Genomic DNA, 113,163 nt, shown 5'->3' on the forward strand with positions numbered 1-113,163 from the left:
ATGACGCGGTCGGCCTTGAAGACGCCCTCGTCGATGAGCTTGGCCAGCTCGGAGGCGTCGGCGACGGAGTGGATCGGGACCTTGCGGACCTCGATGGCAGAAGGCATGGTCAAGCTTCCCTTTCGGTTGGGGAGACGTCGCGGCGCGGGGTGCGCCGCGTCAGACATGGGGAGCGCCGCCGTGGATACGGCGACCCTCGAGCTGCTCGACGTACCGGACGAACCGGTACTTGTCCTCGATGCCGTCGGTGTGGCGACGCTTCTCCTCCGGCCAGGACTCCATGCCGGGTTCGATGCGCGCCACCAGGTAGCCGAGGTCGTCACCGGCGAGCGACGCAGCGAGCTCCTTCGCCAGCGACAGTTCATCGTGGACGGCGACCGCGTGGGCGCACCCGGCACCGGCAGCAATGGCGGCGAGGTCGACGCCCGCGCTGGTCAACGTCGGTGCGGAGCCGATGCACTCATACAGGCCGTTGTCCATCACGACGACGGTGAGGTTGCGTGGCCGCTGGACGGCGAGAGTCGTGACGGCGCCGAGGTTCATCAGCACCGAGCCGTCGGTCTCCAACGCGACGACGCGACGGTGGGGCAGCGCGAGCGCGAGGCCCAGCGCCGTCGAGCTGATCGAGCCGAGGATGCTCAGGGACATCGTGTTGTCGACCGGTCCCGGTCGCAGGTTCCACCAGTCGTCGATGAGCCCGCCGACCGACGACACGAACAGATCCTCGGTCGTGGTCGCCTCCGCGATCACGGTGACCGCGTCGATCCGCTTCATGCCGCGCCCCCTTCCGTGCACTCGCCGGTCATGACCAGGCAGACCGGCCACTGACTCGCCCCGGCGTGGTCGAAGGCCTTGCGCAGCATCGGCTTGATGTCGTCCACGCGGTCCACGATCTTCATCGGGATCCGCAGCGCCTCGAGCAGCGGGCCCATGACCTGCGCGTGGTTGTGACCCCACCAGTTGGCCTCTCCGAAATCGCCGCGGTAGCTGACCACCATCACGAGCGGCACCTGGTGGGCGAAGGAGAAGCGAGCGATGGGCTCGCACGCCTGACGGAGCCCGGAGTTCTCCATGATCATCAGAGCCCGGCGACCGCCGAGGTAGGACCCGGCGACGATGCCGGGCAGTTCGGCTTCGTTGCTGACGCGGACGAGGTCGATCGCGGGGTCGCGGTCGATGGCGACGTAGACCGACTTCAGATGAGACTCCGGCAGCGTGCCGACGAGGGTGACTGCCGCCTCGTGCAGCCCGTTGACGAACTCCTGGGCGTAGCGAGGGACCCGGTCGGTCCCTACAGACTGCTCATGCACCGTCGTCATGCTCCTTCGTGAAGGTTGTCGTGGCTGCCGGCCCCCGGTGGGGAGGCGAGCTCGGAGAGGTCGGGGATGAGGTCCCACGGCCGCACGGGAACGCGGGCGAGGTCGCGCCCCGACGCCTCGCGGAGCGCGGCCACGACCGCGGGCGTCGAGGAGATCGTCGCGGGCTCGCCTGCGCCCTTGATCCCGTACGGCGCCGCCTCGTCGGGGATCTCGAGGATCTTCAGCCGCATAGGCGGGACGTCCAGCGTCGTCGGGATCAGGTAGTCGGTGAACGACGGATTCAGCACCCGCCCCTCTCGCACCTGGATCTCCTCCATCAGCGCCAGCCCGATCCCCTGGGCCGTGCCGCCTTCCATCTGGCCCTCGACGGCCAGCGGGTTGATCGCCCGGCCGACATCCTGAACGACGGCCAGCTCGACCAGGCGGCTCAGCCCGGTCTCGACGTCGACGTCCGCGACGGCGCGGTGCGCGGCAAAGATGAACTGGATGTGGGGGCTGCCTTGCCCGTCCTCATCGAGCGAGGTGGTCGGGTGGTGGTCGAACCGGCGCTCCTCCTCGATCGCGCCACCGTCCAGCAGGTCCGCGATCGTGCACACCGCTCGGCCCTCGGCCCCGAGGAGCGCGCCGGCCGCCAAGGTCACCTCGTGACCGAACTCCAACAGCTCTGGGAACAGGTGGCCGAACCGGTCGTGAGCGCGCGTCAGCAGCTCGAGCCGTACGGCGTCGCACGCGACCTTGACCGCCCCTCCGGTCATGTAGGTCTGACGGGACGCCGACGACGACCCGGCCGAGCCGACGCCGGTGTCGGCGGGAAGTACGACGACATCGTCGACGCCGAGCTCGGTGCGCACGATCTGGGCGACCACGCTCACCAATCCCTGTCCGACCTCGGCTGCGGCGGTGGCCACCTCGGCGACGACGCCGTCAGCGTGCCGACGCACCCGAACCCGGGCGGTCGAGAAGTCACGCACGCCCTCGGGCATCCCGCCCGCCTTGAAGCCGATCCCGTAGCCCACGCCCCGGACGACCCCCTCACCCCGGGTCACGTAGCCTGCGCCACCGGGCAGGGTCAGCGGGTCCCGGTCGTCGACGCGCTCCGGCGGCAGCGGCATCGACCGGAGCTCCTCGAGCAGAGCCCGTGCCGGAACCACGCCCGGCACAGGCTGCCCGGTCGGCATCAGGTCGCCGTCCCCGAGCACGTTCAGGAGTCGCAGCTCCAGCGGATCCATGCCCAGCTCGCGGGCGAGGCGGTCCATCTGGGCCTCGTGGCCCACCGCCGCCTGCACTGCCCCGAAGCCTCGCATCGCACCGCAGGGCGGGTTGTTCGTGTAGGCGACCACCGCACGGATGTCGACGGCGGGGCAGGCGTAGGGCCCGACGGCGAATGCCGCGGTGTTGGACACCACCGGCGACGAGGTCGACGCATAGGCGCCACCGTCCAGCTCGATCTCGCAGCGCACGTAGCGCAGGCGGCCGTCGCGGTCGGCGCCGTGCTCGTACCTCAGCACCCCCGAGTGCCGGTGGACGTGGCCGTAGAACGACTCCTCCCGGGAGTAGACCATCTTCACCGGGCGCCCGGTGCGCAACGCGAGCAGGCACAGGTGGGCCTGCAACGAGATGTCCTCGCGGGCGCCGAAGGCCCCGCCCACACCTGCCAATTGCACGTGGATCGACGAGGGCGGAAGAGCGAGGACGGACGCGAGCTGGTTGCGGTCCGCGTGGATCCACTGGGTGTTCGCATACAGGTCGACGCCGCCGTCGGGCCGCGGGACCGCGAGCCCCGACTCTGTACCGAGAGGTGCCTGGTCCTGCATCCCGACGCGGTACTCCCCGCGCACCACCACGGGTGCCGTCAGGCCGTCCTCGGTGCCCCTGCGGATTCGGATGTCGCGCACCACGTTGCCCGCGGGATGCACAGTCACCTCGCCGGCCAGCGCATCGACGACGCGGTGCACCACGGACAGCGGCTCGTAGGCGACCACGACCGCCTCCGCGGCCCGCCGGGCGGCCTCGAGGGACTCCGCCGCCACGATCGCCACGGCCTCGCCCTCGAAGCGGACCACCTCGGCGGCGAGCACCGGCTGGTCGGCCACGATGAGCCCGAAGCTGTTGGCCCCGGGGACGTCGGCGGCGGTGAGCACGGCATGGACGCCCGGCATCGCCGCGGCAGTCGCGGCGTCGATACCCAGGACGCGCGCATGCGGGTGCGGGCTGCGGACCGTCGCCCCCCACAGCATCCCGTCGACGTGGAGATCGCTGGAGAAGGCGAAGCGTCCGCGGACCTTCAGGTCACCGTCGGGACGCGCCGGGGAGTCGCCGATCGCGCCGCCGCCCCAGGGGCGGCCCGTCGCGGGCGCCTCGCGCGCGATCGGGTCAGCGCTCATCGGAGCCTCCGACGCCTTCGCCGGGCCGAGCGACGTCCTCGACGGCCTGGAGGATCTTCCGGTAGCCGGTGCAGCGGCACAGGTTCCCGGAGAGCGCCTCCGGCAGGTCGGTCTTCGCCAGGCAGGGATCACGGCGCAGCGTCGCGGTCGCGGACACGACGAAGCCCGGCGTGCAGAACCCGCACTGCACACCTCCGCAGCGACGAATCGCCTCCCGCACCGAGGTGGCCAGTACGTCGTCGTCGAGCCCCTCGATCGTCACGACCTCACGCTCCGCGGCACGCGCGGCCGGCACCAGGCACGCACACACCGGGGCGCCCTCCAGGAGCACCGTGCACGACCCGCACTCCCCCTGCTCGCATGCGTTCTTGGCGCCGTAGAGGCCCAGCCTGTCCCGCAGGACGCTCAGCAGGCTCTCCCACGGCGGGACGTCCGGGAGATCCCGGACCTGGGCATTGACGTCGAACCTCACGCTGTCTCCTGCTTCCGTCGTCCCTGGAGCGCCCACGTGAGGGTGCGCTGCGCCATGACCCGCACGGTGTGACGTCGATAGTCCGCCGTCCCTCGCACGTCGTCGATCGGGGTCGCGGCGGACGCGACCAGTCGGCCGAACTCGGCGACGGCCCACGGTTCCGGCACGACGTCGTCGCCGGACGGTGGCCACAACGACGTCGCCAGGAACTCCTCTGCGGCCGGCGCACGCAACGGGCGAGGTCCGACCGAGCCGAGTCCCACGCCCACCGTGCGTTGCCGCCAGTCGACGACGAGCCCGAGGGAGGCCACCGAGATCACCATCGCGTTGCGGGTGCCGATCTTGCTGAAATGCTGACTCGTGTCGGTCGAGACCGGCATGCGCACCCGCCAGACGACCTCGTCCGGTGCCAGCACGCTGTGACCGGGACCGAGGAAGAACTCGCCGTACGGCACCTCGCGGACCCCGTCGACGGACCTCAGGTCCACCACGGCGCCGGCGGCCGCCAGCACGGGGTGGGTGTCCCCCGCCGGTGACGCTGTCGCGATGTTGCCACCGACCGTCGCGACGGAGCGGATCTGCGGCGAGGCCACCGCCCGGGCAGCCACGGCCAGGCCCGCGAGCGAGCTGCGCGGGTCGTCGGCGAGCCGGGCGAAGGTCACCCCCGCGCCGATGCTCACCCCGTCCGCACCGCACGTGAGAGCGTCGATGCCCGCGACGTCGGACAGGTCGATGACCCCGTCCGGCCGGAGCCCGCCGTAGTTGACCTGGACCATCAAGTCGGTGCCGCCTGCGACGAGAGCCCACCGGGGCTGCCGGGACCGGAGCTCGAGGAGCTCGTCGAGCGTCCGAGGTCGCGCGCGGTTCACGAGAGCCGCGCCCCCGCGTCCTCGTCAGCGCCGTCGGGTACGGCGTCCCCGGCGTGCCCCGTCTCGCTGAATGCCTCGACGAGCCGTCCCAAGGCGCGCGCGTCTAGCGAGGCGAGAGCCTCGAGCATCACAGGGTCCAACGCCACCTGGTCGCCCGTCCGCTCCGCCCGCAGGAGCAGGCGGGCGCCGGCAGGCGCGCGGTCGAGGAGGACCGTCACCGCGGCGTACTCGTTGACGAGCTGCGCGACGATCTGCTTCTGGTCGTCCATGGGAGATCCTTCCGGCTAGAACAGCAGCGCGATCTGGGCGAGGTCGGGCCGATCGACGTCGAGGAAGACCGTGCGGCGGGCCAGGCGCAGTTCGCCGTCGACGAGGCGGACGAGGTCCTCGCGCAGTGCCGATACCAGCTGCGGTGGCTCCGGCGTCCGCGACCGCGCGACGAGCTCGTCGCAGGCGACGCTCCACGAGGCGTCGTCACGGCGCTCGACCCGGACCGCCGTGAGGTGGCGGCGGTGGAACGCCGGTGGCCGGTCCGCCCACGCGAACTCGCTCGCGAGGCGGTCGAACCGGACCCGGAGGGAGTGCACCGACTCCCAGGACAGCAGCGATGTCGCGCTGTACGGCGACGAACGAGGATCGTCGCGCAGCTCGGGATGGGGCACGCGGTACTCGAAGTCGTCCGTGAGCAGGGTGATCCACTCCGCGAAGCGGTCGGCGTTGAGGAGATGGGTCTCGCGGTAGGCGAAGTCGACGACGGCGCGGTCCTCAGGCGAGAGGTCGGGCATCCCGAACACGGATCAGTCCTCCATCAGGTCGAGGTAGCGGGCGTAGAACCACCGCTGGTTCACCTCGGAGATGTCAGTGCCCACCACGTTCCCCGGCCCGTCGAACCACGGCTCGTACGGCGCATGGTCGTGCGCGAGGTCGAAGTTCGCGGGGATCCGGTCGCGCGTCTCGGCACCGGTGTTGACCTGCAGCATCCGGCGGAAGTTCTCCATGTCGTCGCTCTCGAAGAACGCGGTCGCGCCGTGCTGACGCTGCATCGTCTTGAAGGCCGACTCCTTCCACTCGGGCGCGTAGTCGGCGGGGGTCACGAGCCAGCAGAGCTCGTCGGTGTGGTCAGGACCGACGGGGTTGAAGAGACGGAACTGCACCATCGCGGCGTCGGGGTCACCGGGGTCGAAGCCGCCCGCACGCGGAGTGTGGATGAACGCGAGATTCGGGAACACGATGCCGTGGACCACGGTCGAGCCGGAGAACATGTCGACCTGGTCCGGCGACAACCGTGCCTGGATCTCCGGCCAGCGGTCCTCCGGGTAGCCCGGGAAGACCGCCTCGCTCGTGCCTGCGGTGCGCTGCGCTCGCAGGGTGTGCCCGTGCTCGAACTGGATGCAGACTCCCTCGGTGGTCCCGGCCTGGGTGCCCATCAACCCCAAGTCGAAGCCGGCCCGGTGCGCGTGACGGAGGTGGTAGCCGTCGCCGGAGAAGTTGTCGGCCTCGAGCTTCCAATTGCCCTGGTGGTTGAACCGGAACGCACCGTAAGGTGCGTCGGTGCCCGCCGCGGAGACGCCGAGGAAGCACTCCAGGTAGAAGGCAAGATCGCCGAGATACTCGCGGAGCTCCACCTGATCGGCGTCGAAGGTGGCGAAGATCAGGCCGTGGAAGATGTCACTGCGCGCGGTCCGCAGCCCGAAGGCTGCCTTGTCGAAGTCGCGGCCGTAGAGCTCGCGGTGGCGCGGCACCCCTGTCAGCTTGCCGTCGTTGGCGAAGGTCCAGCCGTGGTAGCCGCACCGGAAGTGAGACGCGTTGCCCACGTCGGCCTTGCAGAGCAAGGTCCCGCGGTGCGTGCAGGAGTTCAGCATGACCTGCACCTGTCCCGACTCGCTGCGGGAGACGATGACCTGGTCGGTGCCCATCAGCCGCGTCACGTAGTCGCCGGGCTCGGGGATCTCGCTCTCGTGGGCGAGGAAGAGCCAGCTGTGCCGGAAGATGCTCTCGATCTCCCGCTCCCACTCGGCCTTTCCGGCGAAGTAGCGGCGCGGTACGGCGAACGATCCGGGCACGGCGCCCGGAGTGGGGGCATCGGACATGGGGCGGTCTCTCTCTCCGGTGCGGGCGCGCGGGCGGTCGGGGTCGCTCTCGGCGGCGGTCATGCGATCTCCCCGGCAGCGGTGCTGGCGACCAGCGAGCCGTGCGCACCCTCGGCGTCCGCGTCGGGGCGGCGCAGCAGCGAGGTGACGTGCCCGCGGATCCGCACGAACTCCGGCTCGGTCTTGGTCGACACGTGGTCGCGCGGCCTCGGCAGGTCGACGTCGATCACCTCGGCCACCACGCTCGGCGGCGTGGAGAGCACGAAGATCCGGTCGGCCAGGTAGACCGACTCGTCGATGTCGTGGGTGACCACGAGCACGGTGATCCCGAGCTCCGCCTGGATCCGCATGACCAGGTCCTCGAGGTCCGCGCGGGTCTGGGCGTCCACCGAGGCGAACGGCTCATCCATCAGCAGCAGGCGCGGATGGGAGGCCAGAGCACGGGCGATCGCGACGCGCTGCTGCATCCCGCCCGACATCTGCCAGGGGTAGAGGCTCTCCTTGCCCTTGAGCCCAACCTCCTCGATCGCGAAGCGCACCCGCTCGGCGCGCTCCGCGGCCGGAAGCCGGCGGATCGGGAAGGCGACGTTCTTGTCGACCCGCATCCACGGGTAGAGCGAGCGCGAGTAGTCCTGGAAGACCATCGCCAACCCCTCCGGGACCCCCCGGACGGGAGCGCCCTCGAAGCGGACCTCACCGTCGGTGGGGGTGTCGAGACCGGAGATCATCCGCAACAGGGTGGACTTGCCGCACCCCGACGGTCCGACGATCACGCTGATCTTGTGAGCCGGGATGGCGGCGTCGATGCTGCGCACCGCCAGGTTGTCGCCGTAGCGCCGGGAGACGCCGGTGAGCTGGAGCTCCGGAACCTCGGAGCCGAGGACGTGTTCAGTCATTCTGCTGGGTAGCCCCTCTGTGCCAGGCGAGCAGGCGGCGCTCGACGATCGTGAAAGCGATGTTGAAGACGAGTCCGAGGACGACGAGCATCACGAGGACCGCCCAGAACCCGCCATAGTCGAAGATCCGCTGGGACTGCACGAGCCGGTAGCCGAGGCCGTTCTCGGACTTCTGCAGCTCGGAGATGATCATCAGGATCAGGGAGAGCGACAGCGAGGTGCGGATGCCGGCGAGGATCTTCGGCGACGCTCCCGGCAGGATGATCCGGAAGAGTACGTCGCGGTCGGGGATCCGGAAGACCTGCGCCGCCTGCGATCGGACCTCGCCGATCGAACGGACTCCGTCGACGGTGTTGAAGAGGATCGGCCACACGATGCTGAAGGCGATCAGTAGCACCTTCGGCTCGTCGCCGGTGCCGAAGACGAAGAAGAAGACGCCCAGCAGGGCCGGCGACGGCAGCGACCGGCCGAGGTGGATCAGCGGCTGCGCCATCGCCGACAGCAGCCGGGAGATGCCGAGCGCCGTACCGACCACGACACCGACCACGACCGCCACCGCCAACCCGGCCAGGGCGCGCCGGACACTGGGCAGCATGTCCTCGTGCGCGGCGTCCCCGAGGAAGAGACGCGACGGGTCGCTGGAGAGGAAGTCGTTGATGAAGCGGTCGATCGCGGTCGGCGGGCTGACGACGTACAGCTGCAGGTCGGGCAGCGTCGACGCCCACCACCACAGCGCGACCAACGCACCCGGCACGACGAGGCGCACCGCGAGCCGGGCGAGCAGCTCCGCCCCGGTACGCCGCGACGGCGTACCTGGGCGGGCGCGCGTGGCCCGACGTGCGTCCGCCACGGCGGCCACCTCGGTCACAGAGCCCTGGTTCACTGGGCCAGTCCCTTCTTCCAGGCGAGCGCCGTGGCATCCACCTTGGCCAACGCGATGTTGACCAGGACCCCGAGCAGGCCCGCCACGATCGTGGCGGCGTAGACGAGGTCGAGACTGGTTGCGTTCGCGGTGTTCTGGAGGATGTAGCCGCCGATGCCGGAGCCGTTGCCCATGAGGAGCTCTGCACTGACGGCGACGAGGAGCCCGATCGACGCCGAGACCCGGACGCCGGTAAAGGCGAACGGCAGTGCGCTGGGGAGCTTCACCCGCAGGAGCAGGCCGACCTCGCCGACGCCCATGGACCGGGCCGTCATGACCGCGGTGGTGTCGACACCGCGCACGCCGTACATCGTGTTGAGCAGGATCGGCCACAGGCACGACAGGGCGACGGTGAGCGAGAGCGGCAGCATCCCCTGCCCCACCACGACGACGACGATCGGCCCCACGGCGACGGAGGGGAGCACCCGGAACGCCTCGACCGGCCACTCGAACGCCCGGAAGACGACGCCGAAGGCACCCATCAGCCCGCCGAGGGCCAGGCCGACCACGGTCGCGATCGCCAAGCCGAGCATCCACTCGAGCGCGGTGAACCTGATCGCCTCCCAGAACACCGAGTCCTGCAGGAGATCGCCGACGCTGCGTGCGACCTCGCTCGGGATCGGAAGGCCCGGGACGTCGAGCAGACCGGAGCGCAGGACGACCTCGGCCACGACAGCGCTCCCGACGACGCCGACGACCCCGAGGGCCACCTCGGTGCTGCCCCGGTAGGGCTCGTGGAGCAGTCTCACGTCGTTCACCTTCCTGTTCGTCGGGTTCCGCTCTGCCCTACGGCTGGTAGAAGTGCTCGTCGACGGCGTAGTCGTCGCCGATGAGGCCCTGGCCGGCAAGCAGGTCGGCGAGGCGCTGGACCTCGTCCGGTGCGGGGGCGGAGAAGTACGTCGGGAGCTTCATGCTCTGGGCGGTCTCCTCCGGGACGCCGGCGATGTCGGGGAGCCAGGCGCGCATGCCGTCCTCGTCTGCGGCCAGGTCCTCTCCGGCGGCGTAGATCGCCTCGGCGAAGGCCTTGGCGGTGCGTGGGTTCTCCTCCACGAAGCGGGTGCCGCACACGAAGGCGGCCGCCGGGAGGTCGGCGTTCGGGCCGCTCGTGAGGTCGACGACCTCGCGCAAGCCGGCGGCGAGGGCGGCGGATCGGAACGGCTCCGGGGTGTGCGTGGCGTCGATGGAGCCGGCCTTGATGCCGTCGATCATCTCGCCGAAGGGGACTTCGACGAAGCTGACGTCGATGTCGATGCCGGCGTCGTCGAGCAGGTTGTAGAAGGCGACGTCCCCGACGTTGTTGGTCGTGTTGACGCCGATGGTCGCGCCATCGAGGTCCTCCATGGTGCGGATCGGCGAGTCGTCGTCGACGACGATCACGTTGCTCTCGTCGCCGAGAGCCGAGGACAGGGCCACCATCTCGACCGGCACGCCGCTGTCCTGGGCGACGAGGGTGGCGATGGTGTTGGCGAAGCTGCAGTCGATGTCGCCCGACACGGAGCTCTGGATCCCGGCGGGTCCGCCGGCGATCGGCTCGAGGGTCACGTCCAGCCCGGCGTCCTCGAAGAATCCCTTGTCCTTCGCCCAGTAGACCGCCGCGTAGTCGGCGAGCGGGAGAACGCCGACGGTCAGCTCGGGCTTCTCGGGCCCCGAACCGGCCTGGTCGTCCTGAGCGCCCTCGTCGGATCCCGAGCATCCGGCGAGGAGGAGGACCAGACCGGCGGCGAGGGCCGCTCGGAGGGGAGTGCGCATGTGCGTGCCTTTCGGTGGTGGCCGTGCTCTCCGGGCCCCGGGTCGTCGGTGCCGACGGCCGCGGAGGGACTCGATCCGGATGCCCTGATCGCATTGTGGATGCGATGTTCACAACCTCATGACCTCGCTGTCAAGGCTTTCGCGTGTTACTTCGGCGTGACGGGACACTGGCAGCCGCCGGCGAGCACGGCGTCGACGTGCCCGCGGCGCGCCTCGCCGATCTCGCTTCGCACCGCGTCATGCGCGGCGACAGGGCGCTCGGTCACGATCTACTCCTGGAAACCCTTGCGAACATCATGTCCACTATGCGAACTTTATGCTCGCAGTGGATGCGCAGGGGTGTCAATCAAGCCCCCAGCGCCGGGCACGATGCCGGTGGACGCGTCCGGCGGCCGGCTGAGGTCGCCGTCGACAACCAAGGAGGAGACCGATGACCTCGACGCGAGGCCTGATCACGCACCTGCGCCACGTCGGCATCGCCGCACCCGACTTCGGGCGGGCGGCGGAGTTCTACCGCACGACCTGGGGACTCACCCAGGTCGCCGAAGACAGCGGGATCGCATTCTTCGGCTCCCCCGCCTCCCCCGAGAACTACCTGCTGCGGGTCCGCAAGGACGACGCGAAGCGGCTCGACGTGGTCTCCTTCGGCGCGGTCGACCCTGCCGCCGTCGACACTCTCGCCGAGCACGTCAGCCGCGCGGGGATCCGGACCGACCGCGAGCCCGGCACCCTCGACACCCCCGGCGGCGGCTACGGCTTCCGGTTCTTCGACCCCGACGGCCGCCTGATCGAGATCTCCAGCGATGTGGAGGAGCGCGACGCCCGTCCGCTCGAGCGGGGCGAGTCGATCCCGCGCAAGCTGAGCCACGTCGTCTTCAACAGCACCGACGTCCTCGCGACCAAGGCCTTCTACGAGCAGCTGATGGGGCTGCGTCTCTCCGACTGGCTCGCCGACCAGATGTGCTTCCTGCGCAGCGGGACGGACCACCACATCCTCGCGATCGCCCAGGGCCCCCACGTCTCCCTCAATCACATCTCCTACGAGATGCGGGGCATCGACGAGTACATGCGCGGCACCGGTCGCCTCCTCCGTGGCGGCCACGACATCGTCTGGGGCCCCGGCCGGCACGGCCCGGGAGACAACACCTTCTCGTACTTCTTCGACCCCTTCGGGAACGTCATGGAGTACACCACCGAGCTCGAGACCATCCCCGACGAGGAGACCTGGGAGCCCCGGGTCTTCGAGATCAATGCCGAGAACTCCGACCAGTGGGGCACGGCGAACCCGATCACCGAGGTGATGATCCCCGCGCAGTTCAACGACCCCGACCAGGGCCTGTGGACGCCGTCGCCCGTGTGAGCGCGGCGTCCGAGCCGCCGGAGCCGGACGCCGCGGCGCGCGCCGCCCCCCTGGTCAAGTCGCTCTCGCGCAGCACCCTGATCATGCGGGTTCTCGCCGACCGGCCACGCCGTCCCACTGACCTCACCCGCGAGCTGGACAAGCCGTGGGCGACGATCTACCGGGCGGTGCGCGTCCTCACCGACGAGGAGATGCTCCAGCGCGACCCCGACTCGGGCGAGTACTCGATCGGACCCCTGATGTGGAGCCTCGCGTCGACCTACCTGCGCGACCACCCCGTCCTCGGCGTCGGTCTCGGTCATCTCGAGCAGGCCCTGCCGCGGGTGCCGGGTCTGCTGAAGGTGACCGAGCGAAGCGGACCGCTCTCCGTCACCCTCTTCGCCGAGCAGAACCCGCAGGCGGAGACGGTGACCAGGATCCGCGAGCAGTACCGGCTGCCGCTGCACGGCGCGTCGTTCGGCATCGTCCTGCTGGCCCACGCGCCCACGGCGTTCGTCGACGAGTACGTCGACACCTACGTCGACGCCGGCCCGGAGCTCCTTCGCGAGCGGCTCGCGCAGGTGCGGCGCGACGGCTTCGCCGCGTCACGCGCGGGGCTGCAGGACGACAACGGAACCCTGTCGGTTCCGCTGCGCCGCAGGGACGGTGAGGTCGTCGCCGCGCTCACCAGCGTGCTGCCCCTCGCCGTCTTCGACGACGAGACGGCGTACGCCGACCAGCTGGCCCTCCTGCGCACCACCGCCCTGCACATCTCCGAGGCGCTCGGGTGGCGGGCGGCGTACGGCTCCTGATCCGTCCCGAACACCCGTACGGGCCGGCCGTCCCGACAAGAGGAGGCACTATGACCACCCACCACGAGCTCCGGGCGTCGGAGGCGACCGTACGCCGCGGCGTCGTCGACCGGACCGACGAGCCGGTCCTGACGATCGAGTCGGGAGACGTCGTCAGCCTCGACACCTGGAACGCCTGGGGCAACCAGGTGACGCCGCAGACCACGATCGCCGACGTCGCCCGGATGGTGCACGACGCCGGCGACGCCGGTCCGCACGACCTCACCGGTCCCATCGCGATGCGAGGGGCACGTCCCGGCGACGTGCTCGCGGTGGAGGTGCTCGACCTGGTCCTGCGGCCGCACGCCTTCAATCTCAGCCTGCCCGGCCACCTCGGCATCGGCCTGCTCGCCGAGGACTTCGCCGACGGGCAGATCCGCCACGTGGAGCTCACCGGTCGCAGCGCCGGCACCCGGACCACGGTGCTCCCCGGCATCGAGATCCCCGTTCGACCCTTCCTCGGCTACATGGGGGTCGCCCCGGCCGCCGACGGGCCGCACAGCTCGATCCCTCCGGGCTCGCACGGCGGCAACATCGACGTGCCCGACCTGGTGGTCGGCACCACCCTCTACCTGCCGGTGTGGACCGACGGTGCGCTCTTCTGCGCCGGTGACGCGCATGCTGCCCAGGGCTACGGCGAGGTCAACCTCACCGCCCTGGAGGCGTCGGTGGAGGAGGCGACGCTGCGCTTCACGCTGCTGCGCGGCGGCCCGGCTCTGACCGCGCCGCGTGCGGAGACGCCCACCGAGTTCCTGACCACCGCCTTCGCCGGCTCGCTGGAGGAGGCGTGCCGCGAGGCGACCCGGGCGATGGTCGACGTCGTCAGCACGCAGCACGGGCTGAGCCGGATCGATGCCTACGCTCTGTGTTCCATGGCCCTCGACCTCAAGATCAGCCAGGTCGTCAACGCCGAGCTCGGCGTGCAGGCCGGTCTGGCGCGCGAGCTGTTCACGGACGCACTGCCGTGGTTCGGACCCGGGTCAGGATGGGAGCCCGTGCCGGACACCGCACCCTGATCCCGTCCCCTCAGTGGAAGGGGATCGCCGTGTACTTGAGCTCGGTGAACTCGCGCATGCCCTCGGCAGCACCCTCCCGGCCGATGCCCGACTGCTTGACGCCGCCGAACGGAGCGGCCGGGTCCGACACCACACCGCGGTTGAGTCCGACCATGCCGGAGCGGAGGCGGCGCGAGACGGCGAGACCGCGGTCGAGGTCGCGCGTGTAGAGGTAGGAGATCAGCCCGAACTCGCTGTCGTTCGCGAGGGCGACCGCCTGCGCGTCGCTCTCGAAACGGACGATCGGGGCGACCGGGCCGAAGATCTCGTGCCGCAGGATCTCAGCGTCGGGCTTGACGTCGGCGAGAACCGTCGCCCGGTACGAGTAGCCCGGGAGACCGTCGTGCCCACCGCCGGCGGCGATGCTCGCGCCCGCACGAACGGCGCCGTCGACCAGCTCGGCGACCTTGCGCTGAGTGCTCTCGTTGACCAGGGGGCCGAGCTCGACGCCGTCGTCGAGGCCGTTGCCGTGACGCACCGAGGCGATCCGCGCCGCGAACCGCTCGGTGAACTCGTCGGCCACGCCGTCGGCGACGTAGATCCGGTTTGCCGCCGTGCAGGCAGAGCCGCCGTTGCGCAGCTTGGCCACCATCAGACCGTCGACGGCCTCCTCGAGATCGGCGTCGTCGAGGACCACGAAGGGAGCGTTGCCGCCCAGCTCCATCGAGGCGCGCACGACGTTCTGGGCGGCGAGAGTGAGCAGCGTGCGACCGACCTCGGTGGAGCCGGTGAAAGACAGGGCACGAACACGGGTGTCCCCCAGCGCGTGCCCGACCAGCTCGCCGGACCGCTTCGTGCACACCACGTTCAGCACGCCGGCCGGGAGACCCGCCTCGGCCAGCAGCTCGGCGATCGCGAGGGCCGTCAGGGGGGTCTCCGCGGCCGGCTTCAGAACCGCCGTCGACCCCGCCGCCAGCGCGGGCGCGATCTTGCGCGTGGCCATCGCCGCCGGGTAGTTCCAGGGCGTGATCAGGAGTGCCACGCCGATGGGCTCCTCGGTCACCATGATCCAGTTCTGTCCCGTCGGGGAGCGGCGCATGTCTCCGTGGGCCCGCACCGCCTCCTCGGAGAACCACCGGAAGAACTCGGCCGCATACGCGACCTCGCTGCGCGCGTCCGGCAGCGCCTTGCCGTTCTCGCGCACGATCAGCCGCGCGAGCTCCTCGGACCTCTCGGTCATCAGCTCCCACGCCCGACGCAGGATCGTCGAGCGCTCGCGCGCGGGCGTCTCCGCCCACGTCTCGTACGCACGCGACGCCGCGTCGAGTGCGTCGGCCATGTCCTCGACGCCGCCGTCGACGACGTGCGCGAGGACCTTCGTCGTTGCCGGGTCGACGACGGCGAAGTCGTCACGACCGGCGCGCGACTCGCGCCAGCCGCCGTCGATCCACAGACCGGTGCTCATGACTGCTCCTTAGAGACGGGGCACGTGCGTGCCCGGGGGGAGGGAAAGGGACTACAGGTTGCGCTTCACGTCAGTCAGGCTGTCGACGAACCTGCCGTCGAGCCCGGCCATGTCGTCGACGATCGCCGCGGCGAGCACCAGGTCCTGCTCGGGTGAGCCGATGGACTTGTAGAGCGTCGTGCCGGCCGACGGAGAGCCCGGAGCCTCGATGAAGTCACCGAGGAGGCGCACCCGCGAGCGGTCGAGACCGACGCCGGCAGCCGCGATCGCGTCCCCGGACTCCTTCAGGACGTCCCAGGTGTCGACGACGACCACGGCGGCACCGGCGAGCACCTCGCCCGGGAGCTCGCGCTGGTCGGGCATGGTGGAGCCGATGGACAGCACCAGCGGGACCCCGGCGAGGTCCTCGGGCGCCACGACCACCGACGACGAGCCGGTGCCGAGGTAGACGACGTCCGCGCCGCTGGCCGCCGAGGCGGCGTCCGGGGCGGGCAGCACCGGGATGCCGAGCTCAGCGCTCATCTGCTCGGCGAAGTCCGTGCGGTTCACCTCGCGCCGACTCGTCACGTGGGCCGCCTTGACCGGCAGGGCTGCCACCAGCGCACGCAGTCCGGCCCGGGCCTCGGCGCCCGACCCGATCACGCCCACCGTCAGCGGGTGTACGGCGTCCCCGAAGTACGCCGTCGCGGCGGCGGTGGCGCTGGCGGAGGTTCGCAGCGTGGTGATCATCGAGGCGTCGAGGATGCCGATCGGCCTGCCGTCGTCGGTCGAGAAGAGGTGGAGGACGTAGCGCAGCATCCCGCCCGGGGAGTAGTGGAACTCCTTGTAGCCGAAGATCCCGAGGGGCGGCAGCGAGGCTCCGAGGACCCGCATCCAACCGCCCGGCAGGGCGAGGTTGAGCCGCTTCGTCTTCGACGCCGGGTGACGCCGTACGTCGGCCGCCTGCCGCGCCGCGGTCAGCGCCAGCGCGGGCGTGCCGTGACGCAGCACCTCCTCCGCGCTGACGACCCGGATCCGGGTGATGTCCTGCTCGATCATGCGCCGCACCGGCCACGGAAGAACTCGGTGTCGGGCTCGTCGGTGACGTCGAGGCCGCTGGCGACCGCGGCGGCCCGCAGCGTGCGCATCTGTCGGTCGAGGAGCCGGGTGTGCGGCGGGCGCACCGGACCGCCGTTGAAGCCCTGCAGCCAGCCCTGGTACTTCCACAGCATCCGGTGCACGAACACCGTTCCGCTGTTGGCCTCCTTCATCAGCCCGCCGCTCGCCTGCCGCGCCGGGTGGATGCGCCAGTAGATCTCCATCGCCTCGTCGTAGCGCTCCGGGTCCTGGAGCATCTCGAAGTAGCGCGGCACCTCGGCGCCGAAGTACTCGTAGTTGGAGGTGCCCATCCACGGCATCCCGTACGACGTGGTCCACGCCGGGGAGTTCATCTCCAGTGGGTCCGCCACGACGACGTCGTCGGCGAACTTGCGGAAGACCTCGGAGATCCCGGCGACACCGGGCTCGGCGACCTCGTTCTTGATGGCGACGATATTCGGCACTCCGTCGACCAGCCGACGCAGCCAGTCCACCGCGAAGCCCGAGGGGTGCAGCCGCTCGAAGTTCCACAGGTTCATCGCGAAGACGATGAGGCCGAGGTGGCTGGCGTCGGCGAGCGCCTTCGTGTAGGCCACGACCTCGTCGCCGCTCTGCGGGTAGAAGCCGAGCGGGTAGGAGGGCATGACCAGGTCGACGCCGGCATCGGCGGAGCGCTTGATCAGCTCGATGTTGGCATCGACGGTCGGCTCGGCGGCCTGGAGGATGGTGAGGGCGTCACCGCTCTCCGCCACACAGATCTCGACGAAGCGGTCGAACTCTGCCGCGGTCGTCCCGCACTCCGCCACGATCAGGAAGCCGCTGAAGCCGAGCTCGAGCTCGCGGTGGATGTCGTGGACGATCGCCGCCTCGTTGAGGCCGGACATGTCGGCGGTGAACGAGGGCATCACGCACCCGGTCACGCCCCGCAGGTTCTGGCGGGCCCATGCGCGCGCCTCTGCGGCGTTGTCGTAGCTGGCCACGAGGGCCTCCGTTCTCTGGGGGTTCTGATGCGGGCGCCCCGCGAGGCGCCGGTCGATGGTCGGTGGTCGGGCGGTGTCGGCCACGGATCAAGCGATCGACAGGCCGCCGTCGGGGCGGACGACGTGACCGGTCAGGCCGACGCTCTGACGGGTGAGGAGGTACAGGTAGTGCGGGACGAGGTCCTCGGGTGCGAGGGAGGTGCCGAGCGGGTTCAACGCGCGGATCTCGACGAGCGCCTTGTCGACGTCGTCGTACACGGGCGCGAGCCCGGCCTCCCCCTGCGGGTCGCCGTCGGCACGTACACGGCTCAGGGGCGTGACGACGCCGCCGGGAGCGACCGCGTTGACCCGCACCTCCGGAGCGAGCTGCGCAGCCAGGGAACGCACGACGCCGAGCCCCGCGTGCTTGGACGCGGCGTACGCGATGCCGGCGCCGTTGCCGGAGACGACGTAGGTCGCGTCGGAGAGCGTGAACACCATGACCCCGCCGGACGCGGTGACCGCGGGCGCCGCGGCGCAGGCGCCGACGATGTAGCCGACGACGTTGACGTCCAGAACGCGGCGGGCGAGGTCGCGCAGCGTGGCCGGGTCGGCGTCCTGGACGCGCACCCCGCCGTCGTGCACGCCGGCGTTGCCGACGAAGCCATGGAGGGCGCCGAACTCGCTCAGCGCGAGGTCGACCGCCGCGGTGTTCGCCTCGGGGTCGGTCACATCGCCCACCACCCGTAGTCGCCGGCCCGGCAGATCTGCTTGGTCCGCCTCGTCCTCGGTGGACAGCGGCACCCGGTCCAGCTCGACCACGTGGCATCCGCGGGCGCGCAGGTCCTTCGACAGGGCTGCGCCGATGCCGGTTGCCGCTCCGGTCAGGAGCACGGCACGGCCGGTGAGCTCGGACAGATCGGCCTCAAACACGCGCGCTCCTCACAAGATGGGATACATTATCCGTTATGCGAACATCATGTTCACGTAGGGACCGATCGACTGTCAAGCGGCCCGCCGCGTTCACTGTCGCCGAGCGTCCAGCCAGCTGAGATGCGCGCAGCAGCCCACGGCGACGCGGTGACGTCGGGCCGGCTGAGGCAGCGAGAAGCCGGAGCGGGACCACGGGTGTTCGACCAGCTGCTCTCGACGCGACTACCCTGTCCGAAAAGCGGGCAGCCCGGGCCCGCGAACGCGGAACAGGACGCCAACGATGAGTGAGAGTAACTCCACGCCGCGCGGCCAGGCGGTGAAGTCGCTGTCGCGCAGCACACTGGTGATGCGCGTGCTGGCCGACCGCCCCATGCGTCCGGCCGAGCTCTCCCGCGAGCTCGACAAGCCCTGGGCCACGATCTACCGGACCATCCGTGTCCTCACCGAGGAAGGGATGTTGCAGCGCGATCCCGACACCGGGGAGTACTCGATCGGCCCGATGATGTGGGCGATGGCGACGTCCTACCTGCGCGACCACCCCGTGCTCGGCGTGGGCCTCGGGCACCTCGAGCAGGCGCTGCCGCACGTCCCCGGTCTCCTGAAGGTCACCGAGCGCAGCGGGCACAACGCCGTCACCTTGTTCGCCGAGCAGAACCCGCAGGCGGGGGCCGTCACCCGGATCCGCGAGCAGTACCGCCTGCCCCTGCACTGCGCGTCGTTCGGCATCGTGCTGCTCGCCCACTCCCCCGACGAGTTCGTCGAGGAGTACCTCGCCGGTCCGCTCCCTGCCGTCAGCCCGCGGACCATCACCGACCCGAAGGTGCTGCGCACGCGCATCTCCGAGGTGCGCGACCAGGGCCACGCCGCCTCGCGCGCGGAGCTCCAGGACGACAACGGCTCCCTCTCGGTGCCGATCCGCCGCAAGGACGGCGCGGTGGTCGCCGCCCTGACGAGCGTCCTCCCCCTGCCGGTGTTCGACGACGCCGCCGACCAGTCCCTCCACCTCACGAGGCTGAGCGACACCGCCACCCGCATCTCCGAGGCTCTGGGCTGGCGGGGCACCTACGCCTGAGACGGAGGTGACCCGGGCGTCGGGGCTCACGTGCGCGCAGGCTGGGTCGCTCCGAGGTCCGCTATCAGGGCGCGCACGTCGGCGGCTCTCGCACCGTCCTCCCACGCTCGACGCAGACGCACGCTGATCTTCGGCGCCCCGAACGTGACCCCGCCGGTGAAGCGCTCGCCGGCGGCGTACAGGGCCACCGGCCGCTGCCCGTCCGGGCCGTCGCACCACACGATCTCGGTGGAGTCACCGGGCCCACGCCGGCCGACCATCTGGATCTTGATGCCGTGCTGGTCCGACCAGAAGTACGGCGCCCGCTCGTGGGCCTGGAGGTCGTCGGGATGCACGATGTTGTGCGCCACCAACTGGGCCTGCTGGAACGCGTGCGTCCAGTGCTCCACCCGGCGCGACGTCCCCGTGCGGACGTCGTACCAGCGCGCGACGTCGCCGATGGCATAGACGTCCGGCACGCCGCTCACGCGGGAGAACTCGTCGGTCACGACGCCGTCGTCGACTGGGATCCCGGAGCCGGCCAGCCACTCGGTGTTGGGCACGCACCCGATCCCCACCGTCACCGCGGCGACCGACAGGACGCGGCCGTCGCCCAGCTCGACCTCCGAGAGCCCACTCGGCCCCCGCCGCAGCGCGACCACCCCGGTGCCGGAGATCACCTCGACGCCGTGCTCGGCGTGGATCCCGGCCAAGTGGGCGCCGACCTCGTCGCCGAGCACGCGGGAGAAGGGAGTCGGCAGGGCCTCGACGATAGAGGTCGGCACGCCGAGGCCGGCTGCCGTGGAGGCCACCTCCGCGCCGATGAAGCCGCCGCCGACCACGACCAGACCGCCCCCGGAGTCCAGCGCCCGGCGCAGGGATCCGACGTCGGCCAGGTCGCGCACCGTGTGCAACGGGACCGACCGCGGCGCCGCGAGCGTTCGGGGCCGCACCCCGGTCGCCACCACCAGGGCGTCGTAGTCGAGCGTCGTGCCGTCCACGAGCGACAGCTGCCGGTCGCGTACGTCGACGCCGCCTGCCGCCACACCGAGCCGAAGCTCGATGTCCGCGTCCGCGAGCTCGCCGGGTGGCGCCAGGGAGATGTCCGCGACCGACCACTCCCCCGACAGCAGCTGCTTGGACAGCGGTGGCTTGTCGTAAGGCTGCTCGCTCTCGGCGCCGACCACCACGACGCTCCCCCCGAAGCCCGCGGCGCGCAGGCCCTGGGCCGTGCGGACACCACCCACCGAGGAGCCGACCACGACGACGCGGTCGGGGACGGTGCTCATAGCGCGTCCCCCTCGCCCTCGGTCCGGCTCGGCTCGCGGTGCAGGACGTTCCCGGGGTCCGTCGCGAAAGCCACGATCTGCGCCAGCTCCGACTCCGAGAGCATCGTGAGCGCCTCGAGCACGGTCGCGTCGATCAGGCCCATCGACTCGACGCGGCCCGCGCTGATCCGCAGGCGCGTGCCGCGCCCGTGCGGGACGAGTGCCAAGGTGACCGCGGCGAACTCGTTGTGGACCCGCCACTTCTCCGCCTCTGCCGGCGCCGCGTCGTGGGCCGTCATCAGAAGATCGAGCTCAGCTGGGAGTCATTCGGGTGCTCGGTGTCGATGTGCACGACGCGCTCGCACAGGAGCAGCCGGCCGTCGTGACGCTCGATCCGGTCGACCCTTCCGGCAGTGGCGATGACCGGGGCCTCGGGCAGGCGGGAGCGCAGCACCATCACGTTGGTCCGCGCCCGCCAGGCCCGTCCGGGATCGAGCTCGTCGACCCGCAGGTTCGACACGAAGTGACGGACGAACGCCGCCGGACGCTCCGCCCAGGCGAAGTCGGAGTCGAGACGCTGGAACCGCATCGAGAGGAAGCTCTTCGACTCGTTGGCGAACTCCAGCACCGCGTCGTACTGCCCCTGGGCGGGCTCGTCGCGCGCAACCGGCACTGGCATCCGGTAGCTGAAGTCGTCGTACAGCAGGTCCAGCCACTCGGCCTGGCGGTGGGTGTCGAGGAGGTCCGCTTCGGTGAAGAGGAACTGCTCGATCTCGTGGTGCAGCTCCACGCTGACGCCGCTCATCCCTCGACTCCCATCTGCTCGAGGTAGCGCCGGACGAGGTTGCGCTGGTTGGCCTCCGTCAGGTCCTGGCGCACGATCCGCCCGGGGCCCGTCCACGGCGGTGTCGCCCGCTCGGCGACGTCGATGCCCAGCTCGTAGTTGAACGGCTCGACGCCGGCGACCGCGTCACCCAGGCCCGCGTCGATCCTCCGGAAGTTCTCGAGGTCGTCGGCCTCGAAGAACGACGCCGCACCGTGCTGCCGCGTCGAGTAGAGATAGGACCTGCTCTTCCACTCCGGGCTGGCGTCGCGAGGCACCAGCGTCCAGTACGTCACGCGGTGGTGGTGCGGGTCGATCGGCGTGATCTGGCGCAGCTGCGTGAAGGCCACCGCGCCATCGGCGTCCGCGCCGAAGTACAACGGCGCCGTCGTGATGAACAGGAGGTTCGGGTAGACCATCCCGTGGATCACCGTGCTCCGTTCGCGGAACCTGCGGTGCTGCTCGTCGGCGTCGATCGACTCCAGCAGCGCGTCCTCGTAGCCGAGGACGGCCTCCGGAACGCCCTCGTCGGCCAGGTATTGCGCCCGCAGCGAGTGGCCGTTCGGGACGTTGACCACGAACCCGTCGACGGCACCCGCCTGGGTGCCCATCACCCCCAGGTCGAACATCGTCTTGTGCGCGTTCTTCAGGTGATAGCCGTCGCCCGCGAAGTTCTCGACGTGGATCTTCCAGTTGCCCCGGACGTCGACGGTGTGCGCGCCGCCGTGCACCTCGAGCCCACCGGAGAACAGCTCGAACAAGCCGCGCAGATACCAGGCCATGTCGCCGAGGCTCTCGACCAGGTCGGGCGCGTCCTGCGCCCAGGTCGCGAAGACCAGGCCGCAGAAGGTCCCCACCCGTGCCTTGCGCAGGCCCAGCCGCCCCGGGTCGAAGGAGGGCCCGTAGAGCGAGCGGCGCCCCGGAACGCCCTTGAGATCGCCGTCCGCGCCGAAGACCCAGCCGTGGTAGCCGCACCGGAAGGTCGTGGTGTTGCCGTAGGAGAGCTTGCATACCTCCGTGCCTCGGTGGGTGCAGGAGTTCAACATCACGTGGATCGCGCCGTCCTCCGTGCGGGACATGATCACCGGGTTCGCTCCCATGGAGCGGGTGACGTAGTCCCCGGCCGCCGGAACCTCGGACTCGTGGCCGATGAAGACCCAACTCTCGCCGTACACGGTGGCGAACTCGCGCTCGAGGGCCTCGCCGTCGCGGTAGTGGGACCGCGGGATGCTGGCCGATGGATCGGTGGTCATGTGAGGGATCCTCTCCACAGAAGTCAGGGGTACGACGCCGGGTGGGCGGTGCGGGTCCGCAGATCAGTCGACGGTGCCGAGGGCACGCGCCGGACAGCTCAGGACGGCGGCACGGGCCTCCTGCTCGAGACCGGTGGGGACCTCCTCGTCGCCGGCGAGCCGGACGTAGCCGAGGTCGTCCAGGTCGAAGACGCCGGGGGCCTCGTCGGCGCAGTTGCCGTAGGCCTGGCACGTGGGGCGATCGATGGTGACCTTCACTGCTGCTTCGCTCCTCAGACATGGGTGAACCGATGGGCTCGGACTCTAAGCATGACCCTCGGCAACGCGGAAGGTCGAGACAGAAAGATTCCTTTGTAAGGAATTTGAGCGAGTGCGCCCTACTATTCGGCCATGCCGAAGGATCACGAGTCAGCCGTTCCGCCCGTCAGCTCCACCAAGAACACGCTGCGTGTGCTCATGCTCTTGGAGGACCACCCCTCGCTGCGCGTGGTGGACGTCTCGAAGGAGCTCGGCGTGGCCGGCTCGACCGCCCATCGGCTGCTGACCTCGCTCAAGGACGAGGGGTTCCTGCGGCAGCCGCCGGGCTCCCGTCTCTACGTGGCAGGCCCCCAGATCCTCCGCCTCGCCCGACACTTCAGCGACCAGAACTCGCTGGAGCGCGTGGCGCACGTGCACCTGGAGCGTCTGTGCAAGCAGGTCAACGAGGCCGTCAACCTTCAGGTCCTCGTCGGCCACGAGGTGCTGTGCCTCGACTCGGTGGTCGAGGACCGCCACGGCCTGCAGGTGCGCAGCATCCGTGGCCAACGGGTGTCGGCATCGGTCTCCGCGGCGGGCAAGGTGCTGCTGGCCGCCCTCAAGCCCTCCGACCTCGAGGAGTCGCTGGCCCAGGACCCGCGGCACCCGGATCCCGATTGGGCGGCGACGGTACACGCCGAGCTCGCCACGATCCGCGAGTTCGGCTACGCGACCAACATGGGCGAGCGCGAGCCGGGGGTCCACGCCGTCGCCGTCCCTGTCAACGACACGAGCGGGAGGCCGATCGCCGCGCTCGCCGTCGCCGCACCCTCCGTCCGTCTCCCGCACATCCGCGTCAACGGTCTGATCAACCACCTGCGCACCGCTAGCGCGGCGATCGCCCTGGACTATTACGGCTCTGCCTGATTGATTCGGCTAGAAGGAATGTTTGAGCAGATCGTTCCTCCTCAGCCGACGGTCTGATTACTGTGCCCGGCACATCGAGAGTTGGGCAGGCCGTCCCGTCGGGACGTCGGAGGCCGCCCCTCAGCAGCCGGAGGCGAGCCGCGCGTGACCACATCGTCGAACACCCGCACCACCGATCTGCCCGTGGACACGGCGGAGTTGCGGACGGAGCGGGACGCAGGGCGGGCGGCTGCCGGGATCACCGCCCGGCTGCAGCGCTACGCCCTCCTGATCGCACTGATCGCCCTGATCGCCCTGTTCTCCGCCCTGCGGCCGGACACCTTCTTCACCGGCGACAATCTCACGACCATCCTGAGCATCCAGGCCACCGCCGCACTGCTCGCCCTCGGGGTCACCCTCGTGCTGATCATCGGAGAGTTCGACCTCTCCGTCGCCGCCGTCATGGGGATGTCGGCGAGCGTCATCGCCTACCTGACCGCCGAACAGTCGATCTCGCCCCTCGTGGCCTGCTTGATCGCGGTGGCCCTGGCCGCCGTGGTCGGCCTGGTCAACGCGGCGCTCGTCGTCGGCGCCGGCCTCAACTCGTTCATCGTCACCCTCGCCGTCGGGACGCTCGTCCAGGGCCTGGCCATCGGGATCGCCGGCTCCGTCACGATCGGCGGTCTGCCCACCTCGCTGACCTACCCCTTCCAGAGCCGCTTCCTCGGCGTCCAGGCCGCCTTCTTCTTCATGCTGCTCATCGCCGTCGCGCTCTACCTCGTCGTCGGCCGGATGCCCGTCGGGCGCAGCATGTTCTTCACCGGGAACGCGCGCGCGGCCGCCGAGCTCGCCGGCGTCCGCACCGCCCGCGTCCGGATCGCCGTGATGACGACCACCGGCGTCCTCGCCGGCCTCGCCGGTGTCATGTTCGTCGGCCAGACCGGCGCCGCCAGCCCGTCGATCGCCGATCCTTACCTGCTGCCGGCGTACGCCGCGGGCTTCCTCGGCGCAACCGCGTTCACCCCCGGCCGGTTCAACGTATGGGGGTCGGTCTGGGCCGTCTACCTCCTCGCCGTCGGCACCACTGGCTTCCAGTTCCTCGGTCTCGACAACTGGGTCATCAACGTCTTCAACGGCGGCGTGCTCGTCCTCGCCGTCGGTCTCAGCCGCTTCTTCGCCCGCAAGTCCCGAGGCTGAGCGCGCCGCGCCCCACGACCCGTCTCGGAAACCGCGCCCCACCGAAGGAAAGAGAACCATGTCCCACCGCCACCTCCGCGCGCTCGCCGCGCTCACCAGCGCCGCACTCCTCGCGCTCACCGCGTGCTCGGCCCCCGAGAGCGCGGAGTCCTCGGCCAGCCGGGACGATGCGAAGTCCGACATCGCGCTCGAGATGAACGAGCTCATCGAGCAGCATTCCGCGACGCCCGCCTTCGAGGCACCCGGGCCAGCCGTCGACGCCGCCTCCCTCGCCGGCAAGACCATTGCGATCGTCGCGATCGACCTCCGGGTGCCGACGATCGCCGACGTGGCCGCCAACGCCCAGGAGGCGGCGAAGATGCTCGGAATCAAGACCACCGTCTTCGACGCCAAGAGCCAGGCGACCCTGATGCAGCAGGGAATGCAGCAGGCCATCGACAACCGGGCAGACGCGATCATCAGTGACGGCCTGGTGATGCAGGTCGTCGCGGGACAGATCAAGAACGCCAAGAACAAGGGCATTCCCACGATCGACGTGGTCAACAGCCCGCCCGTCGCCGACGTTCCCGGCCAGGGCTCCGACCCGAACATCTTCGGCAACGTGTCCCCCGACGCCGACCTCGGCGGACGCCTCATGGCCGCCGCAGCCATCGCCACGACCGACGGGGACGCCCACGTCCAGGTGATGAACACCTCCGAGCTGACCGCGGCCGCTGCGATCGTCGGCTCGATCGAGAGCGCCGTCGAGGAGTGCGACACCTGCGAGCTCGCCGAGACGACCGACACCGCCCTCAACGACTGGTCCACCCAGATTCCTGGACTCGTCGCGACGCAGATCCGCAGCAACCCCGGCGTCAACTTCATCTTGCCGATCTACGACGCGATGGGCATCTTCGCCACCACCGGCGTGCAGCAGGCCGCCGCCACTGGCAAGGTGCGCATCGTCTCGCAGGATGGCAGCCCCGCTGCGCTCGCCCTCGTCAAGCAGGGCGACGTGTTCGTCGCCGACGTCGCCAAGAGCTCCGCGTGGGCCGCATGGGCGGCCGTCGACCAGGCCATGCGCGGGATGCTCGACATGGAGCCCGCCAACCCCGTCCTGCCCATCCGGTACGTCGACGCAGCCGCCCTGAAGGACGTCGACACGTCGACCTCCGCGTCGGTGGACGCCGCGCTCTTCGGCCCGGGCTACCGGGACGGCTACAAGGAGCTGTGGGGGCTGTCCTGACATGGGATCGACGATCACGCCCGCCGCGTCGGCCCTCCGGATCACCGGCCTGAGCAAGGCATTCGGCTCCACCCGCGCCGTCCAGGACGTCACCTTCACGGTCGCCACGGGCGAGGTGCACGCACTGCTCGGCCACAACGGCTCGGGCAAGTCCACCCTGGTGAAGATGATCAGCGGACTGGTCCGGCCCGATGCTGGCCATGTCGAGGTCGGAGCAGGCGACGCCCCGTCGGCCGGACCGCCCAGGATCGGCGTCGTCCACCAGGACCTCGCCCTGTGCGGCGACGCCACCGTGCTCGAGAACTGTTGCATGGGTGAGATCGCCGCCCGGCGCGGACCGTTCATCGACTGGGAGCGGGAGCGACGCACGCTGCGGCCGATCCTCGACTCGCTCGCCGCCGACTTCCGGCCCGACACGATGGTTCGCGACCTCTCCCCCGCCAACCAGGCGGTGGTTGCGATCGCCCGCGCGCTCAAGCGGGGGGCCTCGGGCGCGCCGCTCGACCTCCTGGTGCTCGACGAGGCGACCGCCCGCCTGCGCGGCGCGGACGCCGAGAAGGTGCTCGCGACCGCGCGCCGGGTCGCGGCCCAGGGCGGCGGCGTGCTGCTCGTCACCCATCACATGTCCGAGGTCCTCGGGGCCGCGGACCGTGCGACCGTGCTGGCCGGCGGGGCAGTCGTCGCGACGGTGGATGTCGCCGACACCACCGAGGAGGACCTGCTGCGCATGGTCAGCGGGCGTGAGGTGAGCGCGATGCGTCGTACCGCCGCCGGGGCGCGGATGACGGGCGAGGAGCCGCGCCTCGTGCTCGAGAGGGTCTCGGGGGAGCACATCCACGACCTGTCGCTGGAGGTCCGGCCGGGGGAGGTCCTCGGGATCACCGGCGCCACCGGCGCCGGGTTCGAGGAGATCCCCTACCTGGTCAGCCGGCCCGACCGGTGCCGCACCGGGTCCGTGCTCGTCGACGGCGTCCGTCTGCGAGGACGCACCTACGCCGACGGACGACGCAACGGGGTCGGCGTCGTCCCCGCCGACCGGCTTCTCAACGGCGTGTACGTCGCGGCGTCGGTGCGGGAGAACCTGTCACCCGTCGTCCGGCGGACCAGTCGCGTCCTCGGCCTGGTCGGCAACGCCAAGGAGCGCGCATGGGCGAGCCGGACCGCGGAGGCCTTCCAGATTCGCATGGCCGGACCGGAGATCCCCGTCGGCGCGCTCAGCGGTGGCAACCAGCAGAAGGTGCTGCTGGCGCGGGTGCTGGAGGACCGGCCGAAGGTGCTGATCCTCCACGAGCCCACGCAGGGAGTGGACGAGCCCACCCGCCGGTCGCTGATCGAGATCGTCCGTGAGGCCGCCACGGCGGGAACCGCCGTCCTGTACGTGTCCTGCGACGTCGACGAGGTCGCCGGTGCCGCCGACCGGGTGCTCGTCGTACGGGAGGGCCGAGGGGTGCACGAGACGCCCGGCGGCCTCGACCACGCCGACGAGATCTACGCGGCGAGCTACCTCACCGGGACCCCGGCGCCGTGAGCGTGCTGGTCAGTGGAGCCGAGGCCGTGCTGTGGGACGGTCCTTCGGCCGACAGCCTGCTGGTCGAGGACGGGGTCGTAACGGCGGTCGGCACCGGCCTCACCGCGGGTCCAGGAACGACGGTCGTCGACGCGCGCGGCGCGGTCGTCGTCCCGGGACTGGTCAACGCCCACCACCACATGTTCCAGTCACTGACGCGGGTCCGCGGCCAGGACCGGCCGCTGTTCGGCTGGCTCGCCGAGTTGTGGCCGCTCTTCAGCAAGCACGACGGTGCCTGGCAGGAGGCGGCGACCGCGGTCGCCGTCGCCGAGCTCCTGCTCTCCGGGTGCACCACCAGCGTCGACCACCACTACCTCGCGCCCACCCCCGGCGCCCCCGACCCCGTCGACGCCCAGGTCGCCGCCGCCCGCCGGCTCGGCATCCGCCTGGTCAGCGCTGTCGGCAGCATGGACGTCGACGACGCACACGGCGGACTCGCCCCCGCTGCCCTCTGCGAGAACTCCGAGCAGTACCTCGCCCGGTTGAGCGAGCTCGCCGACCGGCACCACGACCCCGATCCGTCGAGCCTGACCCGCGTCGCCGCCGCTCCGTGCCATCCGCTCGCCGTCACCGCCGACCTGGTCCGCGGAGCCCACGAGATCGCGCGGACGCGGGGTCTCGGGTTCCACACGCACCTGGCGGAGGCACGTGACGAGGAGGCCGCGACCGTCCGGGCCACCGGCCTGCGCCCCCTCGACCTCCTCGCCGAGCTCGGTGTCCTCGGCCCCGGCACCTGGCTGGCGCACTGCGTCCACCTCTCCGACGACGACATCGCGACTCTTGCCGCCACCGGCACCGCCGTCGCGCTGTGCCCCAGCTCGAACCTGCGGCTCGGCTCCGGCATCGCCCGGGTGCGTGACCTGGTCGACGCCGGGGTCACCGTCGGCCTCGGCGTCGACGGCGCCGCGTCCAACGACGGCGGCAGCGCCCTCGCCGAGGCCCGTCAGCTGCTCCTGGTGTCGCGGGCCGGTGGCGTCGAGCAGGGCCTCACCGCCCGCGAGGCGCTGCAGGTGGCCACCGCCGGCGGCGCCCGTGCCCTCGGCCGAACCGACCTCGGCACGATCGCTCTCGGCGCCCGCGCCGACCTCGCCGTCTTCGACGTCACAGGCCTCCACGCCGTCGGGACCGAGGCCGACCCCCTCGCCGGCCTGCTCCTCTCCCCGCCCGCGACCGCTCGTCACGTCCTGGTCGAGGGACAGGCCGTCGTTCGCGACCACGCTCTCGTGCACGCCGACCCCATGGAGCTGGCCGCACAGGCTAGAACCGCCATCGCCCGATCGCGGATCACCACGCACACGCCGGGTTAGCTGCGATGCCCAGCCAGGTTGTCCAACCTGGCACTAGGGCCCCCGGCGCTCGCTGACGAGGTCGGCTCGGCTCTGCCGGTCCGCGCCCCGACCGGCGCATCGAGATCAGGGCAGGGCGATGAGCACCTTGGTCGACTCGCTGATCGCTCCGCTGGCCCGCTGCGAAGAGCCCACCGGCCGCAACCTGTCGTAGCTGGAAGACAGGGTCGACTAGGAAGGAGTGCCCACGATGTCCTTCGCACGAGCCGTCAGAGACGCCCGGTCCACCTTCCCGCTGCCGGATCGCGGGAAGGTGTCGATCACCACGGCGTACTTCGGGATCTTGAAGCCGGCCAGCGTGCCGCGGATCCAGGCGAGGACCTCGTCGGGATCGAGCGTCGCACCCGCGGCCGGCTGCAGGAACGCGAGGCCCACCTCGGCGAACCGCTCATGCGGAACAGGCGCCACGATCACATCGGCAACGGCCGCGTGGGCACGGAGCGCGCTCTCGACCTCCTCGATCGAGATGTTCTCCCCACCGGACTTGATCATCAGCTTCGCACGGCCGCAGTAGTCGAGCCTGCCGTCCGGACACAGGCGTCCGAGATCCCCGGTGCGGAGGAAGCCGTCGGCGGTGAAGGCCCGCGCCGTCGCATCGGGGTTCTGGTAGTAGCCCAGCATCACCGAGTGCTCCCCCTGGACCACGATCTCCCCGATGTCCCCGAGACTCACGGGGCGCCCGGAATCAGGATCGCGGATGTCGACCGTGAGCCCCTCCTGAGGACGACCGATGTGATCGATCCGCTCCTGGATCGGATCGGCGAGATCGCCGACGCAGACATTGGGCGAGCACTCGGTCAACCCGAAGACGTTCGATACCTCGCAACCGAGCGACCGCGCGACGCGCGTGAACAGATCCGCGTCGGCCGCCGTCGACAGCAGACGCAGTGACGACACGGTCTCGCCGGTGGACTCCGCGTGCAGGACCAGGTCCCGGGCTGCCGCGTCGATCACCGGGGCGACCGTGACGGCGTGCGCCCGCATCGTCTCCAGTCCCGCGCCCAGCTGCCAGCCCCGCATCAGGACCGTGGCCGCACCGGAAGTGACCGCCGCCATGAACGAGAAGACCGATCCCCCGCAGTGGAACAGCGGGTTGGCCACCAGTACGACGTCGTGCTCGGTCATCTGCCAGGCCCGACCCAGTCCCCAGCCGTTGCGCACCAGGCCGGCGTTGGTGAGCATCGCGCCCTTCGGGAAGCCCGTCGATCCCGAGGTGTACTGGATCATGCCCAGCGCACGACCGTCCTCCCGCACGGGCACCGTGTCCTCGTCGTAGAGGTCGGTCAGCGCGACGGCGCCCGCGACGGGTGTGCCGTCGAGGACGGCACACCCTCGAAGGTGCACGCCCTCCCCCGCCGTCAGCCGACCGATCGCCTCGGCCCCGAGGCTCCCGGTACCGTCCTCCCAGATCAGGTGGGTCACGTCGCCCTGACGCAGCACGTAGCCGACCTCGGGCTCCGTGAACCGGGTGTTGAGCGGCACCAGGACCGCACCGATCCTGGCCACCGCGAACCACACGTGCAGCCATTCGACACGGTTCGCCATCGAGATCGCGACGTGGTCGCCCTCACCGACACCCCAGCGGGCCAGGCCCGCGGCCAGCCGCTCGGCGTCCGCCGCGATCTCCGCGAACGTGAAGGTCCGCTCGCCGTCGCGGACCTGGATCGGCGACCCGGCCCGCGCCAGGTCGCCGACAAGGGTCGTCAGGGACGTGGGAACCGAGGCCGCGTCAGGAAAGAGCGGCATCGTCCAGCTTCTCCGCCAGCTCCGCGAACCACTCCTCGATCACTGCCAGCTTGGTCGCCACGGGGAAGACGGTCGCGACTCCGGCCTCCTTCAGGTCAGGGATCTCCCGGTGCAGGATGGTGCCGCCCATCACGACCGGCGTGTCCAGGCCGGCCTCCCGCAACGCCGCGACCACCGAACGGGCAACGCTCGCGTGGGTCCCGGAGAGCACCGATACGCCGACGACGTCGGCGTCCTCGTGCGCCGCCGCCCGCGCGATGCCCTCGGGGGTCTGCCGGCGCCCCATGTAGATCACCTCGTGGCCCGCGTCGCGCAGAGTGCGCGCGATGACCTTGATGCCGCGGTCGTGCCCGTCCATGCCGACCTTCGTCAGCAGGATCCTCAGCTTCGGCGTCGTCGCCATGTCAGATCACCATCCCTGGCTCGTCGTACTCGCCGTACCGCGCGACGCAGGCGGTCATGATCTCCCCCATCGTCGCGCCGTTCCGCAGCGCGACGCGGATCGGGTCGATGATGTTGTCCGATGCGGCGAGCGCCGCAGCGAGCTCCTTCAGGGCGGTCTCGAGGTCGCCGGCCGACCGGCGCGCCCGGTGCTGCGCGAGCGCCGTCCGCCTGCGGTCGACCATCGTGTTGTCGTGCTCGTGGAGGTCGAAGTCGGGGTCCTCCAGCGGCGGGCTGCCGGGCGTGTTCACGCCGACGACCATCCGCTCGCCGCTCTCCTCCGCGACCTGGTACTCGTACGCCGCATCGGTGATCGCCCGCTGCATCAGGCCCTCGGCGAGCGCCGCGACCGCACCGCCCGCCTCCTCCACCTTCGCCAGCAGCGCACGCATCTCCGCCAGCAGGCGGTCGGTCAGCGCCTCGACGTACCAGCTGCCCCCGAGCGGGTCGACGACCTCGGTCAGCTTCGACTCGTAGGCGATGACCTGCTGGGTGTAAAGGCCGAGCAACGACGAGTACTCCGACGGGATGGCGAAGGACTCGTCCATGCCCGCGACGAGCATCGCCTGGCAGCCGCCGAGGACCGCGCCCAGGGCCCCCAGGGTGTTCCGGACGAGGTTGAGCTCGGGGTACTGCGCGCGCAGGTTGAAGTTGCCGATCGCGGCGGAGAACCGGAGTCGCTGCCCCGACGGCGACGCGACGCCGTACCTGTCGCGGACCAACTCCGCCCACAGCACCCGGGCGGCGCGGAACGCAGCCGCCTCCTCCAGCAGGTTGGAGTCGGAGAAGAACAGGTAGGAGAACTTGGCCGTGGCCACCTCCATGTCCGCACCACGCTCGCGGACCGCGTCCAGGTAGGCACATGCCGCGGCGAACGCGAAGGCGAACTCGTGGACGACCGATCCGCCGGCCTCGTAGACCAACGTTCCCCTCAGGTTGACGGGGTAGTACGCCGGCGTCCTCTCCAGCGAGTAGGCGAAGGTGTCGGCCATCAGCCGCATCGCCCCGTCCGGAGGAAGGCGGTAGAGACCGCGCGCCACGAACTCCATCAGGGGGTCGTTCGCCAGCGTGCCCGTGAGCTCGTCCAGGGAGACGCCCTGCGCCTCCGCGGTCTCCAGCAGCATCGCGTAGATCACGGCGCTGGAGGAGTTGATGTTGAAGGTCGCCGCCGTGCTGTCGAGCGGGATGCCGTCGAACAGGGCGATGAAGTCGTCGAGGGTGTCCACCGCCACCCCCAGGCGGCCGGCGTCGTCGCCCGCACGCGGGTCGTCGGAGTCGAAGCCCAGCTGCGTCGGCAGGTCGAAGGCCGCGCTGATGCCGTGCTGACCGCGAGCGATCAGCTCCTTCCAGCGCTGGTTGGTCTCCTCCGGTCCTCCGAAGCCGGCGTACTGCCGCATCCGCCACAGGCGCTTGCGATACATGTCCGGGTGGATGCCCCGCCGGAACGGGAACTCCCCGGGGCGGGCCTCGTCGTACGACGTCGTGTCCACGTCGTCGGGGACGTAGTAGCCCCGCTCGTGGCTGTCCGCAGAGATGCTCATCGGAGTTCCTTTCGCTGTGCTGGAACGAGGCGCACGTCAGCCGACCTCGTTGTCGAAGGACTGTGAGTCGAGGACCTCCTTGAGGAAGGCGCCGCGCTCGCTCGCGGCGGAGGAGCTGAACCGGCCCTGCCAGGTGCGACGCGCGGCGCGGGTGACCTGCGGGCGCTCCACTGCCAGTGCGCACCAGTGGTCGACTCGCTCATCGAGGCGACCGCTCTCGACCAGCTCGGTGTAGACGTCGCGCTGGACCGCCTCGGTGGGCGACATCCGCTCGCCGCTCAGCCCGAGGGCCAGCGATCGCCGGCTGCCCCACTGGTCCTCGACGTAGGTCAGCACACCTGCCGGGAAGAGACCTATCTCCCGCTCCGGGAGGGCGAGCCACGCATTCTCGTCGGCGATCACCACCGGCGTGATCGCCGCGACGGTCACACCTGCGCCGAGCAGGGGGCCGGAGGCCGCCATGATCCAGAAGATCGGTCGCTCCAGGAGCAGCTCCACCATCCTGTCGGCGGCCGCGTTCTGGCGGTCGGTGCGCGCCTCGACCAGGTCGTTGCCCGCGCAGAAGATCGGCGGGACGGCCGACAGCACCGCGACCTCGACGTCCGTGGCCTCCCACTTGTCCATCGCCTCGGCCACCTCGTCGACCAGCGCGTGGCTCAGTGAGTTGCGCTTCTCGGGGAAGTTGAGACGCAGCTCCCCCGCGCCGTCAGGCCGGATCCACGATTCCACCAGTGCCATCTCAGTTCGTTTCCTTTCCCTGTCCCCATCGATTGCGTACGGACCGCTTGTCGACCTTCCCGTTCGGGAAGATCGGCAGCGCATCGACGACGAAGACGGCCTTCGGCGTCTTGAAGCTGGCGATGGCGCCCTCGCAGAACCCCTGCACCGCCGCGAGGTCCACTCGGCTGCCCGGCCGGGTCGCGATGACGGCCGCGACGGCCTCGCCGAGCCGGTCGTCCGGGATCCCGATGACCGCCGCCGAGGCGATGTCCGGGTGGGTCACGAGGAACTCCTCGACCTCAGCCGCCGAGACGTTCTCACCGCCGGGTTTGATCATGTCCTTCGCCCGGCCCGCGAACGTCGGACGACCGTCCGCACCGAGCCGGGCCAGGTCGCCGGTGCGCAGCCATCCGTCGGCGGTCAGCGCCAGCCGGGTCGCCTCCGGAGCGCCGTGGTAGCGGCTGAGCATCTGCCGTCCCCGCACCTCGATCTCGCCCATCTCCTCGCCGGGCAGGTAGCGGACCCGGACGTCCGCGCCGGGCGGCGGGGAGCCCATGTCCGCGACCCGCGCCTCCAGCGCCTCGAGCCGGCTGCCTGCGGCGATCAGGCCGAACTCGCTCATGCCGTAGACGGGTACGACGCCGGCGATCCCCATCTCGTGGGCGATCCGGCGCATCACGCTCGGCGGTGCCGCGGCCCAGCCCTTGGTGAGCCGCAGCTCCGCCAACAGGCCCGCGTCGCGGGCCGCGTCGATCTGCATGGTGAACATCGCGGCATGCCCCTGCACCGCCGTGCAGGCGTGGTCGATCATCTGGCGCACCGAGCCCAGCGCCTCGTACCGCTGGGGCACGACCATCCGGCTGCCGACGACGTACGGCGCGACGCCGGTGCAGATGGAGCCGCCCACGTGGTAGAAGGGCAAGGCGCTGTAGACCACGTCGCTGGGACCGAGGCCGGCCGCCCGGCCGACCTGGAAGGCCGTGGTGAGCACCGCGTCGTGGCTCAGCTCGACGCCCTTCGGTGCCGCCGTCGACCCGGACGTGAACTGGATCAGCACCGTGTCCTCGACACCGACCGCGGCCCGCCGGGTCGCCGCCGTCTCGTCGTCGCGCACTGCCAGGAACCGGTCGTCGGTGACACAGCCGTCCGGCACGGCGCCGTCCACGACGACGACCGGGGCCGCCGGGGACCGGGTCTCCCCCGCGACGTCGGCAACGGTGTCGCGCACCAGGGTCGCCAGTGCGAGACGGTCGGTGTCACCGGAGGTGAGCACGAGCGTCGGCTTCGAGGTCGCCAGCACATGACGCAGCTCGTGCGTGCGGTAGCGGATGTTGACGCTGACGATGGCCGCACCGCACTGTCCGATCGCGAGCTGCACGATCGGCCACAGGTGCGTGGCGCCGAGACACACGGCCACCCGGTCACCGGGGCGTACGCCGGCCGCGACCATGGACGACGCCCAGTCACGCGCCCGTTCGCGGGCCGCGCCGAGGGTGAGGTCGACGCCCTCGTCGACGTAGCTCCACGCCACCGTGGCGGGCCCGTGCTCCTCGCAGGCTCGGTCGAGCGCTCCGTGGAGGGTCAGGTGCGGCCAGTCGGCCTCGCTGTAGTCCCACAGCTCGGGGTGTGCCGGGACCTCGACGACGTCGACCTCTGTCGCGTGCATCGGACGGTGCCTCCTTGAGTGGTCGGTCCGGACGGATCGGATGGGGGGGGTGGGGCCCGAGACGGTGCTACCCGAGGTGGGCCGCGAGCTCGTCGCGGAACCGGGGATCGGCGATGGCGACCAACGCCTCCCCACGCTGCCGCACGGTCAGGCCGCGCAAGTCGGCGACGCCGTACTCGGTGACGATCACCTGCACCGCGTGCCGCGGCGTCGTGACCGGCACCCCCGGACCGAGGCGCGGCACGATCGTTGACACGGTCCCGCCACGGGCGGTCGACCTCATCGCGAAGATCGACACGCCGCCGTCGGACAGCGATGCGCCGTCGAGGAAGTCGAAGGAGCCTCCCGGCCCGCTGACCTGCTTGCCTCCCGCCCACTCGGCGTTGACCTGGCCGGAGAGATCGATCTCGATGGCGCTGTTGACGGAGACGAACCGGGGAATCGCCGCGATCGCCGGCACCGAGAGCATCTCCCCCAACGAGACCTGCTGGATCGTCGGCTGCTCGTGGGCGTAGCCGTAGAGAGCGTCGGTGCCGAGCAGCTCGCCGCCGACGAACGCCCCTGGACGGCCGAGCCTCTCCAGCAACGGCACCATGCCGTCCACGCCCATGCCGTAGACCCGCAGCCCCGGCGGCGGGTCGTCGCCCCAGTGCGCCACCAGCGCCTCCGGCACGCCACCGAGGCCGATCTGGACCGTCGCGTCGTCCGGGATCAGGTCACGGATGGTCGTGGCGATACCGGCCTCGAGCTCCGACGGCTCGCCGCCGCGGTGCTGCGGGAGCGGGTCCTCGGCATCGACGAGCGCGGCGAACCGCTCCACCGGGACCAGCGCGTTGCCCCGCGTGCGCGGCATGTCGGGGTTGACCTGCGCGATGAGCGTCGGCACGTGCTCGCAGGCGTGCAGCGCATAACTGACCGAGGCACCGAAGCTGACCTGGCCGTCGACCGGTGGCGAGACCGTGGTCAGGAAGACGTCGGGCGCCAGCCGGCGCAGCAGGCCGGGAACGGCTCCGCCGCGCACCAGGTGGAAGCCGACCTGGCCGGTCGCGACATCGTCCCGCACCGGAGTCGTGACGTGCCAGGTGTCGTAGGTGAACCGCCCCTCACGCACGGCCGGCATGAAGTCGTAGCCGCCCAACTGCATCCCACCCATGAGACGCAGTCCGCTGAGCCGCTCCTGCTGGTCGACGAGCTGCCGTTGCAGCGTCGTGGCGGCGCCCGCCGCCGTACCGAGCAGGACCTTGTGTCCGGGCGCGACATGCCGCTCGAGGGCCTGCGCCGCGCCGATCGTCGTCGCCATCAGAAGTGCTCCCACAGGCCGCGGATGTCCTCGACGTCGGCGGGGCGGCCGTCCCAGACGATGGCACCCTGACGGATCGCGACCAGCCGGTCGGCGCGGGTGAGCAGGACGTCGAGGTTCTGCTCCACGATCAAGACGGTGTAGCCGTGCTGGCGCCGGTGCTCGTCGACGGCCTCCATGATCTGCTTGACCAGCAGCGGCGCGAGTCCCAGGGACGGCTCGTCGAGGAGCAGCAGCTCGGGACCGAGCCGGAGCGCCATCCCGATCGACAGCATCCGCTGCTCGCCGCCGCTCAGGTTGCCGGCCGCCTGCGTCGAGCGGTCCCGGAGAATCGGGAACATGTCGTGGATCTCGTCCACCGGGATCAGCGGCGCCCCGCGCCGGGCGGCCAGCTCGGGGACCTGCAGGTTCTCCGCCACGGTCATCTTGGTGAAGACCGCATGGCCCTGGGGAACAAGGCCGACGCGCAGGCCCCGGCCGTCCGCTCCGGAGACGACCCGCCCCGACCGCGGCGGGAGGAAGCCGGCAATCACCTTGAGCAGCGTCGACTTGCCGGCCCCGTTGTGGCCGATCACGCCGAGCAGCTCGCCGTCGCGGACAGTCAGGTCGACGGCCTGCAGCACGTCGAACGCACCGTACCCGGCGACGATGCCGTCCAGCCGGACCAGCGGCTGCCCGGCGGATCCGGACGGCTGGGTGGCTGGGGTCGAGTCGGCCAACATGTCACACCACCTTCTCTGAGTCGGGGGCGTCGTCGGCAACGCCGAAGTAGATCGAGGCGAGCTCCGGCGCGGTCGTGATCTCCTCCGGCGGACCCACCGCCAGCACCTGGCCGAGGTGGAGGAAGACCATCTCGTCGGAGAGCTCGGCCAGGACCTTGGTGTTGTGCTCGACCATGCAGACGCTCCGGCCCTCGTCGGCCAGTCGGCGGACCAGCGTCGTCATCCGCTGCAGCGTGGCGGGGTCGAGACCGGACGCCGGCTCGTCGAGCATGACCACGCTCGGCCGGGCCGCGATGACGCGGGCCAGGCTGAGCAGCTTCTGCTCGGCGTACGACAGGTCCCGCGCTCGGCGGTCGAGTCCGTCGGTGAGACCGACGTCCTCCAGCACCGCCAGCGCCTCGGCACGAGCGCGACGCTGCGCGGCACGGGTACGACGGCGGAGCAGCAGCGCGGTCAGCATGGTCTCGTCACGACCGAGCGGGACCGCGACCATCACGTTCTCCAGGACGCTCAGCTCGGCGAAGAGCCGCAGTCCCTGGAAGGAGCGAAGCAGTCCGTCCCGTGCGCGACCGCTGATCCCCCGGTCGTCCTTGACGGCGCCGTCGATGCTCACCGACCCGGTCTGGGCAACCTGCGCACCCGTCACCAGGTCGAACAGGGTGGTCTTCCCGGCGCCATTGGGGCCGACGATCCCGGTGACGGATCCCGGACGGAGGGTGAGATCGACGTCGGTGACCGCTTTGATGCCACCGAACGAGACCGACAGCCCCCGCGCCTCGAGGACAGCGCCGGCGGGGACCTCGGGAGCAACCGGCACGGTCGATGCCGCCGTGTCGTGGCTGCGACGGGGCACGAACATGCCGCGCCGCAGGACGACGATGACCAGCAGGAGCACGACGCCGAAGAAGAACTCACGGACGTAGACCACCGTGCTGCTGGTCGCACCGAGGTTGTTGAGCACCTCGGGCAGGGCGATCATCAGCGTCGCACCGGCGATCGGCCCGATCAGGCTGCCCGAGCCACCGATGATGACCATCGAGAGCAGCAGGATCGAGAAGTGGATGTCGAACGTGCTCGGGAGGATGTAGCCGAGATAGCTGGCGTAGACCGCTCCGGCGAGAGCAGCCAGCGCGGCCGACAGGGCGACGACGACGACCTTGGAGGCGGCGGGTCGCTTGCCCAGGGCGCGCGCGGCGCCCTCGTCCTGCCCGGAGGCGCGCAGCACCAGCCCGAACGGTGAGGACGCGATGCGACGGCTGACCTCGAAGCAGATCGCCAGGACCACCGCGGCCGAGGCCACCGACATCCACGGGGTGTCGAAGGCCAGCCCGAAGACCTCGGCGACCGGGACGCCGGGCAGCCCGTACGACCCACCCGTGAGGTCGTGGAAGTTGTCCAGCGACGATGTCACGACGATCTGCAGAGCGAAGGTGGCGATGGCGAGGTAGTCGTCGGACACCCGCATCGAGAGCAGGCCGACGAGCAGGCCGGCCACCGCGGCCAGGCCGATGCCCACCAGACAGGCGAAGGTCCACGACCACTCGTAGCGCAGCACCCCGATGCCGATGGCGTAGGCGCCGAAGCTGACGAACGCGCCCTGCGCGACCGAGAACAGCCGGCTGAAGCCGAGGAGCAGGTTGTACGAGCTGGCGATGGCGGCGAACACCAGGACCTGGGTGATGACACCCAACCAGTAGGGACTCATGTCAACCCACCCTCGTCTGGACTGCGGAGCGCAGGCCGGACGGCCGCGCGATGAGTGCGACCGCCAGCACCGCGAAGGTGACGATCGTCTGCCACTCGGAACTGATCCAGTAGAGGATCAGGTTCTCGAGCATCCCGAGGAACAGCCCGGCCAGCATCGCGCCGGACTGCCGCTCGGTGCCGCCGGCGATGACCGCGATGATCGCGATCAGCACCGGGTTGAACCCCATGTCGGGGTTGACCCCCGAGCGCATCGCCATCACCACGACGGCAGGCACCAGCAGGGCCGAGCCGATCGCGAAGCTCAACTGGTAGACGCGGCCCACCGGGATCCCGAAGTAGCCGGCCAGCTCGGGGTTGCCCTGCACCGCCCGCATCGAGCGGCCCCACCTCGACCGGGTCATCAGCCACCAGACGGCGGCGCCGAGCACGACGACGAGGACGACGATCGCGCCGTCGTACCGGGTGACGGTGAGGTGCGCGTTGCGGAACAGGGGGGCCGGAACCTCGTCCTCCAGCCCACGCGCGTTCTCCTGGAAGATCAAGGCCAACGACGCCTGGGACATGGTCAGCAAGGCCGACGCCGCGACGAACAGGAGCATCCCGTCGCCGCCACTGCGCCGGATCGGCTGGTAGACCAGGGTCTCGATCAGGACGCCGAGCAGCACCGCCATCACCAGCGCCGCCACGATGGCGGGGACGAGGCCGGCGCCCACCTCGACGAACACCCAGTACAGGGTGTACGCCGCGACGTTGAGCACGGCCACGTGCGCGAGATGGAAGGTGCGAGTCACGGCGAAGATCACCCAGAAGCTGAGCGCGAGCAGCGCGTAGAGCGCGCCCTGGGAGACGCCGTTGACCAGGATCTGACCCATGGCTGCCTCAGCACTCCACGGTGTCGATCGGGAGGAACTTGCCGCCCTGGACCTCGAGCACCTGGAACGGCTTGCGGGCGATCGGGTCGCCCTCCTCGTACGTTGCCGTGCCGGTCGCCGCCTCGAACGTCTTGACCTCGTAGAACGCCTTCTCGACGGTCCTCGGGTCGTTCATGTCACCGCCGTGGTCGTCGACGTACTCCATCGCCTTGGCGAGCATCTTGACGCCGTCGTACAGCGTGGCGTTGTAGAACCCGAGCGAGCTGGGGTCGGAGTCGGGGTCGACCTTCTTGTAGGCCTCGAGGAACGCCGCCGTCTGCGGGTCGGTGTTGCTCGGGTCGAAGAGACCGGCGGTGTAGAGCGACTTCTCGGCGGCCGCGCCACCGACCTCGATGGTCTGCGGGACGGCAGCACCGGAGTACATCAACGTCTTGGCGTCGAAGTCGAGCTCCTTCATCTGCTTGAGGATGTTCCCCGGGTCCGAGCCGTAGGTGTAGACGTAGACCGTGTCCGGGTTGGTCCGCTTCAGCCGGGTGAGCACCGAGCGGAAGTCGGAGCTGCCCTGCGGCGCACTCTCGGCCCCGACGACCTCGCCACCCTTCTCCTCGAAGTCCTTGGAGAGCGACTCGACCCCGGCCCGGTTGGCGGCGATGTCGGCGAAGATGGCGCCGAGCTTGCGGGTGCCCATGGTGTCGTAGGCGTAGTCCGCGGCGCACTGCATCTCGTGGTCCTGGCCGTTGAGCGTGTGGATGGTGTGCGACCCCATCGCCTCGGCGTCGAACGGCGGTGCGCCCGAGTTGACGAGCAGCACGTCCTCCCGTGAGGCCAGCGGACCGATCGCGGTGACCACGGCACTGAACCCGACGATGGCGAACTTGCCGCCGTCACTGGTGAACTTCTTGTAGGCGTTGATCCCGTTCTGCGGGTCGCCGACCGTGTCGTAGATCTTGGCGTCGATCTTCTTGCCGTTGATGCCCCCGGCGGCATTGATCTCCTCGACCGCTGCCATCGCGCCGTCGGTCATGAACCTTCCGGTGACCGCCGCGTCCCCGGACTGCGGGATCAGGATCCCGATCTCGACCTCATCCGAGCTCCCCGAATCCGAGCCACATGCAGTCAACCCCGCTGCAAGAACGGTCGACGCGACGATGGCGCTGAAGACCTTGCGCATGGCATCTCTCCTCTCCGCGCCCTGGGCGCAGAACTTTCCGTGATGGTCCGAGTGGACGGGGCGACGAGGGTGCTCGACGTTCGTGATGGCCGTCACCTTGCTTGCCCGCAAGTAAGTTAGGCCCGGTTGTCGACTGTCGTCAAGAGCGTCGGCCAGACTTTCGCCGATTGCCGACGTCTCGGGCCAAGACAACCGGCAGTACGCCTGAAATCGTCTATCCGTGCTCCCCTGAAGCACCAAGCCAGACACTTCTCCGCTGACCGAAAGAGCCCTTCGATCGCCCATGATAATTTGCTCGTGTGCAAACATCTGTGGGCTTCGGGAGCTCCCCATGACCCCCAGTCCTCCCTCGGGTCGGGTTCCCTCCGCCAGATCGCCCTCCTCGACCGCCGCCGGGCGGCATGCCGGGCATGCCGCCGCGCTGGCCACGAGCACGACCGCGCCGCCCCTGCGTGGCGACCTCGACCTGGATCTCGCGCGTCTCAGCGGCCTGCAACGCCTGCAGGCCACCGTCGCGGGGCGGTTGCCGTCCCCGCCGGCGTGGTTCGCCCTCGGCTACCGGCTGCGCTCGGCCGACCAGGGCGAGGTCGTCTTCGAGATGTCCGCCACGGCAGGGCACGCCAACCTGGCCAGCACCGTTCACGGTGGCGTGATCGCAGCCCTCTCCGACGCCGCCATGGCCTCCGCCGTGCTGAGCGTGCTGCCCGCGTCGTACTGGTGCGCCACGGTCGAGCTCAAGGTCAACATGCTGTGCGGCATCCCCGCCCCGGGGCCGCTGGTGCTCGCCCGGGGTACCGTGCGCTGGCGCGGGCGCACGCTCGCGATGGCGGAGGTGCAGGTCACCGCCGACGACGTCGAGGTCGCCGTCGGCACGAGCACCCACGCGATCCGCGGTGGCCGGGTGCTCAGCGGAGGCCCGGCCGCCGACGTGTAGCGTCCGGGCCCGGGGCTACGCGTCCAGGCCGCGCCGGAACAGATCGAGCGCCAGCGCGGCCAGCTCCTCCGGCGTCTGCCGGGCGAACGCCGGGTCGTACCAGCGGAAGGTCCAGTTGGCGGCGCCCAGCATCAGCGAGACCGTGGTGTGGGCCGGCAGCTCGGTGCGGAAGCGTCCCGCCGCCTGCGCCACCTCGAAGTCCGCGACGAACACCTTCTGGTACATCCGGCGTCGCTTGTGGATCGCCGACCTCGCCTCGGGGCTCAGGTTCTTGTAGTCACGGGTGAACACGGCCGACAGCTCCGGCGCGGCCGCCACGGTCACCAGATGGGCGACGAGGATCCGGTCGAACTTCAGGGTCGGATCGCTCTCCGCCTCGCGCGCCGTCGCCACTGCGTCGCTCAGGCGGTCGAAGAAGGACTCGAACATCGCCAGCAGGATGGCGTGCTTGTCACGGTAGTGGTAGTAGATCGCCTGCCGCGTGACACCGAGCTCGCCGGCCACGTCCTGGAGGTTGGTGCCGCGATAGCCGTTGCGTGAGAAGGCCACGATCGCCGCCTGCAGGATGTCCTCCCGCGTCGTACCCGTCACCCGGCCGGGCGGGGCCTCCCGCCCGGGTGACGTGGAGCGTTTGAGCTCAGGCAAGGAGCATCACACCCGTCGATGTCCCGCGCTCATGCCGAGCCGGCGATGCCGTCGAGCAGCATGCCGGCGGCGAAGTCGGCGAGGTCGTCGGCGCTGAGCCCGTCCGCGGGGTCGAACCAGCGATAGACCCAGTTGGCGGCACCGAGGATCAGCGACACCGTGGCCCGGGCCGACACCGTCGTGACGGCGCCGCTGGCGATCGCGTCGTCCATGGCCTCACGGAACACCTCGGTGATCGCCCAGCGCCGTTGCCGCACGTGCCTGCCCTCCGCGGCGGGGAGGAAGGTGAACTCCCGTGTCACGACGGCGGAGTACGTCGGTCGAGTGGCTACGCAGTAGACGTAGGCCCGGATCATGGCCCGCAGGCGCTCGACCGGGTCGGCCGCGCTCAGACTCGCCTCCTCGACCTCCGCGCTGAGGTGGTCGAGGAGGTCGTCACAGATCGCGGCGAGCAGGTCGTGCTTGCGGGAGAAGTAGTAGTAGAGCGCCGGACGGGTGACGCCGAGCTCCTCCGCGACTCCGTCCAGGCTGGTGCCGTGGTAGCCCTTCGCGGCGAAGAACTCGACCGCGGTGTCCTTGATCTGCTGCGCCGTGAGGGGTCGGGGCCCCTCTGCCCTGACCGGCGCGGTCACGGCGACCGGACCGGACCCGTGCCGGTCACCACCTCGAGGGTCCCCACCTCACGCCTCCCCGCGCGACTTCCAGGCCAGGAAGTAGCGCTCGGCCGCGGCGACCAGTCCGTTGACGACAATGGCGAGCGCCATCATCACGGCGATGGCGGCGAAGACGCCGGAGGTGTCGAACTGTCCCGATGCCCGGGTGAGCATGTAGCCGAGGCCCTCGTTGGAGGAGATCATCTCGCTGGTGACCGCGCCGACGAGCGCGTACGGCGCGGACACGCGCAGGCCGGCCAGGATCCAGGTCATCGCGGAGGGGATCGTGACGCGCCGGACGATGGTCCACCGCCCGGCGCCCATCAGGCGCAGCGTGTTGACGAGGTCCTTGTCGACGTCGCGGACACCGGCGTAGGTGTTGTAGAAGACGAGGAAGAAGACGAGCATGCCGACGAAGGCGACCTTCGAGGTCAGCCCCAGGCCGAACCACAGCAGGAACAGCGGCACCAGAGCCAGGCGCGGCACGCTGTAGAGCGCGCTGACATAGGGCATGGCCACGTCGCTGACGAAGCGGTTGCTGCCGACCACGAAGCCGGCGAGGAGGCCGAGCAGCAGACCGACCGCGAAGCCCAGGATCATCTCCTGCACGGTCACCCACACGTTGGGCCAGAGCACACCCGTCTCGACGAAGTTCACCAGCGAGTCCCAGATGTCGGTGGGACGGCTGACGTAGTACTCGTCGATCAGCACCAGGGCCCGCGATCCCGGCTTGCCGGCGAAGACCTGCCAGCTGCCGATGAGGGCGACACCGACCGCCAGCCGGGCGCCGTTGACCATCAGGAAGGAGATCCGTTTCCGGCGCCGCTGCTCGGAAACCGCCTTCGCCGTGTCCAGAGCGGGAGTGGGAGTCAGAACCGCCTGCGCGCTCACTGCTCCTCCTTCGTCTCGTGGGAGCCGATCAGCGACCACAGCCGCGACCAGATCTGGTTGAACTCGGGCAACTGGCGCAGCTCGAGGAGGCTGCGGGGACGCTCGAGGGTGATCTCCTCCACGTGAACGATCCGGCCGGGGTTGGTGCCGAAGACGACGACCCGGTCGGCGAGCAGGATGGCCTCCTCGATGTCGTGGGTGACGAAGAGCATCGTCTTGCGCTCGCGCTCCCACAGTTCGAGCAGCTGCTCCTGGAGCACGAGCCGCAGCTGGGCGTCGAGTGCGCCGAAGGGCTCGTCCATCAGCAGCGTGCGCGGGCTGTAGACCAGGCTGCGCGCCAGCGAGACACGCTTGCGCATGCCCCCGGACAGCTCGGCCGGGTAGCGGTCCGCGAACCTGCCGAGCCCGACGTCGGCCAGGACCGCGTCGACCCGCTCCTTGCGCTGCCGCACGGGCACCGTCTTGCTGATCTCGAGGGCGAGCAGCACGTTCTTGCGCACCGTGCGCCACGGCAGGAGGTTGTCCTTCTGCGTCATGTAGCCGACGTCGGTGTTGGCGCCCTTGATCGGCGCGCCGCGATAGAGGACCTCTCCCGACGACGGCTGCAGCAGGCCGGCGGTCATGTTGAGCAGCGTGCTCTTGCCACAGCCGCTGGGACCGACGATGCAGACGAAGCTCCCCGCTTCGACCTCGAGGTCGATGCCGTGGATCGCGGTGAACTGGTCGGCGTCCGGGGTGACGAACACCTTGGAGATGGCTCGGAACGAGATCGCCGCGGCCTGCGCGCTCGGGCTATCCGTCGTCTCTGTTCGCGCCGCTGTGCCGATGATGGACATGTCAGGACTCCTCTACGGCTGGGTCGACTCGACGATCTCGGTGTCGTAGGCCGTGGCGAAGTCGAGCTCCGTCGGCTTGTCCAAGGTGCCGTTGAACAGGTCGAAGGTCGCCTGGAAGCCGGCCTCCTCGGGAACGAGCCCGTCGGTGAACGCAGCGACGCTGGCGTCGAAGGCCGGGTCGAAGATGGCGTCCTCCATGTCGGGGAAGGACTCCTTCGCGGCCGCCCTGGCCTTGTCCGGGTCGGACTTGATCAGCTCGACGGCCTTCCAGATGGCCCGCATGAAGGCCTCGACGGCCTCCTTGTTCTTCTCGACGTAGGCCTTGGTGGCGACGATGTCGATCAGGTACTGGTCCTTGAGGACCGGGACGTCACCACGGGGGTAGCTGATCCAGGTGACCCCGAAGTCGTCGGCCGCGGCCTGCCGGGTGTTCGGCAGCGTGAACACGAAGGCGTCGGCCTGGCCCTCGCGCACCGACGCGACCAGCGCCGCCGGGTCCTGGATGGGCAGCAGGGTGGCGTCCTTGTCGGGGTCGACACCGTACTCGCGCAGCGCGGCCTCGAACTGGACCCGGGAGATCGAGCCCTCCGGGACGATGGCGATCTTGAGGCCCTTGAGCGCGTCGATCCGGTCTTCGATCGGGGAATCCGGCGTGACTCCGGCCTTGGCCGCCTTGTCGGCGGCCTTCGCGCTGAGCACGACCTCGATCAGGCTCTGCTTGGTCATCGTCGCCAGGCCGACCAGGTCGCGGCCGCTGGACTCGGCCGCGTAGGCACCGGTCGTGCCGATCGAGCCGATGCCGACAGCGCCGGTCGAGACCGCCTGGGCCGCCTCGGCCGACTGACCGACGTTCGGCTGGCGGTCGATCTCGACGTTCTCGCCGTCGAAGTAGCCCTCGTTGAGGGCGACGAAAAACGGCAGGTAGGCGAACGAGTCGGAGGCCTGCATGTACTTGATGACGTAGCTGCCGTCCTCCTTCTTCGCACTGTCGGTGCCACCGGCACATGCCGACGCGAGTACGGCAAGGGCCGCGAGTGCCACGACGATCTTGGTTCTGAGCACGTGCTGTCTCCTTAGGGCGTGGGAATCGCCGTCGAGGGTGAGAGCGAAGCGGGCCGGTGGTCCCGAGCCCGCTGGACGAGGGCGACGTAGTCGACCTTCTGACTGCCGGTGCGGGGCAGGCCGGCCGCGACGACCACCCGCCGGGGCACCTTGTAGTGCGCGATCCGCTCGCGGAGATACGCGATCAGCGCCTCCGCCTCGCTGGGATCGAGCGATCCGGTGACGTAGGCGACCAGCGCCTCGCCGTACCGGTCATGAGGAACGGCGACGACGCCGACGTCCGCGACACCCGGGTAGGTCCGGATCTCCTCCTCCACCTCGAGCAGGGAGATGTTCTCTCCTCCGCTCTTGGCCATGCGCTTGAGCCGGCCCGCGTAGGCCAGCAGTCCGTCCGGGGACCAGACACCGAGATCACCGGTCCGCAGGAATCCGTCGGCGCCGATCGCCTCCGCGGTCGCCTCAGGATCGCCGTAGTAGCCCGGCGTCACCGCCCAGCCACGGACGTGGATCTCACCGATCGATCCGGCCGGCACGACCGTTCCGTCGGTGTCACGCAACTCGACCTCCAGTCCCGGCTGCGGGCGGCCGACCCAGGTGAGGCGGGTCTCGTCGTCGTCGGCGAGGTCGCCCACGCAGACGTTCGGCGAGGTCTCGGTCAGGCCGAAGACGTTGGACGGCCGGCAGTCCCAGGCATCGCGGATGGCCTCGAACAGAGTGCGGGACCCCGCGGTACTGGCGACGCGCAGGGACTGCAGCCGGCTCTGGTCCGGGAGGGCGAGCAGGTCGCGCAGCATGGTGTCGATGGTGGGGAACACCGTGACCTGGTGGCTCTGGATCAGGTCTCCGGCAGCGGCCGGGTCCCAGTGGCGCATGACGACCAGGTCGGCGCCGGCGAGCACGGAGACCAGGTGCGAGAACACCGCTCCCCCATTGTGGAACAGGGGGTTCGCGCACAGGACGGTGTCGCGACCGTCGACCTGCCAGGCACGCGCCAGCCCTGCGGCGTTGCGGATCAGCGCGGACGGCCGCAGCATCACGCCCTTGGGGAAGCCGGTCGAGCCGGAGGTGAACATCACCACGCCGACGGCGTCGGGCTCCTCGACGGAGGAGATCGGCTCCGAGCGGACCAGGTCGGCCCACGGGTCCGCGCCCGGTCCACCCACCAGCGGACGCGAGACACAGCCCGGGGGCACGACGGACTCCAGTGCCGACTGGTCCGCAAGCACGCCGAGCGGCTCCCAGTAGACGCGACGCACGTCCCCGCGAGCCAGGACGTACGCCAACTCCGTGGCAGCGATGCGGTGGTTGAGCGGAACGAGCACCGCGCCCAGCCAGGACGCGGCGAACCAGAGCTCGAGCCAGGCCACACTGTTGCGTGCCCAGATCGCGACGTGGTCGCCGGGGCGCACGCCGTCCGCATGGAGACCGGCCGCGATGCGGGGCACGCGTTCGAGCCAGTCGTCCGCGACCCGGACCCGCCCGTCCTGGTCGATCACCCGAGCCCCCGCGGCGTGGGCCCGACGCCAGTGGAGCAGCTCGCTCAGCGAGCGCGGCAGGGCCTCGTTCCCGTTCACCCCGCACCTCCTGTCAGAACCTCAGCGTTTTGCTGCCGCGCAAGTAGATACCCGAACTGAAGCAGAGACCTGGGTCACAGGTCAAGAGTCTTCGGCCGTCAGATCTCCCGAGGATGCGGCTATATCGCCGATCTCAGACCGAAGGCGTCGATGGACAACGCTTGCGCCGATGCAAACGGTCGAGACAGGCGGGCCACGCAGCGGATCAGCCGCGCGGCTCGTCGCACTCGGCCATGAACGCGGCCGCGACGCGGGCGACCTCTGCCGCGCGGAGGTAGTACATCTCGTGGTTGAAGCCCTCGAAGAGGTGCATCCGGCCGTCGGGCAGGGCTGCCTCGAGGGCGCGCTGCTGGTCGACCGTCGTGCCATGGCTCGACCCCGGGGTCGCCAACAGCACCGGCGGGGTCAGGTCGGTCGCGATCTCCATCAGATCGATGGCGGGGTCGTGGATCCAGTCCCACATCGCCAACGCCGACGAGACCGGCGTACGGGCCGCCTGGTCGGCGTAGTAGCCGTCCCTCGCATCACCGGCGAGCTCACCCCCACGACGCCGGGACTCCAGCCACCACCCGCGCAGGCCCACGGTCCGCAAGGCGTCCTCGGTCGAGTCGAAGCCCGCGGACTTGACCGACGCATCGTGCCCGGCGGGGCGCACGGGCGTGGACACCAGGGTCGCCGAGGCGACACGGTCGGGGTGCCAGGCGGCGGCGTACGCGGCGACGAGGCCACCCGAGGACTCCCCCACCAGGTGAGCACGCTCGATGCCGAGCCTGTCGAGGAGCCCGATCAGGTCACCCACCAGGATCCCGGTCGAGTACGACGACGGCGCCAGCCCGGCCGATCGACCGCACCCGCGGTGGTCGGGCCGCACGACGGCGCGGGCGTCGGACAGCACCGGCACCCAGCCCCGCCAGAACTCCGCACTGCGGGCGAAGCCGTGGAGCAGCACGGCGGGTGACACGGACTCCCACGGCGGGGAGAAGTCGTCGAGCTCGTAGGCGATCGGGGCCGGGGACTCAGCCAACCAGAACACCCTCCAGCAAGATGTCAGCAGCCACCACCGCGAGATCGTCGGCCGACATCGCCACCGACGGCCGGAACCAGCGGTAGACCCAGTTGGCGGCACCGAGCATGAGGGACACCGAGATCTCCGGCGGCACCTTCTTGGCGACGCCCTGGGCGACCGCGTCCTCCATCGCCTCGAGGAACAGGTCGGTCATCGCCCGCCGCTGGTGGCGGATCAGACGCTCCTCCTTGGGCGGCAGGAAGGTGAAGTCGCGGGTGACCACGGCGCTGTAGGTGGGCCGTGCGGCCACCACGCTGGTGTAGGCCTGCAGCATCAGCTTGAGCCGCTCGGCCGGTCCGTCGGCCACGTCGGAGGCGTCCTGGACGGCGGCGTGCAGGCTGGTGAGCAGGTCGTCGCAGATGGCGAAGAGGATGTCGTGCTTGCGCTTGTAGTAGTAGTACAGCGCCTGCCGGGTGACGCCGAGCCGCTCCGCCACGTCGTCGAGCTTGGTCCCCAGGTAGCCGTTCGCGGCGAAGAACTCGACCGTCGTGTCCATGATCTGCTGGGCGGTCAGGTTGCGGGTACCGACCTCTCGGACCTCGCTGCTGCTGGTCATGCGCGTCGCTCCTTGACTGGGGACCTCTCCCGGGCCCGCGCGCGGAGCGCGGGTTTGTCGACCTTACCGGTCGCCATGACGGGGAAGTCGGCGACGAGCTCGACCCACCGAGGAACTTTGAAGCTGGCGATCCCGGCACGACAGGCGTCGATGATCCGGTCCGGGTCCACGGACGCGTCAACCTGGACGAACGCGACCGGCACCTCGCCCAGCACCGGGTCGGGCGCCCCGACCACCGACGCGCCGACCACGTGGGGCAGCGACATCAAGAAGGCCTCGACCTCCGTCGTCGACACATTCTCGCCTCCCGGCTTGATCATGTCCTTGAGCCGGTCGGCGAACACGAGGTAGCCGTCCTCGTCGACGCGCACCAGGTCGCCCGTACGCAGGAAGCCGTCCTCGGTGAAGGAGGCGGCGGTGGCGTCGGGATCGTCGAGGTACTCCGCTATCACCGGCGGTCCTCCGAGCTGGAGCTCGCCGACGCCGTCCAGCCCGACATCGGCGATCCGCACCAGCGCGCCCGGCGTGGGTCGGCCGACGGTGTTGATCCGCTTCTCGAGCGGATCGTCGACGCGCCCGCCGATCGTCATCCCGCACTCGCTCATGCCGTACGCCGGGATGATCGACTCGATGCCGAGGACGTCGTGGATCTGTCGGATCACGGCGGGCGGTGACGCCGTCCAGCCCTTGCGCAGCGCGAGCCGGTCCCGCAGGCCGTCCCGGGCGACGATCTCGATCTGCATCGTGAACATCGCCGCATGGCCCTGGGTCGCCGTGCACTGCCGGTCGATCATGGTCCGCACCGAGCCGGTCGCCGAGAACCGGCGCGGGATGACCACGCGGGCGCCGCTGACGACCGCGATCGGACCGGTGCACATGGAGCCACCGACGTGGTAGAAGGGCAGCGCGCTGAAGACGACGTCGCTCTCGTCGTACCCCGCCATCGCGCTGATGTTGCGCGCCGTCAGCTGCACTTGGGCGTGGGTGTGAGCAACGGCCTTCGGCGCCCCCGTCGAGCCGGAGGTGAACTGGATCAGCGCGACGTCCCCGGCTCGGGCGACAGCCTCAGCACAGGGCACGGGAGCGGCCGCGGACACGAGGCTGTCGGCCGGGGTCGTGCCGTCCGGCGCGCCCGGGCCGACCCAGACGGTCCGGACCGAGGCCTCGCTCGCGAGCTCGACGAGCGTGTCGACACACGTCTCGCTCGTGGCGTCGCGTCCGGCGACGAGCACCGTCGGCCGCACCGCGTCGAGCAGGCGCCGGATCTCCCAACCGCGGTACTTCACGTTGACGCCGACGTACGACGCGCCCACGATCGAGCACGCGTTCTGCAGGACCGGCCACAGCGGATGCCCGGGCAGGCAGATCGCGACCCGGTCGCCCGGGCCGACCCCGAGACCGTGCAGAACCCCGGCCCACGCCTCGGCGGCAGCCCGGAGGCCGGCGAGATCCATCGTCTCGCCGGCCTCGGGGAAGTCGTAGACCACGTGGTCCTCGCCCCACAGCCGACAGGCGCGCTCCAGCGCTTCCCGGGGCGTGGTGGGGAGGTCCGCTGGTAGCGGGTCCGGCGATGTCAGCACCTGGAAGACGGTACTGCTCACGCGGCCCCTCGTCCGTTCAGGTCGAGCACGGCCTCGGAGCAGAGGTGGTCGTCCTCGGCATCGCGGACCTCGAGTCGGATGCCCTGGTCACCGCTGAGCGCGAGCACCCGGTAGTCGCGATCGGTGAAGACGGGCGCCTTGAAGCGCAGCCCGGTGATCGTGGTGCCGGCCAGGGTGCCGTCGTCGGTGAGCCTGCCGGCGAGCGAGGTCAACCAGGTGAGGATCAGGTGGCCGAAGGTGATGGTCTGCCCGAAGTGGGTGCCGGCGGCATAGGCGGCGTCGGTGTGCAGCGGATTCCAGTCGCCGCTCAAGGCGGCCCACCCGTCCAGGTCGGCCTGGGAGAAGCGGCGCTCGGCGGAGGCGAGGACGGTCATGCGGACACCTTTCCGGGCCACCCGGCGTGCGTGGTCATGGCCGCGAGCTCGGCTCCGTCGTGGCGGACCACCGAGCGGATCCGGACATAGGGCCGGCCCTTGCGCTCACCGACCTCCTCGATCTCGGCGACCAGCTCCAGCTCCGCGTCGCGCGGCACGGGGGCGAAGAAGGCGAGGTCCTGACCGAGCATGACCCCGCCTGGCGGCATGTCGTGCTCGGCGAGGTACGCACGGCGAGCCAGCATGCCGAGCAGCCCCTCGGGGACGTCGCCGCTGTGCTCGGTGCCCGCGATCGCGGCGTACGACGACAGCGTCGCCTCGTCGATGGTGAGCAGCTGCGGCCCGATGACACGGCCGGGCCAGAGCTGATCGAGGGTCAGCAGCGGCCGGGACGCGGGGGACGGCACGTCGGCGAAGCTCGCCACGAAGTCGACGATCGCCTGCAGGGGCTCGGACTGGCCGAAAACCCGCGCCACGCCGAGCTCGATCATCGTCTCCTCGTCGCGATCAGGGAGGTTGCCGCCGACGATCACCGAGATACCGCCCAGATCGTCGCGACCCGTCGCGGCGCGGAGGGCGGCGATCACGTCGCGGGTCAGCCCGACGTGTCCCCCTCCGCTCATGCTGAGACCGACGACGTCGACGTCCTCGATCGTCGCCGTTCGGGCGATCGCCTCCGCATCGGCCCGCAGCCCGGTGTAGATGACCTCGGCGCCGGCGTCCCGCAGCGCCCGCGCAACCACGATGATGCCGCGGTCGTGTCCGTCCAGGCCGGGCTTGGCCATCAGGACCCGGGGCACGTGGGCGCTCATGCACGCTCCTCGCGACGCATGGCCTCGCGCAGCTCGCCGATGGTCGCGTAGGCCTCGACGGCCTCCACCAGCACCTCCATCACCGGGTCCTCGCCGAACCGGACCTCGCGCAGCTTCCGCAGGGCAGCGTCGACCGTCGCCTGGTCGCGGGTCGACCGGACCTTCTCGAGGGCGGCGACGCGGCGCGGCAGGACGGTCTCGTCGGAGTGGTGGACGTCGACCTCCTCCGCCTCGACCGGCATGTCGTTGCGCCCCACCACCGTGCGCTCGCCCGACTCGATCTCCTGGTGGATCCGGAACGCGCGCTCGCGCATCGCGTCCTGGACCTGCTGGTCCTCGAGGGCGCGCAGGATGCCGCCCCACTCGTGCACCTCCCGCCCGCAGGCCTTGGCGGCGGCCTCCGTCGCGTCGGTCAGCGACTCGACGAAGTAGGAGCCACCCAGGGGGTCGACGGTGACGCACACGTCGCTCTCCTTGGCCACGATCCGCTGCACGCCCAGGGCCAGGTCCTGGGTGTGCTGCGTGGGGATCTCGAAGGCCTCGTCGATGGCGGTGCCGACCATGGTCTGAGCGCCACCGAGCGCCGCGCCGAGGACACCGAGGGTGCTGCGAGCGAGGTTGAGGGTCGGCTCCTCGCGCGTGAAGTGGCTGCCGGCGCAGGCGACGGCCGTCATCCGGAGCCCCTGGCTGCGCGGGTCGGTGCTGCCGTACTGCTCCACCATCCGCTTGGCCCACATCCGGCGCGCGGCGCGCAGTTTGGCGGCGTCCTCGAAGATCATCTGGCTGGTCGCGAAGAACAGCGACAGGCGTGGGGCGATCTGGTCGATCTCGAGGCCTCGCTTGAGCAGCGCCTCGATGTAGCAGGCCGCGATCTCGAAGGAGTAGCCGATCTCCTGGGCCGGGTTGGCTCCGGTCTCGTGCAGGAGGGCGGCGCGCACGTTGAAGGCGAAGAAGTTGGGCATCTCGCGCAGCACGAAGTCGGCGGTCTCGATGCACCAGTCGAGCGAGGTCTCCACGTCGTAGACGTAGAGACCACGGCTGGCGAACTCGTGCAGGATGTCGTTGGAGACGGTGCCGCGCAGCTTGGCGAAGTCAGCCCCCTGCTTGCGAGCGACCGAGGTGAGCATGGCGGTCATGACCGGCGACATGCCGTTGATGTTCATGGTCACCGGGACCTGCTCCAGCGGGATGCCCTCGAGGAGCTCCTCGAAGTCAGCGAGCGAGTCGATGGCGACCCCGACCCGCCCGACGTCGTGCTGCGCGCGGGGATCGTCGGAGTCCATCCCGAGCTGGGTGGGCAGGTCGAACGCGATGCTGACCCGGCCGTTGCCGTTGGCGAGCAGGTGCTGGAAGCGGGCGTTGGCATCGGAGGGGTCGCCGAATCCGGCGTAGAGGCTCGGGGCCCACGGCCGGTCCGTGTAGCCCGCCCGCCGCACGTGGCGGGTGTAGGGGTAGCCGCCGGGCAAACCGAGCGCCTCGTCCGGGTCCGTGGACCAGTCAGCCGCGGTGTAGGTCTGCTTGATCGGGAAACCCGACTCGGAGTACTTCTCGTAGGTGCTCATCGCTGTCCGTCCCAAGTCGTGCGCGTCACTTGCGGCGACGGTGAGCGCGGTTCTTGCGGCGCCGCAAAATTGGATGCGTTCATTGAAGGAGGCGCGGGCCCCGCTTGTCAATCCTCAGGGTGCCTCATCTGGCCGAGATTCTCGGTCACGAAGCAGGCCTTGCGGTCCTCCTCGACCTGAGATTAACTTGCATATGCGCAAATGCCGAGCGAGAAGGCCCGGCGTGGGAGCGCAGACACGAAGGAGCACGTGCATGAAGGTCGGTGTTTGGATCCCGTGCTACCGGAGGTGGGTCAAGGGACCCCAGGCGAAGGCACTCGCCACCGCGGCCGAGGCCCTCGACTTCGGCTCGCTGTGGGTGCAGGACCACCTGGTCGCGCCGCTCGGCGAGGCCGGCGACGAGGTGGAGCTCCAGGCGTCGTGGCTCTCCCCCGACGACTACGGGAACGAGAGCTTCAGCGCCGTGGAGTACTTCGGCGAGGAGAACTGGTGGCTCGACCCCTACGCTCTCTGGGGCTACCTGGCCGGGTGCACCACCGAGGTCGAGCTCGGCAGCTGCATCATCGTCGGCCCGTACCGCGATCCGATCGTGCAGGCCAAGATGCTCGGTACGCTCGACGTCCTGTCGGGCGGCCGGATGCTGTACGGCGTCGGTGCCGGCCACGTCCCCGGTGAGTTCGAGGCGCTCGGCCGCGACTACAGCGCCCGCGGTCGCCGGCTGGACGAGTACCTCGACGTCATGGACAAGCTGCTGACCAACCCACAGTTCTCCCACCAGGGCGAGTCCGTCCAGCTCGGCGAGGTGCTCAGCCTGATCCAGCCGGTCAGCGACCCCCGCCCACCGTTCCTCATCGGCGGGGGCAGCAAGGCAGCGGTCCGGCGCGCCGTACGCCGCGGCGAGGGCTGGATCCCCGCCCACGTCGCGCCCGGCGAGCTCAAGAAGGGCATCGACTACCTCGAGGAGTTCGCGGCCGCCGAAGGCAAGCCGGTCCCCGAGATCACCGTCACCCTGGTGTGGGGCATCGCGGACCCGCTCAAGGGCGCGCCCAGCTCGTCGCGACGCAGCTTCATGAGCATCGCCGAGGCCACCGACCTGCTCGGTCAGTACGCCGACCTCGGCGTCAAACGGCTGGCCATCGACATGCCCAACCCCAACCAGGACATCCTCGTCCGGCAGTACGAGCTGCTCGCCGAGGCCGCCGGCCAGACCGGCGCCCTGCGCTCCTCGGAGGCATGACATGGCGCTCGAGGACGTCCGGATCAGTGACTGCTGGGCACGCGACGGCATCCAGCCGGAGGGCTTCGTCCCGACCGCCGCCAAACTGGAGATCCTCGAGCTGCTGGCGGCCGCCGGCTACCAGCGCGTGGAGCTGACCTCGTTCACCAGCCCGAGGCACTTCCCCCAGTTCACCGACGCGGCCGAGGTGCTCACGAGCTACCGGCGCCACGAGGGCGTGGAGTACGCGGTACTGATCCCCAATCCGCGCGGCCTCGAACTCATGCAGCGCGCGCAGGGCGAGGAGCAGCGGGTCGACTCCGTCACGCTGATCGTCGCCGCCTCCGAGAGCTACAACCTCAAGAACTCCAACCGGACCCTGGCGGCCTCCCTGGCCGAGATCCGGCAGCTCACCCCGGCCGCGAGGGCGGACGGCCTCATGGTGACGGGCTGCGTCGGCACCGCCTGGGGGTGCCCCATCGAGGGCCCGGTCGACCCGGCGCACTCGCTGCGGGTCGCCACCGAGCTGGCGTCGTACGGCGTGGACCGGATCATGCTCGGCGACACGACCGGCGAGGCGCTGCCGGACACCGCCGGTCCGCTGGTCGCCGACGTGGCCGCCCTGGGGCTGCCCGTCGTCGCGCACTTCCACGACCAACGCGGCGCCGGCGTCGCCAACGCGCTCGCCGCCGGGGCGGCAGGCGCCACCTGGCTGGACGTCTCGCTCGGCGGCACCGGCGGGCACCCGCCCGAGGCCGGCGTGCAGACCGGCGACGCCGGCAACGTGTGCGCCGAGGACCTCGCCACCATCCTCACCGGGATGGGCGTGCCGCTCGGCCTCGACCTCGACCGGCTGATCAGCGCCGGACGCCGCGCCGAAGAGGTGCTGGGTCGCCAGTTGAACAGCATGGTGCAACGGGCCGGTCTCCCGGTGAGGCTGCAGAGGAAGTTCGCGTGAGCCGCGCGCCGAGGAGGCCCCTGCCCGAGCTCGTCCGGGCCGCCGTGTCCGGGCGGGACCCGGTGGCGCTGGGGCGGGTGCTGAGCTACGTCGAGTCCGGCGGCACCGAGCTCGCCACCCTGCTGAACGCGCTCCCACCCGAACGCGGCCGGACCCAGGTCATCGGGGTCACCGGGCCACCGGGAGCCGGGAAGTCGACCCTCACCTCGGCCCTGGTCGCCCGGCTGCGGGCGCGGGGCGATCGCGTCGCCGTCCTCGCGGTGGATCCCTCCTCGGCCCGTTCCGGCGGCGCCCTCCTCGGCGACCGGATCCGGATGCAGCGCCACGACCTCGACCCGGAGGTGGTGATCCGCTCGCTCGGCTCACGCGGGCAGCTCGGCGGGCTCTCCGCCGCCGTACCCCTGGCGGTGCGCGTGCTGGAGGCCTGCGGCTTCGACACCGTCGTCGTGGAGACCGTCGGGGTGGGGCAGAGCGAGATCGGCGTGGTCGCGCTCGCCGACACCGTCCTCGTGGTCCTCGCCCCCGGCATGGGCGACGGCATCCAGGCCGAGAAGGCCGGGCTGCTCGAGGAGGCCGACGTCTTCTGCGTCAACAAGGCCGACCGCGACGACGCCGGCCACCTCGTCCGCGACCTGCGCGCGATGCTGCGCCTCGCGCACTCCTCCCCCGGCACCTGGACGGTCCCGCTGGTGAGGACCATCGCGACCTCCGGTGACGGTGCCGACGAGCTGCTCGCCGCGCTCACCGCGCACTGTGCGTGGTCCCGCGGGTCCGGCGAGCACGACCACCGTCTTCGACGGCGGCTGGCCGGCGAGATCCGAGCAGTTGCCGCGGCTGAGCGGATCCGCACCTGGGCCGAGCGCGACCGCGAGGCCGACCTGCTGGAGACGCTGGTCACCGAGGTGCTCGCCGACCGGCTCGGTGTGGTCGACGCCGCACGGCGGCTGGTCTGACCGTCGCGTGGAGCGCGAGCCGCTCCTCCTCCGCGTCGTCCGGCGAGCCTGCGTCGGTACTTCAGACACGGTGACGTTCCAGACGAGGTCAGGCCCCCGAACCGACGCCACCGAGCAAATTGGCGACGAGTGCGCCGACGAAGGCGTCGGTGACCGGCTCGTCGGGGATGAGCAGGCGGTGGTAGACCGCGCCCCAGAGCTGGTCGACGAGGACCTGGACGTCGACGTCGGACCGGATCTGGCCGATCTCCTGGGCCCGCTGGAGGCGCTCGCCGGCGAGCCGGCGGCGTTCACCGGAGTAGAGGGCCCGGTAGGCGCGGGCCAGCTCGGGGTCGGTCTGGGCGTGGCCGATCAGCTCGGCCAGCACCCGGCCGCCGGGCGTCCCGGTCATCACCGCGACGAAGGCGCGGAGCTGGGCGAGCAGGTCGGCGCGGATGTCGCCGGTGTCGGGGAACTCCAGCTCGTCCTCGACCGCGTGGAAGTAGCCGTCCAGCGCGAGAGCGCCCACCGAGGGCCACCATTTGTAGAGTGTCGTCTTGCTGACGCCCGCGGTCCGGGCGGCCCGTTCGAAGGTCAGGTCCGCCATCCCCTCGGAGAGGAGGAGCTCGCCGACCGCGCGCAGCACGTCGGCGCGGACCTCGTCGGCCGGACGCCGGCCCCGGCCACGCCGGACCGTCGGCTCAGGAGTGCTCACGTGGTCAGTAGATCAGCCAGGCCGACCCGCGCGAGGAAGTCCCCCCGGATCCGGTCAGCGACCTCGGAGACCGCCTCCGAGCCGTCGTCGACGGGGTCGACGTGCACCCGGAACGGCCGCTGCCCCGCGGGAAGCGCGATGATGCGGGCGATCTCGCTCGCCACCATCGACGCGTCTGCGTCGGGCGGCGCGAGCGCCGCGAGCTTCTCGCCCACCTGCTCCATCAGCCCCGCGTAGCGGCTCTCGTAGGCGGCCTCGACCGCCGCGTCCGCGGGCCGGCCGGCGTGGGCGAAGTGGTTCGTGCCCGAGGTGAACGACCCCGGCACCACGATCGAGGTCTCGACGCCCCACCGCGCCAGCTCTCCGGCGTACGACACGGCGAGGGAGTCCATGCCCGCCTTCGCGGCGAAGTACGGCGCGAGGTACGGCGGGGTGCCGCCCTTGACACTCGAGCTGGACACCCACAGCACCAGCCCCGCCCCGCGCTCGCGCATCGACGGGAGCACCGCCCGGTTGACGCGCTGGGTGGACAGCACGTTGATGTCGTAGATCTCGGCGAGCTGCTCGGGGGTGAACGCTTCGGCCGGTCCGACGACCATGTGGCCGGCGTTGTGGACGAGCACGTCGATCCGGCCGTGCTCGGCCAGCACCTCGGCGACGGCCGCGTCGACCGAGGCCTGGTCGTTGACGTCGAGCTCGATCGCGCGCAGGTCTACGGCGTGCTCGACGCGGTAGTCGGCCGCCGCCGCGACGGCGCCCGCGTTGCGGGTGGCCGTCTGCCGCATCCCGGCGTAGACGATGTCGCCGCCGGCGGCCACGGCCCGCGCCGTCAGGGCGCCGAAGCCACTCGAGGCGCCGGTGATCACCACGACCCGCGCACTCATGCCAGACCGCCGTTCACGAAGAGCACCTGGCCGTTGACCCAGCGCGCGGGCCCGGCGAGGAAGGACACGGTCTCGGCTATGTCGGCCGGGGTGCCGAGCCGCTCGAGCGGGGCCGCCTTGGCCAGGTTCTCGATCGTCTGCTGGTCCTTGCCGTCGAGGAACAGCGGCGTGGCCGTCGGGCCGGGTGCGACCGCGTTGACGGTGATGTCCCGGCCGCGCAGCTCGCGGGCCAGCACCGGGGTGATGCTCTCGACCGCTGCCTTCGAGGCGACGTAGGCGCCGTACGTCGGGAAGGCGGTCCGGGTGACCGTCGTGGAGAAGTTCACCAGCGCTCCCCCTGCACGCAGCCGGTTCGCGGCCAGCTGGGAGACCACGAAGGTGCCCCGGATGTTGGTGCGGTGCATCCGGTCGAGGTCCGCGAGGTCGAGCGTCGCGATCGGTCCCAGCAGCATGATCCCGGCAGTGTTGACGACCACGTCGATCCCCCCGAGCTCGGCCTCGACCGCGTCGAAGGCCGCCGCCATCGCGACCTCGTCGGCAACGTCACCGGCAGCGTCGCCGCCGACGACCATCGCCCTGCCGCCGGCCGCGCCAATCCGCGCGGCGAGCTCCTCGGCCGGAGCCGCCTTGCTGGCGTAGTGGATAGCGACGGCCATGCCGTCAGCGGCGAGCCGCTCGGCGACGGCGCTGCCGATGCCGCCCGAACCGCCGGTGACGAGGGCGACGCGGGTGGGGGTGGAGGTGGTGGACATGGGTGGTCCCTTCGGATCCGACGCCGTCCGATCTGAACGGTTCGTTCATATTCAAGCATATGAACGATGCGTTCACAACGTCGCGGAGGCGCTGCCCCATGCCCGCCGGGCGCCGGCTACTTCGAGGCGACGTTCGCCGCGATCACGGCGGACACGAGGTCGTGGCTACCGTCCACGTCGACGACGAGATCGCCGAGGTAGTCCATGTTGATGATGTTGGCCTTGTCGTTGTTGATCCTCCGGAGCTGTAGGTAGTAGACGAGGGCGGGCGTCACTCGCACATGGCCGTCGTAGAGCGACAGCCCGTAGTTGTACAGCTGCCAGGGGACATTGGTCTGCAGGTTCCAGAGCCCACCGGTCCCCTGGTAGTCGAGGTAGCCCTCGTAGATGTCCGCCGCTTGCACGACGTGCACGCTGGGGTCGAGGTATACGCCCTCGAGGTCAGCGACATGTCCCTCAGGCTTCTCCCCTTCAGGCTTGGACTCCCAAGGAGAGACGAAGATCCGGGTCGCTCCGGACGCCAACGGGTCGCTCTTCTCGGCGTCCTGGAGGACCTTCCCCGACCCCGTGTCCACGTCGAGATGCCAGGACGTGGCCTCGCCCCACGAGAAGACCAGGAGGTTCTTGCCGGCCGCCTTCAGCGCGTTGGGCGTGACCGTTGTGATGTCGGTCTTGTTGCCCGCCTCGTCCGCGTAGTTCAGGAGATGCTCGTGAACCCGGGCGAACAGCATGTTCCAGGCGTCTCGGTAGTCGCCGCTCATCCCGGGCACGCCCTTGACATCCGCCACGAGCAGCTCGACCAGCACGAACTCGTCGGGGTGGTCGTCGAGGAAGGTGCCGAGCTGCTCGACCACGTGCTCGAAGCGGACGTCGGTCCAGTCGGTGCCGTGGCGGATGTACCAGACGCCCTGGTACATGTCGGTCCGCAGGTCCAGGAAGCGCGAGCCGGCGAGCAGCTGGTTCATGACGTCGACCTGCTGCGCCCGGCTGGTCATCTCGCCCCCGGGACGTGAGATCTGGTAGGAGCCGGCGTCGTGGCTGCCGGGGATCACGATCTTCGTCAGCGGGCGGTCGCCGATGATGGCGTTGCGGTCCCTGATCCAGTTCTCGTGCTTGGCCGGACGACTGTAGTTCGACGCGGACACGAACTCGAGCAGGACGGTCGCGTTGCCCTCCCCGTAGTAGTACAGATACGAGTCTCCCGCGCTGCAGATCGCGGATCCGGCAGGATCGGTGCTGATCTCTCGGCTGACCGTGACCAGGTCGTCGTCGATGTTCTCGATGGCCATCGCGTAGCCCTTGTCGCCGATGTCGGCCGAATCCCAGTAGAGGTACTTGCCGTGGCGACCGCTGCCGTCGAGGACCCGTCCCTCCGAGGTGAGGTAGCGAGGTCGTCCGGCCAGCTCCTCCTCATAGGTCTTCTCGTCGGTGGCGCCGCCGCGCTGAGCGTCGACCACCCACTGGACCTTGGCGGCACCGGTCGGCGGCACGTCCTCCGGGCCGGCCACGGGCTGGGCATAGTCCGACTCGACGCCGGCGTTGCCCAGCCAGCCCACCCAGGCATGCGGCTCACCTGGCACCACCCAGTAGAGCTTGACGTAGAACGGTTCTCCGTAATGCCACACCGCGGCCATGAGGACTCCTTGTTGGACTTGGGGAAGGGATGGACCCGGCGCTGTCAGGCCTCCGCCGGCCAGTAGCCCTGCAGCGCGATGCAGAAGCTGAGGGTGAGATAGGGCATCTGGTTGTTGTGGGGCTGGCCCATCCCGGCGACCGCGATGGCGAAGCCGAACATGGTGGTCGCCGACTCGAGGGCACCGAACGCCGAGACGCCGTCCCCCTGGGCGAACGCCTGCCCTGACGGCTGACGCTCGTCGGCCAGGTCGGCCGAGGCGTTGAACGAGTGCTCGTGGGACGGCATCTCACTGACCCGCAGGCTCACCCCTGCCTGACCGCCCTTGTCGCCGATCGCACGAGGCGACAGACCCGGGCCGGTGCCCCAGGACATGGGAACGGAGTTGCGGAGGTCCGGCAGCGCGAAGGTCGTGCTGCCGTTGCCGCCGTAGGTCGCCCCGAGCACGGCGAACAAGGTCTTGTGCTCGCTGACGGAAAGCAGCTGCCCGTTGCAGAAGGCCCATCCGGCCGGGGCGAAGGGGAAGCCGAAGGCGCGGATCTCACCGATGAAGGGGTCGGTCACTGGAACGCTCCCTCGCGCTCGTTCCGGCTCGGGAAGATGCCGGACAAGGAGATGATGAAGGAGACGCACAGGTAGGGCTGCATGTTGTCGTGCGGAAGGCCACCCCCCGTGGGGGCCACGGCGCTGGGGGCGAGCGGGACGAACGGTTGCACCGATCCGTAGGCCGAACCGGCACCGGTAGCAGGCATCGACGCCGGGACGCTCGAGTCGACCGTGCTCCTGCTCGCCGGGTCGACGGAGCCCATCATCGAATGGTTGTGGGCGGGCAGTTGCTCGACCGTCAGCTTCACGGTCTCGACACCGCCCCGATCTCCGAGGTCCGCCCCATCTCCCAGGCCGACCGGCACCCGGCCGCGCAGGTCGGGCAGCAGGAAGAACTCACTGCCATCGCCGCCGTACGTGGTCCCGATCAGCTGGAACAGGGCGCCGTTGTCGCTGATCGCAAGCTGGCGGCCGTCGCAGAACGACCAGCCTTCCGGGGCGGACCTGCCGGCCCACATCCTCACCTCGCCGACGAAGGGGACGATCATGACGCCTCCTCCAGGCTCTTCGGGGGGTAGTCGCCCTGGATGCAGATGCAGATGCTGAGGGCCAGAAAGGGCTGACGGTTCTCGTGGGCCGCGGACCCACCCGAGACCCCGACCACCGCCGGGTGCATCGCGGTCAGGTTGCTCCCGGGGCCGTAGAGGCTGCCCGGTTCGCTGTTGCCCAGGCGCTTCGTCGCGCCCGGAACATTGCCCGAGGAGACGTTGCTCCCGAGAAGCTGGTGGTTGTGGGTCGGCATCTCCACAGGCACCAGCTGGTGGCTCGCCTCGCCGCCAGCGCGACCGACGTCGCCGGGTGCCCCGGAGTGTATGGGCACTCGGGCGCCCAGGTCCGGCAGGTTGAACGACGTCTGCCCGTCGCCGCCGAACGTCGTGCCGAGAAGGGAGAAGAGCCCCGGATTGCCCTTGATGTCCATCGCGCGGCCATCGCAGCGGACCCAGCCCTCGGGGGCGAACCCGAAGCTGAACATCCTCACCTCTCCCAGGTACGGCGCTCCCGCGACGTCCGTCTCGGTCTCGGTCTCGGTCTCGGTCATCGTGCTCCTCCTCAGTGGGCTGTTACATCCCTGCCGGCAGCGTGCAGCTGGTGAACTGGTCGCCTGTGCGAACGACGACCTTCTTGCCCGCGAAGAATCCGACGCCGGTCTCGCTGGCAGGATTCTGGCCCGCCAGGAAGGTCTCGGTCTGCGCGGCCGTGGCGGGTGACGGGGTCAGCCCGACGAGGCCGAACTTGTACGTCGCGGCCGCGTCGGACTCCTTGTAGACGTTGATCCCGCCGTTCTTGTCCCCGCCGCTGACCGGCGCGCTGGTGGCGCTGTTGCTCGCGATGCTCGCGCACAGGGTGGGGTTGTACGCGGCGTCGCCCGAGCTGCCGTTCTCCACCCGGATGCCCGAGAGGAGCAGGCCCTGGACGCCGGTGTTCGCATTGTTCTCCAGGCGCAGGTTCAGGGTGCCGTTCGAGTCCCGGTGCAGGATCCGGATGCCCGGGCCGGAGGTGTTCGCGATCGTGTTCCCGGTGATGGTGGCGCGGGCCGTCGGCGTGGCCAGCGTGCTGAGGTCGGCCTGGATGTTCTTGTCCGTGCCCAGGGCGATGGCGGCGGTGCTGAATCCGTTGTTGGCGTTGATCTGGTTTCCGGTCACGGTGAAGTAGGCGGTGGCATCACCGGCCAGGCCGATGGCGATGGCCGAGGACTTCATGTTCCGCAGCGGGCTGCCGACCGTGCCGTTGTCGGTGATGGAGAAGTTGCCCTGCCCCCGACCGGTCACGCTGGCCGAGATGCCGAAGCCGTTGATCTTGTTGGTCGTATCGCCGATGACCTGGTTGCCGGTGATCGACACCACGTCAGTGGCGGAGCCGGGCACCCCGTAGGTGCCGGGCGGCGCCGTGGAGCTGGCGGTGCTGGCGCCCTGGATGCTGATGCCGTCGCCCGACGGGAATCCGGTGACCGTGTTGTTGGCGATCGTGGCCTTGGTCAGACTGGCCACAGTCGTGGACGAGCCGAACAGGTTCAGCGCGATGCCGCTCCGTTTCGAGTCTTCCGGGACGAAGGAGCTGGAGATCGTGTTGCCGGTGATCGTGGCGCTGCTGATCGTGCCGTCGTAGTTGAAGATGTCGACGCCTCCGCCGAACGCGCCCGTCAACGTGCTGCCTGTGATCGTGACCAGGCCGTCGATGTTGTTGTTGTGCCCGCCGGAGGTCGTGTTGAACGCGATCGAGGAGTCGTTGTCGTCGGCTCGCGCGTCGCCGGCGTTGACGATCGCCCCATTGGTGAACGAGAAGTTCGTGACATCGGCGCCTTGCACGCCACTGCGGTTCGCCCCCTGGATCCGCAGATTGTTGAGCGAGACGTGGTCGGTGCCGGTCAGGGCGACGCCGGGTCCGGTGGTGTTGGCGATCGTGCCGCCGCTGTCGGGTGCTCCGGTGCCGGTGACGATGAGACCTCCCGCCGTACCGGTGTTGGTGAGGGCGATGCCGCTCGGTGCGCCATTGGCTGAGATGCTGCGGAAGGTCAGGTCGTCGCCGTGGATGGTGATGCCGTCGATGTCCAGTGCGGTGCCCGTCGACGAGGCGAGTGTGTTGTCGACTCCGACCCCGACTCCGCCCGGATCGGTGATCGCCAGGGTTCCGCCGTTCCTGCCGACGATCGCGCTCGAGGTTCCGGTCGACAGGTTCAGTCCGCCTTCGAACCGGAAGGTGTTCGAGCCCAGGAAGTTGTCCTGCAGCAGGATGCCGCCGCCGTTGCCGGGCGTGGCAGGGAGGTCGGTGATCGGACCGGTGAACCTCTTCACGCCGCCGGTCTGGTCGGAGATCCTGATGAGCGGTCCGCTGTCGTCGCTGATCGCGCCGCCGTAGGTGAAGGCGAGGTCATCGAACGAGCGGTCGCCGGTGATGAGCACGTCGGTGCCCGTCGCGTTGCTCAAGGAGCCGCCGCCGGCGACGAAGCTGCCCTGCGTGTGGTCGAACCGCATCCCGTGCGGTCCCCCTGTCGACGAGACCGACGTGAAGGCCATGCTCAGCGTGCCGAGGGAGATGTCGACCGCCCGCCCCCCGACGGTCGCGTTGTCGATCACACCGGGCGTCACCGTGTTCATCATCGCCGAGCTCACGTCGTTGCCGAACAGTGCCGCACCCGAGGCGTTGCCCAGGTCGATCCCCTGGATCTCGTTGCCCAAGGCGAGGTTCAGTCCGTCCCCCGACGCGTTGACGATCACCGGGTTGCTGCCGCCCGCCGGGACGACGTCGTTGATCAGCCCGATGTCGCCGCTGGGGTCGACGTCGAGGCTGTGCGGCTCGCCGATCAGTCGCTGACCGTCCTCCAGGACGAGACCGCCCGCGTAGGGGGCGGCAGCGCCGTAGACCAAGATGACGTCGAAGGTCTTGTCGAGGGCATCCAGCGAGCCCCCCGTGGACAGCGCCGAGAGCGTCTTCGAGGGCGAGTGCGAGCGCCCGTCGCCCGCCGCGCTCGCGTCGCCGTCGACGTACCAGACCACCGGGCCGACCACCTTGATCGTGACCGTGCCGGTGGCGGTCTGGTTGGCCGGCGCAACCACGCTGTTGTCGCTGAGCGTGTAGGTGAACGTGTCGCTGCCGGTGAAGCCGGGCTTGGGGTCATAGATGAACTGGCCGTCGGGCTGCATGGTGACGTTGCCGGCGCACGTGCTGGCGCATTGGGTGGAGGTGATCGACGCGGGTCCGGCGGTCAGGTTGGCGGCGGGGGTGTCGACGTCGGTGTCGCCGTCGAGCACGCTGCCGGGGATCGGCCCCAGCAGCGGGCCGGTCGAGGTCGTACCGACGACGAACCGGGTGTTGCCCAGCGCGTCCCCGAACGAGTCGTTGTCGGCGACTGGTGCCTCGTTGACGTTGGTGACCGTGACCGTGAACGACTTCTCGAACGTCAGGCCGCCCTGGTCGGTGACCCGCACCCGCACCGCGTAGCTCGCCTTGGCCTCGAAGTCGAACACCGCGCTCGTCCGCAGGCCGGTGCCAGAGATGGTGAACGACGCGTTGTCCGCACTGCCGGTTCCCGCCACCAGCGTGAAGGTATGCGTGTCACCGACGTCCGGATCAGTCGCCGACAAGCTACCCACAGCCGTGTTCACCGGCTCGTTCTCCGCCACACTCAGATCACTCAACGAGAGGTTCGTCGGCGCGGCGTTCTCCGCCGCGTTGGTGACCGTGACCGTGAACTGCTTCTCGAACGTCAGACCGCCCTGGTCGGTCACCCGCACCCGGACCGCGTAGCTCGCCTTGGCCTCGAAGTCGAACACCGCGCTCGTCCGCAGGCCGGCGCCAGCGATGTCGAACGACGCGTTGTCCGCACTGCCCGCCCCGGCGACCAGCGTGAACGTATGCGTGTCACCGACGTCCGGATCGGTCGCCGACAAGCCGCCGACGACCGTGTTCACCGGCCGGTTCTCCGCCACACTCAGATCACTCAACGAGAGGTTCGTCGGCGCGGCGTTCTCCGCCGCGTTGGTGACCGTGACCGTGAACGACTTCTCGAACGTCAGACCGCCCTGGTCGGTCACCCGCACCCGGACCGCATAACTCGCCTTGGCCTCGAAGTCGAACACCGCGCTCGTCCGCAGGCCGGTGCCAGAGATGGTGAACGACGCGTTGTCCGCACTGCCGGTTCCCGCCACCAGCGTGAAGGTATGCGTGTCACCGACGTCCGGATCAGTCGCCGACAAGCTACCCACAGCCGTGTTCACCGGCTCGTTCTCCGCCACACTCAGATCACTCAACGAGAGGTTCGTCGGCGCGGCGTTCTCCGCCGCGTTGGTGACCGTGACCGTGAACTGCTTCTCGAACGTCAGACCGCCCTGGTCGGTCACGCGCACCCGGACCGCGTAGCTCGCCTTGGCCTCGAAGTCGAACACCGCGCTCGTCCGCAGGCCGGCGCCAGCGATGTCGAACGACGCGTTGTCCGCACTGCCCGCCCCGGCGACCAGCATGAAGGTATGCGTGTTCCCGACGTCCGGATCGGTCGCCGACAAGCCGCCGACGACCGTGTTCACCGGCCGGTTCTCCGCCACGCTGTTGTTGCCGAGGGTGATGTCGGTGGGCGGGTCGTTGGTCGGCACCGGTGGGCACGTGACGGTCGCGAAGACGGTCGCGATGCTGCCGCCGTTCAGCGTGTAGGTGAAGGCGTCCGGCCCGCCAACGGAGGTGTTGCAGTAGCCCGTGTCGGGCCGGTAGGTCAGCCCGGCGTGGGCACCGGCCGAGCCGCCGATGAGTGCGACGGTCCCGTGCGTCGGGTCGGACGCGGAGGCGATCGTCCTCGGCCCACCGTCCAGGTCGGTGTCGTTGGTCAGAACCGCGACCGGTACGGCCGCCGCGTCCTGGGCCACGGTCACGCTGTCGTCGAGCGCCAGCGGGGCGTCGTCGACTGCGGCGACGGCGATGCCGCGAGTGGCTGGGTTGCTGGTGCCGCCGTCGCCGTCGGTGAGCACGAACCGCACGGCCCGAGCGGTCGTCGAGGGGGCGTCGGAGGCGTTGCGGTAGGTGATGTTCCGCAGCAGCGTCGCCGTCGCAGTCCGCGTCGCGTCGGCGTTGAGGGTGATGATCAGTGGGACGGCGCCTGTGCCCCCGGTGAAGGTGCCGATGGGGCTGCCGCCGAAGGTGACGCTGACACCGGCGACCCCGATCTGTCCGGCGCCGGTGCCCTGGTTGTTGATGGCGAGGCGGTCCTCGGCCTGGCCTCCGGATGCGTAGTCCACGGTCAGGGTGCCGGTGGCGAAGTTCGCCGAATCCGGGTCGGTGACGGTGCCACTCGCGGTGATCACCGTGGCCGGGTCGTTCTCGACGTATCCCAGCGTCCCGATCTCCAGACCGGCGATTGCCGGTGCGGCGGTCCCCTCGCTGGCGTTGGTGACCGTGACCTTGAGGACGCGCTTGACCGAGGTTCCCGATCGGTCGGTCGCGCGCACCCGGATCGACAGCTCCGGGTCCTCCTCGAAGTCGAGGACAGCCGCCGTTTCCAGGTGATCCCCGGAGATTCGGAAGGCGGCGTTGTCAGCGGCCCCCCTGCCGGGCACGAGCCGGAACACGTGGTCGTCTCGAGGATCCGGGTCGGCCGCCGAGAGTGAGCCCACCTCGGTGCCGACCGGCGCGGTCTCGATGACACTCGACGGACTGAGGGTCACGTCGGTCGGGCGGTGGTTCTGAACGACGATCTCGCAGCTGCTTCGTACGACGTCGCCCGGATCGACGAACGCGCGATCCCTCTTCCCCGGGCCGCAGTTCAGGATGTCGCGGAATCGGCCGCCGTCGCGGCCGTCGAGCCGGTCGTTGCCCCGGCCACCGGACAGTACGTCGTCGCCCTGACCACCGCGCAGGACATCGCGTCCCCTCCGACCGAGAAGCCGATCGTCGCCACCCGCGCCTCGCAGCTCGTCCTTGCCTCGCCGACCGATCAGCCGGTCATCGCCTCCCCGGCCGCAGATGACGTTGCGCTCGGCATTGCCCACCAGCGTGTTGGGACCCGGCGTACCGACGATCGTGCAACCCGGGCCGGCCGCCGACGCGGTGACGCCATGCACGACCTGTAACGCACCCACCACGAGGAGCGCTGCGGCCAGCGCCGCGACCCGTCCGAGGCCTCGTGAACCCCACCAGGAGCTGTTCGTCATGGCTCGCCTACCCCACGTCGCGCTGTCCGCCACATCGCTGGCCGTCGCCGGCCCACCTGCACGCTGACCGCTTGTCCTCGTCGACGCCGAGCTTCCGGTGTCGACTCTGGTCAGACGGTAGGGATTGGGGCACCGAGTGTCGTCCGTGCCAGCACGGACGACGCCCGCTCCGGTGTGCACGGCCCGGTGGATGCCCCGGAGCGCGGACCTCGTTACGCCCACCCGGTGGTTTTCGCTGCGGAACCGACCGATCGCGGGACACAATCGGCTCGTGGTCGCGTACCGGGTGATGCTCGTCGACGACGCCCCACTCATCCGCGAGGGATTCGCCCGTCTGTTGCGCGACGAGGGCATCGCGGTGGTCGCCCAGCATTCCGATGCGCTCGGCATCGTCACTGCGGTCGCGGACCTGCGCCCCGACGTCGTGATCATGGACGTCCGGATGCCGCCGACCCACACCACCGAAGGCCTACAGGCCGCCGTGGAGCTCAAGGAGCGACATCGCGATGTTGGCGTTCTGGTGCTGTCCCAGTATGTCGAGACGCTCCACGCGATGAACCTGCTCAAGGGTGCGCACGGCGGGGTCGGCTATCTGCTCAAGGAGCGCATCACCGCGCACGCCGAGCTGGTCGACGCCATCTCCCGAGTCGCCGACGGCGGCACAGTGATCGACCCCGAGGTGGTCAGGAAGATTCTCGAGTCGCCGCGCCGGACCGACCCGCTGGATCGCCTGACGGCCCGGGAGCACGAGGTTCTCGCGCTGGTGGCCGAGGGCCACTCCAACACGGCCATCGCGACCCTGCTGGCGACCAGCAGCCGGACGATCGAGACCCACACCAGCCGGATCTTCCACAAGCTGGACCTGGAGGCGACGCCCAGCACCCACCGCCGGGTGCTGGCGGTGCTCGCGCACCTGCGGGCGAGCGCCGGTTGACGTCGAGGTGTTTTGGCTCGCCGGCGGAGACCGTCAGGTCGAGGGCGAGAAGCCGCGCGGGAGGACGGGTACGACCACGGCGTTGAAGCGCCGCCGTCTCAGCTGGGCATCGGCGGCGACGATCGCACACAGCTCGTCGAGCTCCTCGCGCGCGATGCCCAGGGTGGCTGCCGAGCGCTCCAGGTGGCTGAGCTCATCGGGGGTGAGCGGCCCGTCACTGGCGCACATCCGGATCCCGTCGTACAGCATTCCCCGCACGGTCTCTGGAATCCCCGGTAGCTGCATCAAGTCCTCGAGGGTGTCGGAGTCGTCATAGGCCGTGACCGCCTCGATCACCCAGTCCGCATCGCGTGCGGCCGTGAGGTAGCCGACCACCCACTCGCGCTCACGTTCGGTGATCCGGGCGTTCCCGCCGGCCGCCAGCAGCATGACCTTGCCCGCGATGAGGTTGTCCTCGTCGGTGATCTGGTCCACGACCTCGCCGGGCATCTCCCAGTTCTCATGCACGAACCACCGCAGGGCCGTCATCCGCTGCTGCTCGCTATCGGTGAGGACGCTCGGAGCGAGCGGGATGCCGGCGGTCACAGTGGTGCCGGAGCCGGGTGGGCTGTCGATCGTGAACGTCCCTCCGAGCGCGCCGATCCGATCGGCCAGTCCCTGCAGACCCGACCTGGGCGAGGCCACGGCTCCGCCGACGCCGTCGTCCCTCACCGTCAGGCGGAGGACCCCGTCCCGTGTCAGGGCGTGCACGGCCACGTGTGCGGCGTTCGCGTGCTTGTTGGCGTTGGTGAGAGCTTCCGCCACCAGGTAGTAGGCAGCGACCTCGACGACCTCGGGGACGGTGACGGGGAGATCGACCTCGAGTTCGACGGGCAGGCCGGGGCGCTCGGCCAATGACTCGAGCGCGCCGCTGAGGCCGGCGTCGTCGACGATGGCCGGGTGGATGCCGCGGGTCAGCTCACGCAGCTCGGCTATCGCGTCGCTGAGCTCGCGGGCGCCGTCGTCGAGCAGGGCAGTCAGCTCCTGGTCGCCCGCGGCCCGTCGGCTCGCCAGCCGGAACATGAGGGCGAGTCCGACGAGCCGTTGCTGCGCGCCGTCGTGCAGGTTGCGCTCGACGCGCTGGAGCTCGCGATCGCTGGCGTCGATGATGCGCGACCGCGAGGCACGCACCTCGAGCAGCTCGGCTCGAAGCTGCGCCTTGAGGCGTTCGTTGTCGAGGGCCAGGGACGCTGCGTCCAGGGCGGCCTGCAGTCGCCGAGGGTGACGCAGCAGGCGGCGGTCGTGGACGAGACCGGCGACCGGCTTCCCGTCGCGGTCGATGGGCGTGAACGCTCTGCCTTCCGCAGGAACCGGTCTGGCCGCCTGCTCGCCGAGGCCGGTGATCCAGCCACCACCGCTCCCGACCTGCGTGTAGACGATCTCGAGGTCCGGGTCGGCGAGCACCCGGCGGAGGACGCCGCGGACCGTGGTATCCGGCCCGCCGGTGCCCAGGCCCGCCAGCGCCAGCGCCAGCCGCTCGTCGGCTGCCCGGGCGAGGAAGAACCAGGCGAGCAGGACGAGCGGTGCGGCACCGGCCACCAGCGCCAACCACAGGTCGTACGGACTGTCGAGATCGAGCCAGACGAGGCCGGCGACCGCGAGCAGCGCGACGACCACCAAGCCGATTCGCGGCGCTCGGCTCATCGCCCCAACAGCTCGGTGATGGCCGCCAGCGAGAGCTCGTCCTTGGGGATATAGCCCGCGGCGAGGCCCTCGGCCAGTAGTCGGCCGTGATCGGGGTCGAGCGTCGAGATCAAGATCGCGGTCGCACCGACCTTCCCTTGGAGCCGCCGAGCGACCTCCATGCCGTCGACGCCGGGCATCCGGACGTCGATGAGGACGACATCAGGGTAGCAATCCTGAACCGCCGCGAGGGCGTCCTTGCCGGACGCGACCTCGGCCACCACCTCGACACCTTCGGCCTCCAGCGCCCGTCGAGCCGTCGTGCGGAACCGTCGATCGTCATCGACCAGCACGACCCGCAGTGACATTGGCCCACTCTCCCACCAGCCGGCTCGTGGGTGATCCGTGCTGGCACGGACGACTCGTCATGCTCTCGAGCGTGGCGTCGGCGGTGGTGCTCGCCACCGGCTCTTGCGCGGGTCGGCATGGTCAATCAGTCAGTCAGTACGACGAGAGATCGCCCACGGGGAAGCCCAGGCGGCGTCCGCTGACACACGGCGTGTGTCCGGGCTGCCTCATGGACGGACGCGGATGATCGTCTTCCCCTTCGGTCGCTCGGTCCCGTTGAAGGTTGCGACGGCGTCCTCGAGGTCGACCACATTTCCTACGTTCGTTCGCAGCCGCCCGTCCCGCACGCGCTGCACGATCTCCGCCAACTGGACGCGATCGGCCTCGACCACGAAGTCGACCGCCAGGCCCTCGGCAGGCTGAGTCTCCGGTGGACCGGCGATGGTCACCAGCGTGCCCCCGGCACGAATCAAGCCGGCGGACCGATTCTGGATGTCCCCGCCGATCACATCGAAGACCAGGTCGACTCCGCCGACGTCCTCCAACGTGTCGTTGTCGAGGTCGACGAACTCGTTCGCGCCGAAGTCGAGCGCCGCCTGCCGGTCCCCCGCACGTCCGGTACCGATCACGTAGGCGCCGGCGTCGCGTGCGAGCTGGGTCACCATCGAGCCCACTCCCCCGGCAGCGCCGTGCACCAGAACGCCCTGACCGGCCTCGAAGCGGCCGTGCACGAACAGTCCCTGCCAGGCGGTCAGACCCGAGATCGGGATGCTCGCACCGACCGTGAAGTCGACGTCACCAGGCAGCGGCGCGAGGTTGCGGGCCTCAACGGCCGTGTACTCCGCCAGGGTGCCGTCGCGGGTCCAGTCCGCGAGCCCGAACACCCGCTGTCCCACCGACAGCCCCCTGGTGCCGTACCCGAGGGCAGTGACCACGCCGGAGAGCTCGTGGCCCGGGATCGACGGCGTGCGGTCGCGGCCCAGGCGGTCGGTGAAGTTCGAGGGCCACGTCAACTCGCCCGGCGTGAACCCTGAGGCATGCACCTCGACGAGGACGTCGTTGCCCGCCGCTACCGGTACGGGTCGCTCATCCAGCGTCATCCCGGCCGTTCCTGCGGCCTCATCGGTCACCACGATCGCCTTCACACGGCACCTCCTTGCCTTTCGTTCTTCGCGCGTTGGCAGCCTCGGAGCTGCGGAGACTGCGTTGTCGATGCTCGGTCGGTCGTCTCCTGCGTCAGTCGGCCGGGCGAGACCACCACGACTCGCTGATGGTCATGTGCGGCGAGTCGGTCAGGTGCAGGAGCCCGCCGGTGCAGGTCGCGCCCGCGCGGTAGAAGGGGCGAAGTTGCCCCACGATGCATGGTAGGCGATGTCGCCGACCCCGACGTCGTCGCCGAGCGGTACGCCCCCTGTCCGGGAGTCCACCACGGGGCGGAGGATGAACCAGAAGGGCCCGTCATCCTGGCCGAGGCTATCGCCTGGATCGACGGACTCTTCGCGGCGATGAGAAATGACGCCGGTGGAAGTCTGAATACGCTCGGGCGAAACCGCTCCGCGCGCTTCAAGGGAGTCAGCGAGATGAGACCACTTCGGTACGCGATCAACGTGACCCTCGACGGCTGCTGCCACCACGAGGCCGGGATCCCGCCGGACGAGGAGTCGATGCGCTATTGGACCGCCGAGATGGAGCGAGCCGATGCGCTCCTGTTCGGCCGCGTGACCTACGAGATGATGGAGTCGGCCTGGCGACGCCCGGACACCGGCACCTGGCCCGACTGGATGGGCGCGTGGGAGACCCCGTTCGCCGAGGCCATCGACCGGGCGCCCAAGCACGTCGTGTCGAGCACGTTGAGCAGCGTCGACTGGAATGCCGACCTGGTCCAGGGCGACCTGGGGCAGGCGGTTCAGCAACTCAAGGAGGAGCCGGGCGAAGGCGTCTTCGTGGGTGGCGTGACGCTCCCCCTGGCGTTGGCGGACCTGGGGCTGATCGACGAGTACGTCTTCGTCGTACAGCCGGTCCTCGCGGGGCATGGGCCGACGCTGCTCGCCGGTCTGCGCGAGCGCGTCGAGCTCGAGCTCGTGGATCGCCACGGGTTCCGATCCGGGGCGGTCGCTCTGCGCTACCAGCCGGCCGGTCGGGGTGCGGGCGGTGGAGACGATGGCAGCTTCGCGGGTGGTGACTCCTGAGCGGCCGAAGAGGGCCGGGTCGAGGTCGTCGGGCGTGCCGAGGGCGAGCTGGTCGGCCTTGGCCCGCTTGAGCCGGGTGTGCACCGACCGCGTCACCACCCATCACGTACGATCGAGTTGTCCTTTCATGGGGGACGATCCTTCCTTTCTGGGGGAAGCCGGCCCGCCCGCCTCTTCGGAGACGGGCGGGCTTCGGCGTCCTTCGGAACATGCCGGACCGGCACGTGCCGCGCAGCCCGATCGGGAAGGCAGCTCGCCTACGAGCGGTCACTCCGGGCGAAACCTGTCCGTCGACCGTGCCGGCATCAGCTCGGCGTCGCGTACGCCGCCACGCCGGTGTCGAGCAGGACGCAGGCCTCGTCGCCGACCGTCCACGCGTCGTGGCCGGGGTCGAGGTCGAAGACGTCGCCGGGACCGATCTCGAGCTCGTCGCCGGCGTCCGGCTTGACGGTCATCCGGCCGGACAGGCAGATGCCGGTGTGGTGGACCTGGCAGGAGTCGGTGCCGGCGATGGGCTTGACGTCGTTCGACCAGCGCCAGCCGGGCTCGAAGGTGCCGCGGCCGACGGTGAAGGCACCGAGGGTGACGACGTCCATGTGTCCGTGGTCCTGGAACGGTCGGCGCTCGTGGGGTGTGTCGATGCTGTGCGTGTCGGACATGAGCCTCTCCTCTGCTCAGACGGTGGTTCGGGGACGGATGTTCTGGTTGCCGGAGAAGACGTTGCCGGGGTCGTACTCCGACTTGATGGCGACGAGACGCTCGTACTTGTCGGCGCCGAAGGCGGCCTTGATGCGCTCGTCGCCCTCGTCGCCGATGAAGTTGAGGTAGACGCCGCCGGTCGTGAAGGGGGCGTTGGCCCGGCGGTAGTCACGGACCCAGGCGATGTTGGCGTCGTCGTCGGCGGCGTCCTCCCAGGTCGCGAAGGGGTGGCTGACCCAGCGGGCGCCGCGCTGGGTCAATGGGGTGGAGTCGGGCTCGACGCGGGCGACGGCGCCGCCCCACGGGAGGAGGAGGTGCTGGGTCAGTGGTGAGGGCCGCCCGGCACCGGCATCGAGGAAGACGCCGACGGCGGCGTCGGGGAAGGTGTCGTGGTAGTCGGCGCTCCAGTACTGCCGGAGGCCGGGCGGGTCGTCGATCATCGACTGCAACTGGGCGTACGGCATCGGGCCGACCAGGTCGACCGCCGGCGACAGGTCGCGCATCACCTGCACCAGGTCCTCCCCCGCCACCCGGTCCCCCGTCCAGCACACCGCGATCGCGATCAGCGGCTCGCCCTGCAGGTACGGCGGGATGAACTCCTCCGGCGGGCCGCTGATGACCACCAGCCCACTGCCGAGCTCGTCGGGGGCGTCGTCGGCCCAGTCCCGATAGGCCCGGGCCACCTCGACACCCTGCGCGAGGGGCCAGGCCATGAGACCGCCGAGGATGGCGGGCCCGACCGGGTGCAGCCGGAACTCCAGCGCGGTCACGACGCCGAAGTTGCCGCCGCCGCCCTTGCTCGCCCAGAGCAGGTCCTGGTGCTGGGTCTCGTCGGCGCGGATCTCGCGACCGTCGGCGGTGACCATCTCGACCGCCAGCAGGTTGTCGCAGCTGAGGCCGTACTTGCGCTCCAGCCAGCCCGAGCCGCCGCCGAGCGTCAGCCCCGCGACCCCGGTGGTGGACACCCTGCCACCGGTCGTGGCCAGACCGTGCTCCTGGGCGACGGCGTCGAACTCGCCCCAGGTGCAGCCGCTGCCGACCCGCGCCCGGCGGGCGACCACGTCGATCTCGACGCCCTTGATCGGACGTACGTCGACCACCAGCCCGTCGTCGTTGGTGGACTGCCCCGCCACCGAGTGCCCGCCGGAGCGGACGGCGACGGCGAGCCCCTCGCGGATCGCGTGCTCGAGCGCCTCCCGGACGTCGGCTGGACCGGCGCAGGCCGCGATGACCCGCGGCCGCCTGTCGATCATCGCGTTGAACAGCGCGCGCTGCTCGTCGTACCCGGCCGCACCGGGCTCGTACCACTTCGTCATGCCGACCTCCAGACGCCTCCCTGGTCGCCCACGATCCTCGGCGAGGTGCCGGTGGGCATCCCACGGACTGGGGAAAGACCGAGACCGGCGAGGGCGGGCTGGGCCATGGGCCACGGCACGCGGCACTAGGCTGACCCCGTGCTCTACGAGGTCCTCCACACGACGGTTCCTCCGTTGGCGCGCGCCCTGTGGCGACCGACCATCGAGGGCGTCGAGAACGTGCCGGCGTCCGGGCCGGTGCTGCTCGCGAGCAACCACCTCAGCTTCGCCGACAGTGTGGTGATCCCGATCGTCGCCCCACGCAAGGTCGTGTTCCTCGCGAAGGCGGAGTACTTCACCGGCTCCGGCCTCCGCGGGCGGCTGAGTAGGGCCTGGTTCGAGGGCCTGGGCATGGTGCCGGTGGACCGCACCGACACCCGCGCCGCGCTCAACTCGCTCGACGTGGCGCTGGACGTCCTCGGCCGGGGTGAGGCGTTCGGTATCTATCCCGAGGGCACCCGCTCGCGCGACGGACGGCTCTACCGCGGCCGCACCGGGGTCGCCCAGCTGGCCCTGACGGCCGGCGTACCGGTGGTGCCGGTCGGCCTCCTCGGCACCGCGGATCTCCAGCCACCCGACGCGACCTGGCCCCGGCGGGCCAAGGTGACCGTGCGGTTCGGCGCGCCGATCGACTTCACCGGGCGCTTCGAGGGCCTGGCTCCCGGCCGCGCCCGGCGCGAGGCGACCGACGAGATCATGACGGCGATCCACGCGCTCACCGGGCAGGAGCTCGCCGGCGTCTACAACGAGCTCCCCGCCGAGGTGTGAACCGGGCCATGAGCGCCGAGCGCCCCACGCGGCACCCCGCGGTCAGGGTGGCGCACGTGCGCGACGGCCGCCCCGCGACCGGCACCGCGGTCCTGGTCGACCGCCTGTGGCCACGGGGGCAGAGCAAGGCCGAGGCGCCCTGGGAGGAGTGGTTGCGCGACGTCGCCCCGTCGACGGCGCTGCGCCGGTGGTACGGCCACGACCCCGCCCGCCACGCCGAGTTCGTACGCCGCTACCGCGCCGAGCTGAGCGAGGGCGAGCAGGCGGCGGCCGTCGCCCACCTGCGCAGGCTGCTGTCCGCCGGGCCCCTCACCCTCATGACCGCGTCGCGCGATCTCGACCTGAGCCAGGCCGCCGTCCTCGCCGATCTGCTCCGAGCGGTGGAGTAGCCGACGAGTCGAGGGACCGGGGAGCCCGGGTCAGTCCTCGACGCGCATCCGCGCCAGCCGCGCCCGCAGGGCCGGCACCCGGTGGGCGTTGCCGTGCAGCTCGACGTAGCGCTCGCCGTAGACCCATAGCAGGGCGTCGTCGAGGCGGCGGACCGCGCCGGGCGGGTAGCGGTAGCCCATCCGCTCACGCAGGGCCTCGTCGTCGACGGAGCGCAGCGACTCACCGAGCGCGGCCAGGGAGGTGATCCCGAGCTCGAGGACCAGCGCGGAGATCCAGGTGTAGTGGTCGGTGCGGGACCAGCCGGCATCGGAGTACTGGCCGGCGAGGAAGGCCGCCAGCTCACGCGGACTCATCCGCGGGTCGCCGTCCTCCTCGTCGTGGTCGTCGTCCTCGGCCTCCGTCGGCCCGTCCCGGAGCAGGTCGCGGATCGTGGAGAACTCGCGGTCGGCCAGCTCGAGGAGGCCTGCGGCGAGGGTGAACCGGCGGTCGAGCTCGAGGACGTGCTCGGCCGGGACGGCGCCCTTGTAGCGGGTGTCGTGCTCGAACTCCGCCCAGGCGTGCTGCAGGACCGTCCGGATCTGGATCGCCGCCTGCTGGCCCTGGAGCGGGTCGGTGTCCTCGTCACCGGCGCGGGCGGGGTCGAGGCCGACGATGAGGTGACGGCTGGAGTACCCGAAGCGTCCCTCGCTGGCCGTCTCCTGACCCATGTCGCGGTCGTCGTGGACGACGACCTGGTCGCCGAGGAGGTCGACGACGGCCTGGACGTCGCTCTGGACATAGGTGATCACGCGGACGCCGACCTGGTCGGTGATCTCGCGCAGCGGGTCCGTGTAGAGCGGGCGGCCGCCGAGCGCGCGGGCGGCCTTGGCCGCGAAGGACGACACGCTCTTCGCCCGGCCGGTCACGGTCAGGTAGTTGATGCCGGCCTCGTCGAGGATCGAGGTCACCAGGCGCACGAAGCCGTCGGTCACGTCCCGCAACTGCGGCTGCAGCTCGGCGTACCGGCGGACCGCGGCGCCGATGTCGGGAGCCGCGGCCGGGTCCCGCGCGGGTCGCGGGGCGGGCAGCAGGCCCTCCGGCAGGGTGGGGGTGACGATATAGCCGGTCTCGAGGTCGCCGTACGTCGTGGTGTCGGCGGGACGGCGCTCCGCGAACAGCGCGACATAGGCGCACACCACCGCGTCGACCTGGTCCTCGACGACCCTCAGCTCGCTCTTGCGGGTCGCCGTCTCCGTCGCCGAGCGCAGCGCCGTCCAGACCGGCAGACCGTCCACGTGCAGCGGCGGCTCGGCGGCGCCGAGTCCCTCGACCAGACCGAGCAGCACGAGCAGCTCGGCCCGTAGCTGCTCCAGGTCGCGGCCGGGCTTGTTCTTGTACTTCAGGGTGCGGCCGAGCCGGAACAGCGCGACGGTCGCCGGGTGGGGGTAGACCTCGATCGCGCGCCGGGGCCGGCGCGAGCGGGGGTTGATGTCGAGCCCGAGCCGGGCCGCCACCCGCGCGGCACGGGGCTGCTCGCGGAACTCCGGCTTGCCGGTGTTGGCCGGGTGGGCTCCCGCGTCGAAGCGCGCGAAGTCCTTGTTGAGAGCAGCCTCGGCCGGCCGGTTGCCGGTGGCGTTGGCGACCACGATGGGCGCGTCGATCGCGACGACGCAGGCCCCCTCGACGTACGGCGCCAGGGCCGTGACGATGTCGTCGTCGGTCTGCGCCGCCGAGACGGCCAGCAGCATGCCGTCACCGTCGACGACGGCGAGGCCGGTCGGCCGGCGCTCCCCCCAGGCGAGGTCCATCCCGACGAAGTGCTCGACGACGTCGTCCGGTCCGTCAGCACTCATGGTGCGACCCTACCGAGGCAACCGCTTCGGCCTGCCCCGGCCGGAGACCGGTCGGCGCTCAGCGCACTCCCCAGGAGTACGTCTGCTTGCGGAGCTTGAGGTAGACGAGCGTCTCGGTGGACAGCACCCCCGGAATGGTGCGGACCCGGCCGGAGAGGATCTCGAGCAGGTGCGCGTCGCTCTCGCAGACCACCTCGGCGAGCAGGTCGAAGGAGCCGGCGGTGATGACGACGTAGTCGACCTCCTTCACCTCGGCGAGGGCGTCGGCGATCGGCTCGAGCTCCCCGGAGGCGCGGATGCCGATCATGGCTTGGCGTGCGAACCCGATCTCGGTGGGATCGGTGACGGCGACGATCTGCATGACTCCGCTGTCGACGAGGCGCTGCACCCGCTGCCGCACCGCGGCCTCGGAGAGACCCACCGCCTTGCCGATGGCGGCGTACGACCGTCGGCCGTCGTCCTGGAGCTCGGCGATGATCGCCTTCGAGACGTCGTCGAGCGGCGTCGGCTTCGGCTTGGGCACGACTCGATCCTAGGCAGGTACGGATTTCGTTGCAATCACCTAACTTCCCTTCGGAATCGCTTGTCATGTGACCTGGGTCATGTCACGATCGCGTGGTTCCATTCCAGGGAGGTGGCAATCGGTGGTCTCTGCCCGTCTGAGTCGCAGAGCGGCACTCCGCGGGGGTGCCGGGCTCCTGGTCGGTGGCGCCAGTCTCGGCGTCCTCCCGCTGTTCGGTACGCCGGACCGCAAGCAGGATCCGGCCTCCTGCCGCACCCGGGACCTGTCCGCGTCCGACCGGCGGCTCGTCGTCTCGAACTGGCCCGGCTACATCGACGAGGACGACGGCGACTACGTCGCGACGCTCACCGAGTTCCAGGAGCGCACCGGCATCCAGGTGAGCTACACCGCCGACGTCAACGACAACCTGGAGTTCTTCGCCAAGGTGGTCAACCAGCTCGGCTCCTGCCAGTCCTCGAAGCGTGACCTGTTCATGCTCACCGACTGGATGGCGGCACGGATGATCCAGGTCGGCTGGATCCAACCGCTGGACACCGCGAAGGTCCCCAACCTGCACGCCAACCTGATCGACTCGCTCCAGGGCGTGGGCTGGGACCCCGAACGCACCTACTCCGCCCCCTGGCAGAGCGGTCTGACCGGGATCGCCTACAACAGGTCGAAGGTCGGTGAGGTGCGCTCGTTCGAGGAGCTGCTCTCCCGCGACGACCTGCGCGGGCGGATCTCGCTGCTCACCGAGATGCGCGACACGATGGGCCTGATCATGCTGGCGCAGGGCGCCGACCCGGCCGACTTCGACCAGGACGACTGGGACAACGCGATCGACCGGCTGCGCAAGGCCCGCAACGACGGCCAGATCCGCGCGTTCACCGGCAACGACTACATCCAGGACCTCTCGGCCGGCAACATCCTGGCCTGCGAGGCGTGGTCCGGCGACGTCGCGGCGGCCGAGAACGAGGATCTGGTGTTCGTCTCGCCGGAGGAGGGCCAGATGATCTGGTCCGACAACATGCTCATCCCCAACCTCGCCAGCCACCAGGGCAACGCCGAGGAGTGGATCAACTACTACTACGAGCCCGAGGTGGCCGCGAAGCTCGCGGCGTACGTCTGGTACATCTGCCCGGTCAAGGGCGCCCAGGAGGCGATGGAGAAGGTCGACCCGAGCCTCGTCGAGAACCAGCTGATCTTCCCGTCCGCCGAGTCGCTGAAGACGATGCACTCGTTCATGGCCCTCGAGGAGTTCCAGATCCGCGCCTACGAAGGAGATTTCGCCGATGTCATTGGCGGCTGACAGCGCGGCGCACCGCGCATCCGACCGGTCGCAGGGAGAGGGGCGGAGTCTCCGGCTCACGGCGCTCACCAAGGAGTTCGCGACCTTCACGGCCGTGCGCTCACTCGACCTGGAGGTCCCCGCGGGGACCTTCTTCGCGCTGCTCGGTCCCTCCGGGTGCGGGAAGACGACCACGCTGCGGATGGTCGCCGGCCTGGACACGCCGACGTCCGGGACCATCCACCTCGGCGACGACGAGATCACCTACGAGAAGCCCTACCGGCGCCCGGTCAACACCGTCTTCCAGAACTACGCGCTCTTTCCCCATCTCGACATCCACGAGAACGTGGCCTTCGGGCTGCGTCGGCGCAAGGTCAAGGACGTCGACCAGCAGGTGCAGGAGATGCTGTCGCTGGTCGAGCTCGAGGCCCAGGCACGCAAGAAGCCCCCGCAGATGTCGGGCGGCCAGCAGCAGCGCGTCGCGCTCGCGCGGGCGCTGATCAACCGGCCCGAGGTCCTGTTGCTCGACGAGCCGCTCGGCGCCCTCGACCTCAAGCTGCGCCGCGGGATGCAGATCGAGCTCAAACGGATCCAGACCGAGGTCGGCCTCACCTTCGTGCATGTCACGCACGACCAGGAGGAGGCGATGACGATGGCCGACACGATCGCGGTCATGAACAGCGGCGTCATCGAGCAGATGGGCTCTCCCGCCGAGCTCTACGAGAACCCGCGCACCACCTTCGTCGCCAACTTCCTCGGGCAGTCCAACCTGATCGCCGGCGCCGTCTCCAGCACCGTCTCCAGCACCGACGGCGACGTCGTGCGGGTCGACATGCACGGCACCCAGGTCTCGATCCCGGCGGACCGGGCGCACGTCCGCGCCGGTGACGGCTGGGTCGGCATCCGGCCGGAGAAGGTGCTGATCGAGCCGCTCGGCGAGCCGCTCGACGCCCCGGGCAACCACCTGACCGGCGGCGTCATCACCGACGTCAGCTTCGTCGGCGTCAGCACGCAGTACCTCGTGATGATGCCGTGGGGTCAGGAGCTGATGTCCTTCGAGCAGAACACCGGGCGCCGCCCCGTCCTCGCGACAGGCACCAAGGTCGACGTGTCCTGGCGCCCGGAGTTCGCGTTCCTGCTGCCGGCGAGCCAGGACGTCAACGCCGGCGTCGTCGAGGAGTCCTGATGCGGCGCGGGCGGTTCACCGGCTACTGGCTGATGCTGCCGGCGGGCCTGTGGCTCGCGCTCTTCTTCGTCATCCCGTTCTACTCGCTGCTCGCGACCAGCCTCTTCGATCCCGAGGGCTCGGTGCTGACCGGGTACTCCGTCGACTACCGGTTCGCGAACTTCGTCGACGCGCTCCAGCAGTTCTGGGAGCCGTTGGTCCGGTCGCTGTGGTACGCCGCCGTCGCGACCGCGATCTGCCTGGTGCTCGGCTACGTCCTCGCCTACGCGATCGCGTTCAAGGCCGGGCGGTGGCGCACCCTGCTGCTCGTCCTGGTCATCGCCCCGTTCTTCACCAGCTTCCTGGTCCGCACGCTGTCCTGGAAGCTGATCCTGGCCGACGACGGGTTCGTGGTCGACACCCTGCAGTTCCTGCAGCTGCTGGGCGACGACGGGCGGCTGCTCGCGACGCCGGTCGCGGTGATCGCCGGACTGGTCTACAACTTCCTGCCGTTCATGGTCCTCCCGCTCTATGCCAGCCTGGAGAAGATCGACGGCCGGTTGATCGAGGCCGCCGGAGACCTCTACGCCTCCCCCACCCGCGGCTTCCTCAAGGTGACCCTGCCGCTCTCGAAGCCCGGCGTGGTGGCGGGCACCCTGCTGACCTTCATCCCCGCGGCCGGCGACTACATCAACGCCGCGCTCCTGGGCAGTCCCAACCAGCGCATGGTCGGCAACGTCATCCAGAACCTGTTCACCAGCACCGGCGACTACGCCGCAGCCGGCGCCCTGTCGGTGATCCTGATGGTCATCATCGTCGCGCTGGTCATGCTCTACATCCGCACGGCGGGGACGGAGGAGCTCGTATGAGCGGCCTGCAACGGGCCGGACGGTGGATCGGCGAGCACCTCGTGCTGGCGGCCGGTCTCCTCGTGCTGGTCTACATGTTCGTCCCGATCGCGGTCGTGATGCTGATGAGCTTCAACGACAACAGCGAGTCGCGCAACGTCTACGCGTTCCGGGACTTCACCTGGAGCAACTGGGCCAACCCCTGCCGGCCCGACGGCATGTGCGAGGCCGTGGTCCGCAGCATCGAGATCGGGCTGCTCGCCACGCTGGTGGCGACCCTGCTCGGCAGCCTCGCGGCGTTCGCGCTCGTGCGCCACGACTTCATCGGCCGCTCGGTCGCCAACACCGTGATCTTCCTGCCGATGGCCTCTCCCGAGATCGTGATGGGCTCCTCGCTGCTCGCGCTGTTCGTCGCGGGTGGCTTCGGCGGCCGGCTGGGCTTCGTCACGATCTTCATCGCGCACGTGATGTTCTGCCTGTCCTTCGTCATCGTGACGGTCAAGGCACGGCTGTCGGGCCTGGACCAGAACCTCGAGCAGGCCGCGATGGACCTCTACGCCAGCGAGTGGACGACCTTCTGGCGGGTGACCTTCCCGTTGGTCTTCCCGGGCGTCGCCGCGGCCGCGCTGCTGAGCTTCTCCCTGTCCTTCGACGACTTCATCATCACCAACCTCAACGCGGGCCAGAGCGTCACCTTCCCGATGTTCGTGTGGGGCGTCGCGCAGCGCGGCATCCCAATGCAGGTCAACGTGGTCGGAACCGTGATGTTCCTGATCTCGCTGTTCCTGGTCGTGGGCAACATGCTGGTCACCCGCAAGAAGGTCGCCGCCTGACGTTGAGTCGTCGCTTGTGACCTATTGAGTCGTCACAGGTGACCTGTCGAACCGTCGCAAGCTGTCGGGGCGCCGGGCGAGATTCTGACGACTCAACGGGTCGGAAGCGGCGACTCAACGGGTCAGAACCGACGACTCAACGACCACGGTGAGGTACGACGAAGCGGCGGCCCGGGCTCCCCACGTCCCGGACCGCCGCTGGGTGCGGTGGTTGCCGCCGAGCGTCCCCGGTTGCTACAACAGCCCTGCCGCCTCGGTGAGGACCGCGCGCAGCTTCTGCTCCATCTCGTCGAAGTGCTCCTGGCCGCAGATCAGCGGCGGGGAGAGCTGGATGACCGGATCGCCGCGGTCGTCGGCACGGCAGTAGAGGCCCGCGTCGTAGAGCGCCTTGGAGAGGAACCCGCGCAGCAGTCGCTCGGACTCGTCCTCGTCGAAGGTCTCCTTGGTGGCCTTGTCCTTGACCAGCTCGATGCCGTAGAAGTACCCGTCGCCGCGCACGTCGCCGACGATCGGCAGGTCGAGCAGTCGCTCCAGAGTGCCCCGGAAGGCACCCTCGTTCTCACGCACGCCCTCGAGGACCTTCTCGTCCTCGAAGATCTCGAAGTTCTTCAGCGCCACGGCGGTGGAGACCGGATGGCCGCCGAAGGTGTAGCCGTGCAGGAAGGTCTCGGTGCCGTGGGCGAAGGGCTCGTAGACCCGGTCACTGGCGATCATCGCGCCCAGGGGGGCGTAGCCGGAGGTGATGCCCTTCGCCGAGGTGATGATGTCGGGCTGGTAGCCGTAGCGCTCGGCGCCGAACATGTGGCCCAGCCGGCCGTAGGCGCAGATGACCTCGTCGGAGACCAGCAGGACGTCGTACTGGTCGCAGATCTCGCGCACCCGCTGGAAGTAGCCCGGCGGCGGCGGGAAGCAGCCGCCGGCGTTCTGCACCGGCTCGAGGAAGACGGCCGCGACGGTCTCGGGCCCCTCGTTCTCGATGGCGACCGCGATCTGGTCGGCGGCCCAGCGGCCGAAGACCTCGGGGTCGACAGTGCCGTCCGCGCCCTCCAGGAAGGCGGGCGCGCGGTAGATGTTGGTGTTGGGCACCCGGAAGGTCGAGGGCACGAGCGGCTCGAAGGGAGCCTTGAGGCCCGGCAGGCCGGTGATCGAGAGGGCGCCCTGCGTGGTGCCGTGGTAGGCGATGGCGCGGCTGATCACCTTGTGCTTCATCGGCTTGCCGACCAGCTTGAAGTAGTTCTTGGCGAGCTTCCACGCCGACTCGACGGCCTCGCCGCCGCCGGAGGTGAAGAAGACCCGGTTGAGGTCGCCCGGCGCGTGGCCGGCGAGCTTCGCCGCCAGCTCGATCGCGGTCGGGTGGGCATAGGACCACAGCGGGAAGAACGCGAGCTCGGCGGCCTGCTTGGCGGCGGCCTCCGCGAGGTCGGTGCGGCCGTGGCCGAGCTGGCTGACGAACAGTCCGCCGAGGGCATCGAGGTACTTGCGTCCGTGCGCGTCCCACACGTAGGCGCCGTCACCGCGGACGATGACCGGCACCTCCGCGGTGTCGTACGACGACATGCGGGTGAAGTGCATCCACAGGTGGTCCCGGGCGGACTGCTGGAGGGCGTCGTGCGTCGTTGTGTCTACCACCCCTCCATCTTGACCTTTCTACGCCAAAACAGCAAGTGAATCAGTTGTCACCAGAACCGATCACAACTGATTTCGTTGCTCCCGGCCTTTCGTGCCACCGACTTCATGACTACGCTCGGCAGCCATGACCCCTCTGCGCAACCTCATCGACGGCGCGTCCGCCGACGCCGCCTCCGGAGCCACCTACGACGTCGTCAACCCCGCGACCGGCCGTGCGTACACGACCGCGCCCGCCAGCGGCGTCGAGGACGTCGACCGCGCGATGCGGGCCGCCGAGCGGGCGTTCGAGACCTGGGGCGAGACCACGCCCAAGGAGCGGCAGGAGGCGCTGCTGCGCATCGCCCAGGCGCTGGAGGACCGCTCCGACGACTTCGTCCGGGCCGAGTCCGAGAACACCGGCAAGCCGCTCGGCCTCACGGCCGACGAGGAGCTCCCGCCGAGCGTCGACGAGTTCCGCTTCTTCGCGGGCGCGGCCCGGGTGCTGGAAGGACGCAGCGCCGGCGAGTACCTCAAGGACCACACGTCCTGGGTACGGCGCGAGCCGATCGGCGTGGTCGCCCAGGTGACCCCGTGGAACTATCCGCTGATGATGGCGATCTGGAAGATCGCCCCCGCCCTCGCGGCCGGGAACACCGTGGTGCTCAAGCCGAGCGACACGACACCGGCCAGCACGGTCCTGCTGGCCGAGCTGGCCGCGGAGTTCCTGCCGCCCGGCGTACTCAACGTCGTGTGCGGCGACCGCGACACCGGCCGCGCCCTGATCGAGCACCGCACGCCGCGGCTGGTGGCGATCACCGGCTCGGTGCGCGCCGGGATGGAGGTCGCCGGCTCCGCGGCGACCGACCTCAAGCGGGTCCACCTCGAGCTCGGCGGCAAGGCGCCGGTCGTGGTCTTCGACGACGCCGACATCGCGGCGGCCGCCGAGGCGATCTCCACCGCCGGCTACTTCAACGCCGGCCAGGACTGCACGGCCGCCACCCGGGTGCTCGCCGCCGCGGGCATCCACGACGAGCTGGTGGCCGCGCTCGCCGAGCAGGCTCGGGCCGCACGCACCGGGCTGCCCGACGACCCCGACGTGCTCTACGGCGCGCTCAACAACCCCGATCAGCTCGCCCGCGTCGCTGGCATGGTCGACCGGCTGCCCGACCACGCCCGGATCGAGGCCGGCGGCACCCGGCCCACGGTCGCCGGCGGCGAGGGTGGCTACTACTACGACCCCACGGTCGTCTCCGGACTCCGGCAGGACGACGAGGTGGTCCAGGACGAGATCTTCGGCCCGGTCATCACCGTGCAGAGCTTCGCCGACGAGGCGGAGGCGGTGCGCAACGCCAACGACGTGCGCTACGGGCTGTCGTCGAGCGTGTGGACCAGCGACCACGGCCGCGCGCTGCGGATGTCGCGCCGGCTCGACTTCGGCGTGGTCTGGATCAACACGCACATCCCCTTCGTCTCCGAGATGCCGCACGGCGGCTTCAAGCACTCCGGCTACGGCAAGGACCTGTCCATGTACGGTCTCGAGGACTACACGCGCATCAAGCACGTCATGTCCTACACGGGAGCGTGATCCGGCGATGACCGGGATGCGCATCCTCCTCGTCGGCGCCGGCGGCGTGGGCGGCGCCTTCGCCGCGATCGCCGCCCGCCGCGACTTCTTCGAGACGATCGTGGTCGCCGACTACGACCCGGACCGTGCCGCACGAGCCGCCGCCGGCGACGCACGGTTCACCGCGGCACGGGTGGACGCCTCGTCCGCCACCTCGGTGACCGAGCTGTGCCGGGAGCACCGGATCACGCACGTGATGAACGCCGTGGACCCGGTGTTCGACATGCCGGTCTTCGAGGGGGCGTTCGCGGCCGGTGCCGACTACCTCGACATGGCGATGTCGCTCTCGCGGCCGCACCCGGAGACGCCGTACGAGACGACGGGGGTGAAGCTCGGCGACGAGCAGTTCGCCGCCGCCGGCGCGTGGGAGGCGGCCGGGCGGCTGGCCCTGGTCGGGATCGGCGTCGAGCCGGGGCTCTCGGACGTGTTCGCCCGCTATGCCGCGGACCACCTGTTCGCCGAGATCGACGAGCTCGGCACCCGCGACGGAGCCAACCTGGTCGTGACCGACGACGACGGCAACGAGATCTTCGCACCGTCGTTCTCGATGTGGACGACCATCGAGGAGTGCCTCAACCCGCCGGTGATCTGGGAGACGGAGCGCGGCTGGTTCACGACTCCCCCGTTCAGCGAGCCCGAGGTCTTCGACTTCCCCGAGGGCATCGGACCGGTGGAGTGCGTCAACGTCGAGCACGAGGAGGTGCTGCTCATGCCGCGCTGGGTCGACTGCAAGCGGGCGACCTTCAAGTACGGGCTCGGCGAGGAGCTCATCACCATCCTCAAGGTGCTCCACACGCTCGGCCTCGACCGCACCGAGAAGGTCCGGGTCAAGGGCGTCGACGTGTCCCCGCGCGACGTCGTCGCCGCCGTGCTGCCGGATCCCGCGACGGTCGGGCCGCGGATGACGGGCAAGACCTGCGCCGGGCTCTGGGTCACCGGCACCGGCAAGGACGCGCAGGGGAATCCGACCGGCCCGCGCTCGACGTACCTCTATCACGTGGTCGACAACGCCTGGACGATGGCGGAGTACGGCCACCAGTGCGTGGTCTGGCAGACGGCGGTCAACCCCGTCGTCGCGCTGGAGCTGCTCGCGACCGGCGTCTGGCAGGGCACCGGCGTGCTCGGCCCCGAGGCGTTCGACGCGGTGCCCTTCCTCGACCTGCTGACGGCGTACGGCGCCCCGTGGGGTCAACGCGAGCAATGACCCTCACACCCCGGGAGGCTCACGCGCGGGCGGACGCCGCCGCGCCCGCCGTGCTCTGGCTCGACACTCCCGACCGCCCCGCGGCGCGGCCACCCGCCGGCGACACCGACGTCGACCTGCTGGTGGTGGGCAGCGGCTTCACCGGCCTCTGGACCGCGCTGCGCGCGCTCGAACGCGATCCCGGACGCTCGGTGCTCGTCGTCGAGCGGGACCGGATCGCCGAGCACGCCACCGGCCGCAACGGCGGGTTCTGCGAGGCCAGCCTCACGCACGGCGAGGGCAACGGGCGGGAGCGCTGGCCCGACGAGTACGCCGCGCTGGAGCGGATGGGCCTGGCCAACCTCGACGAGATCGAGGCCACGGTGGCGCACTACGGCATCTCCTGCGGCTTCGAGCGGACCGGCCAGCTCTCCGTCGCCACCCGTCCGCACGAGGTCGACCTGCTCGAGCCGTCGGCGCCGGGCTTCCTCGACGCGGCCGCGGTGCGCGCCACGGTCGACTCCCCCACCTACCTCGCCGGGCGCCTGGACGCCGAGGGCTGCGCGATGGTCGACCCCGCGCGACTGGCCTGGGGCCTGGCCGCGGCGGCCGAGTCGCTCGGGGCCCGGATCGCCGAGGACACGGCCGTCCTACGCCTGCGCCGGCGTGGGGCAGGCGTCGAGGCGACGACGTCCCACGGCGTCGTCCGGGCCCGGCAGGTGGTGCTCGCGACGAACGTGTTCACCTCCCTGCTGCGGCGAACGCGGGCGCGGGTCGTCCCGGTCTACGACCACGTCCTGGCCACCGAGCCGCTCACCGCCGAGCAGCGCGCCGCGATCGGCTGGGGATCGCGATCGGGCGTGGCCGACAGCGGGAACCTGTTCCACTACTACCGGCTGACCGCGGACGACCGGATCCTGTGGGGCGGGTACGACGCCGTCTACCACTTCGGTCGCGGGATCGCGCCCGAGCACGAGCAGCGCGCCGCCACCCACCGGCTGCTCGCCGAGCACTTCTACGCAACCTTCCCGCAGCTGTCCGACCTGCGGTTCTCCCACCGGTGGGGCGGGGTGATCGACACCTGCACCCGGTTCTGCGCGTTCTACGGGCTGGCCCACCGCGAGCGCGTGGCCTACGCGACCGGGTTCACCGGTCTCGGCGTCGGTGCCTCGCGGTTCGCCGCCGACGTGATGCTCGACCTGCTGGCAGGGACGCCCACCGAGCGCACCCGGCTGGCGATGGTGCGCGAGAAGCCGCTGCCCTTCCCGCCCGAGCCGTTCGCCTGGATCGGCATCCAGCTGACCCGGTGGGCGTCGGCGCGGGCCGACGAGACCGGCCGCCGCAACCTGTGGCTGCGGACCATGGACCGGCTGGGCCTCGGCTTCGACTCCTGAGCGCCCGGCCCCTCCCGGGCGGTCAACAGCCGTCGGCGCGGGTGACCTCGAACGCCGGGACCGACGGTGGCGCCACGGCCGCCCAGACCGGCTCGACCCAGGACGCCACCACGTCCACGATCACCTCGGCGAGGGCGAAGTCCGGCTCACCGGCCCCGAACGCGGGCACGTCGGGCTCGAACCCGCGCTCGCCGTACGTGACGCCGAAGAGGTGACGCACGTCGTCGATCGGCCGGTTCAGCGCGAACACGTCCGGACCGTCGAACCGGGCCCAGACGTCGAACGCGCCCTCGTCGTGCTCACCGGGGAAGACGTCGACCACGACGCCGGCCACCCGCTCCCCGGCCGGCCCGGCGGACGCCTCCGCGATCGCGCGCAGCCGCGCGGTCAGGTCGCCGGTGTGGTCACCCAGGATGCCGGCGAGTCGTCGGCGGTAGGTGTCCTCGTCCACGGCAGCCAGCCTAGGCGGGCGCTGCGATACTGCCTCCATGAGGCCTGACGCCGAGTCCGACGCCGAGTCCGGCGAGTGGCGTGCCTACGACGCGTCGCCCTACCCCGGCGAGGGCCGTTCGGCCTATCCGGCCTATCCGGCCTATGACCCGGCCACCGAGCGGCGCCGGGTACGACGCCGGGTCGGTGTGCTGGTGATCGGCGCGCTGGTCGTGCTCGGCGGCACCGGCGCCGGGATCGCGGCCCTGGTCGCGAACGCCCTCGACGGTGACAGCGGCACGACCACGTCGACCACGACCACGACGACCACCACCCGCACCGAGATCACGACCCGCGACGGCGGGGCGGACCTGTTCACCACCGAGGGCACCGCGGCGATGGTCGAGGCGCTGGCGAAGGAGAGCGGGTCCACCTGGGCGTACGAGGTCGTGCTCTTCCAGGGCAACGCCGTGCTGACCGTGCCTGGAGACGACGGTCCACGGACGCTGCTGTGGGACGGCGTGTCGATGACGGCCGCCGCGGGCGGGTTCTCGTCACGCAAGCCGTTCGACCTCGCCGACCTCGACGGCGCGGTGCTGGCGCCCCTGTGCGGCAACGAGCCGGCCAGCTGCACCGTCCTCGCCGGCCGGCCGCTGCCCGGCGCCGGCGACGCCTGGCTGACGGTCGCCGGGACGGGCGGCGTGCGCCTCACCGACCTCGCGGGCAAGCCGGCCTGACCGGGTCAGCCGGCCCGGACGACCGCGGCCGCTGCCTCCAGCGGGATCGGCTCCTGCTCCACCCGGCGGTGCCCGGCCCAGACGAAGGAGCACAGCGCGAGGTAGAGCGCGTGCTCGTGCGGCTCCAGCCGCTCGAGCCGGCGCGGCTCCTTCGGCTCGATCCGCGACCCATCGTCGTTGTCGTCGACGCCGTAGCGGCCCCAGCGCTCGTAGGCGACCAGGTCCATGAAGAGGGAGCGGGCCGGCACACCGCGCACGCGGTAGCTGTCGAGGATCTCGAGCCCCTTGGCATCCATGTCGCCCCAGTACCAGACCACCTCGGCGTCCCTGAGCCAGTCGAGGTCCGGGATGGCGCCCGGGCCGTTGCCGTCGCCCTCGACCGCGATGCCCCCGTCGACCGGCGGGAAGAACTGCGCGGTGTCCCGGTTCTCGGAGATCACGACCACCCGCGGACGGTAGGCCAGCACGTCGCGGTCGCCCACCGTGACCACGTCGTGACGCCGGGTGTCCGCGCGGGCGTTGTGGTCGGCGTCGAGGTACGTCACGTGCACCCGCGACGGCCGCCCCGGGACGAGGCCGAGATCATCGAGCGAGGCGAGCTGGCGCACGACCGCGGCTCGTCGGGCCAGCCACTTCGTCCCCATGCCCTCGACGCCGACCTGGCGGGCTGTCCGGCCGCTGGCCGGGTTCGCGGCGAACCAGGTCGCCGCCCGGCAGGCCACGTCGAAGTCGGCGTCGGTGTAGCCGTCGACCGCCTTGAGCAGCCGAGCCGGATCGGCGAGCCCCGGGAACCGGGCGACGAGGACCGCCCGCCGGTCGCGGGCGCGCGCCAACCGATCCGCCCAGTCGCCGCCGACCAGCCGGGCGGCCGCGTCGACGTCGTCGACGACCAGGCGTGCGGGCAACCGTTGGGTGGGCGAGACGTCACGCCACTCGAGCCGGACCCCGGGCACCGGCTCCTGCTCCCAGTCCCACCACTGCATGCGCACCGCGAAGACGTCGTCCCACCTCGCCGCCAGCTGGGCGCCCTTGAGCTGCGAGGTGCCCAGGGCGACGCCCGGTCGCCAGCTGTCGGCCCCGGCGACGACCTTGTGCCAGTCGTCGGCCAGCCGTCCCGCGACGGCGCGACGTGCGTCCTCGGGCGTCTTCACCGCTACTCCGGGTCGGCTGCGTCCACGGCGTCGGTGATCGGCGTGATCCAGGACTGGTGGGTGGTGGTGTTCTTGGTGATCGCGAGCAGCTCGTCCATGTGCGGCTCGAGGCCGGTGACCTTGTCGAGCGGGACGCCCACGATCAACTGGAACCCGAGGCCCTTCCACGCCTCCACGGCGCGGCCGGCGAACTCGGAGTCGGCCTTGACGAAACCCTCGTCGAGGAACACCGGCGCGAACCGCGGTCGCGACCGCATCTCGTCGCCGAGCCGGAAGCGCAGGGCGGAGCCGACGATGAAGGCGACCAGCTCCTGGCTCTCGCCGCCGGACTTCTCCCCCAGCGTCCGGTACGTCGCGCGCAGCTCCCCGGTGAGGTGGTCGTAGCGCTCGGCGCTGATCTCCACATGCCGTCGTACGTCGAGCAGCCGGTCGCGGTCACCGGAGCCGGCCGCGTCGGTGGTGTGGTCGGCCTTGCGGAGCTGCCTCATGAACCGGCTGAGCTCGGCGAACCGCTTCTCGAGGTCCTCCTCCTTCAGCTCGGTGGTGGCGCCGGAGGACAGGGCGCGCAGGTCCTTCATGAACACCTGGACGTGGGCGGGCGCGAGCCGGCGCAGCCGGATCCGCAGCCGGTCGGCGGACGCGCCGAACTCCAGGCGCCGCAGGATCGCGTTGATCGGCTCCAGCCGGTCCTCGATCTCCTCCACCGAGGACGACATCGCGCCCAGCAGGGGGACGAGGTCCTGACCGCTCCACTCCGTCAGCCGGCGGCGCCACTCCGAGCGCCGGTCGGCGAGGCCCTTGCCACGGATCTCGTCGAGGATGCGGGCGTAGTCGGGATAGGAGTCGGCGGTGGCACCGAGGTTGGGTGAGTCCCAGGTGAACTTGTAGCTGCGGAAGATGTTGGCGAGGTCGTCGTCACAGCGCCGGATCTCGGCGTCCGCGTCGGCCAGCGCGGTGCGCAGGCGCTCGCCGAGGCGCTGGGAGTTCTCCATGAACCGGTCGAGGTCGTCGGGGTCCGCCGGGGCGGCGGCAGCGGCGAAGTCCGCGCTCAGCGCCGCCTCCTGCTCCTCATCGAGGACGACGGCACCGGCCTGCTCGACCGCGATCAGGCGGTCCTTGATCATGTCCTCGGACTCGGCGAGCTCGCCGTGCTCGACGTTGAGCTCGCGCTGCCGCTGGTCGAGACCGAAGCGCTCCTGACGTGCTTCGTTCAGCTGCGCGCCCAGGGTGTCGATCTGCGCCTGCAGCACCTGGAGGCGGTCATCGGAGGCGAGGATGGCGGCGCGGCGCTGCTCCAGGTCGGCGATCCGCCGGTCACTGCCCGCGACGTCGACGTCGTCGAAGCGGACCATGACGATGGCGTCGTACGCCTTGCGCTGGAGGTCGAGGAGGCCGGAGCGCCGGCCCAGCTCGGCCAGCCGGGCGTCGATCTCACCGAGCTGACGCTCAACGCCGGCCAACTGGGCGTCGATCTCGGCGATCGCGTCCTCGCTGGAGAAGCCGATGATGTTGCGCTGGTCGTTGCGACCGTGGGCGCCGCGGCGCCCGTTGCGGGTCTGGCCGGCGAGGGTCACCCGGAAGCCGGGGCCGTCGAGCTCGGCCGCGCTGGCGACGCACAGCGCGTTACGGGCGGGCTCCTCGACGTGCTGCTGCACCCAGCCCGCGAACGGCGAGTCCTTGAACAGCAGCTTGCCGGCGATCCGCTCCGGATCGGACGGGCCGGCGCCGGGGAGGTCGAGCTCGACCCCCTGGAAGGTCAGTCGCGCCGGCAGCCGCAGCTCGTCGATGGCGGCCGAGAAGTCGGAGAGCCGGTCGAGCGGGACCAGCATCATCCGGGCGCTGCCACCGAGGACGGTCTCGATCGCGGTGCGCCAGCGGACCTCCTCGGGCGCGACGTCGATCAGCTCCGCGACGAACGGCAGCTCCTCGACGGACAGCCCGCTGGCCCGGGCCACGGCGGTGCGCAGGTCGTGGAGGTACGCCGGCACCCGGCCCGCGCGGCTCTCCAGCGACGCCCGCTCCTGCTTGAGCACCGACTGCTCCTGGGTGAGCGGGAACTGCTGCTCGCGCAGCACCGTCTCACGCTCGGCCTGCAGCCGCTTCTGCTCCTTCTCGCCCGCGGCGACCCGTTCACGGGCCTGCTCCTGGAGGACGGTGAACGCGCCGGCGTCCTCCAGCGCGGACTCCAGGTCGGGCGGGTCCGAGCCGATCGGGTCGGTGAGGCCGACGAGCGGGTAGACCCGCTCCTCGAGCTCGGCGAGCCGGTTGCCGCGCTCCTCGCGCAGGTTGCGCTCGGCGTCGGCCAGCGCCGCCAGGTTCTGGAGGTCGCCGCCCCCGGCGTCCCGGTGCGCCTCCTTGGCGGCGTCCAGGTCGCCGGTGAGCTGGATCTCCGCGGCCTGGGCGGCCGCGAGTGCCTGGACGGTCGCGGACCGGGCGTCACGATTGGCGGCGACGGCGGTCTCGATCAGGCGCAGGTGGGTGCGCAGCAGCCAGTAGCGGAGCGGAGTCTGGTCGCCGGTGAGCGTGATGCCGTAGGAGTCGAGCTCGGCGAGGCGCTGGGCCGCCGTCGTACGACGCTCGTGCATCTCGGTGATCGGCTCGAGCAGCTCGAGCTTCTGTTGCTCGGTCCGCATCGCCGCGTGCGCGGCGTCGAGGTCGTCGAAGTGCTCGATCGCCCGGTCGGCGGCGGCGTAGGTCGCGGGGCGCTCGAGGACCATGTCCTTGTAGAGCTCGTCGACGCTGCGGACCTGGTTGCCGGCCTGGATCCGGGCCAGCAGGCGCAGCGCCTTGGAGCCGTCGCCGTTGGCACCGATGCCGAGCCGGGCGTGGAGCACGGCCGACAGGTCGGCGTAGGTGCGGTGGACCCGGATGCCGGGGAACAGCTTCTTGATCGTGTTGGCGTGGAACTTCTCGGGGACGGCGGCCTCGAGCTTGTCGAGCGGCAGGGTCCCCTCGTGGGTCCACATCTGCATCAGGACGTCGCCGGAGCGGGCCGCGCGCCGGGGCACGTAGTAGGTGCGCAGCGCGGTGAACCGACCACCCTGGTCGCTGACGAAGGTCATCGCGACCGCGCCCCAGGTGTCGGCGCCCTTGCCGCGCAGCAGCTTCTCGACCGGACGTCCGGTCCTCGGGTCGTCGACGACGTCGACGGCGCCGCGGAGGTAGGAGAGCAGGTTGCGCTGGCCGGCGCTGCGCGCCCGGCCCGCGACGGCGTCGTTGGAGGCACCGTTGAACTTGGTGTCGGAGGGCATCATCAGCGCGGTGTAGGCGTCGAGGATGGTGCTCTTGCCGACGCCGGACGCGCCGGAGATCATCGTCGCGTCGCCCGCCAGCGGCACCGTGGTGAGACCGCCGAAGCCGCCCCAGTTGACCAGCTGCAGGAGGGAGGCGCGCCACTGCACGGTGTCGTCGACGGGCGCGGCCACGCTCTGCTCGGCGAACAGCCCGTCGGCGCCTTCCACCTGCTCGATCTCGTCGATGGACATCAGGCGTCCTCCCCCTCGAACAGGTCGTCCTGGCGGGCGGCCGCCTCGGCCGGCGCGTCGGTGCCGTTGGCCTGCTGCAGCGCCTCCAACAGCTCCTGGAGCAGCTCGAGCGGCAGCAGCGGCTCGACGGCCTCGCTGATCTCGAACCGCTCCTCGGCCGCGGTGGCGATCAGCAGGCCCGCCTTGGTCACCGCGGTCACGGCGTTGCGGGCCCGCTTCTCGTCGCCGGACTCGTCGGTGGCGTGGGCCGGCCGGTAGCTGGCGACGTAGTCGACGATGTCCTCGCGATCGACGTACACGCGGGCGTCGCCGCCGGCCTGTCCGGCACGGAGCCGGTCGCGCAGGTGGACCAGGACCAGCGTCTCCTCGCGCGACCACGCCGTGTCGTGCAACAGGGTCGGGAACCGGGCACCGCCCTCGGCGACGGCCTGCCGCTTCCACGCGACCTCGCGGTCGCGGTCGATCTGCAGGTCGAGGAAGAGGTCGTTGAGCCGCGAGCGGATCACCCGCTCGTGCTCCACCAGCGCCTGCCAGTCGCGCGGGTGGGTGCGCGCGCTGATGAACCGCTGCTTGAGCAGCGCGACCAGCGCCTGGCGCTGCGCGTACTCGAGGCCGCCCTCGTCGCCTTCGAAGAGCGACACGGAGCGGTCGTCGATGACCTCGAAGTCATCGACCTCGAAGGGATCGGCGGCCTCGGCGGGGTCGGTGAGGTCGACGGTCATGCTCGGGACTCCTGACGGTCGAGGTCGGGGTCGGGCAGGGGGGTGCGCGGCACGGCGAAGGTCCGGTGCGACCCGTCGGGGCGCACGGCGGCGAACGACTCGACGGCGTCCTCCGTGGTCAGGTCGCGGTTGGCGGCGAGGTGCAGCAGGCCGAAGATCTCCACCGGCCGCCGCAGGGACGGCTCGAGGGTCTCGAAGAGCTCACCCAGCGACGCGGCGGGCAGCAGGTCGTGCAGCGCGGCCTCGAGCCGCTGGCGCAGCGACCCGAGCTGGGGGCCGCCCTGGGCCATCAGCTCGGCGAGCGAGAGGGCGGGCGCGTCGGCCGGGTCGGCGTCGGTGATCCGGTCGGGCAGCACGTCGTCGGCGGGATCGTAGAAGCGCTCGCGCAGGTGGTCGACGCCGACCCGGGAGGGCAGCAGCGCGACGTCGTGGGTCGCTCGTGGTCCGGTCTCGGCCATCCAGGTCATCAGCTCGGACTCCACCTGGCGGAGCGTCTGCTCGAGCTCGCGGTCGCGGGCGGCGTCGTGGGAGACGATGTACTCCTTGAGTGTCGCCGTCACCCGGCTGCGCTGGGCCAGCACCCGGTCGAGGCCGTCGCGCACCAGCCGGACGGTGCCGCGCAGCTCGGCCCGGTCGGCGTCGCCGAGGATCCCGTCGGACAGCGGGTGCTCCAGCAGGGCGGTCAGGTCCTCGCGGAGCTGGGTCACCAGCGCGTCGTCGCGCAGCAGCGCGAACGCCCCCTCGAACGCCCGCCCCTCGTGGGTGACGGTCATCAAGGAGTCGGCGCGGGCGAGGTACTCGTCGATGACCTCGCCGGCCGGGCGGTCCTCGGCCCGGAAGGCCGCCAGGATCTCGCCGCGGATCGTGGCGAAGCGCTCCTCGACCCGCGCGAAGTCGCTGGGCAGCGCGCTGATCAGGGACAGCAGCTCGGTGAACCCCTCGACCATGTAGTCCTCGGTCGCGCTCACCATCTCGGCGCCGTCGACGAGCCGGTCGCGCTCGGCCTTGAGCCGCGCGATCTCCTCGTTGAGCAGACTCACCCGCGCGCTGCGGTCGGGGTTGGCCTCGGAGTTGAACCGGCGCACGGTGCCGAGGATCGTCGCGATCCGGTGCTCGCTGAGCGTGGCGCGGTCGCGGGCGAGGTTCTTGACCAGCTCCAGCGCCTGCTGCGCGTGGGACGTCAGTGAGTAGACCTCGTTGCCCTGCTCGTCGAGCGAGCGCACCAGCCACTGACCCCGCATCCAGCGCTGGCAGATGTCGCGACCGCTCCCGGACGGCACCTCGGACTCTCCTGCCAAGGCGATCTCGGCGAGGTGCTCCTCCACCTGGGTGTGCAGCCGCGCGGTCGGGATCGGCTTGTTGTTGCGCCCGAACGCCGCGCGGAAGATCGTGATGACGACCGGCGCCTGGCGCTGGTGGAGCAGCGTGAGGGTCGGCTGCGCGAAGGCGCCCTTGACCCGCGCCAGCTCACCGGCGATCTCGCTCACGTCGTCCCCACCTTCCTCCTGGCTCTCGGGGGAGGGAACAGCATTCCAGAGGGGTACGACGGATCCTGGGCCACCCCCGCAGCCGGAGGGCCGGAGGTCCCCTGCGAGGTCTCAGGACATCGGTGACGCTCCCGCCTGGTCGACCGCGGCGCTAGCCTCGGCCAGGTGCCGGAAACGCAGTCTCGTAGCGAGTCCATCCGACTCGTGCTCTTCGACTGTGATGGTGTCCTGGTCGACAGCGAGCCGCTGGTCATGCGTGTCGAGCTCGCCCTGATCGCTGAGCTGGGCTGGCCGATCACGGTCGACGAGGCCGTGGCCGAGCATCTCGGTCGCAGCTGGCCCGCGATCCAGGCGAACATCGAGCGGCACATCGGCCGACCTGTGCCCTGGGACTTCGTGGCGCGTGCGGAGGCGGAGCGCACGAGACTCTTCGAACAGGAGCTCGAGCCGGTCGCGGGCGTCGCGGAGGCAGCGACGGCCATCGAGCGCGACGGGTTCATGACGTGCGTGGCATCGTCCGGCAGCCATCGACGCATGGCGCTCACCCTGGGCCTGACCGGGCTTCGCGACAGGTTCGTCGGCCGGATCTTCAGCGCCGAGGACGTCAGCCGGGGCAAACCCGCCCCGGACCTGTTCCTCCATGCCGCGGCGGTCATGGACGCGACGCCGGCCTCGTGCGTGGTGGTGGAGGACAGCCCCTCCGGTGTCGAGGCGGCCCGCGCGGCAGGGATGGGCGTCATCGGCTACGCGGCGCGCACACCGGCTCATCTGCTCGCCGAGGCCGACATCGTCATCGCCGACATGGCCGACCTTCGGTGGGCGGTCACCCGGTTCTTCACGGCGTCTGGGCGCGACCTCACCGAGGAAGGCCAGCCGTAGATCGGCTATTCCGGCTCGCGCACCGGGCGACTGCCGCGGGGAGAGATGGTTGCGTTCGAACACATGTTCGAGTAGCATGGGGTGATGGTGGACCTCTCGGAACTCGACGCGGCGGCACTGCTCGCCGCCGAGGAGTCCGGGGTGCGCCAGCGACGCCAGGGCGATGTCGACGAGCTGCTGCGGCTCCTGGCCTGGTGCGACCTGCACTCCACGGACCCGCAGTCCCAACCCGGGGCGGTGCCCGCGCGCCTGGGCGGCGACCGACTCTGCCAGCTCGGCGGCGAGGGCACACCCCAGGTCGCCGAGCTCTGCTTCGCCGAGTTCGCGATCGCCGGCCAGGCCGGCACGATCGCCACCACCCACCGCGCAGCGGCCGCGCTCGACCTGCGCCACCGCCTCCCGCTCCTGTGGCAGCGGGTGCAGAACCTCGACATCGAGGTGTGGGTCGCACGCAAGATCGCCGACCTGTCACGGCCCCTCACCAAGGACGCCGTCGCCCTCGTCGACACGTCCCTCGCCGCCGCCCACGACCTCCCCACCGGCAAACTGATCGAGCTCGCCGAGGCCCGGACCATCGAGGCCGACCCCGAGACCCACCACAAGCGGATCGCCGCCGAGGAGGCCCGGACCGGCGTGTTCACCTGCCGACGCCGACCGGCCAGACGGTCGCCGCCATCGACCGACAAGCCGACGTCCAGCCGATCACACTCCGCCTCCCCACCGCCGGCGCCCTCGAGTTCACCACCACCGTCGAGGAGATCGCCGCCGCGCTCGCCGACCAGCACATTCCGGAGCACGACGACGACGTGCCCACCATGGACCAGTTCCGCGCCCGCGCCGCCGAACTCCTCGCCGATCCCCACGCCGCCGTCCGCTTCCTCGAAGGCATCCGCAGCCCCGGCCCGGCCCCGGACGACACCGCAACCACAGACCCGGCCACAGACTCACCCCCGCCGCCCCGGCAGTCGCCCCGGCCGCCCCCGTCGCCCCGGCAGTCGCCCCGGTCGTCGCGCGCCGAGCGCAAAGCCGTCGTCCACGTCCATCTCAGCGCCGCCGTCCTCGCCGGCCTCACCCAAGGCCTCGCCCGCGTCGAGGACCTCGGCCCGATGCTCCTCGACCAGCTCGCCGCCCTCCTACGCCACCGCCGCATCGACCTGAAACCGGTCATCGACCTCAACCACACCACCGCGGTCGACGCCTACGAACACCCCGCCGCCTGCAAGGAACGCACCCAGCTCCGCACCAACGGCGACGTCTTCCCCCACTCCCCCTCCCGCACCCACCGCCTCGACCACGACCACCTCACCCCCTACGACAGCCACGGCCCACCCGGCCAGACCGGCGACCACAACGACGCACCCCTCACCCGCCGACATCACCGCACCAAGACCCACCTCCCCTATCGCACCCGGCAACTCGGCCTCGGCGCCTACCGCTGGGAGACCCCCGCACGGCCTCGTCCGCGTCGTCACCGGCTACGGCACCACCGTCGTCGAAGCACTACGCGACCCCGACGGCGCCCTGATCGGCGAGATCTACCCGGCACGGTACGAGCTGATCCTGGATGCGGCCGCGCTCGGGCGTGGGTGACGCTCGGGGTCTCGGACGGTCGGCCACCGGATCTGAAGGAAGTGGTGCGCGCTGAGACGAGCTCGGCAAGGATCCCGCCATGAACCTCGACCGCATTGCTCAACTCGTCGCCGACGGCCTGATGCCGCTCATCCGCACCGATTTCTCAGCGGACGATGCCTGGCAGCGCGTGGTCGAAGCAGTGTCTCAGGAGTCCGACGGCGTCGCTGACGGGGACGAATACGCTGCACATCAGGCGGCGATCTCAGATCTGGGCTTCGATTCCGTCACTCCGGAGACCCTCGCGAGCGCTTGGCCCAGAGAGCACCCCGGCTATGTCATCCTCGCGGACCACCGCTCGATGCGAGAGGCGACGTCGGGCGAAGATCCGACGGTGGTGTTCGTGGACCTGAGCGCTGACGATGAGGATGAGGAGGAGTTCGGATGGGTCTTCGGTCAAGCGTTCCGGTGCGTTGCTACCGCGGTCGCCTCGATCGACGACAACCTGTCGATCGCGAACATGGACTTCGCTGAGTTCGCGGATGCCGTGGACGATGACGGAGTCTTCCGAGGCTTCTAGTCCCGCGACCCGGCTCGGTCCCGGGCCTTCCCAGGCCGCGCGTCGCTCCCCGGCGCGAGGTCCTGGATGCGGAGGGCGAGCGTGCGCGCCGTCAGCGGCGAACCACGCTCACGGCCTTCTTCACAGCGCCCGCACCGGCGCCTACGCCACGAGCGATCAGACGATGGGGCTTGCGGTTCGCCAGGTCGAGGATGGAGTCGGCGATCCCCCAGGTGAGCTTGCCCTCGGACAGCTCCACCAAGGTCTCCAGCGGAAGACCGACGGTCATGTCCTCCAACTCCTGACGCTCCTTCTCGGTGGCCGTCGGAGGCAGCTGGCGCACGATCATCGCTTTGAACGCGCGCCCGGGCAGTGTCGAGGCCAGCTCGAGCACGGTGGATTGACGGGTGAAGGGCCGGACGATCTTCGACTGGCTCGGGTCCTGGGTCATGGGGTCTCCTGTCAGGGCGTCGGACCGCGGAGCGGCACCGCGCGACGTACCGCGCATCTTGCCCGACGATCCGCTTCCCCGACCCGGAAACAGTGCCGGGACGACCAGGTCGCCCAGGACCGCCACCTAGGCTCGGGGCCGAGGCGACTACCGAGGAGGACACGTGCCGACGGACGCGAAGAAGACCCAGGCCTTCGAACGGGACATGAACTACATCCCGGACCGGATCACCAAGGTCGAGGGCCGCAGCCAGGACCCGTACGGCGGTAGCGAGCTCGACGTGCCGACCTGGCCCGTGGAGCCGGGGCGGTACCGGCTGGTGGCCGCGCGGGCGTGTCCGTGGGCGAACCGGGCGATCATCGTGCGCTCACTGCTGGGGCTCGAGGAGGTCGTCTCGATGGGACTGACCGGGCCGACCCACGACGAGCGGAGCTGGACCTTCGACCTCGACCCGGGCGGGGTGGACCCGGTCCTGGGGTACGAGCGGATCCAGCGGGCCTACTTCGCACGCTTCCCCGACTACCCGCGGGGCATCACGGTGCCGGCGATGGTGGACGTGCCGACGCGGTCGGTGGTCACCAACGACTTCCCGTGGATCACCCACGACCTCTTCTTCGAGTGGCGCGACCACCACCGCCCGGACGCGCCGGACCTGTGGCCGGACGAGTGCCGGGAGGAGATGGAGGAGGTGATGCAGCGGGTCTTCACCGAGCTCAACAACGGCGTGTACCGGTGCGGGTTCGCCGGGTCGCAGGAGGCGTACGAGGCGGCGTACGAGCGACTCTGGACGGCGATGGACTGGCTCGAGGAGCGGCTCGCGGACCGGCGCTACCTCATGGGCGACCGGATCACCGAGGCCGACGTGCGGCTGTTCACGACCCTGGCGCGCTTCGACGCGGTCTACCACGGGCACTTCAAGTGCAACCGCAACAAACTCACCGAGATGCCGGTGCTGTGGGCCTATGCGCGCGACCTGTTCCAGACGCCCGGCTTCGGCGACACGATCGACTTCGAGCAGATCAAGCGGCACTACTACGTCGTCCACACCGGCATCAACCCGACGCGGATCGTGCCCGTCGGCCCCGACGAGTCCGGCTGGCACACGCCGCACGGGCGCGACCGGGCCTGACCGGCGTTCAACTCCACACGGCGTACTGACCCAGCCCCTCACGGAGGACGTCGTCCTTCGTGGCCAGTGTCGCGAACGACACCAGCGCCTGGGCGGCGATCAGCCGGTCGAACGGATCTCTCGTCCAGGACAGGGCCTCCGCGGCGCGGGTCACGGCACCGAACGGCGTGACGTCCTCCTCGAGCCCGATAGCGCGCTCGAGCTCGTCGACGATGCGCGCCGCCGGCACCGTGATCCTGCCGATCTCATGGAGGTAGGTGAGTTCGAGGCGGACAATCGGCGAGATCCGGAGCGGATCGGCAGCGAGGCGCTCGCGCACGGGGTCGGGGAAGCGCGCGTGCTCGCCTGCGTACAGCCAGACGACGACGTGCGTGTCGAGATGGAGGGCGGTCACGGCGCGAGTGCTCGCGCGTCGTCCCATTCGCCGGACCAACCGATCGTGACGAGCTCCTCGGGATCACCCGTGATCAGGCCTGGGTCGGTGCGGATGCGGGAGAGCCGGTCAGCGGGGACATCCGGGACGAGACGCAGGCGCCGGCCCTTGCGGTCGATCTCCAACGGCTCTCCGCTTTCGAGAACGCGGTCGATCAGACGGTAGATGTCCTGCCGCAGCTGGGACGGCGTCACCGGGCCTGCCATGCCGCCATTCTAGATCGTACGTACGTCCTAGAAAAGACGTACGTACGGCTTGGCGCGCGACCTACAGCCAGGCGGGGTCGACCTCGTTGAACAGCTGGTCCCCGCCGGCGAGCAGGTCGAGCATCGGACCGGTCTTCGGCAGCTCGTGGGTGAGGAAGTAGCGGCCCGCGGCTCGCTTGCCGTCGTAGAACGCACCCTCCTTGCCGTGGGCGGCGAGGAGCTGGTCGAGCCAGGTCCAGGCGACGACGACGTGACCGGCGGCCTCCAGCCCGGTGGTCGCGTTGGCCAGGGCGACCCGCGGGTCGCCGGACTCCCAGGCGGCCGCCACGGCGGTGGCGAGCCGGTCGGCCGCCGCGGCGACCCGGTCGGCGTACCCGCCCAGCTCGGTATCTGCGGTGGCACGGGCGTGCTCGACGCTCTCGTGGACGGTCTCGAGGAGGACCTGGAGGCCGGTCCCGCGGTTCATGACGAGCTTGCGGCCCAGCAGGTCGAGCGCCTGGATGCCGTGGGTGCCCTCGTGGATCGGGTTGAGGCGGTTGTCGCGGTAGAGCTGCTCGACGCCGTACTCCCGGGTGTAGCCGTAGCCGCCGTGCACCTGGATCGCCAGGTCGTTGGCGGCCAGGCACCACTGGGAGGGCCAGCTCTTCACGATCGGCGTCAGTACGTCGAGCAGGGCGCCGGCCCGCGCGCGGGCGTCCGCGGAGGGGTGGGTGTGCTGGTCGTCGAGGAGCAGGGCGGCGCGCAGGACGAGCGCGAGCCCGCCCTCGACGTACGACTTCGAGGCCAGCAGCATCCGGCGCACGTCGGCGTGCTCGGCGATCGGGACCGGCGCGGCGGCCGGGTCCTTGGCGGCGAGCGGGCGGCCCTGGACCCGCTCGCGGGCGTAGGCGAGGGCGCGGAGGTAGCCGGTGTAGCCGAGCGCGACGGCGCCCGCCCCGACGCCGATGCGGGCCTCGTTCATCATGTGGAACATCACGGCCAGGCCCCGGCCCTCCTCGCCGACCAGCTCGCCGACGGCGCCCGGGGAGCCGCCCGGCAGGTATCGGCCCTCGCCGAAGTTGAGGACCGTGTTGACGGTGCCGCGGAAGCCCATCTTGTGGTTGAGGCCGGCCAGGGTCACGTCGTTGCGCTCGCCGCGGGCCCCGTCGGCGGTCACGACGTACTTCGGCGTCGCGAACAGCGACAGGCCCTTCACGCCCGGCGGCGCGCCCTCGACCCGGGCGAGGACGAGGTGGACGATGTTCTCCCCCAGCTCGTGGTCGCCGCCGGAGATCCACATCTTGTTGCCGAACAGCCGGAAGCCGCCGTCGTCCTGGCGTACGGCGCGGGTCGCGACGTCGGCCAGCGAGGAGCCGGCCTGCGGCTCGGAGAGACACATGGTGCCGAACCAGCGACCGTCGAGCATCGGGGGCACGAACCGCGTGACCTGCTCGGGCGAGGCGTGCGCGAGGAGCAGGTTGGCGTTGGCCATGGTCAGCATCGGATAGCCCGACGTCGACACGTTCGCCGCCTGGAACCAGGCGAAGCAGGCCTGCTGGACGACGTGGGGCAGCTGCCCGCCGCCGACCGACTCGTCCATCGCGGCCGACACCAGGCCCGCCTCGGCGAAGGCGCGCACCGCGGCGCCCACCTCGGGGATCATCGTGACCGTCTCGCCGTCGAACCGCGGCTCCTGGACGTCGCTGAGCGCGTTGTGCGGCGCGAAGTGCTCCCCCGCCAGCTCCGCCGACAGGTCGAGCACCGCGTCGAAGGTGTCCCTGTTGTGCTCGGCGTACCGGTCCCGCGCGCAGAGCCCCGAGACGTCGAGCCACTCGTGGAGCAGGAAGTCGAGGTCGCGGCGCGCGAGCAGCAGGTCCGGATTCACCCGGCCAGTCTCTACCCGATCCTGGTGAGGCCGGCGCCCACCCACCCGGCCTAGCGTCGGGCACGTGGCCGCTCACCGCGCGCGCGTCCTCACCCTCCTCCTCGACGGGATCCTCGTCGGGATGTTCGTCAGCGTGCTCGTCACGCTGCCTCCCCCGACCGGGAACGAGACCGGCAGGACGTTCACCCTGGCCGCGGCCGGCGCCCCGGGCACGCCGTACACGTGGGGCGGCAACGCGTTCGGCGAGCTCGGCGACGGGACGACCACCCCGCACGGCATCGCGAGGCCCCTCGCCGCACCGACCGACGTCGTCGACGTCCACACCGGCCGCGAGCATGCCGTGGCGTTGCGCTCCGACGGGACGGTCGTGATCTGGGGCAGCAACCAGATGGGCCAGCTCGGCATCGGCACCACCGGAGGGAGCCGCCCGGCACCGGTCGCCGTCCCGGGGCTGAGCGACGTCACCATGGTCTCGACGGGCCACTACCACTCCCTCGCGCTGCGCGCGGACGGCTCGGTGTGGACCTGGGGCTACAACCAGGCCGGGCAGCTCGGCGACGGCACCACCACGACCCGCAACCACCCGGTGCGTGTCCCCGGCACCCGCACTTACGCCACCGTCGCCGCGGGCCGCGACATGAGCTACGCCGTCGCGACCGACGGCACCGTGTGGGCCTGGGGCCTCAACGAGGACGGCCAGCTCGGCGACGGTACGACGACCGCGCGCGCCACACCCGGACGCGTCGGCGACCTCACGGGCGTCACGGCCCTCGCCGGCGGCCGGGACCACGGCCTGGCGCTGCGCGACGACGGCACCGTGTGGGCCTGGGGCTGGAACGCCTACGGACAGCTCGGCGACGGGACGCTCACCGACCGGACCGCTCCGGTCCAGGTGACCACCGGCGCGAGCGCCGTCGCCGCCGGCGCCCACCACTCCTACGCGCTGCGGGCCGACGGGCGGGTCCTGGCCTGGGGACGCAACTACCGCAACGAGCTCGGGGACGGCACCACCACGCAGCGGACCCGCCCGGTCACCGTCCTCGGCGTGACCGGGGCGGTCGCGATCGGCTCGGGCCGCGACCACGGCCTGGCCGCGCTCGCCGACGGGACGGTGCGCGCCTGGGGGCACAACTCCTCCGGGCAGCTCGGCGACGGCACCACGGTCAGCCGGTCCTCCGCCGTGACCGTGACCGGGGTGGCCGACGCGCGCCGGGTCAGCGGGGGCGCGGAGTTCTCGGTCGCGCTCTCCGCGCCGGACGGCCCGCCACCACCTCCACCACCTCCGCCGCCCGGGAGCACGACCGAGTTCCGGGCCGTGACGGGGGTCAGCCGGAACGCGGCCGGCGCGTCCGTCACCGTCCCGGCCACGGTCCGGGAGGGCGACGTCCTGGTCCTGCTGGTCGCGACCAACCGCCTCGCGACGACCACGACGCCGGCCGGGTGGACCCTGCTCGGCACGGCGACCGACGACGACCTGCGCTCCTGGGTGTTCACCCGCACCGCGGTGGTCGGCACCGCCGGCTCGGCCGTCACGGTCGGCCTCGACGCGACGAGCAAGGTCGACGTGACCCTGGCGGCGTACGACGGCGCGGCGGTGACCGCCGTGGTCTCCCGGGTGGAGCCCGGCAGCGGCACCGGGCACATAGCGCCGGCCGCCGCGGTGACGGTGCCCGGCTCCCGGGTGGTCCACCACTGGGTGACCAAGGTCAGCACCGCGGTCGCCTGGACCGTCCCGCCCGATCTGGTCACGCGGCGCACCGGGACGAGCAGCGGCAGCGGCCAGGCGTGCAGCCTGACCGCGGACGGCGGCCCGGCGGACGTCGGCACTTGGCCGGCGCACGTCGCGACCGCCGGCGCGGCCTCCGGGAAGGCGATCGGCTGGACCGTCGTCATCCCCCCGGACTGACGCCGTCCCGCCGGGCCCGGCTCAGGGCACCGACCGCACCGGCATCCCCGCCAGCGGGGCACCGGCGACCGTGACCACCCCGACCATCCGGGCGGACGGGCCGAGCAGGACGGCACCCTGGTCGGTGCGCAGCGCAGAGCGCCCGAACCGCACCTCGAGGACCCCGATCCGCAGCCGGCCGCCCTCCCGGACCAGCGCCACTTCCCCGCGGCGCGGGCGACGGTCGGTCGACACCAGCAGCTCGGTCCCGGCGGGCCAGCCGTGGGAGGCGAGCGCGTCGTTGCGGAGCCGGATCCGCACGTCCTCGCCGTCGGCGACCGGCGCCTCCGGGCGCGACCGGGCCGGTCGTTCGCGCGGAGCGGGCGGCATCGGTGGGGGCAGGTCGAGCGGCAGGCACTCCTGGGCCGCATCGCCTCGGACCGAACGCATGTTCGAAGCCTAGCGCGGACCCGGCACCTCCGTCGCGCGCATCCCTTGAAGAATCGGTAACCGTTGTGTTACCAATAGGCCATGGACGCGTTCGCGGCGATCGCCGACCCGGTCCGCCGCAGCCTGCTGGAGCGGCTCGCGAGCGGCCCGGCGCGCGTGGTCGACCTCGCCGCGGAGCACCCGATCAGCCGCCCGGCGATCAGCAAGCACCTGCGCCTGCTCGTCGAGGCGGGACTGGTGGCGGCCGACCAGCACGGTCGGGAGCGGCACTACCGGCTGGTCCGGGCCGGCCTCGCCCCCGTGCGGAGCTGGACCGACGCGCTGGTCCGCACCGCTCCCCCGATCCCCGCGTCGGCACTCGACGGTCTCGACCTCGAGGTCCGCCGCACCAGCCGCGACCGCCGCGGCACCCCGACCCCGCGCACCCACGAGGAGACCGCATGACCGCCCCGACGCCACCGACCGCTCCGACCGCCACCGGCCGCCGCCGGGACCACGACGACGAGACCTACGTCGAGCTCGTCCGCACCTTCCGCGCGCCGATCGAGGACGTGTGGGCGGCCGTGACCGAGTCCGACCGGCTGGCCCGCTGGCTCGGCACCTGGACCGGAGATCCCGCCGACGGCGAGGTGGTCTTCCAGATGACCTACGAGGGCGACGACGTGCCCGGGGAGAAGTTCACGATCGACGAGTGCGTGCCGCCGTACCGGCTGCGGATCACGACCTCGATGCCCTACGACGGCGAGAACCCCGAGCAGTGGCAGCTGCGTCTCGACCTCGCGGAGGCCGACGGGGTCACGTCACTGACCTTCGCGCAGAACGTCCCCGATCCCGAGATGGCCGAGAACGTCGGGCCCGGCTGGGACTACTACCTCGACCGCATGGTCGCCGCGGAGACCGGTGCCGACCCGGCGGCGATCGACTTCGACGACTACTACCCCGCACTCTCGGAGCACTACCGGCGCGCCTTCGGCTGAGGACGAGCGGCGCCCTAGGATCGACGGGATCGCCATGAATCCCGTCCCGGACCGCCCCCGCAGGCTGCTGCTCGCCGTCGACGCGCCGTCCCTGCTGCACCGCCACCACCACGCGCGTGCCCACACCCGGCACCGCGACCGGGGCGGACGGCCCGCCTGGGCGCTGCACGGCATGCTGCGCCAGATCATCGAGTCGATCGACTCCTTCGCGCCGGACGCGGTGATCTTCGGCCTCGACGACCGGACCTCCTCGGCGCGCCGCGACGCCTACCCCGACTACAAGGCCGGCCGGGCCGAGAAGGACCCCGAGCTGGTCGACCAGCTCGACCGCGCGGGCGCCCTGCTCGACGCTCTCGGCCTGGCCACGCTCACCCCGCCCGGCCTGGAGGCCGACGACGTGAACGCCTCCGCCGCCACCTGGGCGGAGACCAACGGCTGGAACTGCGTGATCATCACCTCCGACCGCGACTCCTTCGCCCACATCAGCGAGCACACCCGGGTCCTCCGGCTGATCGACGGCGGCATCCACGGCTCGCCCCTGCTCACCCCCGCCCATCTCCGCGCGATGTACGGCGTCCCGGCGGAGCGCTACCTGGAGTTCGCCGCCGTGCGCGGCGATGCCAGCGACAACCTGCCCGGGGTCGCCGGGATCGGCGAGAAGACGGCCGCCTACCTGCTCTCCCACATCGGCTCGATGCGCGAGATCTGGGCCGACATCGAGCACGACGAGGGCCGCTCGGTGGTCGCGGCCCTGGACGCCTGGGCCGAGGAGACCGGCGCCCGCCGCACCGGCGCCACCGTCCTCAAGCGGCTCTCCGCGCCGGGCGCCCGCGCGACCTACGAGTTCAACCTGCGGCTGATGTCGGGCCGCACCGACCTCGATCTCGGGCTGACCCCCGACGTGCCGGGCACGCCCGGCCTGCTGCCGCTCGACATCGAGCGGGTCGAGCGGGTGGTGGGCCACCTCAACATGGACGCCACCACCGCCCTGGCACTGCGGGTGCTGACCGGCGACCCGGCCTCCGTGCCCCGCGGGTGAGCAGCCGGCTCAGAGCCCGTCTCGCTCCACCGGGCAGGTCATGCACCGAGGCCCGCCGCGCCCCCGGCCCAGCTCGCTGCCCGCGATGGTGATCACCTCGACCCCGTGCGCGCGCAGGTGGTCGTTGGTCGCGGCGTTGCGCTCGTAGGCGACCACCACACCCGGCCGCACCGCGAGCACGTTGCACCCGTCATCCCACTGCTCGCGCTCTGCCGCGCGGGCGTCCTGGCTCGGCGTCAGCACCCGGATCCGGTCCAGTCCGAGCGCCGTCGCGATCGCCGCGTGCAGGCCGCCGGGCGGGTGGGCGGTGACCGCGAGCTCCTTGTCGGTGTCGCCGGGCTCGATCGTGTACGCCGGCAGGTCGCCCAGCCCGGCGTACTGGGTCAACGTCTCCTCGTCGATCATCGTCAGCACCGTGTCGAGGTGCATGAACGCCCGCCGGCGCGGCAGCGCGACCGCCACGATCCGCCGGGCGCTGCCGGCCGCGAACAGCCGGTGGGCGAGCCGCTCGATGCCCTGGGGCGTCGTCCGCTCACTCATCCCCACCAGCACCGCGCCGCGGCCCAGCACCAGGATGTCGCCGCCCTCGATGGTCGCCGGCGCGTCCGCCGTCCCGTCGGACCACCACCGGAACCCGGTCCCGGCGAAGGCCGGGTGCCATCGGTAGATCGCCTCGTAGTGGACGGTCTCGCGCATCCGAGCGCGCCGACTCATCGCGTTGACGCTGACGCCGTCGTAGACCCATGCGGAGGTGTCGCGGGTGAAGAGCTGGTTCGGCAGCGGGGGCACCAGCAGGTCGTCGGCCTCGAGGGTCCGGACGACGACCGAGCGGGGCTCCTCGATCCGCTCCATCAGCTCGGCGCGGGTCATCCCCCCGACCAGGCGGGCGGCGAGCTCCGCAGGGTCCAGGCCGGCGAACAGGTTGTGCAGGGCGTCGGCGGCGAGCGGCCCGTAGATCCGCTCGTCGAAGGTCGCGGCCAGCACGTGCGCGCGAGCCTGCGGGATCTCCAGCGTCTCGGCGAGCAACCGGTCCAGCAGGTGCACGACCACCCCCTCGGCCCGCAGCGCCGCGGCGAAGGCGTCGTGCTCCTCGCGCGCCCGGCTGACCCACGGCAGGTCGTCGAACAGGTAGTCGTCCTTGTTGGTCGGGGTGAGCCGTTCGATCTCGAGCCCTGGGCGGTGCAGGATCGCCTGGCGCAGGGTGCCGACCTCGGATCCGACGTAGAGGGCCATCACCGCACGGTACCCACTGCGCGATGATGACCCGGTGACCGACGACGCCCCCGCCACCGGCCTGACCGAGCTGCTCGCGCGGCGCTTCCTCACGACCGACGAGGCCCGCGGGGAGAAGGTCGCCCGCTGGCACGCCCGCGATCGCCGTACCGCACGGGAGAACATCGCCGACCTGGTCGACGCCGGCTCGTTCGTGGAGTACGGCCGGTTCGTGACCGCGGCCCAGGAGCGGCGCCGGCCGTTGGCGGAGCTGGTCGTCGAGGCACCCGCCGACGGCATCATCGGTGGCACCGCCACCATCGACGGGCGGCCGTGCGCGGTGCTGTCCTACGACTACCTCGTCATGGCGGGCACCCAGGGCATGCGCGGGCACCGCAAGTCCGACCGCCTCATCGAGCTGGTCGGGCGGATGGGGCTGCCGACCGTGTTCTTCACCGAGGGCGGCGGCGGCCGGCCCGGCGACGTCGACCTGCCGCTGGTCTCCGCCCTCGATGTCGGCTCGTTCGCGCTGTGGGGCGCCCTGGAGGGCGTGGTGCCGCGGATCGCCGTCGTGTCGGGCCGCTGCTTCGCCGGCAACGCCGTGCTGGCCGGCAGCGCCGACCTGCGGATCGCGACCCCGGACGCCAACCTCGGCATGGCCGGGCCGGCGATGATCGCGGGCGGCGGGCTCGGGCGGTTCGCCGCCGAGGAGATCGGCCCGGTCGAGGTCCAGGCGGCCAACGGGGTGCTGGACGTCGTGGTCGACGACGAGGAGGAGGCGGTCGCCGTCGTACGACGCATCCTCGGCTACCTGGCCGGCCCCGTCCCCTCCGCCGGTGCCACCACCGACCCCGCGGACCTGCGCACGATGCTGCCCGCCAACGACCGGGAGGCCTTCGACGTCCGCCCGGTCGTGGAGGCCCTCGCCGACCCGGACAGCGTGACCTGGCTGCGCGCGAGCTGGGCGCGTGAGCTGGTCACCGCGTTCGCCCGCATCGACGGCATCCCGCTCGGGGTGGTCGCCAATCAGTCGACGCACCTCGCCGGAGCGCTGACCGCCGAAGCATCCGCCAAGGCCGCCGACTTCCTCGGGCTGTGTGAGCGCTGGGGACTCCCCGTCCTCTCGCTCGTCGACACCCCCGGCTTCATGGTCGGCCCGGACGCCGAGGAGGCCGGGCTGGTGCGGCACGCGTCGCGGATGGTCAACGCCGGCGCCCGGCTCACCGTCCCGCTGGTCGGCGTGGTGCTGCGTCGCGGCTACGGCCTCGGCGCCCAGGCGATGCTGGGCGGGAGCACCCACCGGCCGCTGCTCACCGTGGCCTGGCCGGACGCGCACCTCGGCGCGATGGGCCTGGAGGGCGCCGTCCGGCTCTCCCTGGCGCACGAGCTGGCCGCCCTGCCGGAGGACGAGCGCGAGGAGGCGGTCGCCCGGCACACCGCCGAGCTGCGCGCCCACGCCAGCGCGCTCAACGTGGCGCGGGTGTTCGAGATCGACGACGTGATCGACCCGGCCGAGACCCGGACGGTCGTCGCCGCGACCCTGCGGGCCGCCGCCCCGCGCTAGGACCCGGACGGCGAGCGCGGCACCGTCCAGACCAGCGTGGTCCCACCGTCCGGCGCGGAGACGACCTGCAGGCCGCCGCCGCGCTGCTCGGCCCGTGCCCGCATGTTGGCGATCCCGCTCTCCGTCACCGCACCGGTCATCCCGCGGCCGTTGTCGCTGACCGTCAGCGCGATCTCGGCGCCGGCCTCGAGCGTCACCTCGACCGCACTCGCGCCCGCGTGGCGGCTCGCGTTGGACAGGCCCTCGGCCAGGACCGCGAGCAGGTCGGGGACGACATCCTCGGGGACAAGCGTGCGGACCGGACCCTCGAAGCGCAGTGCGGGCCGGAACTTCAGCGTCGACGCCGCCCGGTCGACCAGCCGGGTGACCTCGGCCTGCACGTCGCCCGCGGTGTCGATCGAGCTCAGCCCGAAGATCGCCCGCCGGATGTCCTTGATCGTGGCGTCGAGGTCGTCGACGGCCTGCTCGATGCGCGCCGCGACCTCCGGCCGCTGCACCAGCCGGGTCGCCCCCTGCAGGCCCAGCCCGACCGCGAAGAGCCGCTGGATGACCAGGTCGTGGAGGTCGCGCCCGATCCGGTCGCGGTCCTCGAGGACCGCGAGCCGACGCTGGTCCTCCCGCGCCTCGGCCAGCTGCAACGACAGCGCCGCCTGCTCGGCGTACGCCGCGACGAGCTGGGGATCGAGCAGGTGGTAGCGATCCTCGTGCTCCGAGGACCAGGCCAGCGACAGCGTGCCGCCCACACCCGCCGACGGCGCGAACGGGACCGCGAGCACCGGCCCGTCGCCAGGGTCCCCGGAACCGCTGCGGGCGATCACCGACGGGCCGTCGTCGCGGGTGAGCGTGACCCAGGCGGCATCGGCGCCGGCCAGGTCCCGCGCCCGGTCCGTCAGCTTGGCGACCGGGTCGTCGGCCGGGTCCGGGTCGGCCAGCGCCGGCGCGAGCGCGGCCGTGGCCCGGGCCCAGGCCTCGCGGGTCGTGGTCTCCTCGTAGAGCCGGGCGTTCTCGATCGCGACGCCGGCCGCGGCGGCGAGGGCGACCACGATCTCCTCGTCCTCGGCCGTGAAGTCGCCTCCCCCGGCCTTCTCCGTCAGGTACAGGTTCCCGAAGACCCGGTCCCGGATCCGCACGGGCACGCCGAGGAAGGAGCTCATCGGCGGGTGGTGCTCCGGGAAGCCGTACGACGCCGGGTGCTCGGCGATGTCGCGCAGACGCAGCGGCTCAGGCCGGTCGATGATCAGGCCGAGCAGGCCGTGTCCGGTCGGCAGCTCGCCGATCTCGGCGGCGAGGTCCGCGGAGATGCCGTGGTGGACGAAGGTCCGCAGGCGCCGGCTGCCGCCGGCGCTCAGCACGCCCAGCGCGGCGTACCGCGCGTCGACGAGGCGGCTGGCGATGGCGACGATGCGCGCCAGGACGCCGTCGAGGCTGAGATCCGCGGAGATGGTGACCACGGCGTCGAGAAGGAGCTGCAGGCGCGCCTGCTGGTCGAGGGCGCCGTGCATCCGGTCGAGCACGGCGCGCACCAGGTCCTCGAACTCGACCTCGTCCAGGTCCGCCGGCCGGCCGGCGTCCGCCCCGTCCATCCCGTCCCTCCCGCTCATGCCCCCGAACGCTACCGGCAGTGGGTACAAGGACCCGCCGTCATCGGGACTCCCGCATCTGGGTCCCCGCCCGTCGGCCGGACAGCATGGAGCCGTCCCCGCAAGGGGCCCGACGAGGAGGTGGTCCCGGTGCACGATTCCGACGTTCAGCCCGGCCGACTGGTGGTTCTGTCCGAGGAGGAGTGCTGGGACCTCCTCCGCTCGCGGCCCGTGGGCCGGCTCGCCTGGTCCGGTGCGGAGGGCGTGTCCGTCGTCCCGGTCAACTACGTGGTCGACGACGGCGCGGTGCTGCTGCGCACCACGCCCTACTCGCTCATGGCACGCGACGGCGCCGACCGCGAGGTGGCGTTCGAGGTCGACGACATCGACGAGGAGCGGCACGGCGGATGGAGCGTGCTCGTCCGCGGGCGCTGCGAGCGGGAGCGCGTCGCGTCCGACGGACCGCGCCCCTGGGTCACCGGCCCCCGCGTGCTCGGGCTGCGGATCGCCGTGGGATCGGTGACCGGACGCCGGCTGCTCAGCTCGACGGCGGAGCGTGCTTGACCGCGTAGATGGCCGCCTGGGTCCGGCTCGACATGCCGAGCTTGGCGAGGAGCGAGGAGACGTAGTTCTTCACCGTCTTCTCGGCGAGGTGGATCTCCCTGGCGATCTGGCGGTTGGTCAGGCCCTGGCCGATCAGGTCGAGGATCCGCAGTTCCTGCTCGGTCAGCGACGAGAGCTCCTTGTTGACCGGCGGGCC

The 113,163-nt window shown here is 70.9% G+C and carries 107 protein-coding genes (1 of these 107 only partly in view); 35 read left to right on the forward strand and 72 right to left on the reverse strand.

The features are described 5' to 3' along the window. Positions 1–159 precede the first annotated feature (159 nt). Genes RB608_RS16325 through RB608_RS16380 form a run of 12 tightly spaced genes read right to left on the reverse strand, consistent with a single transcriptional unit; the run spans position 160 to position 10,701 of the window. A complete protein-coding gene (locus tag RB608_RS16325; RefSeq protein WP_308089098.1) occupies positions 160–774 on the reverse strand; it encodes a thiamine pyrophosphate-dependent enzyme in 615 nt (204 codons plus the stop codon). Then, complete coding sequence (locus tag RB608_RS16330; protein ID WP_308089099.1) at positions 771–1,319, reverse strand: thiamine pyrophosphate-binding protein; 549 nt, start codon at positions 1,317–1,319, stop codon at positions 771–773. The genes RB608_RS16325 and RB608_RS16330 overlap by 4 nt, the downstream gene beginning before the upstream one ends. After that, entirely contained in the window at positions 1,316–3,703 is a 2,388-nt protein-coding gene (gene pucD / locus RB608_RS16335; RefSeq protein WP_308089100.1) for a xanthine dehydrogenase subunit D, read from the reverse strand. The genes RB608_RS16330 and pucD overlap by 4 nt, the downstream gene beginning before the upstream one ends. After that, the gene (locus tag RB608_RS16340) at positions 3,693–4,175 is read right to left on the reverse strand and encodes a 2Fe-2S iron-sulfur cluster-binding protein (protein WP_308089101.1); all 483 of its coding nucleotides are present in this window, start codon (positions 4,173–4,175) and stop codon (positions 3,693–3,695) included. Before RB608_RS16340 ends, pucD begins: the two co-directional genes overlap by 11 nt. Continuing rightward, entirely contained in the window at positions 4,172–5,044 is an 873-nt protein-coding gene (locus RB608_RS16345) for an FAD binding domain-containing protein (RefSeq protein ID WP_308089102.1), read from the reverse strand. Before RB608_RS16345 ends, RB608_RS16340 begins: the two co-directional genes overlap by 4 nt. Next, the gene (locus RB608_RS16350; RefSeq protein WP_308089103.1) at positions 5,041–5,313 is read right to left on the reverse strand and encodes a hypothetical protein; all 273 of its coding nucleotides are present in this window, start codon (positions 5,311–5,313) and stop codon (positions 5,041–5,043) included. The genes RB608_RS16345 and RB608_RS16350 overlap by 4 nt, the downstream gene beginning before the upstream one ends. A gap of 15 nt (positions 5,314–5,328) precedes the next feature. Further along, a complete protein-coding gene (locus RB608_RS16355) occupies positions 5,329–5,829 on the reverse strand; it encodes an aromatic-ring-hydroxylating dioxygenase subunit beta (protein ID WP_308089355.1) in 501 nt (166 codons plus the stop codon). A gap of 12 nt (positions 5,830–5,841) precedes the next feature. Then, a complete protein-coding gene (locus RB608_RS16360) occupies positions 5,842–7,197 on the reverse strand; it encodes an aromatic ring-hydroxylating dioxygenase subunit alpha (RefSeq protein ID WP_308089104.1) in 1,356 nt (451 codons plus the stop codon). Further along, complete coding sequence (locus RB608_RS16365; protein WP_308089105.1) at positions 7,194–8,030, reverse strand: ABC transporter ATP-binding protein; 837 nt, start codon at positions 8,028–8,030, stop codon at positions 7,194–7,196. Before RB608_RS16365 ends, RB608_RS16360 begins: the two co-directional genes overlap by 4 nt. Further along, positions 8,023–8,880 carry an ABC transporter permease subunit gene (locus tag RB608_RS16370; protein ID WP_308089106.1) on the reverse strand — a complete coding sequence of 286 codons (858 nt, stop codon included), beginning with the start codon at positions 8,878–8,880 and terminating at the stop codon, positions 8,023–8,025. The genes RB608_RS16365 and RB608_RS16370 overlap by 8 nt, the downstream gene beginning before the upstream one ends. Before the next feature lie 29 nt (positions 8,881–8,909). After that, positions 8,910–9,701, reverse strand: a complete 792-nt coding sequence (locus tag RB608_RS16375; RefSeq protein ID WP_308089107.1) for an ABC transporter permease subunit — start codon at positions 9,699–9,701, stop codon at positions 8,910–8,912. A 37-nt stretch (positions 9,702–9,738) separates the two neighbouring features. After that, positions 9,739–10,701 carry an ABC transporter substrate-binding protein gene (locus tag RB608_RS16380; RefSeq protein ID WP_308089108.1) on the reverse strand — a complete coding sequence of 321 codons (963 nt, stop codon included), beginning with the start codon at positions 10,699–10,701 and terminating at the stop codon, positions 9,739–9,741. Between the two features lie 430 nt (positions 10,702–11,131). Between RB608_RS16380 and RB608_RS16385 the strand changes: the two genes are divergently transcribed. Genes RB608_RS16385 through RB608_RS16395 form a run of 3 tightly spaced genes read left to right on the forward strand, consistent with a single transcriptional unit; the run spans position 11,132 to position 13,907 of the window. After that, on the forward strand, positions 11,132–12,061 hold the full coding sequence (locus RB608_RS16385; RefSeq protein ID WP_308089109.1) for a VOC family protein: 930 nt from the start codon (positions 11,132–11,134) through the stop codon (positions 12,059–12,061). Beyond that, positions 12,058–12,852, forward strand: coding sequence for an IclR family transcriptional regulator C-terminal domain-containing protein (locus RB608_RS16390; RefSeq protein WP_308089110.1), 795 nt, complete (start codon positions 12,058–12,060; stop codon positions 12,850–12,852). The genes RB608_RS16385 and RB608_RS16390 overlap by 4 nt, the downstream gene beginning before the upstream one ends. A gap of 50 nt (positions 12,853–12,902) precedes the next feature. Beyond that, entirely contained in the window at positions 12,903–13,907 is a 1,005-nt protein-coding gene (locus RB608_RS16395) for an acetamidase/formamidase family protein (RefSeq protein WP_308089111.1), read from the forward strand. Between the two features lie 10 nt (positions 13,908–13,917). Here RB608_RS16395 and RB608_RS16400 read toward each other — a convergent pair whose 3' ends face one another. The 4 genes from RB608_RS16400 to RB608_RS16415 form a co-directional block, all read right to left on the reverse strand. After that, complete coding sequence (locus tag RB608_RS16400) at positions 13,918–15,351, reverse strand: NAD-dependent succinate-semialdehyde dehydrogenase (RefSeq protein ID WP_308089112.1); 1,434 nt, start codon at positions 15,349–15,351, stop codon at positions 13,918–13,920. 51 nt (positions 15,352–15,402) lie between these two features. After that, positions 15,403–16,389: an ornithine cyclodeaminase gene (locus RB608_RS16405; protein WP_308089114.1), complete on the reverse strand. Its 987-nt coding sequence runs from the start codon at positions 16,387–16,389 to the stop codon at positions 15,403–15,405. Beyond that, complete coding sequence (locus RB608_RS16410; protein WP_308089115.1) at positions 16,386–17,408, reverse strand: dihydrodipicolinate synthase family protein; 1,023 nt, start codon at positions 17,406–17,408, stop codon at positions 16,386–16,388. Before RB608_RS16410 ends, RB608_RS16405 begins: the two co-directional genes overlap by 4 nt. Before the next feature lie 87 nt (positions 17,409–17,495). Continuing rightward, positions 17,496–18,320: an SDR family oxidoreductase gene (locus RB608_RS16415; protein ID WP_308089116.1), complete on the reverse strand. Its 825-nt coding sequence runs from the start codon at positions 18,318–18,320 to the stop codon at positions 17,496–17,498. A gap of 280 nt (positions 18,321–18,600) precedes the next feature. On the opposite strand from RB608_RS16415, the gene RB608_RS16420 reads away from it, so the two are divergent. Then, positions 18,601–19,392 (forward strand): IclR family transcriptional regulator, encoded by a 792-nt coding sequence (locus RB608_RS16420; RefSeq protein WP_308089117.1) that lies wholly within the window; start codon positions 18,601–18,603, stop codon positions 19,390–19,392. Positions 19,393–19,418: 26 nt separating this feature from the next. Here RB608_RS16420 and RB608_RS16425 read toward each other — a convergent pair whose 3' ends face one another. From RB608_RS16425 to RB608_RS16445, 5 genes are all read right to left on the reverse strand, one after another. Then, positions 19,419–20,660: an FAD-dependent oxidoreductase gene (locus RB608_RS16425; protein ID WP_308089118.1), complete on the reverse strand. Its 1,242-nt coding sequence runs from the start codon at positions 20,658–20,660 to the stop codon at positions 19,419–19,421. Further along, positions 20,657–20,938, reverse strand: coding sequence for a hypothetical protein (locus RB608_RS16430; RefSeq protein WP_308089119.1), 282 nt, complete (start codon positions 20,936–20,938; stop codon positions 20,657–20,659). The genes RB608_RS16425 and RB608_RS16430 overlap by 4 nt, the downstream gene beginning before the upstream one ends. Further along, entirely contained in the window at positions 20,938–21,444 is a 507-nt protein-coding gene (locus RB608_RS16435; protein WP_308089120.1) for an aromatic-ring-hydroxylating dioxygenase subunit beta, read from the reverse strand. Before RB608_RS16435 ends, RB608_RS16430 begins: the two co-directional genes overlap by 1 nt. Next, positions 21,441–22,715, reverse strand: coding sequence for an aromatic ring-hydroxylating dioxygenase subunit alpha (locus tag RB608_RS16440; protein WP_308089121.1), 1,275 nt, complete (start codon positions 22,713–22,715; stop codon positions 21,441–21,443). The genes RB608_RS16435 and RB608_RS16440 overlap by 4 nt, the downstream gene beginning before the upstream one ends. Positions 22,716–22,778: 63 nt before the next feature. After that, positions 22,779–22,973: a ferredoxin gene (locus RB608_RS16445; RefSeq protein ID WP_308089122.1), complete on the reverse strand. Its 195-nt coding sequence runs from the start codon at positions 22,971–22,973 to the stop codon at positions 22,779–22,781. 132 nt (positions 22,974–23,105) lie between these two features. On the opposite strand from RB608_RS16445, the gene RB608_RS16450 reads away from it, so the two are divergent. The 5 genes from RB608_RS16450 to RB608_RS16470 all read left to right on the forward strand — a co-directional run bounded on the left by RB608_RS16450 (position 23,106) and on the right by RB608_RS16470 (position 29,151). Further along, positions 23,106–23,876 carry an IclR family transcriptional regulator gene (locus tag RB608_RS16450; RefSeq protein ID WP_308089123.1) on the forward strand — a complete coding sequence of 257 codons (771 nt, stop codon included), beginning with the start codon at positions 23,106–23,108 and terminating at the stop codon, positions 23,874–23,876. Between the two features lie 144 nt (positions 23,877–24,020). Beyond that, the gene (locus RB608_RS16455; RefSeq protein ID WP_308089124.1) at positions 24,021–25,052 is read left to right on the forward strand and encodes an ABC transporter permease; all 1,032 of its coding nucleotides are present in this window, start codon (positions 24,021–24,023) and stop codon (positions 25,050–25,052) included. 58 nt (positions 25,053–25,110) lie between these two features. Continuing rightward, the gene (locus RB608_RS16460; protein ID WP_308089125.1) at positions 25,111–26,277 is read left to right on the forward strand and encodes a substrate-binding domain-containing protein; all 1,167 of its coding nucleotides are present in this window, start codon (positions 25,111–25,113) and stop codon (positions 26,275–26,277) included. Between the two features lies 1 nt (position 26,278). Then, the gene (locus tag RB608_RS16465) at positions 26,279–27,805 is read left to right on the forward strand and encodes a sugar ABC transporter ATP-binding protein (RefSeq protein ID WP_308089126.1); all 1,527 of its coding nucleotides are present in this window, start codon (positions 26,279–26,281) and stop codon (positions 27,803–27,805) included. Then, on the forward strand, positions 27,802–29,151 hold the full coding sequence (locus tag RB608_RS16470; RefSeq protein ID WP_308089127.1) for an amidohydrolase family protein: 1,350 nt from the start codon (positions 27,802–27,804) through the stop codon (positions 29,149–29,151). Before RB608_RS16465 ends, RB608_RS16470 begins: the two co-directional genes overlap by 4 nt. A 210-nt stretch (positions 29,152–29,361) precedes the next feature. Here the strand turns inward: RB608_RS16470 and RB608_RS16475 are convergent, their stop codons facing one another. The 10 genes from RB608_RS16475 to RB608_RS16520 all read right to left on the reverse strand — a co-directional run bounded on the left by RB608_RS16475 (position 29,362) and on the right by RB608_RS16520 (position 41,076). Then, positions 29,362–30,936: a class I adenylate-forming enzyme family protein gene (locus RB608_RS16475; protein WP_308089128.1), complete on the reverse strand. Its 1,575-nt coding sequence runs from the start codon at positions 30,934–30,936 to the stop codon at positions 29,362–29,364. After that, positions 30,920–31,339, reverse strand: coding sequence for a cobalamin-dependent protein (locus tag RB608_RS16480; RefSeq protein WP_308089129.1), 420 nt, complete (start codon positions 31,337–31,339; stop codon positions 30,920–30,922). Before RB608_RS16480 ends, RB608_RS16475 begins: the two co-directional genes overlap by 17 nt. Before the next feature lies 1 nt (position 31,340). Continuing rightward, entirely contained in the window at positions 31,341–32,918 is a 1,578-nt protein-coding gene (locus tag RB608_RS16485; protein WP_308089130.1) for a methylmalonyl-CoA mutase family protein, read from the reverse strand. 36 nt (positions 32,919–32,954) lie between these two features. Next, the gene (locus RB608_RS16490) at positions 32,955–33,656 is read right to left on the reverse strand and encodes an enoyl-CoA hydratase/isomerase family protein (protein WP_308089131.1); all 702 of its coding nucleotides are present in this window, start codon (positions 33,654–33,656) and stop codon (positions 32,955–32,957) included. A 1-nt stretch (position 33,657) separates the two neighbouring features. Further along, positions 33,658–35,304: a class I adenylate-forming enzyme family protein gene (locus RB608_RS16495; RefSeq protein WP_308089132.1), complete on the reverse strand. Its 1,647-nt coding sequence runs from the start codon at positions 35,302–35,304 to the stop codon at positions 33,658–33,660. Positions 35,305–35,371: 67 nt separating this feature from the next. Beyond that, the gene (locus RB608_RS16500; protein ID WP_308089133.1) at positions 35,372–36,604 is read right to left on the reverse strand and encodes an acetyl-CoA hydrolase/transferase C-terminal domain-containing protein; all 1,233 of its coding nucleotides are present in this window, start codon (positions 36,602–36,604) and stop codon (positions 35,372–35,374) included. Next, complete coding sequence (locus RB608_RS16505; protein WP_308089134.1) at positions 36,604–37,326, reverse strand: ATP-binding cassette domain-containing protein; 723 nt, start codon at positions 37,324–37,326, stop codon at positions 36,604–36,606. The genes RB608_RS16500 and RB608_RS16505 overlap by 1 nt, the downstream gene beginning before the upstream one ends. Before the next feature lies 1 nt (position 37,327). Next, positions 37,328–39,031, reverse strand: coding sequence for an ATP-binding cassette domain-containing protein (locus tag RB608_RS16510; RefSeq protein ID WP_308089135.1), 1,704 nt, complete (start codon positions 39,029–39,031; stop codon positions 37,328–37,330). A gap of 1 nt (position 39,032) precedes the next feature. Next, entirely contained in the window at positions 39,033–39,905 is an 873-nt protein-coding gene (locus RB608_RS16515) for a branched-chain amino acid ABC transporter permease (protein ID WP_308089136.1), read from the reverse strand. 7 nt (positions 39,906–39,912) lie between these two features. Further along, positions 39,913–41,076, reverse strand: coding sequence for an ABC transporter substrate-binding protein (locus tag RB608_RS16520; RefSeq protein WP_308089137.1), 1,164 nt, complete (start codon positions 41,074–41,076; stop codon positions 39,913–39,915). 331 nt (positions 41,077–41,407) lie between these two features. On the opposite strand from RB608_RS16520, the gene RB608_RS16525 reads away from it, so the two are divergent. Further along, positions 41,408–42,010: a PaaI family thioesterase gene (locus RB608_RS16525; RefSeq protein ID WP_308089138.1), complete on the forward strand. Its 603-nt coding sequence runs from the start codon at positions 41,408–41,410 to the stop codon at positions 42,008–42,010. A 15-nt stretch (positions 42,011–42,025) separates the two neighbouring features. On the opposite strand, the gene RB608_RS16530 is transcribed toward RB608_RS16525, so the two are convergent. From RB608_RS16530 to RB608_RS16585, 12 genes are all read right to left on the reverse strand, one after another. Next, positions 42,026–42,655, reverse strand: a complete 630-nt coding sequence (locus RB608_RS16530; protein WP_308089139.1) for a TetR family transcriptional regulator — start codon at positions 42,653–42,655, stop codon at positions 42,026–42,028. Between the two features lie 29 nt (positions 42,656–42,684). Further along, positions 42,685–43,287: a TetR/AcrR family transcriptional regulator gene (locus tag RB608_RS16535; protein ID WP_308089140.1), complete on the reverse strand. Its 603-nt coding sequence runs from the start codon at positions 43,285–43,287 to the stop codon at positions 42,685–42,687. Between the two features lie 48 nt (positions 43,288–43,335). Then, on the reverse strand, positions 43,336–44,199 hold the full coding sequence (locus tag RB608_RS16540) for an ABC transporter permease (protein WP_308089141.1): 864 nt from the start codon (positions 44,197–44,199) through the stop codon (positions 43,336–43,338). Next, positions 44,196–45,035, reverse strand: coding sequence for an ABC transporter ATP-binding protein (locus RB608_RS16545; protein ID WP_308089142.1), 840 nt, complete (start codon positions 45,033–45,035; stop codon positions 44,196–44,198). The genes RB608_RS16540 and RB608_RS16545 overlap by 4 nt, the downstream gene beginning before the upstream one ends. Positions 45,036–45,047: 12 nt before the next feature. After that, the gene (locus tag RB608_RS16550; RefSeq protein ID WP_308089143.1) at positions 45,048–46,097 is read right to left on the reverse strand and encodes an ABC transporter substrate-binding protein; all 1,050 of its coding nucleotides are present in this window, start codon (positions 46,095–46,097) and stop codon (positions 45,048–45,050) included. A gap of 11 nt (positions 46,098–46,108) precedes the next feature. After that, the gene (locus tag RB608_RS16555; protein WP_308089144.1) at positions 46,109–47,671 is read right to left on the reverse strand and encodes a class I adenylate-forming enzyme family protein; all 1,563 of its coding nucleotides are present in this window, start codon (positions 47,669–47,671) and stop codon (positions 46,109–46,111) included. Between the two features lie 205 nt (positions 47,672–47,876). Beyond that, positions 47,877–48,695 carry an alpha/beta hydrolase gene (locus RB608_RS16560; protein ID WP_308089145.1) on the reverse strand — a complete coding sequence of 273 codons (819 nt, stop codon included), beginning with the start codon at positions 48,693–48,695 and terminating at the stop codon, positions 47,877–47,879. After that, positions 48,688–49,293, reverse strand: coding sequence for a TetR/AcrR family transcriptional regulator (locus tag RB608_RS16565; protein ID WP_308089146.1), 606 nt, complete (start codon positions 49,291–49,293; stop codon positions 48,688–48,690). The genes RB608_RS16560 and RB608_RS16565 overlap by 8 nt, the downstream gene beginning before the upstream one ends. Further along, the gene (locus RB608_RS16570) at positions 49,290–50,894 is read right to left on the reverse strand and encodes a class I adenylate-forming enzyme family protein (RefSeq protein WP_308089147.1); all 1,605 of its coding nucleotides are present in this window, start codon (positions 50,892–50,894) and stop codon (positions 49,290–49,292) included. Before RB608_RS16570 ends, RB608_RS16565 begins: the two co-directional genes overlap by 4 nt. Beyond that, positions 50,891–51,268 carry a MaoC/PaaZ C-terminal domain-containing protein gene (locus RB608_RS16575; protein WP_308089148.1) on the reverse strand — a complete coding sequence of 126 codons (378 nt, stop codon included), beginning with the start codon at positions 51,266–51,268 and terminating at the stop codon, positions 50,891–50,893. The genes RB608_RS16570 and RB608_RS16575 overlap by 4 nt, the downstream gene beginning before the upstream one ends. Beyond that, entirely contained in the window at positions 51,265–52,080 is an 816-nt protein-coding gene (locus RB608_RS16580) for a cobalamin-dependent protein (protein ID WP_308089149.1), read from the reverse strand. The genes RB608_RS16575 and RB608_RS16580 overlap by 4 nt, the downstream gene beginning before the upstream one ends. After that, a complete protein-coding gene (locus RB608_RS16585; RefSeq protein WP_308089150.1) occupies positions 52,077–53,642 on the reverse strand; it encodes an acyl-CoA mutase large subunit family protein in 1,566 nt (521 codons plus the stop codon). Before RB608_RS16585 ends, RB608_RS16580 begins: the two co-directional genes overlap by 4 nt. A 253-nt stretch (positions 53,643–53,895) precedes the next feature. Here RB608_RS16585 and RB608_RS16590 point away from each other — a divergent pair, with 253 nt between their 5' ends. From RB608_RS16590 to meaB, 3 genes are read left to right on the forward strand one after another with little or no spacing between them, the layout of a single operon-like run. Further along, positions 53,896–54,879 carry a TIGR03619 family F420-dependent LLM class oxidoreductase gene (locus RB608_RS16590; RefSeq protein WP_308089151.1) on the forward strand — a complete coding sequence of 328 codons (984 nt, stop codon included), beginning with the start codon at positions 53,896–53,898 and terminating at the stop codon, positions 54,877–54,879. A 1-nt stretch (position 54,880) separates the two neighbouring features. Further along, on the forward strand, positions 54,881–55,816 hold the full coding sequence (locus RB608_RS16595; RefSeq protein ID WP_308089152.1) for a hydroxymethylglutaryl-CoA lyase: 936 nt from the start codon (positions 54,881–54,883) through the stop codon (positions 55,814–55,816). Next, the gene (gene meaB, locus RB608_RS16600; RefSeq protein WP_308089153.1) at positions 55,813–56,769 is read left to right on the forward strand and encodes a methylmalonyl Co-A mutase-associated GTPase MeaB; all 957 of its coding nucleotides are present in this window, start codon (positions 55,813–55,815) and stop codon (positions 56,767–56,769) included. The genes RB608_RS16595 and meaB overlap by 4 nt, the downstream gene beginning before the upstream one ends. Positions 56,770–56,857: 88 nt before the next feature. On the opposite strand, the gene RB608_RS16605 is transcribed toward meaB, so the two are convergent. From RB608_RS16605 to RB608_RS16640, 8 genes are all read right to left on the reverse strand, one after another. Continuing rightward, on the reverse strand, positions 56,858–57,463 hold the full coding sequence (locus RB608_RS16605; protein WP_308089154.1) for a TetR/AcrR family transcriptional regulator C-terminal ligand-binding domain-containing protein: 606 nt from the start codon (positions 57,461–57,463) through the stop codon (positions 56,858–56,860). Beyond that, on the reverse strand, positions 57,460–58,347 hold the full coding sequence (locus tag RB608_RS16610; RefSeq protein WP_308089155.1) for an SDR family oxidoreductase: 888 nt from the start codon (positions 58,345–58,347) through the stop codon (positions 57,460–57,462). Before RB608_RS16610 ends, RB608_RS16605 begins: the two co-directional genes overlap by 4 nt. Continuing rightward, complete coding sequence (locus RB608_RS16615) at positions 58,344–59,099, reverse strand: SDR family oxidoreductase (RefSeq protein WP_308089156.1); 756 nt, start codon at positions 59,097–59,099, stop codon at positions 58,344–58,346. Before RB608_RS16615 ends, RB608_RS16610 begins: the two co-directional genes overlap by 4 nt. Positions 59,100–59,215: 116 nt before the next feature. Beyond that, complete coding sequence (locus RB608_RS16620; RefSeq protein ID WP_308089157.1) at positions 59,216–60,733, reverse strand: hypothetical protein; 1,518 nt, start codon at positions 60,731–60,733, stop codon at positions 59,216–59,218. A gap of 44 nt (positions 60,734–60,777) precedes the next feature. Then, on the reverse strand, positions 60,778–61,296 hold the full coding sequence (locus RB608_RS16625; protein ID WP_308089158.1) for a tail fiber protein: 519 nt from the start codon (positions 61,294–61,296) through the stop codon (positions 60,778–60,780). After that, complete coding sequence (locus tag RB608_RS16630) at positions 61,293–61,826, reverse strand: tail fiber protein (RefSeq protein WP_308089159.1); 534 nt, start codon at positions 61,824–61,826, stop codon at positions 61,293–61,295. The genes RB608_RS16625 and RB608_RS16630 overlap by 4 nt, the downstream gene beginning before the upstream one ends. Continuing rightward, entirely contained in the window at positions 61,823–62,377 is a 555-nt protein-coding gene (locus RB608_RS16635; RefSeq protein ID WP_308089160.1) for a tail fiber protein, read from the reverse strand. The genes RB608_RS16630 and RB608_RS16635 overlap by 4 nt, the downstream gene beginning before the upstream one ends. Before the next feature lie 22 nt (positions 62,378–62,399). Beyond that, positions 62,400–67,973, reverse strand: a complete 5,574-nt coding sequence (locus RB608_RS16640; RefSeq protein WP_308089161.1) for a cadherin domain-containing protein — start codon at positions 67,971–67,973, stop codon at positions 62,400–62,402. Between the two features lie 289 nt (positions 67,974–68,262). Between RB608_RS16640 and RB608_RS16645 the strand changes: the two genes are divergently transcribed. Next, positions 68,263–68,907: a response regulator transcription factor gene (locus RB608_RS16645; protein WP_308089356.1), complete on the forward strand. Its 645-nt coding sequence runs from the start codon at positions 68,263–68,265 to the stop codon at positions 68,905–68,907. Positions 68,908–68,940: 33 nt separating this feature from the next. On the opposite strand, the gene RB608_RS16650 is transcribed toward RB608_RS16645, so the two are convergent. From RB608_RS16650 to RB608_RS16660, 3 genes are all read right to left on the reverse strand, one after another. Beyond that, the gene (locus RB608_RS16650) at positions 68,941–70,590 is read right to left on the reverse strand and encodes an ATP-binding protein (protein ID WP_308089162.1); all 1,650 of its coding nucleotides are present in this window, start codon (positions 70,588–70,590) and stop codon (positions 68,941–68,943) included. Beyond that, positions 70,587–70,937 carry a response regulator transcription factor gene (locus tag RB608_RS16655; RefSeq protein WP_308089163.1) on the reverse strand — a complete coding sequence of 117 codons (351 nt, stop codon included), beginning with the start codon at positions 70,935–70,937 and terminating at the stop codon, positions 70,587–70,589. The genes RB608_RS16650 and RB608_RS16655 overlap by 4 nt, the downstream gene beginning before the upstream one ends. Before the next feature lie 207 nt (positions 70,938–71,144). Then, a complete protein-coding gene (locus tag RB608_RS16660) occupies positions 71,145–72,062 on the reverse strand; it encodes an NADP-dependent oxidoreductase (protein ID WP_308089164.1) in 918 nt (305 codons plus the stop codon). A gap of 435 nt (positions 72,063–72,497) precedes the next feature. On the opposite strand from RB608_RS16660, the gene RB608_RS16665 reads away from it, so the two are divergent. Continuing rightward, on the forward strand, positions 72,498–73,106 hold the full coding sequence (locus RB608_RS16665; RefSeq protein WP_308089165.1) for a dihydrofolate reductase family protein: 609 nt from the start codon (positions 72,498–72,500) through the stop codon (positions 73,104–73,106). A 305-nt stretch (positions 73,107–73,411) separates the two neighbouring features. Here RB608_RS16665 and RB608_RS16670 read toward each other — a convergent pair whose 3' ends face one another. Together RB608_RS16670 and RB608_RS16675 are read right to left on the reverse strand one after the other, a co-directional pair. Next, complete coding sequence (locus tag RB608_RS16670) at positions 73,412–73,765, reverse strand: cupin domain-containing protein (RefSeq protein ID WP_308089166.1); 354 nt, start codon at positions 73,763–73,765, stop codon at positions 73,412–73,414. A 15-nt stretch (positions 73,766–73,780) separates the two neighbouring features. Then, positions 73,781–75,121, reverse strand: a complete 1,341-nt coding sequence (locus RB608_RS16675) for an FAD-binding oxidoreductase (RefSeq protein WP_308089167.1) — start codon at positions 75,119–75,121, stop codon at positions 73,781–73,783. A gap of 138 nt (positions 75,122–75,259) precedes the next feature. Between RB608_RS16675 and RB608_RS16680 the strand changes: the two genes are divergently transcribed. Together RB608_RS16680 and RB608_RS16685 are read left to right on the forward strand one after the other, a co-directional pair. Further along, positions 75,260–75,928 carry a 1-acyl-sn-glycerol-3-phosphate acyltransferase gene (locus RB608_RS16680; RefSeq protein WP_282404406.1) on the forward strand — a complete coding sequence of 223 codons (669 nt, stop codon included), beginning with the start codon at positions 75,260–75,262 and terminating at the stop codon, positions 75,926–75,928. Positions 75,929–75,936: 8 nt separating this feature from the next. Further along, a complete protein-coding gene (locus RB608_RS16685) occupies positions 75,937–76,317 on the forward strand; it encodes a DUF488 family protein (protein ID WP_308089168.1) in 381 nt (126 codons plus the stop codon). A 30-nt stretch (positions 76,318–76,347) separates the two neighbouring features. On the opposite strand, the gene RB608_RS16690 is transcribed toward RB608_RS16685, so the two are convergent. Together RB608_RS16690 and RB608_RS16695 are read right to left on the reverse strand one after the other, a co-directional pair. After that, positions 76,348–78,150, reverse strand: a complete 1,803-nt coding sequence (locus RB608_RS16690) for a DUF429 domain-containing protein (protein ID WP_308089169.1) — start codon at positions 78,148–78,150, stop codon at positions 76,348–76,350. A 58-nt stretch (positions 78,151–78,208) separates the two neighbouring features. Continuing rightward, positions 78,209–78,673: an Lrp/AsnC family transcriptional regulator gene (locus tag RB608_RS16695; protein ID WP_308089170.1), complete on the reverse strand. Its 465-nt coding sequence runs from the start codon at positions 78,671–78,673 to the stop codon at positions 78,209–78,211. Positions 78,674–78,794: 121 nt separating this feature from the next. On the opposite strand from RB608_RS16695, the gene RB608_RS16700 reads away from it, so the two are divergent. From RB608_RS16700 to RB608_RS16715, 4 genes are read left to right on the forward strand one after another with little or no spacing between them, the layout of a single operon-like run. After that, the gene (locus tag RB608_RS16700; RefSeq protein WP_308089171.1) at positions 78,795–79,961 is read left to right on the forward strand and encodes a spermidine/putrescine ABC transporter substrate-binding protein; all 1,167 of its coding nucleotides are present in this window, start codon (positions 78,795–78,797) and stop codon (positions 79,959–79,961) included. Beyond that, a complete protein-coding gene (locus tag RB608_RS16705) occupies positions 79,945–81,126 on the forward strand; it encodes an ABC transporter ATP-binding protein (protein WP_308089172.1) in 1,182 nt (393 codons plus the stop codon). The genes RB608_RS16700 and RB608_RS16705 overlap by 17 nt, the downstream gene beginning before the upstream one ends. After that, positions 81,126–81,974: an ABC transporter permease gene (locus RB608_RS16710; RefSeq protein ID WP_308089173.1), complete on the forward strand. Its 849-nt coding sequence runs from the start codon at positions 81,126–81,128 to the stop codon at positions 81,972–81,974. Before RB608_RS16705 ends, RB608_RS16710 begins: the two co-directional genes overlap by 1 nt. Continuing rightward, the gene (locus RB608_RS16715) at positions 81,971–82,786 is read left to right on the forward strand and encodes an ABC transporter permease (protein WP_308089174.1); all 816 of its coding nucleotides are present in this window, start codon (positions 81,971–81,973) and stop codon (positions 82,784–82,786) included. Before RB608_RS16710 ends, RB608_RS16715 begins: the two co-directional genes overlap by 4 nt. Before the next feature lie 234 nt (positions 82,787–83,020). Here the strand turns inward: RB608_RS16715 and RB608_RS16720 are convergent, their stop codons facing one another. Then, a complete protein-coding gene (locus RB608_RS16720) occupies positions 83,021–84,415 on the reverse strand; it encodes an aspartate aminotransferase family protein (protein WP_308089175.1) in 1,395 nt (464 codons plus the stop codon). A gap of 124 nt (positions 84,416–84,539) precedes the next feature. Here RB608_RS16720 and RB608_RS16725 point away from each other — a divergent pair, with 124 nt between their 5' ends. The 3 genes from RB608_RS16725 to RB608_RS16735 are packed head-to-tail and all read left to right on the forward strand — an operon-like array spanning position 84,540 to position 88,595. Further along, positions 84,540–85,979, forward strand: a complete 1,440-nt coding sequence (locus RB608_RS16725; RefSeq protein ID WP_308089176.1) for a gamma-aminobutyraldehyde dehydrogenase — start codon at positions 84,540–84,542, stop codon at positions 85,977–85,979. 7 nt (positions 85,980–85,986) lie between these two features. Continuing rightward, positions 85,987–87,222: a saccharopine dehydrogenase C-terminal domain-containing protein gene (locus RB608_RS16730; RefSeq protein WP_308089177.1), complete on the forward strand. Its 1,236-nt coding sequence runs from the start codon at positions 85,987–85,989 to the stop codon at positions 87,220–87,222. Beyond that, on the forward strand, positions 87,219–88,595 hold the full coding sequence (locus RB608_RS16735; RefSeq protein WP_308089178.1) for an FAD-dependent oxidoreductase: 1,377 nt from the start codon (positions 87,219–87,221) through the stop codon (positions 88,593–88,595). The genes RB608_RS16730 and RB608_RS16735 overlap by 4 nt, the downstream gene beginning before the upstream one ends. A 22-nt stretch (positions 88,596–88,617) precedes the next feature. On the opposite strand, the gene RB608_RS16740 is transcribed toward RB608_RS16735, so the two are convergent. Then, the gene (locus RB608_RS16740) at positions 88,618–89,046 is read right to left on the reverse strand and encodes a DUF6389 family protein (protein ID WP_308089179.1); all 429 of its coding nucleotides are present in this window, start codon (positions 89,044–89,046) and stop codon (positions 88,618–88,620) included. 37 nt (positions 89,047–89,083) lie between these two features. Here RB608_RS16740 and RB608_RS16745 point away from each other — a divergent pair, with 37 nt between their 5' ends. Continuing rightward, positions 89,084–89,761 carry a hypothetical protein gene (locus tag RB608_RS16745; RefSeq protein ID WP_308089180.1) on the forward strand — a complete coding sequence of 226 codons (678 nt, stop codon included), beginning with the start codon at positions 89,084–89,086 and terminating at the stop codon, positions 89,759–89,761. A 5-nt stretch (positions 89,762–89,766) separates the two neighbouring features. Here RB608_RS16745 and RB608_RS16750 read toward each other — a convergent pair whose 3' ends face one another. Genes RB608_RS16750 through RB608_RS16765 form a run of 4 tightly spaced genes read right to left on the reverse strand, consistent with a single transcriptional unit; the run spans position 89,767 to position 96,606 of the window. After that, positions 89,767–90,912, reverse strand: a complete 1,146-nt coding sequence (locus tag RB608_RS16750; RefSeq protein WP_308089181.1) for a Wadjet anti-phage system protein JetD domain-containing protein — start codon at positions 90,910–90,912, stop codon at positions 89,767–89,769. 2 nt (positions 90,913–90,914) lie between these two features. Then, entirely contained in the window at positions 90,915–94,397 is a 3,483-nt protein-coding gene (locus tag RB608_RS16755) for an SbcC/MukB-like Walker B domain-containing protein (protein WP_308089182.1), read from the reverse strand. After that, positions 94,397–95,119, reverse strand: a complete 723-nt coding sequence (locus RB608_RS16760) for a DUF4194 domain-containing protein (RefSeq protein ID WP_308089183.1) — start codon at positions 95,117–95,119, stop codon at positions 94,397–94,399. Before RB608_RS16760 ends, RB608_RS16755 begins: the two co-directional genes overlap by 1 nt. Continuing rightward, positions 95,116–96,606, reverse strand: a complete 1,491-nt coding sequence (locus RB608_RS16765; RefSeq protein ID WP_308089184.1) for a DUF3375 domain-containing protein — start codon at positions 96,604–96,606, stop codon at positions 95,116–95,118. Before RB608_RS16765 ends, RB608_RS16760 begins: the two co-directional genes overlap by 4 nt. A 204-nt stretch (positions 96,607–96,810) precedes the next feature. Between RB608_RS16765 and RB608_RS16770 the strand changes: the two genes are divergently transcribed. From RB608_RS16770 to RB608_RS16780, 3 genes are all read left to right on the forward strand, one after another. Further along, complete coding sequence (locus tag RB608_RS16770) at positions 96,811–97,485, forward strand: HAD family phosphatase (RefSeq protein WP_308089185.1); 675 nt, start codon at positions 96,811–96,813, stop codon at positions 97,483–97,485. 84 nt (positions 97,486–97,569) lie between these two features. After that, positions 97,570–98,643 (forward strand): hypothetical protein, encoded by a 1,074-nt coding sequence (locus RB608_RS16775; RefSeq protein ID WP_308089186.1) that lies wholly within the window; start codon positions 97,570–97,572, stop codon positions 98,641–98,643. Positions 98,644–99,154: 511 nt separating this feature from the next. Then, positions 99,155–99,634 (forward strand): DUF6924 domain-containing protein, encoded by a 480-nt coding sequence (locus tag RB608_RS16780; protein WP_308089187.1) that lies wholly within the window; start codon positions 99,155–99,157, stop codon positions 99,632–99,634. A gap of 91 nt (positions 99,635–99,725) precedes the next feature. On the opposite strand, the gene RB608_RS16785 is transcribed toward RB608_RS16780, so the two are convergent. Then, a complete protein-coding gene (locus tag RB608_RS16785) occupies positions 99,726–100,064 on the reverse strand; it encodes a hypothetical protein (protein ID WP_308089188.1) in 339 nt (112 codons plus the stop codon). 205 nt (positions 100,065–100,269) lie between these two features. Between RB608_RS16785 and RB608_RS16790 the strand changes: the two genes are divergently transcribed. After that, positions 100,270–101,193: a glutathione S-transferase C-terminal domain-containing protein gene (locus RB608_RS16790; RefSeq protein WP_308089357.1), complete on the forward strand. Its 924-nt coding sequence runs from the start codon at positions 100,270–100,272 to the stop codon at positions 101,191–101,193. Positions 101,194–101,200: 7 nt separating this feature from the next. On the opposite strand, the gene RB608_RS16795 is transcribed toward RB608_RS16790, so the two are convergent. From RB608_RS16795 to RB608_RS16805, 3 genes are all read right to left on the reverse strand, one after another. Next, complete coding sequence (locus RB608_RS16795; protein ID WP_308089189.1) at positions 101,201–101,587, reverse strand: PIN domain-containing protein; 387 nt, start codon at positions 101,585–101,587, stop codon at positions 101,201–101,203. Continuing rightward, a complete protein-coding gene (locus RB608_RS16800; RefSeq protein WP_308089190.1) occupies positions 101,584–101,832 on the reverse strand; it encodes a hypothetical protein in 249 nt (82 codons plus the stop codon). Before RB608_RS16800 ends, RB608_RS16795 begins: the two co-directional genes overlap by 4 nt. Before the next feature lie 61 nt (positions 101,833–101,893). Further along, positions 101,894–103,696: an acyl-CoA dehydrogenase gene (locus RB608_RS16805; RefSeq protein WP_308089191.1), complete on the reverse strand. Its 1,803-nt coding sequence runs from the start codon at positions 103,694–103,696 to the stop codon at positions 101,894–101,896. 64 nt (positions 103,697–103,760) lie between these two features. Between RB608_RS16805 and RB608_RS16810 the strand changes: the two genes are divergently transcribed. Further along, positions 103,761–105,602 (forward strand): hypothetical protein, encoded by a 1,842-nt coding sequence (locus RB608_RS16810; protein WP_308089192.1) that lies wholly within the window; start codon positions 103,761–103,763, stop codon positions 105,600–105,602. 21 nt (positions 105,603–105,623) lie between these two features. Here RB608_RS16810 and RB608_RS16815 read toward each other — a convergent pair whose 3' ends face one another. Then, positions 105,624–106,031 carry a hypothetical protein gene (locus RB608_RS16815; protein ID WP_308089193.1) on the reverse strand — a complete coding sequence of 136 codons (408 nt, stop codon included), beginning with the start codon at positions 106,029–106,031 and terminating at the stop codon, positions 105,624–105,626. Between the two features lie 81 nt (positions 106,032–106,112). On the opposite strand from RB608_RS16815, the gene RB608_RS16820 reads away from it, so the two are divergent. The 3 genes from RB608_RS16820 to RB608_RS16830 are packed head-to-tail and all read left to right on the forward strand — an operon-like array spanning position 106,113 to position 108,047. Further along, the gene (locus tag RB608_RS16820) at positions 106,113–106,475 is read left to right on the forward strand and encodes a metalloregulator ArsR/SmtB family transcription factor (protein WP_308089194.1); all 363 of its coding nucleotides are present in this window, start codon (positions 106,113–106,115) and stop codon (positions 106,473–106,475) included. Beyond that, positions 106,472–107,008, forward strand: a complete 537-nt coding sequence (locus RB608_RS16825) for an SRPBCC family protein (protein WP_308089195.1) — start codon at positions 106,472–106,474, stop codon at positions 107,006–107,008. The genes RB608_RS16820 and RB608_RS16825 overlap by 4 nt, the downstream gene beginning before the upstream one ends. A gap of 34 nt (positions 107,009–107,042) precedes the next feature. Then, positions 107,043–108,047 (forward strand): 5'-3' exonuclease H3TH domain-containing protein, encoded by a 1,005-nt coding sequence (locus RB608_RS16830; protein ID WP_308089196.1) that lies wholly within the window; start codon positions 107,043–107,045, stop codon positions 108,045–108,047. Positions 108,048–108,056: 9 nt separating this feature from the next. On the opposite strand, the gene RB608_RS16835 is transcribed toward RB608_RS16830, so the two are convergent. Beyond that, positions 108,057–109,280 carry an arginine deiminase gene (locus tag RB608_RS16835; RefSeq protein WP_308089197.1) on the reverse strand — a complete coding sequence of 408 codons (1,224 nt, stop codon included), beginning with the start codon at positions 109,278–109,280 and terminating at the stop codon, positions 108,057–108,059. A 34-nt stretch (positions 109,281–109,314) separates the two neighbouring features. Here RB608_RS16835 and RB608_RS16840 point away from each other — a divergent pair, with 34 nt between their 5' ends. Then, positions 109,315–110,823, forward strand: coding sequence for a carboxyl transferase domain-containing protein (locus RB608_RS16840; protein WP_308089198.1), 1,509 nt, complete (start codon positions 109,315–109,317; stop codon positions 110,821–110,823). On the opposite strand, the gene RB608_RS16845 is transcribed toward RB608_RS16840, so the two are convergent. Next, a complete protein-coding gene (locus tag RB608_RS16845; protein WP_308089199.1) occupies positions 110,820–112,424 on the reverse strand; it encodes a GAF domain-containing protein in 1,605 nt (534 codons plus the stop codon). The genes RB608_RS16840 and RB608_RS16845 overlap by 4 nt on opposite strands. A 129-nt stretch (positions 112,425–112,553) precedes the next feature. Between RB608_RS16845 and RB608_RS16850 the strand changes: the two genes are divergently transcribed. Then, on the forward strand, positions 112,554–112,967 hold the full coding sequence (locus RB608_RS16850; RefSeq protein WP_308089200.1) for a pyridoxamine 5'-phosphate oxidase family protein: 414 nt from the start codon (positions 112,554–112,556) through the stop codon (positions 112,965–112,967). On the opposite strand, the gene RB608_RS16855 is transcribed toward RB608_RS16850, so the two are convergent. Next, positions 112,942–113,163: the 3' end of a response regulator transcription factor gene (locus RB608_RS16855; protein WP_308089201.1), read on the reverse strand. The gene runs 450 nt beyond the window's last position; the window shows 222 of its 672 coding nt (coding positions 451–672); its start codon lies off the right edge, out of view; it ends in the stop codon at positions 112,942–112,944. The genes RB608_RS16850 and RB608_RS16855 overlap by 26 nt on opposite strands.

Source organism: Nocardioides sp. LHD-245 (assembly GCF_030929495.1).
GTDB lineage: Bacteria > Actinomycetota > Actinomycetes > Propionibacteriales > Nocardioidaceae > Nocardioides.

What these genes read in the sequence shown, in the direction of transcription:
- RB608_RS16595 (WP_308089152.1), top strand. Translation starts at nt 54,881, where the DNA reads ATGGCGCTCGAGGACGTCCGGATCAGTGACTGCTGGGCACGCGACGGC.
- RB608_RS16450 (WP_308089123.1), top strand. Translation starts at nt 23,106, where the DNA reads ATGCCGAAGGATCACGAGTCAGCCGTTCCGCCCGTCAGCTCCACCAAG.
- RB608_RS16785 (WP_308089188.1), bottom strand. Translation starts at nt 100,064, where the DNA reads ATGACCCAGGACCCGAGCCAGTCGAAGATCGTCCGGCCCTTCACCCGT.
- RB608_RS16435 (WP_308089120.1), bottom strand. Translation starts at nt 21,444, where the DNA reads ATGAGCGGCGTCAGCGTGGAGCTGCACCACGAGATCGAGCAGTTCCTC.
- RB608_RS16590 (WP_308089151.1), top strand. Translation starts at nt 53,896, where the DNA reads ATGAAGGTCGGTGTTTGGATCCCGTGCTACCGGAGGTGGGTCAAGGGA.
- RB608_RS16675 (WP_308089167.1), bottom strand. Translation starts at nt 75,121, where the DNA reads ATGACGAAGTGGTACGAGCCCGGTGCGGCCGGGTACGACGAGCAGCGC.
- RB608_RS16405 (WP_308089114.1), bottom strand. Translation starts at nt 16,389, where the DNA reads ATGATCGAGCAGGACATCACCCGGATCCGGGTCGTCAGCGCGGAGGAG.
- RB608_RS16380 (WP_308089108.1), bottom strand. Translation starts at nt 10,701, where the DNA reads ATGCGCACTCCCCTCCGAGCGGCCCTCGCCGCCGGTCTGGTCCTCCTC.
- RB608_RS16715 (WP_308089174.1), top strand. Translation starts at nt 81,971, where the DNA reads ATGAGCGGCCTGCAACGGGCCGGACGGTGGATCGGCGAGCACCTCGTG.
- RB608_RS16825 (WP_308089195.1), top strand. Translation starts at nt 106,472, where the DNA reads ATGACCGCCCCGACGCCACCGACCGCTCCGACCGCCACCGGCCGCCGC.
- RB608_RS16545 (WP_308089142.1), bottom strand. Translation starts at nt 45,035, where the DNA reads ATGTCCATCATCGGCACAGCGGCGCGAACAGAGACGACGGATAGCCCG.
- RB608_RS16365 (WP_308089105.1), bottom strand. Translation starts at nt 8,030, where the DNA reads ATGACTGAACACGTCCTCGGCTCCGAGGTTCCGGAGCTCCAGCTCACC.
- RB608_RS16480 (WP_308089129.1), bottom strand. Translation starts at nt 31,339, where the DNA reads ATGGCGACGACGCCGAAGCTGAGGATCCTGCTGACGAAGGTCGGCATG.
- RB608_RS16500 (WP_308089133.1), bottom strand. Translation starts at nt 36,604, where the DNA reads ATGGCGACGACGATCGGCGCGGCGCAGGCCCTCGAGCGGCATGTCGCG.
- RB608_RS16565 (WP_308089146.1), bottom strand. Translation starts at nt 49,293, where the DNA reads ATGACCAGCAGCAGCGAGGTCCGAGAGGTCGGTACCCGCAACCTGACC.
- RB608_RS16610 (WP_308089155.1), bottom strand. Translation starts at nt 58,347, where the DNA reads ATGAGTGCGCGGGTCGTGGTGATCACCGGCGCCTCGAGTGGCTTCGGC.
- RB608_RS16615 (WP_308089156.1), bottom strand. Translation starts at nt 59,099, where the DNA reads ATGTCCACCACCTCCACCCCCACCCGCGTCGCCCTCGTCACCGGCGGT.
- RB608_RS16835 (WP_308089197.1), bottom strand. Translation starts at nt 109,280, where the DNA reads ATGGCCCTCTACGTCGGATCCGAGGTCGGCACCCTGCGCCAGGCGATC.
- RB608_RS16830 (WP_308089196.1), top strand. Translation starts at nt 107,043, where the DNA reads ATGAATCCCGTCCCGGACCGCCCCCGCAGGCTGCTGCTCGCCGTCGAC.
- RB608_RS16665 (WP_308089165.1), top strand. Translation starts at nt 72,498, where the DNA reads ATGAGACCACTTCGGTACGCGATCAACGTGACCCTCGACGGCTGCTGC.
- RB608_RS16630 (WP_308089159.1), bottom strand. Translation starts at nt 61,826, where the DNA reads ATGATCGTCCCCTTCGTCGGCGAGGTGAGGATGTGGGCCGGCAGGTCC.
- RB608_RS16525 (WP_308089138.1), top strand. Translation starts at nt 41,408, where the DNA reads ATGACCCCCAGTCCTCCCTCGGGTCGGGTTCCCTCCGCCAGATCGCCC.
- RB608_RS16735 (WP_308089178.1), top strand. Translation starts at nt 87,219, where the DNA reads ATGACCCTCACACCCCGGGAGGCTCACGCGCGGGCGGACGCCGCCGCG.
- RB608_RS16420 (WP_308089117.1), top strand. Translation starts at nt 18,601, where the DNA reads ATGAGTGAGAGTAACTCCACGCCGCGCGGCCAGGCGGTGAAGTCGCTG.
- RB608_RS16820 (WP_308089194.1), top strand. Translation starts at nt 106,113, where the DNA reads ATGGACGCGTTCGCGGCGATCGCCGACCCGGTCCGCCGCAGCCTGCTG.
- RB608_RS16495 (WP_308089132.1), bottom strand. Translation starts at nt 35,304, where the DNA reads ATGCACGCGACAGAGGTCGACGTCGTCGAGGTCCCGGCACACCCCGAG.
- RB608_RS16790 (WP_308089357.1), top strand. Translation starts at nt 100,270, where the DNA reads ATGAACTACATCCCGGACCGGATCACCAAGGTCGAGGGCCGCAGCCAG.
- RB608_RS16510 (WP_308089135.1), bottom strand. Translation starts at nt 39,031, where the DNA reads ATGAGTCCCTACTGGTTGGGTGTCATCACCCAGGTCCTGGTGTTCGCC.
- RB608_RS16485 (WP_308089130.1), bottom strand. Translation starts at nt 32,918, where the DNA reads ATGAGCATCTCTGCGGACAGCCACGAGCGGGGCTACTACGTCCCCGAC.
- RB608_RS16705 (WP_308089172.1), top strand. Translation starts at nt 79,945, where the DNA reads ATGTCATTGGCGGCTGACAGCGCGGCGCACCGCGCATCCGACCGGTCG.
- RB608_RS16430 (WP_308089119.1), bottom strand. Translation starts at nt 20,938, where the DNA reads ATGACGGCCCACGACGCGGCGCCGGCAGAGGCGGAGAAGTGGCGGGTC.
- RB608_RS16755 (WP_308089182.1), bottom strand. Translation starts at nt 94,397, where the DNA reads ATGTCCATCGACGAGATCGAGCAGGTGGAAGGCGCCGACGGGCTGTTC.
- RB608_RS16360 (WP_308089104.1), bottom strand. Translation starts at nt 7,197, where the DNA reads ATGACCGCCGCCGAGAGCGACCCCGACCGCCCGCGCGCCCGCACCGGA.
- RB608_RS16490 (WP_308089131.1), bottom strand. Translation starts at nt 33,656, where the DNA reads ATGGCACTGGTGGAATCGTGGATCCGGCCTGACGGCGCGGGGGAGCTG.
- RB608_RS16440 (WP_308089121.1), bottom strand. Translation starts at nt 22,715, where the DNA reads ATGACCACCGATCCATCGGCCAGCATCCCGCGGTCCCACTACCGCGAC.
- RB608_RS16350 (WP_308089103.1), bottom strand. Translation starts at nt 5,313, where the DNA reads ATGGACGACCAGAAGCAGATCGTCGCGCAGCTCGTCAACGAGTACGCC.
- RB608_RS16760 (WP_308089183.1), bottom strand. Translation starts at nt 95,119, where the DNA reads ATGACCGTCGACCTCACCGACCCCGCCGAGGCCGCCGATCCCTTCGAG.
- RB608_RS16395 (WP_308089111.1), top strand. Translation starts at nt 12,903, where the DNA reads ATGACCACCCACCACGAGCTCCGGGCGTCGGAGGCGACCGTACGCCGC.
- RB608_RS16385 (WP_308089109.1), top strand. Translation starts at nt 11,132, where the DNA reads ATGACCTCGACGCGAGGCCTGATCACGCACCTGCGCCACGTCGGCATC.
- RB608_RS16465 (WP_308089126.1), top strand. Translation starts at nt 26,279, where the DNA reads ATGGGATCGACGATCACGCCCGCCGCGTCGGCCCTCCGGATCACCGGC.
- RB608_RS16780 (WP_308089187.1), top strand. Translation starts at nt 99,155, where the DNA reads ATGAACCTCGACCGCATTGCTCAACTCGTCGCCGACGGCCTGATGCCG.
- pucD (WP_308089100.1), bottom strand. Translation starts at nt 3,703, where the DNA reads ATGAGCGCTGACCCGATCGCGCGCGAGGCGCCCGCGACGGGCCGCCCC.
- RB608_RS16730 (WP_308089177.1), top strand. Translation starts at nt 85,987, where the DNA reads ATGACCGGGATGCGCATCCTCCTCGTCGGCGCCGGCGGCGTGGGCGGC.
- RB608_RS16620 (WP_308089157.1), bottom strand. Translation starts at nt 60,733, where the DNA reads ATGGCCGCGGTGTGGCATTACGGAGAACCGTTCTACGTCAAGCTCTAC.
- RB608_RS16645 (WP_308089356.1), top strand. Translation starts at nt 68,263, where the DNA reads ATGCTCGTCGACGACGCCCCACTCATCCGCGAGGGATTCGCCCGTCTG.
- RB608_RS16650 (WP_308089162.1), bottom strand. Translation starts at nt 70,590, where the DNA reads ATGAGCCGAGCGCCGCGAATCGGCTTGGTGGTCGTCGCGCTGCTCGCG.
- RB608_RS16685 (WP_308089168.1), top strand. Translation starts at nt 75,937, where the DNA reads ATGAGCGCCGAGCGCCCCACGCGGCACCCCGCGGTCAGGGTGGCGCAC.
- RB608_RS16745 (WP_308089180.1), top strand. Translation starts at nt 89,084, where the DNA reads ATGAGGCCTGACGCCGAGTCCGACGCCGAGTCCGGCGAGTGGCGTGCC.
- RB608_RS16580 (WP_308089149.1), bottom strand. Translation starts at nt 52,080, where the DNA reads ATGAGCGCCCACGTGCCCCGGGTCCTGATGGCCAAGCCCGGCCTGGAC.
- RB608_RS16775 (WP_308089186.1), top strand. Translation starts at nt 97,570, where the DNA reads ATGGTGGACCTCTCGGAACTCGACGCGGCGGCACTGCTCGCCGCCGAG.
- RB608_RS16460 (WP_308089125.1), top strand. Translation starts at nt 25,111, where the DNA reads ATGTCCCACCGCCACCTCCGCGCGCTCGCCGCGCTCACCAGCGCCGCA.
- RB608_RS16425 (WP_308089118.1), bottom strand. Translation starts at nt 20,660, where the DNA reads ATGAGCACCGTCCCCGACCGCGTCGTCGTGGTCGGCTCCTCGGTGGGT.
- RB608_RS16400 (WP_308089112.1), bottom strand. Translation starts at nt 15,351, where the DNA reads ATGAGCACCGGTCTGTGGATCGACGGCGGCTGGCGCGAGTCGCGCGCC.
- RB608_RS16670 (WP_308089166.1), bottom strand. Translation starts at nt 73,765, where the DNA reads ATGTCCGACACGCACAGCATCGACACACCCCACGAGCGCCGACCGTTC.
- RB608_RS16515 (WP_308089136.1), bottom strand. Translation starts at nt 39,905, where the DNA reads ATGGGTCAGATCCTGGTCAACGGCGTCTCCCAGGGCGCGCTCTACGCG.
- RB608_RS16800 (WP_308089190.1), bottom strand. Translation starts at nt 101,832, where the DNA reads ATGGCAGGCCCGGTGACGCCGTCCCAGCTGCGGCAGGACATCTACCGT.
- RB608_RS16325 (WP_308089098.1), bottom strand. Translation starts at nt 774, where the DNA reads ATGAAGCGGATCGACGCGGTCACCGTGATCGCGGAGGCGACCACGACC.
- RB608_RS16475 (WP_308089128.1), bottom strand. Translation starts at nt 30,936, where the DNA reads ATGCCGCTCTTTCCTGACGCGGCCTCGGTTCCCACGTCCCTGACGACC.
- RB608_RS16330 (WP_308089099.1), bottom strand. Translation starts at nt 1,319, where the DNA reads ATGACGACGGTGCATGAGCAGTCTGTAGGGACCGACCGGGTCCCTCGC.
- RB608_RS16520 (WP_308089137.1), bottom strand. Translation starts at nt 41,076, where the DNA reads ATGCGCAAGGTCTTCAGCGCCATCGTCGCGTCGACCGTTCTTGCAGCG.
- RB608_RS16690 (WP_308089169.1), bottom strand. Translation starts at nt 78,150, where the DNA reads ATGAGTGCTGACGGACCGGACGACGTCGTCGAGCACTTCGTCGGGATG.
- RB608_RS16635 (WP_308089160.1), bottom strand. Translation starts at nt 62,377, where the DNA reads ATGACCGAGACCGAGACCGAGACCGAGACGGACGTCGCGGGAGCGCCG.
- RB608_RS16815 (WP_308089193.1), bottom strand. Translation starts at nt 106,031, where the DNA reads ATGCGTTCGGTCCGAGGCGATGCGGCCCAGGAGTGCCTGCCGCTCGAC.
- RB608_RS16585 (WP_308089150.1), bottom strand. Translation starts at nt 53,642, where the DNA reads ATGAGCACCTACGAGAAGTACTCCGAGTCGGGTTTCCCGATCAAGCAG.
- RB608_RS16640 (WP_308089161.1), bottom strand. Translation starts at nt 67,973, where the DNA reads ATGACGAACAGCTCCTGGTGGGGTTCACGAGGCCTCGGACGGGTCGCG.
- RB608_RS16505 (WP_308089134.1), bottom strand. Translation starts at nt 37,326, where the DNA reads ATGTTGGCCGACTCGACCCCAGCCACCCAGCCGTCCGGATCCGCCGGG.
- RB608_RS16575 (WP_308089148.1), bottom strand. Translation starts at nt 51,268, where the DNA reads ATGACCGTCCTCGCCTCCGCCGAGCGCCGCTTCTCCCAGGCCGACCTG.
- RB608_RS16355 (WP_308089355.1), bottom strand. Translation starts at nt 5,829, where the DNA reads ATGCCCGACCTCTCGCCTGAGGACCGCGCCGTCGTCGACTTCGCCTAC.
- RB608_RS16655 (WP_308089163.1), bottom strand. Translation starts at nt 70,937, where the DNA reads ATGTCACTGCGGGTCGTGCTGGTCGATGACGATCGACGGTTCCGCACG.
- RB608_RS16725 (WP_308089176.1), top strand. Translation starts at nt 84,540, where the DNA reads ATGACCCCTCTGCGCAACCTCATCGACGGCGCGTCCGCCGACGCCGCC.
- RB608_RS16710 (WP_308089173.1), top strand. Translation starts at nt 81,126, where the DNA reads ATGCGGCGCGGGCGGTTCACCGGCTACTGGCTGATGCTGCCGGCGGGC.
- RB608_RS16845 (WP_308089199.1), bottom strand. Translation starts at nt 112,424, where the DNA reads ATGAGCGGGAGGGACGGGATGGACGGGGCGGACGCCGGCCGGCCGGCG.